The organism is Arcticibacter eurypsychrophilus, assembly GCF_001730525.1.
Lineage (GTDB): Bacteria > Bacteroidota > Bacteroidia > Sphingobacteriales > Sphingobacteriaceae > Arcticibacter > Arcticibacter eurypsychrophilus.
Map to the genome: position 1 here is coordinate 230,686 of NZ_MDFN01000001.1, position 115,343 is coordinate 346,028.

Consider the following 115,343-nt stretch of genomic DNA (forward strand, 5'->3'; position numbering starts at 1 on the left):
CCAGCTTCTTTAGCACCTTTAGCGAAAATCTGAAACTCCCACTGTCCCGCAGCAACTTCAGCATTGATACCTTCAACATTCAAACCAGCATCCAAACAAGCATCTAAATGTTCTTCTACGATCTCTCTTCCGAAGGCATTCTGAGCCCCTACTGAACAGTAGTAAGGACCCTGTGGACTAGGATAACCTGCTGCAGGAAAACCAAGTGGTTTACTTGTTTCAGGATCCCAAAGGAAATACTCTTGTTCAAAGCCGAACCAGAAGTCATTATCATCATCTTCAATCGTTGCACGACCATTAGAAGGATGAGGCTCATGAGTTGAAGTTAACACTTCACACATAACAAGATAAGCCTCTTTTCTTTGAGGATCAGGACAAATGAAAACTGGTTTTAAAACGCAATCAGATGAACCTCCTGGCGCCTGCTCGGTAGAAGAACCGTCAAAGCTCCAATAAGGGCAATCTTCTAATTTACCACTGAAATCCTTTTCAATTTTCGTTTTACTACGCAGGCTCTGTGTTGGTTTGTAACCATCAAGCCAGATGTACTCTAATTTTGTTGCCATTTTTGAATATATCGCTAAAATTTACCTTAAATAATATGTTATTGTCTTAATTATCTAAACTGAAATTCGAATCTACATTTTTATTTCTATTATTTGCAAAACTTTAGCACATTTATTAAAAATAAATCAAGTATTTTTAATAATACCCCTAGATGTTACATTTAACCCAATTTTACGAACCCAAAATAAATCCCCTCTCTAAAAATAAAGCCTTCGCGATAAAACATGAAGCTAAATTTTAAATAAAAAAAATAAAATTGCATAAAAAAACCCTCTTGTTTAAAGAAGGTTAAATAAATTTATACTGCTTATAAAAATCCAAGCTCCAGTTTAGCTTCTTCGCTCATCATCTCTCTGTCCCATGGCGGATCAAATGTAATTTCCACCCTCACCTCCTTAACTCCTTCTATCACAGAAAGTCCGCGCTCCACATCCTGAAGAATCTGGTCGGCAACCGGACAGCCCGGAGCAGTAAGAGTCATAATTATTTTAATGATCCCATTCGGATAAGTAATCAACTCATAGATCAAACCAAGCTCATAAATATCCACAGGAAGTTCCGGATCAAAGATCGTTTTAAGTCTTTCAATTACCTTATCCTGTATTCCCGCCGCATCATTTATTATCATCTCATCAGGCTTTTAAAGAGTTATAGGCATGTGCATACAACTTAATTTGTTTCAACATGGAAAGCAATCCATTTGAACGTGTTGGCGAAAGATGTTCTTTCAAACCAATCCGGTCGATAAAATAAACATCAGCTCCTACAATTTCAGCTGGAGTATACCCTGACAACACCTGTACAACCAGGTTAACCAGCCCTTTTGATATAATCGCATCACTATCAGCTGTGAAGAAGATCTTTCCATCCCTTGTCTCCGGATAGAGCCACACTCTGGATTGGCATCCCTTAATCAAATATTGATCTTGTTTATATTTTTCATCAATTATAGGCAGTTCCTTTGCAGAAGTAATGATGTATTCGTATTTATCAATCCAGTCTATCAGAAATTCAAACTCATCTACAAGTTCATCCTGCTTCTCATTTATAGTCATCAATCCTTAAATTAAAATAGTAAGCGCCCTTTTTAAACTAGTTATAAAGACATCTATTTCCTGTTTAGTATTATACACCGCAAAAGAGATCCTCAATGTACCCGGTATTTCAAAGAAATCCATAACCGGTTGGGTACAATGATGTCCGGTACGAACAGCTACACCCATTTTATCAAGCAAAACACCAATATCATAGGGATGAGCACCTTGAACAACCATCGAAATAGCACCGGAACGATGTGCAGCCGTACCGATTATACGAACACCCTCTACTTGCAATAATTGATTTAAAGCATATTGATACAATTCCGTTTCATATCGTTCAATATTTTCAAGCCCGATTTCATTAATGAAATCAATAGCCGAATTCAGCGTGATAGCCGCTTCAATATTGGGCGTACCCGCCTCAAACTTAAAAGGCAAATCGTTATATTCCGTACCTTCAAAAGTAACGGATTTAATCATATCTCCCCCACCCTGATAAGGTGGAAGTTTATTCAGCCACTCTTCCTTACCATAAAGGATACCAATCCCGGTAGGACCATACATTTTATGTCCCGAGAAAACCAAAAAGTCGCAATCCATTGCCTGAACATCAACCTTAGTATGTTGTACCGCTTGTGCAGCATCCACTAGAACAGGAATATTATTTTCATGCGCAATCTTAATAATTTCAGATACAGGGTTAACTGTTCCCAAACTGTTCGATACCATCGTTACTGCAACGATCTTCACACGATCATCAAGCAGGCGTTCAAATTCATCCAGTAACAGCTCACCAGACTCATCCATTGGTATAACCTTTAATGTCGCTCCCCTTTTTCCGCAGATGATCTGCCAGGGTACGATATTAGAATGATGCTCCATAGCAGAGATCAACACGCTATCACCGGGATTCAGATACGTATATCCAAACGTATCCGCAATCAGGTTAATACCATCTGTAGTACCCTTTGTAAAAATAACTTCATGAGAATGAGGCGCATTGATAAAGGAAGCCACACTATTCCGTGTTACTTCATAAGCATCAGTAGCTTGCTGACTTAAATAATGCACCCCCCTGTGGATATTACTGTTTATCGTAGAATAGTATGCAGTAATAGCCTCAATAACAGCATTCGGCTTCTGTGTAGTCGCCGCATTATCAAAGTATACCAACGGTTTGCCATACACAGATTGATGTAAAGCAGGAAATTGATTCCGTATGGGCTCTCCCTTATATATAAACGCGGTTTCTACCCGATCTGTAATTGCTTCCATAAATTCTTAAATAATCCGTACCAATTTTTAAACTACAGTAAGATTCTCTGTATTCAGTTTTTTGTTTAATAAATCGGATACATAATCCTGCAGCGATTCAATTTTTATACGCAAAATCACGTCAAATATAAACGATTGCATAATCAGTTTCTTTGCGGCCTCTTCTCCAATACCACGTGTCTGCAGATAAAACAAAGCATCCTCATTGATCTGACCTATTGTTGATCCATGTGAACATTTCACATCATCAGCAAATATTTCCAATTGAGGTTTACTGTTTACCGTAGCCTGATCACTCAGCAAAAGATTATTGTTCTGCTGAAAAGCATTGGTTTTTTGAGCATCGGGACGCACAAATACCTTACCATTAAATACAGCGTGAGAAGTATCAAGCAGAATTCCTTTATATACTTCGTTGGTATTACAATTAGGCGACTGATGATCTACCAAAGTATGATTATCAACGTGCTGGTCACCGGTCAATATGTATGCTCCTATTAAATTAGTTTCCGTACCTACATCCTTCAATTGAAAGTTCAGGTCGTTTCTTAATAAAGTAACATCGCTCAGCGCAATATTTGAATTATTCAGCACACTGTTCCGGTATTGAAAAACCTCTCTATGTTGCACGAAATAGGCATTTTCCGGAAGCGTGTTGATCATGTGGGTATGAAGAACCGCTGATTCATGAACCTCCTGTTCGCATACATAACTCACAAAAAGCGGATGTACCAGCGAATCAGAATGAAAGGTTTCAATTATAGTGGCTTCACTGTGTTTTTCAGCAATCACCAACATGCGGTAAGGCACAAATTCAGCGATATCATTCACTGTAAACACATGGGATACATGAACCGGTTTTTCTACAATTGCATGAGCAGCTATCTGCAAAACGCTTACTTCAGTAAAAAAAGCGGTGTTCAACGCCAGCATAGGCGCATCATCTTCCGTTGCCAGCGTAGAGATCTTATCTGCAAACCTGGATTCAGCCAAGGTAGCCTGAGTATCATAAAAAGTAATTCCTTCAGGCAAAGCATCCGAAAGTTCCGGAGCAAAACGCCCGTTCACCAATACCAAATGAACCGCGTCTAAAGAGTGAATCCGGTTGGTGTTGATCAAGGAATGATCATGTTCAATCATTAACTGCAACTCATCTTTCAGCGCAGCAGATAAACTGGTAAACTTCCATTCCTCATATTTACGGGTAGGAAACCCCATTTCCTTAAATATAGAAAAAGCTTCATTCCGCTTTGCTGTCAGATTTACCGATTCAATATAGGTTAAAGCAGCCTGCTTCTTATCAAAGCTGTCAATTAAGTATCTATAAAAATTATTATACAGTCCCTGTTTCATGTTGTGTTATCCAGTCATACCCTTTTTCCTCAAGTTCCAACGCTAATTCCTTAGTGCCCGATTTAATAATACGTCCATCATATAAAATATGAACAAAATCAGGAATAATGTAATCAAGCAGCCGCTGGTAATGAGTAATAATAACAAATGCATTATTTTCAGTACGCAATTTATTTACACCACTTGCCACGATCCGTAGCGCATCAATATCCAATCCGGAATCTGTTTCATCCAGAATAGCCAGTTTAGGATCCAGCATGGCTAACTGCAATATTTCATTCCTCTTCTTTTCACCACCGGAGAAACCTTCGTTCAATGAACGGTTCACCAACGATGATTTTAATTCTACAAGCTCTTGTTTGTCTTTTAAAAGCTTCAAAAACTCTTTAGAAGTCAACTCAGGCAAGCCTCTATGCGCACGGATTTCAGTAAGCGCTGTCTTCAAAAAGTTAATGTTAGAAACTCCAGGTATTTCTACAGGGTACTGAAAAGCTAGAAATAGTCCTTCGCGTGCCCGTTCTTCAGGAGCCATTTCCAACAGGTTCTTTCCATCTAGAAAAGCCTCTCCTTCAGTCACCTCATATTCAGCCTTTCCAGCTAAAACAGAAGCCAAAGTACTTTTACCTGATCCATTAGGACCCATTATAGCGTGAATTTCTCCCGCATTTACCTTAAGATCAATCCCTTTCAGGATTTTTTTTCCTTCAATCGAAGAATGAAGATTCGTTATATTAAGCATGTTTTTGTCCAAATTAACAATAAAACTATCCAACACTTCCGTCAAGTGAGATAGCAAGTAATTTCTGTGCCTCTACAGCAAATTCCATTGGAAGTTTATTCAGCACCTCCCTGGCATAACCACTCACGATCAAAGCTACCGCTTTCTCATTATCAATTCCACGTTGGTTCAGATAGAAAATCTGATCTTCCGCAATCTTGGATGTAGTTGCCTCATGTTCTACAATGGAGCTGCTGTTTTTTCCTTCAATATATGGGAATGTATGCGCACCACATTTATCACCGATCAGCAAAGAATCACACTGCGTAAAGTTACGCGAATTAACTGCACCCGAATGGATAGAAACTAAACCGCGATAGCTGTTGTGGCTATGTCCGGCAGAGATTCCTTTAGATATAATCCGGCTCTTGGTATTTTTACCCAAATGGATCATCTTCGTTCCTGTATCAGCAATCTGTCTGTTTCTGGTTAGCGCTACAGAATAGAATTCTCCTGAAGAGTTATCACCCTTTAAAATCACACTAGGATATTTCCATGTAATGGCAGAACCGGTTTCAACCTGAGTCCAGGATATTTTTGAATTTCTACCTTTAGCAATAGCTCTTTTGGTTACGAAGTTATATACCCCTCCCTTACCATCTTTATCGCCTGGATACCAGTTTTGCACCGTAGAATATTTGATCTCAGCATCATCCATTGCAATCAGTTCCACTACCGCAGCATGCAACTGATTCTCATCGCGCCTTGGTGCAGTACATCCTTCCAGGTAACTTACATAGCTGCCCTCATCCGCAATAAGCAAGGTACGCTCAAACTGACCGCTGTTCATGGCATTGATCCGAAAATAAGTAGAAAGTTCCATTGGGCAACGTACACCCTTAGGGATGTAAGCAAATGATCCGTCGGAAAATACCGCAGCATTCAGTGCAGCAAACAAATTATCAGTAGCAGGCACAACGGTTCCTAAATATTTCTTAACCAGTTCAGGATGATTTTGTACCGCTTCACCGAAGGAACAAAAGATAACCCCTATCTCGGCCAACTTACCTTTAAATGAGGTACCTACTGAAACACTGTCGAAAACAACATCTACAGCAACTCCTGAAAGCATCTTCTGCTCATCAAGAGAGATTCCCAGTTTAGCAAAGGTCTCCAGTAACTCCGGATCGACTTCATCCAGACTTGCCAAAGCCTTTTTCTTAGGTGCAGCATAGTAGGAGATATCCTGAAAATTCAAATCAGGAAAATTGAAGTTCTGCCAGTCTGGTGTCTCCATTGTTAAAAAGTGTTTTAACGCTTTCAGACGATATTCCAATAACCAAGCCGGTTCATTCTTCTTAGCTGAAATAAATCGTACCGTATCTTCATTCAAACCCGGAGGTAAAATCTCTGTATCTATATTAGTAGAAAACCCGTACTCGTATTCACTGTTGGCAAGTTCTTCTAATAACTCTTGGTCTTTACTCATCGTTCAAATTAATTAAACCTTTATTTTATTTATCAGGAAATCGCAACCCGCATTCCATTTTAAAAATTTTCTCTTTATTAATCACAAAGTTACTACTTTTGTATTAAACAAGTAAATCCTTGGAAAAATAATTATGCGACCAAACAGGTTCTTACAGCTTCTTAAAACGAGAGGGCCTCTTAGTGCCAAAACTATTGCCGTTGAATTAGGTATGACGGGCGAAGGCGCACGTCAGCAACTAATCAAACTGACAGAAGAGGGACTCTTAAAAGCGACCTCCATTTCTAACGGTGTAGGAAGACCCATGCAAATATATGAACTTACCGAACATGGCAATACGTATTTTCCAAACAACCATGCGGAGCTTAGTGTAGAACTGCTTAATGCCATTAAAGATGAGCTGGGTGAGGCCGCCTTGGAAGTGGTATTAGTTACCCGTGAAAAACAGGCCGTTAAGCGCTATATGGAGGTCTTAAAGGACTATCAGGGCCTTGAAAATATCCTCAAAGCATACACTGCAATGCGGTCTACTGAGGGGTATATGGCGGAATGTATTAAAGAGTCTGAACACGTATATACCCTACTGGAGAACCATTGTCCCATAGGTGCTGCATCCAGTGCCTGCTCCGGATTTTGCCATTCAGACACGCGCATTCTGCAACAGGTTTTGGGAGAAAGTGTGCAGATCAAACAAGAACATACTATTGCAAATGGGCAACGTGTTTGCTCTTACAGTATCATTGAAGTGCAATGTTAATATGACTTTTAGATTAACTAATTTGCACCTTTTACAGAATTGACTCGCAGATTGGGTTGCATCGAGCGGAGAAGGTGCGGAGAAGGTGGATGTCAAGTGCGCAATAATCAATACGTTGCTTGTAATCAAATCTTAGCCAGGTAATTTACTTAGATCAGATTACTGAACGGATCTAATTCTTTAAGAGAATTGATTGTTCGCATTGGATTATCTGAAGAAAAAACAAAATTTCCGGCTACAAGCACATTCGCACCAGCCTTTACAAGAGAAGTCGCGTTGGTTAAGTTTACCCCTCCATCCACTTCAATATACAAAGAATCATTCCTTCCAGCAGCCAAAGCTTTCAGGGTATGAAGTTTTTGATACGTGTGATTAATAAATTTTTGGCCTCCAAAACCTGGATTAACAGACATCACGAGTACCATGTCTACATCTTCAATAATATCTTCCAATAAAGAGATGGGCGTATGCGGATTTAAGGCTACACCGGCAGTACAACCCATTTTTTTTATAGCATCTATGGTGCGGTGCAAATGGGTACATGCTTCATAATGAACGGTTATATTCGTGGCACCAGCGTTCTTAAACGGCTCAAGGTAACGATCCGGATCTGTGATCATTAAATGCACATCAAGAGGTTTTCTAGCATACCTTGCGATAGCCTCTACAACAGGAAAGCCAAATGAAATATTAGGAACAAATACACCATCCATAATATCCACATGAAACCAATCTGCTTCAGAATTATTAATTAACTCAATATCACGCTGGAGATTAGCGAAATCTGCGGCTAAAACAGAGGGAGCAATAAGATGATTCATAGATCAAATATAGGCTTTAAGTAGGGTTGTCACCTCTTTAATGTGAAATGGTTTTTGGATATAATCATCTGCGCCACATTCAAAAGCAAGATTTGAAAGCTTTATAGAAGTCGAAATGAGGATAAAAGGAATATGTTTGGTTGCTTCGTCACTCTTTATAATCTTGCAAATTTCACTTCCCTTTACAGTAGGAACCCAAATGTCACATAGCACAAGATCAGGCATAATGGCTTTGATCTCTTCCACAATTTTCCCATCGCGTGACGACACCACTTCATACCCCTCCTCCGTTAGGAGAAGTGTCAGTATATCTTGAATATCTATATCATCCTCGATCACTAATATTTTCTTCTTCATGTAAAAATTGATCTTAAAAATTATTTGTAAAAATTAAAGTGTTATATACTATTACCTGTTTTTGTGATATATTGTTTAATTTAACCCATCTTTCTTTAGTAATACATTTGAAATATATGATAACCAGTCAGGAAGCAATCGATTTAGAAAACCAATACGGAGCCCATAATTACCATCCACTGCCGGTTGTACTGGCAAAAGGGAAAGGGGTATTCGTGTGGGATCCTGAAGGCAACAAATACTTTGATTTTCTGTCTGCCTACAGTGCGGTGAACCAAGGGCACTGCCACCCTACGATTATCAAGGCGCTTATTGAACAGGCTCAGGTACTTACGCTGACTTCGCGTGCCTTTTATAGTGTAAAATTAGGACAATGTGAAAAGTTTATATGTGATTTTTTCGGCTATGAGAAGGTGCTGATGATGAATTCAGGGGCTGAAGCAGTGGAGACAGCTTTAAAATTAAGCCGGAAATGGGGTTATGTAAAAAAGGGAATTTCCGATGATCAGGCGCAGATTATTGTATGTCAGGAGAATTTCCACGGACGTACTACAGGTATCATCTCATTTTCATCCGATCCGGATTCCACGACCAACTTCGGACCTTTTACACCGGGTTATATTCCTATTCCATACAATAACCTTGCAGCACTGGAAGAGGCATTAAGTAATCCAAATGTATGCGCCTTTCTTGTAGAGCCCATTCAGGGAGAGGCTGGGATAAAGATTCCGGATGAAGGTTACCTGACACAAGCCTGGGCATTATGTAAGAGCCACAATGTTCTTTTCGTTGCCGATGAAATACAGACCGGAATTGCGCGAACAGGTAAAATGCTGGCCTGTGATTTCGAACATGTTCGTCCGGACGTTCTTATTTTGGGCAAAGCACTCTCAGGAGGAGTGCTTCCTGTGTCAGCGGTGCTTGCCGATGATGCGATTATGCTGGTAATAAAACCGGGCGAGCATGGCTCTACTTTTGGAGGAAATGCACTGGCCTGTGCGGTATCTATGGCTGCTTTATCAGTAATCAAAGAGGAAAACTTAGCAGAAAATGCCGCCAAAATGGGACTTCTCTTTATAAACAGGATGAAGGAACTGAAGGACAAGTTTCCCGATATCATCTCTGAAGTACGCGGAAAGGGATTAATGAACGCAGTTGAAATTAAATCACAAAAAAATGGACATACTGCCTGGGATTTCTGTATTCTATTAAAAAACAAAGGATTATTAGCTAAACCTACACATGGCCATATCATACGATTTGGCCCTCCACTTGTTATTGATGCCAAACAGATGGAAGAGTGTCTGCTCATTATCGAAGCTACACTTGATGAATTTGGCTAATATTGGAAAAGATTATTTCAACATTCAAACTTATACACTTAACATCTGTTAAAATTTGGTCTATATAAGCTTGTGATCTATGAATAAAATCTATCTATTCTTTACAACCCTCATTTTGTTTTTTTTTACTACTGCCAGCCGGGCACAAAGTGTGGATTCATTATTACTTAAAAGTCAGGTCATCTTATCAAAAGAGCGCATTTTTAGTATAAAGGGTTTGGGGATGGCCTTCCCTGTTGGCGGTGTATCAGAGATCTTAAGACCTCGGTTTTCATCTTCAATCGGGTATCAGATTCTCAGTAAGAATAGAAAAAACTTTATTTTTCCGGCTCTCGATTACTTAAACTATAAGTATGATCAAAAATTCCCGACGGATGGCTACAATACCAAAAATGCAAATGCCAGGTTCTACATGGCCACGCTTTCTTATGGATATATTAAAAGCATCAAACAATTGAGTATTTTTGGATCAGCTGGAATAGGAGGAGGACTGGTAAATGAACCCAGAGCTTCAATAGATGAAGCAGCAGGAAACATCAACTTCAGAAACAAAAGTTCTTTCTCTGGGATAGTTAAATTAAATACAGGAATTGACTATGGGAAACGTCGATTTAAGTTTTTTGCTGAGTTAAGTTACATGCAAAACACGAAACGAATAGAGACGCATAATCTACAGACATTGGCCTTTAACATCGGTACAAAAAGCAATCTGTTTCGCCTGGCACAAAGTATAGAAGGCATCAGAAAGAAATAAACAGCAGGTCGATATCAATCAATTGATATCATTAATTATAGTGTTTGCCAATAAAAGTTGATCATTGTTGTAGTAATGATTCCCTTTTAAGGTCACTACACGGTTGCCTGCATTCCTAAATTCTTTTGTTATACCTGCATTTTCCAGTGTTCCAAAAAAGCATAACGCTTTCATGGATTTAATTTTTTTCAGTTCGGCCAATACATCGTATTTACCGGATGCCTTCATATTCAACATACCGGAGACACTCACTTCAAAATCGGCTCTTGGCTCAGCAGAGATCATACTTAAACCAGTAAGGGAAGCCTTTAGATTTTCAGGAAGTCTGCGGGCCACGAAAGGAACGATGCTGCCACCAAAAGAAAAGCCAGTGAGCAAAAAAGTGTCTTTTTTCCATAATCTCATATAGCGATTAATCACTTCAGAAATCTCAAGGGTAGTTTGATCCGGTGATTTTTCATCCCAAAAGTATTTCTTCGCATCTAAAGCGACTACAGGATAGCCTTTCGCAGCAAAGGTTTCAGCGAGTTTCTGGGAGAAACTATTCCATCCTCCATCGCCTGAAATGAAGAATACCATGGGCAATTTAGCATTCGTATGGGTTGCAGGAATAACCTTTAAGGGTAAATCGGCAGCCTTGAGCAATACAGAGGAAGATAATATGAGAATCAGGACTATTAAACGATTGAAAGTCATGGTTTGATTACTTTATTGAGAATAGAAGGAATTTGAAAGAGATCATAATCATTATCGTATATCAGATATTTGTTGGACCATGATGGTTCAAACTTATCTTTATACTCTCTTAAACCTTTATAATGGGAAAATGTTCTAATGCGTTCGTAAGCAAATTTCATTGACTTTTCAGGAAATGTTCTTGCCTCATCCAGTCCAGCCAAAGGCGCAAAGCCAAGATTTACAGCATGGTAATCATTCTCTTTCAGGTAATTAAAAAGTTCTATAAGGACAAAGTCCATGATTCCATTTGGCGCATCTGATGATTTACGCATCAGATCGTAGGTAGCCTCCCCTTTTACAAAGTCGGGAATAATATTTAGGAAAGCGACCACTTTCTCTTCTTCGTTCTCTACAGTGATGACGACCTGGTTTTTAATTTCTTCCCAAATAAACATCCCTTGGGAGAAGATAATTTCAGAGCGCTTGGTGTCCTGTAGCCATTCATCGGATACCGCCTTTAATTTTTGCAGCAATCCGTCTTTTAAAGGAGGCGTATGAACGGTGGCTTTAAATCCCTTGTCGCTTACTTTTTTCAATGCGTTGCGCATAGACTTTTTAGTGCCGCCGGCTAAAGAAAAAACGTCCAAATCTACTACTCCCTCCTGCCCAAGGAAAAGTGCTTTTTTGCCTAATTCCTTATAAATCGGCATACTTTGTTCCGATACGCGGTAATAGATGGGCTTAAGACCATTTTCATAGCCATACTGATCAAATGCTTTGATACATTGTTTTATGCTTTCATCATCGGGGGCAACAGGATCTTCGAGCACTACGGCGTAATTTCCAATCACACGGTAAGAAATAAAGCTTTCATCTCCCGAGTGAAAGATCAGCTTATCGAAGTAAGTTTTAAAATAATCGAGGGCAGAATGACCATATTTTTCAAGCAAGTTTTCCGCCTTATCCAATTCCTCTTTAGAAGGCTCTTCCTTCGAAACATAGGGTCGGATGAGCGTGTAGAGTAAAAATGCAATGGATAACACCCCACTGATATTAATGGAATAGAGAAAATTACGACCAAATTGGCTTTGTGCCACCAGACTCCCATCAACAATTAAGAAATAATTTTCGAGCGTATAACGGATAGACTGAATTAAACTAAAGTCGAGATCAAAATGTCGTTTATCCAGAAGATAAAACCCCAGTATGCCATAAATAATGACAGCCCCAATGCTGAATAAAGTCGTTTGAATGCCAATGTTTCGCAATCGGGGATTGATGCGTACGTAGTATTCCTTTCGGGAAACAAACAAGATGACGGTGACCACCAAAGCGATAGTCGACTCTTCATAATCAACAGCCTTTGCCAAGTTTCCTATAAAAGAAATCAGACTCAGCGTGAGTGCCAGATACCATGCAGAGCGCAGTCCCTTGAGCATAAAAGCAGCCGTGATGAGCAAAAATAAACCAGCAGCAAGTACAAAATAGTTGGATAAAGAAATGACTTCAGGTGCCATTATTCCTTTTAGAAATTCAACACGAACGGCAATTGAAGGTGTGAGAACGGAAATAATATTGATCAGACCGAGTACAAACAACAGAAACGCAGGCAGCACCCGCATCAGCAGTTTATTAATTTTCAGCAAAAAGCTAAAAGCACCGGCAATCATGGGCAGCCAGAACTCAAAAAAGCGATATAAAAAGGTAACGGCAATCGCTTCAACTTCGGAGAACCCAAAACGGGTAATCACGAAAGCCATGGACACCTCTATTGCTCCTAATCCCCTTAAAAAAGGAGATATGATCAAAAAGATGACCGAGATAATATAGGCCATGGAGGAGGTAAGCAAGGAAGGATTCAGGTTTAAGGCCAGCATGGCGATATAGATATGAGCAATACCGACCACTTCAATGATGGAGCTATAAAGAACCGTTAACATAAAGCCTTTACTTTCCAGCTTGTTATTGATTAGCCCATCCACGAAAAAAGTAGCGGCAGGAAAATATCGCTGAATGCTGTGGTAAATGAAACCCCGACTTTTGATCGAGTGGTACACGTAGACCAGCAAGCTGACCAACCCAATAATAGAGGCTAAGGCAAACCACTCGCCAGCACCTACTGTACTATTTAGGAAAGCAATGACAAAGACCGGTAGAGCAACCAGAATAACTGATAAGATACCTACAAAACCATATATGGAAGAAGCAAAATGAATTTGCGACTTATTAACTCCTCTTTCTTCGATATCACCGGTAAAAAAGGCTAATGAAGATATGCCTCCGGCAGGAAGGAAAACACTTATAAAATTACGTTTAAGAAATAAAATCAGGCCAATGCGGAGTGGTATTTCAGTTCCTACAGATTTAAATGAAGCCACGTACATCATTCCCTGTAAGAGCAGGTAGACGACGGTTAGTATAATCCCCGGAATAATCCACTCTATGGAGGCAGCCGACATGACGTCTTTAACCTGAGAAATTTCTGCCCGCTCATTTTTAATGAACCAGATTCCAATTCCAATAAAAAAAAGCGTCAGAATAAACTGTGAAATCAGTTTTAGATTTTCCCTTAAAAAGGGGATACTCCTGTCGTTGAGTAGTTTAAAAGGTTTTGTATATGGCATTAGAGTTTAGAATAGATTAATCTACACCACTGACACCGCCAGAAACGATAAACTTCATGGCATCACTAGCGCTCATTTGTAAAGGTTTTACATTTTCAGCTTTAACAATAGCCAACTGTCCGGCGAACGAATAAGAAAAAGGGAAATAAACGGCCACATTACCTTCCAGGTTAAGTTTTGAAAGATCTTTTTTAGTGACAAAGCCAATTTGTTTCAGACCGAAATCATTAATCTCAACAATAACAGGTTCATGAAATTTCTTTTCATCCCCTACAAAAGCTTCGGTTAGATCTTTAACTGAAGAATACAGGATATTGAACAAGGGAACCCGGTTGAACCATCTGTTAAACCAATGTTTGATCGGTTCCGTAATCAAGTTAGTAACCACAATTCCTGCAAATAAGATGATGACGAGTACCGTCAGGATCCCCAAACCGGGAATATACATTGGTTTGCCGGTTTTAGCATCTACCCAAATTACGCCACTCAGATTTAAAGATTGGTCGAGGGTTGATACAATCCAGTACACAAGAAAAATGGCCACTCCTATTGGAACGACCACAATTATGCCTTTAATAAAATAATTAATTAATGCGCTGAATATCTTGTTCATCTTGGGTATGACGTAAAGGAAGTGAAATAAATTACAAAATCGGAATCTATATTTGGTTACTCATAATAATATATACGTTTTACACGTTGAGAAATGCTTGTTAAAACCTCATAAGGGATGGTTTTTAATTGATCGGCAATATCATTAACAGTATGATGTTCGTCAAATACGAGCACATCATCCCCTTCTTCAGCAGGAACACCTGTAATGTCGAGCATACACATATCCATACAGATATTTCCGATAGTAGGAACTAAAAAGCCATTAACCAGCATTTTGCCTGTGCCATTGCCCAATTGTCTGTTATACCCATCTGCATATCCGATTTTCACGGTTGCTACCCGGCCGTCATGCGTCATCACTCCCTTTCGATTATATCCTACGGTATCTCCGTTCTTCAGTTCCCTGATTTGGGAAATGCAGGTTTTGAGCTTGGCCACTGTTTCCAGTGGTGATTTATGCGCCGGATAAGTACCATCAATACCATACAATCCAATGCCCAGGCGAACCATATCGAACTGTGCTTCAGGAAAACGGCTAATAGCTGAGGTATTCGCTATGTGTTTAATAATGGGATAGCCCAGGGTCTTTTCCATAACATTAGTGATGGAAGTGAACAAGTTAATCTGTTCATGAGTGAGGTCGTCAGACAATGGATCTTCACTGCTGGTAAGATGAGAAAATGCACTTTTAACTACAATCAAGGGATTTTTAGCAATGATTTTTAACATGGGACCAATCTCTACCGTAGAAAAGCCAAGACGGTGCATACCTGTATCTAACTTAATATGGATGGGATAACGCTTCTTCTCAGTCTTTTTAAGCGCTACAATAAAATCATTCAGGACACGCAAACTGTAGATTTCGGGTTCCAGGTTATCTTCAATCATCATTTCAAAACCAAGCAAGTCAGGATTCATCACCATGATAGGTAATGTTACACCCGCTTCTCTAAGCGAGATTCCTTCATCTGTATAGGCAACAGCTAAATAATCAACCCGGTTAAACTGGAGCACGTTTGCAATTTCAAAACTTCCGCTTCCATAAGAAAAAGCCTTTACCATGGCCATCAATTTTACGCCGGGTTTCAGATGCGATTTGTAGTGATTGAGATTATTTTCAAGTGCATTGAGGTTGATCTCTAAAACCGTTTCATGAACCTTTTGGGTAAGAATTTTGCTGATCAGTTCGAATTCAAACTTTCTTGCACCTTTAAGCAAAATAGTTTCATCGGTTATACGAATGGTATGAATCTGGCTGATTAACGTAGCTGTATCAGGGAAAAATGTTTTTTCTATAGAGAAGAGTTTGGCATAAGAAGATATTTCGGGACCTACACCAATTAAGCGATCTACAGATTTACTTTCCAGTAGTTCGGCTATTTGTTTATATAGTATTTTAGGCGACATCCCCGCTTCAGGAATATCAGAAAGAATCAGGGTTTTTTTAGGGTGTTGATTTTGCTGATTTAAAAAATCGAGCGCAATAGCAAGAGAAGAGAGGTCCAAACTATAGGAATCATCGATTATCGAGCAGTTGTTGATTCCTGTTTTAAGCTCCATGCGCATCCTTACGGCATGGAGCTCTTGAATCCAGATCGTCACATCATCCCCATCGTATTTAAGTGCAAGCAGTAACGCCCAACAGCAAACCGCATTTTCTACTGAGGCAGCATCTTTAAAAGGAAGCATAGTTTTCATACTCTTTCCCTTAAAAATGGCAGTTAGGACGGTGTAGTTCTCATATCCATCATATTGGCGGATGACATTCAGATCTGCAGGTTGATTGAATGCCCAGGTAAATTTCTTTTTACCGGGAATAGTTCCTTTATAATTATAGAGATATTTAGGCGAATACACGAAAAGATCCACACCCTTAAAAAGAATCAGCTTTTCGGCTATTTTTTCATCCCTGGAGATAAATCCTTCATTGTGGGCTTGACCTATATTGGTCAAAACACCTATATTGGGACGGATAATGCTTTTCAGAGCAGACATCTCCCCTTTTCGTGAGATCCCAGCTTCAAAGATTCCCATGTTATTTTTCTCATTCATATTCCATACGGAAAGGGGAACGCCGATTTGAGAGTTGTAACTTTTGGGACTGCGGATTATATTTTTTTCATGACCCAGTAACTGGTAGAGCCATTCCTTCACTATGGTTTTACCGTTGCTGCCGGTGATTGCGATAACGGGATAGCTGAAATTTTTGCGGTGTTTGGAAACCAAGTCCTGCAATGCCTTCAGGGTATCTTCCACTAATAAGAAATTGGCATCGGGAAACTCAGAAACTCCGGTATAGTTTTTTTGTACTACAAAATTCCGAATGCCTTCCTGGTACGCTTCCTTTATGTATAGATCTCCGTTTCTTCGCCCACTTAACGCGAAAAAAAGTGCGTATTTTTCATCTACCAACTTCCTGCTGTCGTAAGCCAGGGTGCGGATGCTGTATTCAGGATGGGGGGTAATTCCCTCTGCTTGAATAACTTGTTTTATTTCTTCAAGAGAATAAGCTATGTGATACATTTGCGGACGAATTTCCGTATTTTTTTGCGATTTGAGTGATAAAATTACTAAATAGCGTTCTGTTATGAATTTAGAAAAGCCTATAAATAAAGTTCTTGATAAAAAGGCGGCACAAGCTAAGGCAGAGCACTATTGTGCCTATCAGGAACGTTCGCAACAAGAAGTGCGTAATAAGTTATACGAATACGGTTTAAGGAGCAATGAAGTCGAGGAAGTTATTTCGGAGCTGATACAAACTAACTTTTTGAACGAAGAGCGTTTCGCGATTGCCTACACGCTAGGGAAATTCAGGATCAATCACTGGGGAAGGATCAAGATCAAGATGGGATTGAAGAGTAAAAAGGTATCAGACAAACTTATTGTGTATGCGCTCAGGAAGATTGATGCGGAAGATTATTTCAACTCGCTCTGCCATATTATGAGTAAAAAAGCGGAGCAAGTGAAGGAGTCTGACCCATATAAAAGGAAGCATAAGCTGATTCAATACGGTTTAATGCGGGGATATGAAAGCGATATCATTTTTGATGCTCTGGAATTCAGTGCATTACTATAAAGTTAAAAAATAATTACATTTTCTCTTGACAAAACTACTTTTCTATCTATATTTGCAACATCAAAACGGATCGACGTTTTGATAAATACCAAACAATAACAATGCGAAAGTAGCTCAGTTGGTAGAGCACGACCTTGCCAAGGTCGGGGTCGCGAGTTCGAATCTCGTCTTTCGCTCCAATCCCTTCCTCTACCGAGAAGGGATTTATTTTAAAAGGTTTTTAAACCTGCTGAAGTGGTGGAACTGGTAGACACGCAGGACTTAAAATCCTGTTCGCCTTAAAGCGAGTGCGGGTTCGATTCCCGCCTTCAGTACAAATGCTCTCTAAGCCAACTTAGAGGGCATTTTTTTTGTTTAAACCCTTAGTGAGCCACGGAACCCTCTGCCGGCATAATATGATTCTGCACCATTGTGATACACGAAGACAGTGCCATAACGATAATCGGCAAAGATGGCACCACCAAGGTTTCTAATCATAGTAGGTGTCATAATCCAGCTTGATGTTTTAGTGTCAAAATTTCCCAATTTCTGTAAATCCCGATATTGTTCTTCTGTTAAGAGCTCAATACCTATGGAAGCGGCCATGTCAATAGCGTTATTTGCCGGTTTAAATTCTTTCCTCGACTCCAGTGCTTTACGGTCGTAGCAAACGCTTCTACGACCCTTAGGACTTTCCGCTGAACAATCATAAAAAATATATTCGTCCGTCTTTTTATCATGTCCAATAACATCAGGTTCCCCATCAGTTATTTCCATTTCGTTAACTGCCCACAGTTTTTCAGTATTTGCTAACAGCTTTGCTTGTACTTTAGACCATTCAAGCTCTTTATGGCGGTTTATGTGTTTCTCAAAACGGACTTTCAATACGCTGAGTAGTACTTCACTCTGTTCTAATGTCAACTCTTTTTTATTGCTCTTCATATTATTGATTTTTTTATGTTATATTGAACAGTTAACCGCAGCTACACGTATACACACCTAATAATCATAAAATAGAATTCTATAGTTTTCTTTGTTGCCATATGTCTAAGATTAGAAATAAAATTAATGAATATTTTACGTATTAATCCAAAGAAATTACCAAGCGTACTGGTAGTCAAACACATCTTAAAAGCAAGCTATTTTATAAATATAAGCCGTACAAATACGTATTTCCTTCAAATGAGGCAATTAGATTGTATAATCCTTCCAAGAATTAAGTAGTATTGACTGAATTTCCATAATTTAAAAAACTACCATTTAATAAAAAATGAAACTACACATCAAGAACATGGTTTCGGTTCGCTGTAAAATGATTGTCAAACAAGAATTAAAAAAGCTTGGTCTTCATTTTATAATAGTAGAATTAGGAGAAGTGGAAATTATGGAAAACATCAGAGGCGAGCAGTTAGAGCAGGTAAAAATCGCTTTGCTTCAGTCTGGACTCGAACTATTGGATAACAAAAGATCGGTTTTAATTGAAAAAATTAAAAACACGATTGTTGACATGGTTCATACAGATGGGTTGATTAACATGACTTTTTCTGATTATTTAAGTGGCAAATTGAATCACGACTATACCTACCTGGCAAATTTATTTTCGGAGATACAAGGCACTACCATTGAGCAATTTATCATTTCGCATAAAATTGAACGGATAAAAGAGCTCATCATTTATGATGAATTGAATATCACTGAGATTGCCTGGAAAATGAATTATAAAAGTGTAGCGCATTTATCAAACCAATTTAAAAAAGTAACAGGATTATCACCCTCTCATTTTAAACAATTGAAGGATAGAAGAAGAAGTCCCATTGAAGAAATTGGATACCTGGGATCACAATCGTCAATTATTTCAGACGAGCTGCCTGCAACTGATTTAACAGATTGATAGATCTAGTTCAAAAACCTCAAAATTCCGTCAGAATTGACAGTACTTTTAAATCAATCAATTACCCTCATTAAGCTCTTACATTATATAGAATAGCAATTGTTCAAACAGAAAATGGTAAAAATTAAATCATCGGAAGAAGGCGCATTATTAATTGCCAGGAAGGAACTTGCCTTTCAAAAAGAAGAAAAGGAAAAGTTAGCTGCTGAGTTGGTTATTGCACGTAAAGAAGTTGCTTTTCAGAAAAAAGAGAAGAGTAAACGGGCGGCGGAGTTAGGAATTGCGAATAAAGAACTAGTTTTTCAGGATGAAGAAAAAGAGAAACGGGCAGCTGAATTAGGTATCGCCAACAAGGAGCTCGCTTTTCAGGATGAGGAAAAGGAAAAGCGTGCAGATGAATTGATCATTGCGAATATAGAACTTGCTTTTCAAGATGAAGAAAAGGGAAAACGAGCTGCTGAGCTGGATATAGCTATTATTGAACTCGCTTTTCAGGATGAGGAAAAGGAAAAGCGGGCAGCTGAGCTGATTATTGCTAATTTAGAGTTGGCCTATCAGGATGAAGAAAAAGAAAAGCGGGCAGCTGAGCTGAACATTGCCAATGAAGAACTCATATTTCAAAATGATGAAAAAGAAAAACGGGCGGCTGAATTAGGCATTGCCAACAAAGAACTTATATTTCAGAACGATGAAAAAGAAAAACGGGCGGCTGAACTAATCATAGCCAATAAAGAACTGGTATTCCAAAATGATGAAAAAGAAAAGCGGGCAGCTGAATTAATTATTGCCAACAAAGAACTGGTATTTCAAAATGATGAAAAAGAAAAGCGGGCGGCTGAACTGATCATTGCCAATAAAGAACTTTTGTTTCAAACCGGGGAAAGAGAAAAGCGGGCTGCAGAGCTCATCATTGCCAACAAAGAACTGGTATTCCAAAATGGCGAAAAAGAAAAAAGAGCTGCGGAACTAATCATTGCCAATAAAGAACTGGTATTTCAGAATAACGAAAAAGAAAAAAGAGCAGCTGAATTAAGTATTGCCAACAAAGAACTGGTATTCCAAAATGAAGAAAAGGAAAAACGAGCAGCTGAATTGATTATTGCCAACAAAGAACTGGTATTTCAAAATGATGAAAAGGAAAAGCGGGCAGCAGAGTTATTCATAGCCAATAAGGAGCTTTTGTTTCAAACAGGTGAAAAAGAAAAACGGGCAGCAGAATTAGTTATCGCTGATATAGAACTTGCTTTTCAAAATAAAGAAAAAGAAAAGAGAGAGATTGCAAATAAAGAGCTCGAAGCTTTTAGCTATTCTGCGAAGCTGGCGTCTCAATATTCTTTGAGTTTAATAGAAGCCAGTCTTGATCCTTTGGTTACCATCAGCACTGAAGGTAAGATTACAGATATGAACCAGGCAACTGTAAATATTACAGGTATAACACGCGAAAAATTAACAGGCACTGACTTCTTCGATTATTTCACAAAGCCTCAAAAAGCGCGTGAGGTTTATCAGGAAGTATTCGCAATAGGATCTGTAGCTGATTTCCCGCTTACGTTACGCCACAAAGATGGCAAATTAACAGACGTACTTTTCAACGGTTCTGTTTATAGAGATGATAAAGGACAGGTACTGGGGGTGGTTATTGTTGCCAGGGATGTTACGGAGCAAAAAAGAATTGCTACTGAATTAACCGAGGCTAAAGTGTTTGCAGAGCTGGCAACAGGGATTGCCGAGAAAGCAAAAAGAAAAGCAGAAAGTGCAACGGGAATAGCGGAAGAGGCCGTAAAATCGAAACAACAGTTTTTGTCTAATATGAGTCACGAAATCCGTACGCCAATGAATGCAATAATTGGATTTACAAAGGTGGTTCTTAAAACAGATTTATCTATCAAACAAAAAGAATATTTAACAGCCATAAAAATCAGTGGTGATGCATTAATTGTATTGATAAATGATATACTCGACCTTGCAAAAATAGAAGCCGGAAAAATGTCATTTGAGAAAACACCTTTTAAAATGGCGGCATCCATATCATCTATGCTTCATCTTTTTGAAACAAGAATCCAGGAGAAGAATATAGAATTAGTTAAAGAATACGATAGCAATATTCCAGATGTGTTAGTGGGTGATCCGATCAGGTTACACCAGATCATCTTAAATTTAGTAAGCAATGCAGTAAAATTTACAACAGACGGCTTGATAACAGTGAGTGTTTCCAGGATGGCAGATGAAGATTCTGATAGTGTTAATATTAAATTTGCAGTAACCGATACCGGCATCGGAATAGAGAACAATAAACTCGACCGCATATTTGAAAATTTTCAGCAGGCATCCAGTAACACCTCGAGGTTATTTGGCGGAACCGGCTTAGGACTTGCCATAGTTAAACAACTAGTTGAACAACAAGGTGGAACAATTAGTGTAGAAAGTAAAATTGATAAAGGTTCAACATTTAGTTTCATTTTAAGATTTCAAAAAACTAAAGTAGAAGCAGAATTAAAAATTGGAATAGTGGAACTGGATACTAAATTTAAAGATATTAAGATACTGGTTGTAGAAGATATTGCTCTTAATCAGTTACTGATGAAAACCTTCCTGGATGATTTTGGATTTGAAAGCGACATTGCACCTAATGGAAAAGTTGCTATTGAAAAATTAGCAGAACAGAACTTTAGTGGATCTGCCAAACCTTACGATATTGTTTTAATGGATCTGCAAATGCCGGTAATGAACGGATTTGAAGCTACTGAATACATCCGTAACAAAATAAATTTCACAATTCCTATCATCGCGTTGACCGCGGATGTAACAACAGTTGATTTAGCAAAATGTAAAGCTGTTGGCATGAATGATTATATTGCTAAGCCAGTTGACGAACAACTACTGTATAGTAAGATAATTGAGTTTGTGAAGAAACCAACGTTGAATTTAAGTGGCATGGAGGAGATTTCCGCTGTTGGAGAGCCATTCAGGTTCCCTACTATTGAGCATACTAAATCAGTAAAATGCATAGATCTTAGTTATTTAGTTAAACGAACCAGATCTAATTCGAAATTAATTGTTGAAATGATTTCTATATATCTGGAGCAAACCCCCATTTTAATTGCCACTATAAATGAAGGATTAAAGGATAAGGACTGGAACTTATTAAAATCTGCTGTACATAAATTGATCCCGTCATTCTCCATTATGGGGATGGATAAGAATTATGAAGAGCTTGCAAAGGAACTTCAGGAATGTGCACATTTGTCTGCCTGTACGAAAGCGGAAGGGAATGAGATATCTAACACTTTACAGATCAGCAACTTAGTTTTACAGCTTGAAAACGTATGTTTACAAGCTTGCAAGGAACTAAATATTGAGCATAATTACTACGTTAAAAACAATGATTAATGGAAACTAAGCATAAAATAAAAATTTTTTTAGTAGATGACGACACTTTCTTTTTAAAGTCCCTGGAGATAGACTTCCTTCAAGATGCTGAATTTGAAATAGTAACATACATTACCGGTGAGCTCTGTGTAGAAAATTTATCGCTCAACCCTGATCTTATCATTTTGGATTATCATCTTGATGGCATTCAAAAAAACGCAATGAATGGCATAGAAACACTTGATAAGATAAAAGCTTACAATGAAGGCATTACGGTTATCATGCTTTCTTCTCAAGACAAAATAGAAGTGGCCGTGAACTGTATGCATCATAAGGCGTTCGATTATATAGTTAAAAGTGAAACGGCATTTTTTCGCTTACAAAAGACAATTGATAAGGTTCAACAGTTTAAAAAAATGGAAAAAGAATTAAACTGGTACATGGAAAGAATGTAAAGCGCTTAAACCCTTATTGCTAAATGTGGGAATTACGCAACTTATTGTCATAATTATGCAACAGTTATTACTGTTTAAGCATGCATTTTTGTGGTGTGATAATGTTGTCACCTAGTTTAGTAATATGAAACGTAATTTATTTATACCAGTCATTGCAATGTTGTTGTTTATTAGCATAGGAGGTTGTCAAAAAGAGCAGGACAACGCTACTGATACTATATTGACTTCCGCTCAAAGCAATATCTCAGAAAGAATAACTTCCAATTTAGTTGCAATAAAGGGAGTGGATTTAGGGGTTGCAGGTAACTTCGCCATTTTGTCTAAAACTGGTATAACCAGCGTCTATAAGTCTACTATTACTGGCGACATTGGAACAAGCCCTATTACAGGTGCAGCAATGGTAGTTAGCTGTGGAGAAGTAACCGGAAACGTATTTTCTGTTGATGCTGCAGGTCCTGCATGCAAAACTACAAGTGCAACCATGTTAACTGCTGCCATTGGCGATATGCAAACTGCCTATACAAATGCTGCAGGTCGTATCAACCCAGACTTCTTAAATTTAGGTGCAGGAACTATTGGAGGCAAAACTCTAACACCTGGTCTTTATAAATGGACAAGTTCTGTAAAAATCCCAACTGATATAGCTATTGCAGGTGGTCCAAACGATATATGGATTTTTCAGGTTGCTGGCACTTTAAATGTAAGTTCTGGTGTTAGAGTAACTCTAAGCGGAGGTGCACAAGCAAAAAATATTATCTGGCAGGTATCTGATGCCGTTACTTTTGGAACAACAAGTCACTTTGAAGGTGTTATTTTGGGTAAAACAGGAATTCATTTAAAAACTGGCGCTTCTATAAATGGAAGATTGCTGGCACAAACTGCTGCTACTTTACAAATGAGCACCGTTACTGAACCACAATAGATATAATGATTTAATAATAATCAACCTTTTCTACAATAAAAGCTTGATTACTTTATTACAGAATTGTTAAAATCTTAAAGATTCGATAGTCTCAAATCACCAAGATTAGTATGCTGTTAATAAAATTTTGAGTACAAGCCGTGAACAGTTCGAACCTTCGTTCTGCCACGGCTTCTTATTGATATGTTGTTGCAGAACTTAACAGGTTCAGGTGCTACTTACACATTTGACCTTATAGCAATCATATGAAACAATTAGGCTTAAACCTTAATCATATCTTTGAATGGCAAAACACCTTGCTTTGCTATCAAAAGATAATTTTCACAATTGACTTGTAAAATTGTACTTCCCTGATCCTACTTTTACAATACGATATCCGTCCATTACTGATTCAGTTTTATCCGTTTTATCTATTAGCAGTTTTTTTCCATTTATAGTAACCTCACCATCTTTCATGGAAGGGATATAAACGGTTGCTGATGAATTGACTGGTATTTGAATATCCATCTGTACTACCCCGGCCTCAACTTTCCAATGTGATTTTATAGTGCCGTAATTTGTATTGTAATCCGCATTAGCAAAAGTTAGCCCTCCTCCTATTGTAGGTTTAATAATGATATTCTTGTATCCGACACCATCTTGTTTGGTATCAATTCCAGCAATAACCCGGTACATCCAATCACCAATTGCACCATAGGCATAGTGATTATAGGAATTCATGGAGGGTTCTTCAAAGCTTCCATCCGTTTTAATGCCGTCCCATCTTTCCCAGATAGTAGTGGCTCCTAACTTAACCGGATATAACCACGATGGATAAGTCTCCTGCAACAATAACTTATAAGCTAAATCAGCGTAGCCAAACCGGCTTAGAACCTTACATAAATAAGGAGTACCTAGAAAACCTGTAGTCAAATGATTTCTATAACGATCTATGTTTTTAGCAAGACGTTCAGCAGCTTGTGGACTTAACGTTTCAGGCAGCATGTCAAACTCCAAAGCTAATATATAAGCAGTTTGCGTGTCAGATGAAATCAATCCATTTGGAGTTACATACTCTTTAACAAAAGCGGTTTTAATTTTGGTTAGTAAGGTGGAATAGTACTGTTCATCCGCTTTATTGCCTAACACTTTTGTCGTATTAATAAGAAGTTGAGTGGAGTAAGCATAAAAACACTGCGCAATCAGGAATTTACTGGTAATAGCCGAGCTACCATCATTGTCATTATTTACGCTGTAAAATAGCCAATCGCCAAAATGATTACCGGAACTCCAAAGGTCATTCTTGGACTGTTTTTGTATATAGTCAACCCAAGCTTTCATACTTGAATACTGCTCTTCCAGGATTCGTTTATCTCCATAAACAAGGTACATATTCCATGGTATAACGGTTGCAACATCACCCCAACCTGCACTGCCTCCTACCTGATTATGTCCATCCGTAAATATATCCGGCACTATGTATGGAATGCTACCATCCGGATACTGATCTGCAGCTACGTCTTTGAGCCATTTACTGAAAAAATTATGAACATCCATATTAAACGATGCTGTACGGGAAAATACCTGAGCATCTCCTGTCCATCCCAAGCGTTCATCCCTTTGCGGACAATCTGTAGGTACGTCTAAGAAATTTCCTTTTTGTCCCCATACAATATTATGTTGCAACTGGTTAAGCAAGGGATTGGAACAAGAGAATGTTCCCATAACCTTCATGTCGGAATAGATGGCTATTGCTGTAAAATCAGCCGGATTAAGTTCTCCTGTAATACCCTCTACTTTCACATAGCGGAAACCCTGCCAGCTGAACTGGGGTTCAAAAGTCTGTTTGTTTTTCCCTTTTAAAATATAGGTGTTTTGAGCTTTCGCTGAACGTAAGTTCGCGGTATAGAAGTTGCCAGCTTTATCCAGCACTTCTGCGTGTGAAATTTTTATTGAATCGCCATCGTGTCCCTGAAGTTCAACCTTTACCCAGCCAACAAGATTTTGTCCAAAGTCTAAAACTTTTTCACCGCTTGGGGTTAAGATGACTTTAATGGGTTTAAAGACTTCGTGCTTGGTAACGGGTTCATTGTACGTTGCTATCAGGTTATTTTTAGGAAATGATTGTACATTTACACCGCTCCATTTTTGGTCGTTGAAAGATGCTGTAGACCACCCTTTCTGTTCCAGGCGGGCATCAACTACAGATCCGTTGTAGATTTCTCCTGATCTCAAAGCTCCTGTTGACGACTTCCAGTTTTCATCAGAAACAATAAGCTGCTCAGATCCATCGGTATAAAGTATTCGTATCTGCAATAGGAGCCCTAAATCATTGCCGTAAAAATGAGGCTTTGGATTATCGGGGCCTAAAGGACTCCTGTACCATCCGCTTCCTAGTGTAACTCCTATTGCATTTTTACCATCAGTTAAGAGTTCCCTTACATTGTAAGCCTGATATTGCAATCTTTTATTATAACTGGTCCATCCTGGTGTTAGGTATGCATCGCCTACTTTATGCCCATTTATTTCTGCTTCATAAAATCCATGCGCAGTGATATAAGCCGTAGCTTCCTTAATGGTTTTGTTTAAAACGAAACTTGTTCGGAGTAAAGGCGCTGGAGTATAAACAGCCTCCTTATGTTCAGGGCCAATCCATTTTGCTTTCCAGTCTGTTAATGAAAGTCCCATCTTCCAAAAAGATTGTGGACTCCAATCAGACACTTTACCATAATTATCCCAGACTCTAACCCGCCAATAATAACTATGCCCAGATGCTAAGGCCTTTCCTTTGTAAGGAACATATACGGACTGATCAGATTTTACCTTGCCACTTGACCAAAACACAGATTCGTTCTGATCAGTAAGAGCCGTTGTGTTGACCTGAATTTCGTATGCTTGCTGAAAGACGTTTTGCTTGTTAGTTTCGATCAGCTGCCAGCTAAAACGAGGCTCAGGCGAATCAATACTCATAGGATCTTTCAAATTTTCTATTAAAAGATTATTAACAGTGACTTGTGCAATACTGTTGTTTTGTATAAGCAGATAGCAAGCGAAAAAAAGAACTTTTTTCATAATTATAATTGGCTTTTTAATTATGTGGTTAAAGTACTATTAATTATTAAGTTTCCAAGTGCTAAAAGGTTTTATTATTGATTAAAGATATATAGATACTGACGTTTTGTTTTGACATTTGTACAATTTTAAAATTCTATTGGGCGCAAATTACAAGCGGGGCTAATAAAGAGATCATGGTTACAAATTACATAAATAAACTACTAACAAGGTTAAACCACTCATTATCCAACTCATTTAAAAAAGTGGCTTGAATCATTTTTTACATAGATTATTCATTTTACTTTCGTTTCATCATTATTAACCAGATTAAATACCATTTCACTTGAAAATTGCTGTTGTTAAAGAGTGCAAAGAACCCGAGAAACGGGTAGCACTTACTCCAGATAGTGTTAAATCACTTGTAAAAGCTGGATTTGAATGTCTTATTGAAGCGGGTGCAGGTTTAGCAACCGGTTTTTACGATTCTACTTATGAAGCTGTAGGTGCACGTGTTTATTCAGATAAACAAACCCTTTTAACTGAGGCGGATGTTCTTTTGAAGGTAAATGCCCCCTTGGTTGATGAGTTATTGCTCCTTAAAGAAAGCTCTATAACCATATCTTTTCTTTATGGTTATACTGTTCCCGAAACAATAGAGACTCTGTTAGTAAAGAAGATATCGGCATTTGCTATGGATGCTGTACCACGTATTTCGCGTGCACAAAAAATGGATGCTTTAAGCTCCCAGGCTAATCTTGCAGGGTATAAAGCTGTGTTATTAGGTGCAAATGCTCTTGGTAAAATATTTCCATTAATGATGACAGCTGCGGGTACAATAACACCTGCACGTGTATTAATTTTTGGTGCCGGAGTTTCAGGTTTACAAGCAGTGGCTACAGCTAAACGTTTAGGTGCGGTGGTTGAAGTTACTGATGTTCGTGCCGAAACAAAGGAGCAGGTAGAGTCATTGGGAGGAAGGTTTCTAGAAGTGCAGGCCCAAGGGGTTCAAACAGAAGGAGGTTATGCTAAAGAAGTTTCTGCAGAATACCTTCAAAAACAAAAAGAACTTATTGTTAAACATATTGCTGAGGCTGATATCGTGATTACTACGGCACTTGTGATCGGGAAGAAAGCTCCTGTTTTGGTGACTGAAGATATGGTTAAGAGTATGAAACCTGGTTCTGTAATAGTTGATATGGCTGTAGAAAGCGGGGGAAATTGCGCGATAAGCGAACTTAATTGCACCGTAATCAAGCATGGTGTTACCATTATTGGTGAATCTAACCTGCCGGGAATGGTTTCGGTCAATGCGAGTGAACTTTATGCAAAGAATATTAGTACATTATTATTGCATCTTGCAAATAAAGAATCCTTTAAATGGGAAATGGAAGAGGAAATTACAAAAGGCTCCCTCATTACCCATCAGGGCGAAGTTGTCCATCAGTTTACTAAAGAAATTTTAAATAAGAATAAAGCATGAATGCAGAAACCTTAATAATACTGTTATATGTGCTGGTACTTGCCAGCTTTGTGGGCTTTGAGCTGATCGCTAAAGTTCCACCTACATTGCACACCCCGTTAATGTCGGGATCTAATGCCATTTCGGGAATTACTATTGTTGGAGCAATAGTCGCTGCAGGCCCTGCAGGCCTTCCTGTTAGTAAAATATTAGGTATAGCAGCGTTATTCCTTGCTACCTTAAATGTGGTTGGAGGATATGCGGTGACTGACCGCATGTTAAGGATGTTTAAAAAGAAAAAATAGCACATGGATCTTAAATTAATTATACAGGTTTCTTACCTGCTTGCTTCTATATTGTTTATTGTGGGCATTAAGATGCTTGGAAAAACAGCAACAGCACGACGGGGAAATATACTGAGTGCTGTAGCCATGCTTATTGCCGTTTTGGCAACCTTACTCGATTCGCAGGTATTAAGTTTTACCGAAATTTTTATCACCATTTTAATCGGCTCTGCTGTTGGTACCTATGCGGCTCAAAAGATTAAGATGACGCAAATGCCGGAGATGGTAGGTATATTAAATGGTTTTGGAGGTGCTTCATCTGTTCTTGTTGCCATTTCTGAATATTGGAAACAAGCACATAACAGTGGCTTAACAATGGATGCAATCGTTGCAGTAACAGTTGTTTTAAGTGTGATCATTGGTTCGATAACCTTTACAGGATCTATGGTGGCATTTGGTAAACTGAGAGGATTGATTAACGGCCATGCCATTGTTTTTAAGGGACAACATTTAATTAATGCGATGATTCTACTTATCATACTTGTATTATCGGTGCTTGTTGTAATAAACCCCAACATAGAAGTCTGGATGATGGGTATTTTATTTTTAGGCTTGCTTCTGGGGGTACTTGTCGTGATACCAATTGGAGGTGCAGATATGCCGGTAGTGATCTCGCTGCTGAACTCTTATTCAGGGGTTGCTGCTTGTACAACAGGATTTGTGCTCAACAATCAGGTATTGATTATAGCCGGTGCTCTTGTAGGTACTTCTGGCATAATTCTGACACAAATAATGTGTAAAGCCATGAATCGTTCTTTAGCGAATGTATTAATGGGTGGATTCGGTCAGACAGTAGGTACATCGTCTACAAGTGGTGAGGATATTGTTGTTAAAGATATAGGGGTGGAAGAAACAGCCATGCTTTTTGACTCTGCCTCCTCTGTTATTATAGTTCCAGGATATGGTATGGCTGTGGCTCAAGCGCAGCATGTTGTAAGAGAACTGACTGATTTGCTGGAGAAAAAGAATATATCAGTAAAATTTGCCATTCACCCTGTAGCCGGACGTATGCCAGGACATATGAATGTACTTCTTGCCGAAGCTAATATTCCGTATGATAAATTAATTGAGATGGATGATATTAACGATGAATTCGCAAATACGGATATCGCTTTAATTATCGGCGCAAACGATGTGGTTAATCCAGCTGCTCATACCAATCCTCAAAGTCCTATTTTTGGCATGCCAGTATTAAATGTTGATAACGCTCGCACTGTAATCGTTTGTAAAAGAAGTATGAATGCAGGGTATGCTGGCATTGAGAATGAGCTATTCGGCTATCCTAACTGCCTGATGCTATTTGGCGATGCTAAATCAACAATGGCAAAAGTAGTAGGGGAACTGAAGGAGCTCTAGATTTAATGTTTGTATTGCAAACAGTTTGTATTATTTAACCGTTCTTTTCAGGAAAGTCTGTTTCCTCCTGATTTTTTTCTATTTCCGCGTCAGTGTCATTGTCCTTAATAACTTCCAATGCTAAAGGAGTTAATTCGGTATTTTCACCAATTGTATCATCTCCTGTACTAGCTGTATCATTCCTTTCCTCTTCTGTACCTACATTCTCTTCAGGCACCTGGTTATTGATTTCTTGATTTTTCATAAGTAAGTTTTGTAATCAGAGAAGAATTTTTAATAAATTTTGTTTCAAAATGGACTAATTTTACTTCATAAATAAAAAAGGTTATACCTAATGGAAACAGACAATCAAATGGCGCCTGCTGTTCTGGTTGGAGCAATTATTTGTCCAGAAGATAAACAGTTTGCTTTTATTCATGTATTTTGATCATAGGAGAAAGAAAAAGGATACTTCTTTTTTCAAAAACTGAAGTAATAAAGAAGTTTAAAACTTGGGTTAGGTAGAAACAAAACCAGTAGAAGAGTTACTGGCAAATATTCAGATTATCAAAAAAGATGCTTTCTTTGCAATCAATGTCTATGGATACCGAATTAAATTAAGTGTCACCAAAAGTGCATTTTTTATTTCTTAGAAGTATCATTATTTATACAGTATTTCACATAAAGAATACAATTAATCCTATAAAGTGAGCATTTTATTTTCTAGCGATATAATATTCCAGCTAGTATTATATGGGGTTGAAAAAAAATAAGATTGATGCTTTAATCCTAAAAGTGCCTTGTGCTCATGCCAAACCTTCATTTTCTTAAAAAAAAGATTTGAATTCACACCGCTTCAACTAATAAAGTAAGAAGTTCAAAATTAGGAGGCACGTGTTTTGTAAATGGTTAGTCAACATGATATGCTATATTATTAATATTTTAATTCTTGGTTGAACCTAATTTGAGAGGCTTACTTAAACGCACTCGGCCATCTCAATCAGGCAAAATAAACAACTACACTTATAGGAGAAACATAAAAATCTCATAGCTTTTCAAAAGCTTAGTTAGTACTCCTATCATTCTCGTTTATAGCATTCAATTCTTCACGAATAAATACACAATAAATAAATAACATTATGAACAAAAAAGATACTTTGACTATAAGTAGTTACAAAGTAAAACAAAACAAGCATTATTCAAAAACATATAATATTATATGTTCACTGATTGTACTGTTAGCAGTTTTTACAACAGGGTGTAAAAAAGACGATTTCGATGGAGAAATTACAGGAGTATGTCCGGTAGTAGTTTCCACAGACCCAATGGATAAAGCAGTTGATGTTGTCACTAATAAATTGATTTCAGCAACATTTAATACGGATATGGAATCTTCAACAATCAGTAAGACTACATTCACTATTAAAGAGGGCACAACATTTGTTTCAGGAACTGTTTCTCCTACAGAAGATGGTAAATTTTTTACATTTGACCCAGATGTAGACCTTTTACCTTTTACTACCTATACGGGTACTATAACTACTGGAGCGACCGATACATTACGTACAGCAATGGTAAGTGATTATGTATGGACATTTACAACTATTCCCCGAGTAACTTTATCAGAAAATCCAACTTTAAGTGGTACAACTGCTGGAGGAGGAGATTTTGCTCAAGGTTCCTTTGTAACAGTTACCGCAGTTCCAGAAAGTGGTTTCACATTTGCAAATTGGACTGACAATGGAACTGTTGTTTCAACAAGTTCAAGCTATCAGCTTACAATGGCAGGAAATAAAGCTTTAGTAGCTAATTTTACCGAAGTAACAGCTGGAAATTTTGCTATTAGTCTTGCATCAAGTCCTGCTGCAGGTGGAACGACAAACGGTGCAGGTTCATTTGCTGCTGGTACGCCAGTAACAGTAACTGCCACTCCAAATGTTGGTTACACCTTCGTTAACTGGACAGAGGCCGGAGCAATCGTATCCCCTAGTTCAAGCTATTCTTTTGCCGTTAGTAGAAACAGGTCATTAGTAGCTAACTATACTCTGATTCCTGTTGCACAACTTGCTGTTGTATTATCATCATCTCCCCCTGCAGGTGGTACAACTACTGGAAATGGTTCATACACTGCAGGCGCATCGGTAACAGTTATAGCTACTGCGAACAATGGTTATACATTTACAAATTGGACTGACAATGCCACTAAGGCAATTGTTTCAACAAGCTCAACTTTCATATTTCCGATAAGTGTAAACACATCATTGGTTGCAAATTTCGCGCTTAACAGCTACACATTAAACGTAACTGCGACTAATGGATCCGTTGTTAAGAATCCTAATCAGCCGACCTATAACCATGGGTCTACAGTTTCATTAACAGCCACACCAAATCAAGGCTATATATTTTCATCATGGAGTGGAGACGCTACTGGCTCAGCGAACCCATTAACTGTGATCATGAACTCAAATAAGAACATTACTGCTAATTTCATTCCAGCGCCTACTGTTGGTCCAGCACCAATAAATCTCGGATCATCAGCTGACTTTGGAATATTAACTAAGTCAGGTATTTCAACTACTGGAGTAACTGTAATTAATGGCAATATAGGAGTAAGTCCTGCTGCTGCTACTGCGATTACTGGTTTCGGTTTAATAATGGATTCTAATAATCAGTCGTCAACATCTCCTATTGTAACAGGGAAAGTATATGCATCTGACTATGCTGCTCCTACTCCTGCCAAAATGACGACAGCTGTAAGTGACATGGAAACTGCATTTACTACAGGAAATAATCTGGTAACACCTGCACCAATAGTGGCATTGTACGCAGGAGATATCAGTGGAAGAACATTACCTGCCGGCTTATATAAATGGAGCACAGGAGTTCTGATAACAAATGCAGGCGTAACGCTTGAGGGTGGTCCTAATGATGTATGGGTATTCCAGATAGCACAAGACCTAACCGTTAATAGTGGTATTATCACTTTGAAGGGCGGAGCACAAGCAAAGAATATCTTTTGGGTAGTATCAGGACAAGCCATTCTAGGTACAAACACAGATTTCAGCGGTAATATCTTAAGCAAGACGCTGATTTCCCTTAATACAGGAGCTAAAGTTACAGGAAGGTTACTGGCTCAGACAGCCGTTACGCTTAATACTTCTACTGTTATTAAACCTTAATCCCTTAAAGGACAGGATACTGATTTTTACCCCCCTAAAAAGGGGGGATATTATAGCTCAAATAACTAAAATAATTTAAACAAAATTTCTATGTTACCCATAAATAAACTAACACAAAGATTCACCATTTGCTCCTTGATGCTATTTCTTGGCCATATGACGATTCAAGCGCAAACAACTCAACCAACCTGGTGGTTTGGTGTATCCGGAGCAGCAAATTTCAATTTCTATGACGGCACAACCCAAAGGTTAAACAATACATTAATTGCACCTACTGCCTTTCATGACGGTTTTGGAATACGTCCCTACGGCTCATTCCTGATAGAATATCGCCCCGCTAGCGCTCTTGGAGTTATGCTGAATGTAGGCTATGATGGTCGTGGAGGTAAGTTTGATGATGTTATTGCTCCCTGCAACTGCCCAGCCACATTAGAAACCAACACAAGCTATATCACTGTAGAACCTAGTTTACGTTTAAGGGTTGCTTCTTCTAATTTTTATTTATTTGCAGGACCACGTGTGGCCTTCAACTTAAATAAAGATTTCTCCTACACCCAACTTAGACAACCGGATACTGATTCCGAACTAAGTGAGATGCGAAAAACAGTGGTATCAGGTCAGATTGGTGCAGGTTATGATTTTGATATATCTTCTCCAAACAGCCGTACCAAAATAAATCTATCACCATTCGTTTCTTTCCATCCTTATTTTGGTCAGGATGCCCGTGATATAGAAAGCTGGTCTATCACTTCGGTAAGAACAGGTATCGCTCTAAAATTTGGAAGAGGAGAAAAGGATGCTATTGCAGATGCTCCAGTCGCAGTTCCTGTAACGGATGTTATTTTCACTGTTCGTGAACCTAAGGAGATATCCTTAAACCATCAGATAAGTGAAACTTTACCATTGCGTAATTCTGTGTTTTTCAATCCAGGATCATCTGAAATTCCATCCAGGTATGTACTTCTTTCAGCAGATCAGGCTGGTAATTTTAAAGAAGAGCAATTACTTAACGAACAGTCAGCTAATACAAATGGACGATCTGCCAGACAATTAAATGTATATCACAATATCCTGAACATCTTGGGTGATCGTATGCGTGCCAATCCTACTACCTCTATAACTCTGGTTGGTGCTTCAGCCAAAGGAAAAAAAGAAGGCAGAGCATTTGCAGAATCGATCAAAGAATATATGGTTACCTCTTTTGGAATTGATGGTTCAAGAATCACTACCAACGGACGGACAGAACCAGTAATTCCTTCTAAACAACCTGATGGAACCAGGGAACTTGCACTTTTACGTGAAGAAGATCGCAGGGTTGATATTCAAAGCACCTCAGCTGAATTACTTATGGAAGTAGGCGGCGGAATGATGAAGCCAATCCAAATCAATGCATCTCAGGTAGATCCACTTGACAGCCATGTTATCTTAAATGTAAAAGGAGCTGAAAAGCAACTTAAATCATGGTCTGTAGCGCTTACTGATGCTAATGGAATAGTTCAAAATTACGGACCATTCACAAAAGATCAGGCAAGTATACCAGGTAAGACTATCTTAAATAATAGTCAGGAAGGAACCTACCAGATTGCTATGAATGGAGAAACAAAAGACGGACTTCCAGTTAAAAAAGAAAGTTCTCTTCATTTAATCAGTCAGAAGGAAACTATTGAAAAGAGCTTCCGTTATAGCATATTGTTTGATTTCAATAAATCAAATACAGTAGCTTCCTACGAAAAGTTCTTAACTGATGTCGTTTCGCCGTTAATTACTTCAGGCTCTACTGTGATTATACATGGTCATACTGACGTTATTGGAGATGTAACATATAACACTACTTTATCTCAAAGTAGGTCTGAGCAAACTCAAAACAGTATTGAGCGTGTATTATCAGGTTCAGGTGTTACAAATGTAAAGTTTGAAACATCAGGTTTTGGTGAAGATTTGGATCACGCACCGTTCGAAAACAATCTTCCTGAAGAACGTTTTTATAACAGAACAGTTGTTATTGACATTATACCTGCCATTTAGTATTTAAAACAAGCAAAAAACAGATAAGGCGGAAAATCTTTCTCCTTATCTGTTTATTGCTTGTTTTTATATTAACCAATTACTAATGGTCTTTGCCCTACCATCCGCGATGTCCAGGCATAGCGTATGGGTCAGATAGTAATAATCCCCTACCCATACCAAATCAGGGTCAAAAAACTCTTTGTAAAACAACGGATTTATAAATGTTCAAAATAATCATGGCGTATAAATCGTCAGTTAGGTATTATTTTAAGTCTAAAGCATGATCTGCCGGAGTATCCTGTCCGTTCCAAACCTTTACAGCTGTCCAAGGCAATGAAGGTGCCGACCAGAACTCATCTGTATCTGGTAATCCCAGAGGCAATAATATATCCATACACAGGTACAAACTCCCTGTAGTGATATAAAAATCGCCTAACTCTGGCTGATTTCCATAAAGACCAATAGTCAACCAACCATCTTTAGTTAAAGTAGCTGGCGACTCAAATGTTTTATGGATCACTGCAGATAAAGCGCCTCTTACCTGAGCTGCAGGAAGAGAAACAGGCAACTGCTTTCTATAAGCCATATCAGCCAAATGATGAAAAGCTCCCCCACGATAAGTAATGGAGCGGCCAATAACAGGAAAACTCCCATCTGCATTAATAAGCCTTTCCAAAATCTCAGCATAACGTTTACTGATCTGATCAAACTTTGGTGTATACCAATTATAGCGACCGTTCTTCTTATTTACAGTTTCTAATATGGCAGCCAAATAAGGTTGAATCACATAGCTATTGTAATAATCCAGACTAAATTGCATACCATCCGAGAACATTCCATCACCTGTATACCAATGCTGAGCAAACTCCCTTACGCCATATTCCACTCTCACTTGATCATACTCTATATTATACTTACAAAAGAACGCTTCTATCACCCCTGAAAATAAAATCCAATTGGAGTAAACAGGTACAGTACTTCGGGTTGTCAGTAATGCTGTTACTACCTGATCTTGTACATTTTTATCAAGATGTTGCCATAACCAGGGACAACGTATCATTCCAAGAGCAAAAAATGAAGCATCTACAAGAGGTTGTCCGCCATTCCAAACCATATAATCTTTAGCAGATGGATTTACTGCATTCGCTATGGCTTTTAATGTCCATTCCCGATATTGTTTACGCAACGCAACCTCTTCCTTAGAACCTCCTTCCAGATTTAAGAAAGGAGCAATTCCACTTAAAGTCCTTCCAAAAGCTTCCAGATAAGCCACTTTTGTCCGTTGTTCTTTATTATCAATATGTGTAGATAACGTAACAGGCATTTTTTCTTTCAATTTGTCATTTGCCAAATTAAAAATGACTGGTCGTGCTACCCTATCCAGATGATCTAACCAGAATTTTCTACTGTCAACAGGTTCAGTTCTTTTATTCTGTGCTTGTGTGGCAGATGTAAGACAATAAAACACTAAAAATAATCCAATGACTTTCACGCTTTTAAATTTGATTGATTGAAAAAACTGAATATTTTAAAATCGAATATCGTTAAGTAGCTAACTAAAGAACAACTTAGGAACACAATATTGTAAAATTCCTAAGAACACGCTATTTCTAAATTCACAGAAAGCATAACATCCTTTCAGTCTCTTTTTTTTGCCCTTCCAGACGATTAAGGCTTGCTCACATAGCGATACATTTCACAGGATGCCAATAAAAATGCCCCTACTCCAAAATTAGCAGTAGAATTTTTATCAACCACCTGTCCGGGTATTGCCCTTTCACCAATTGGCTGAACATAACCTATTTTACCATCCTTTTGTAAGGCAGTTTTAGTCAGATAACCCCAGCTTTTACTTACAGCGGGTATATATATTTTCTCTTTCAGATATCCATTGTTAATCCCCCATAACAAACCATACGTAAAAAAAGCTGTTCCACTCGTTTCAGGTCCGGGTGCATGTGCCGAATCAAGCATACTTCTCGTCCAGTATCCTTCGGCTTGCTGAGATTTTAAAATTGCTTCAGCCATGCCCTTAAATTTAGCAATATACTCCTTTCGATGTTTATCATGCTTCGGAAGATCTTTTAACACCTTAGCCAGACCGGCAAAGACCCATCCATCCCCACGTGCCCAAAAATCTTTTTTACCGTTTGCACTGGTATGTTTCGGATAAACATATTTTGCATCCCTGTAGTACAACTTTTCTTTAGAATCATACATGATGCTATTCGCGTAATCGAAATACTCATGTAGCTTTTCCAGATACAACTCATTCCCGGTTATTCTATACAGTTTCGTCATCACCGGCATAACCATATAGAGACCATCTGCCCACCACCAATAATCGTGATGAGATGTACTCATCTCATATTCCATAACTTCAATAGCTCTAGCGATCTTCTTTTCATCCTTATTGATTGCATATAGATCTGCATATGTTTGAAAACAGATCTGCCAGTCACCAAACAGTACATGTTCATCCGTTTCGCCATAGGTCGATTTCCATTGTGATTTATCGGGTGACTTTGCTCCCATCCATTCGTTTTTTTCTGCCCATTCTTCAGAGTAACGGAGATAACGCTCTTCTTTAGTTAAGAAATAAACCTCCATATTTCCAGTATGATAAGCAGCAGGATCCCAGAATGCCCGATCCTGAACAGGATTTGCAGATTGCCAGTAATCATTTACCCCCCTGATGATTTCAAGCACCTGAGCTCCTGGATCTGTTACTTTGGCTTTATGAGTTTGTGCATATAGGGTGTTCACCAGCAATGTACTTGTCAAAATAAGCATATACAGGCCAATTATGTTCCTTTTCATATAGTAAATTTAGTTTATATCGGTTTCAAGCACCTGAACTGCAGAAGGAGGAACATCAGCCTTGCCCTCTCCGTCAACCTGCTCGACCCGCTGAACAAAAATATGCAGCTTATGCTGTTTTTTCCATAGTTCGGTATCATAAGACGGTTCCCAGGAATCAACTGGCAATAACGATAAATCTTTAATCCTCCATTCCGGTTGTTGTAAATCCTTGCAAATCGCGATGGAAACCTTACTTCCCCGCTCTTCATCACGAAATAACAAGGCAAGAGTCGTTCTTTTCCCTTTATTTAAAGCAAATACCTGCGGACGTGAAATAGGAATCCTTTTTGTACCACCACCTTTTAAAGAAAATGGAATCTGCCTAAACCCTAAATTCAAATCTTTCCATAATGTTCCATCATGGTATATAATATGATATTGAGGAATCGCCGATCCAACAATTCGGTAATAAGTAGCAATAAAAGGATTTCCCTTTGAGTCCGCAGTCATAGAAGTCTGATTGATCAGCTCACTGTTTTGCGGAATTTTACTTGCATATTCAGCACTTACTGCTGTAATTGGTAATATATATTTTTCACTTGTAGACTTTTCCCATGTTTTCCCTCCATCTTTAGAACGGGCATAACACATGTCGTGATTGCTGGCAACATCAGGACTTTCTCTCCATACCCAGGAAATATGTATTGTTCCCTGCTGATCAATATTTGCCTGCCAGTATGCATTTCGTTTACCTTCTCCATCAATCAGGTCACTATGCAATTGCGACCATTTTTTCGATGCCGTATCATACCGGTTAATCACCAAATTTCCTTTACCGGATTGTCCATTGCGATAAAAGAACAACAAGTTACCATCTTTCATGGTATAAAACTCAGGATAAGCCACCTTTTCCTCCAACGAACCAGCCATAGGTAATTTTTCAGTAAGCTCTAATGAACCAGGACTTATACTTCGGCAATAGCGTAAGGCATTATCATGATGATCCCAGGCAATATGCAAATAGCCCTCTCCATCCACTATGATGCTGATTGTATTATGCGCATCAGAAGTATTTCCCTGATAGCGTGTCTGTTTTAACTTCCATTTTTTCGTACCCAGTTTTCTTTTACCTAGTACTACATACCGGTCCTTATCATAGAAAGCAATATATTGTGTCAGCTTATGAGTAACCAATGAGTTCTTTCTGAATATTACAGCATTCACAGAGTTGTTTGCCCAGCCATCAGCAACGGAAACCACCTTAACCTTACTGATACTTTGTGCATATAAGGTTGTGGACAAGAACAATGAAACTAAAAAGACTACTACTATTCGAATCATATCATTATTAGGATTAAATGCCTATAAGGGCTTTCGTTCCAATATTTAATTTCAATTTGAGCAAAATCAAGCTATTGGAACAAATATCCTAAATTGGGCAGGTTTACAAGTCGCAAAGTAGCAAAGCTTACTCATTAAACCAGGGGGTATATTCATAATGAATAAGGGGTAAATAAGTCAATCCAAATTTCAGATTATTTAATCATGAAAGGCGTTTTAGAAACATATAAATTATACCCTTTCACCCTTCCTGCACTATTTTTTATACGGGGAAGATAACGAAAGCCCGAAACACTTGAACTTTTACCAAGATCTATCACTACCTGATGAGGTTGCCCAGGTTTTTCTTTACTGTATTGCGTATGCCAAAAAGTAGTTGGTTGATTATCCATCAGCAAACTTGCTAAGCCATTCTCTTCCCCAAACTCTTCACTATCAGCATACACAATGGTGTAATCTTCACGAGGGATATCCGCTCCTTTCGCATCAGTAATTCTTAATTCAGCAATGCTTGTAAAAGGCGAATCTTCATAAGCTGCTGTACTCTCCAAACATATATACCTACCTGAAACCAGCGCAGATAGCTTCACTTCCTGCCATCCCTCTTTGTTCTCCAAAAGGCCACTTTTAACCTTTTGCTTATTGACTAACTGAATGCGCTGTCCAGCACGGCTATGCATCAGTGAAGAATCCACTTCCGTTGACCATATCTGGTGTTTGATCCCTGTCAAACTAAGTTTTTTAGGAGTTCCCATCTCCAAAACCTTAATCTCATTCTTCCCTTGATTTAACCAGCAACCGGGAACATATAACGTTTGTTGAGGGCCAATAAACCAGTAGCGTCCTATTAAACGACCATTTACCCATAAAAGCCCTTTATCCAGATTTCGCGTATCAATATATGTATCCCCTACTTCAGAAACATCAAACGCTGCGGTATACAAATGCGGGTATCCTTCTTTGATAGCAGAAGCTTTAAACTGATCAATATTAGTTAAAGGCAACGTGTAATGTTGCCAGCTCTTTAATTCCTTCCCATTGATATACACCCCTTCAGTAATCCCTTTCCTTTCCTGATCAATGGCATTTCCAAAGTTAACACGTGCCTGGTGTTCCACTAAGATCTCCAGCCGATGTTTACCCTTACCGGCAGTAAAAGGCAAGGCTGATTGATTAAGCCTTCTGTCCAATGTTCCAATCTTTTTACCATCCAGATATATAGTTGCCCTATCCATTACCCGCTTAATCAGCAGGGTTCCTTTTAATACCCCGCTAAATTCGTGCGCATATAAAATCAGTCCTGATGTCTGATCAAGAGCTTCCATATTTTGAGGAGTATCAAATAGCTTCGCTTCAGGAAGATTATCTTCCAATGATGCATAAGCCTTCAGCTGAATTTCAGGTATCTCAATTTTCTTTATAGGCACAGGCAACTCTGGTAAATCCAAATCCGGAAACTTATCCAGTATCACTTTTCTAAAAGCGAAGTACTTATCCGTAGGTTCCCCATTTTCATTGAGTAGCGCATCATAATCATAACTAGTCGTATAAGGAGTATAATAATTGTTGCCCCCATTTGCACCTGCAAAAAAGCCGTTACTGGTTCCTCCATGAAACATATACAAATTAACAGAGACCCCATTATCAATCATCCACTTAAAGTCATCCAGTTTTTCCTTTACCGTATGTACTTCATGCTTTCCACCCCAGTAATCAAACCAACCTGTCCAAAATTCCGAATTGAACCTTGGTGCATCAGGTGCATACTTTTCGAATATAGAAAAGTTCTTTTGTGCATCACCTCCAAAATTAATGGAAGGCATCACACCATCAATATGAGCCTTGTCAAAATAATTCTTTCCGGCCCAATCACAATGGAATAAAGGAACATCTACACCTGCGTCTAGAAGTGTATTTTTTATCCCATTCAGATATACTTTATCACCAGCGTACACGCCGTACTCATTCTCCACCTGAACCATGAGTACATTACCTCCGTTCGTAATTAGGGATCCTTTAATCTGCTCAACCGCTTTACGAAGATAAGTCAAAGTCTGTGGCATATAGTTTGGGTCAGATGACCGCATCACAACGTTCTTTTTCTTCAATAACCATGCGGGAAGTCCCCCAAGATCCCATTCTGCACATGTATATGGGCCAGGACGAATAATCACCCAAAGGCCTTCTTCTGCGGCCTCTTTACAAAATTCTGCTACATCCAGGGTTTCACTAAAGTTATATTGTCCTTCTACAGGTTCATGGGCATTCCAAAACATATAGGTACAAATGGCATTTAGCCCCATAGCTTTCGCTTTTTTAAAGCGGTCCCGCCAGTAAGGGCGCGGCACCCGGGCATAATGCATTTCGCCAGAGATAATTTGAAAAGGCTTACCATCGAGTAAAAACTCATTTTTACCAACCGCAAAGGTGTGTTTAGCTGTTTGTGCGAACGAATGATTTATCAGCAGGCTGGTCAGAACTAAAAACAGATATTTCTTTAACATAATTTTATTTCGCTGAAAAATGAACATTGAAATTACTATAATCTAATTGTTTCCATTTAACCTTGAAATTGACTTGCAAGAGCCAAGAAAAAACCAAACATATTTCTTAAATTTTCATTGTACTGAATTTATAAATAAGTGTTTATTACAGTATAGTTTTTTTAAACCAATCTAAGTTCCATTGATCCATCCATTCTATTTTTACTTGACCTTCGATAAATTGAACAGGTAACCAAATATAACGGCTATCCATTAAATCTTTAGGATTCCATTTGTCAGCAATAAAAATAAATGCATCTTTTTTACCAACCAAAGGTAATACATATGTAGACTGGCCACCAAATGTCGATTTCGCATTCGGTCCTTTCATTGGATCACCCATAAGCTTCCACGGACCAAACAAATTATCAGCCATATGCACACTTGCTTCATTCGGTGCCCATCCTGTACATCCACTGGAAACTAAGTAATACCTCTTTTGATATTTAAAAATGGCAGGTGCCTCCCGTTGTCTTCTAAAGAGAAGTTTATCTTCTTTCGTTGCTTTAAGGTAATCATTTGTAAGCTTTGAAATACGCATATTCATATTTTCATCAGAAGAGTAGATATGGTATGCAGAACCGTCATCATCTACAAATAAATTCATATCTCTGGACATGTTGCCATTCGGACGGAAGCTATCTACGAATTTATATGGACCAGTTACTTTATCACTTACTGCAACCCCTACCTTTGCTGCAGCATACCCTTTTCCTTTTAATTCCAAATGAAACCACATCACATACTTACTCGTTTTCTTATTATAAATCACTTTCGGACGTTCTATAAGACAACCTTCCGTAATCTCACTTTCAGAATTCTTGTCCGGAGATAATGCAACACCTTCATATTTCCAGGCATACAAATCTTTAGACGAATACACTGTTACTCCTTGAGAGACCTGCTTCCCTCTTTTTTCTCCAAACCAATAATACTTTTTATTGGCATAAAGTATCCCTCCGCCATGGGCATTGATCAATTGACCATCCGTATCATGCCAAAGTTCTGATGGCTTAAAACTTTTTTCCATTTTTTGCTGAGCATACGCAGAGGTCAAAGTAACCATTGCCCCCAGCATCATTAAAAAGCAAAGTGTGTGTTTTCTCATTTGTGTGTGTGTGTGTGTTTACTTTTTTAATTTAAATTGTTGTCTCACTGATCCTAAATTGCCGTTCATATCGCTCCCTTCAATAATAACAGTATAATTACCCGGTTTATGTTTGTGATAAAAGCTAAGTTTTGCCTCCCCATTTAGATTAGTTAAAATAGAAGGTTCCCAAAAGGCCAAAGGATTAAAATCAGGCATTGAATCATCTTTTTCAATAAGGTACTTAGGATTATAAAATTTATGTGGCAAAGAAAAAGGAAGGACACGTATAACCTGCATACCTGGCCGTTGCCTTATCGTTGGCCCACCACCACCATAAGTAGTAATCTCTACATATGCAGTATCACCCATTCTGAGCATACCACTTGTTCCACTACCTGACGAAAGATTGGCGGCTCCTCGTTCAGGACTAAACCAATTCTGGTAAGTTTGCACATTTTTTATAGATGTCATTATTTCAATGCCTTTTACATTTTTAGCTTTAAAATCATTCAAGAAATTAATCTCAGGTGATTGTTCAACATAAAACGGATCGGTTCCATCGAACACTAATTTCAAAATTTTATTCCCAATTGCATAGCTATATATCCCAGGACCCCTGATTAATCTAAAGCCTTTTACTTGTTTTTGCAGCAGTTCCAGCAAAGTCATCTCAGGCACTTGTTTTAAATCCTTTTCATTAAATGTGATATCTGCATTCCCATCACCATTCTTATTTTTGGAGTTCTTTATAATTCTTTTACCAACCACGGTTACCTCGTCTAATGCATTTACTCCATTTATGTTGTACCCAATAGTGTTCTTAAAAAAGTTATTTCTAATTGTATTAAATTTAAGTGCTCCTGTATCACTAGTGGCTAATGCATATTTTTCTAATTTAAAAATCTCTAGGCCGAGAGCTTTTTCTCCCTCTACCATGATCTTAACATTTGAATCCTTTCCCTTAGCATTTTTTGCCGTCAATAAATATGCTTCATTCTCCGATGGCGGGATATTTTTAAATGTAAAAGAGCCATCAGACTCAGTTAGTGTATCTAGAAACATCATCGGCTTTTTGGTATTTAACGCAATCAGCGCAGCTGACCTTGGCTTGCCTGTTAGTAGATTTATTGATTTTCCGCTAATAGTGAATTCCTTTTCTGGTTTAAATTTAGGTTCGGTAACTGGCTGCAGTATCTCTTCCCAACTATACCCTGTCCAGCCCTGAGTCAGCATGAGTAGATCTAAAGCCTTTTCCGAATCATCCGTATGACTCAAAAAATAAGCTGGATCTTCTATTTTTCCTTTGATATCAGCCTCCAAAAGAATACTACTAAGTAGATTAGATTGAAAAGAAGGTATACTTATTAAACTATCTACTGTTACTGCCATTGAAAAGACACTTTCAACAGGATTACCCTCAGCATCTTTCACAGAAAAATCTATTAAAACGCTATCGCTGAATTCTTCATCCTTGAATTCAATATTCAGTGCGTCCTTTTTCTCAATATATACAGCCCGCTCATTTAGTGGCTGATATAAAGAATTAAAAAGAGTGAAACGAGCGACTCCAGAAGGAAACTGCGCCTTAGATACTAAAGAAACCACCTCTTTAATATTTTTGAAATTTATAGCCGCAGCATAACAAACCACTCCTCTTGACCGACCAATCAGATAATACATCTGTGTACTGATTTCATTTTTATTAATGATTACTTTTAAAGAATCTGAAAGTATATTTTGTACTCTTAAAACGATGCCATCCTCCTGTACATTAGGCAAATTAAACTTTTCTATATTAGCACCATTTCCACTCAATTCCGCATAATAGATCTCCCCTAATCCAGGTACTAAATCGAACGCGCCCATTCCTTTATAGCTCGATTCAAAAGTCAGTATTGGTTGTTTTTTTGAATTCAAGATACGTCCTTTAACTTCTTTGGCCCTTCCATCCTGTCCAAGTGCTTTAAATGCGACATGTGTGCTTAAACCAGCTACAAGTTTTCCTCCTTCAGGTAAAAATTGCAAATCAACCTCTGTATTCGTTATTGATCTCTCATTAGCAATCTGCCACTTTAATTGGTTATCAGAAACATCTGTAATGAATAGCTTTTTCGTGAACACATAATCGCCCTTAAAATTCAGTATCCATTTTGTGTATGCACGCAAGGTGTAACTACCCACTGTCAAGTCTTTAGATTGGAGAGAAATGTTTCCCCATGCCATTCCGCCTATAACAGGAAACTTCATGCGCTGGACAACTGTATTAGTACCATCCACAAGTTCCGCATATAATATTCCACTTTGATCTGACCATGTCAAAAATGGCCCTTGAAAAATATAAGCTCTGAACCAGATCGTATCATTAATAGAATAATAGGGTCTGTCTAGCTGTAAATACAGTTTTTCAACAGGTAATTTCTTATTTAAAGTATCGATTGCTTTCAGTATTATGGATACCTGATCTCCCTCAGATGCCTGTGAGTAAGCAAAAGTTGGAAACACAAAACCTATTATCAGGAGAATCTGTAAAACAAAATAGGATTTATTTTTCATAATAAGATAGGGATAAGTAAAATGGCTTATACATGAAAAAGTAGAGACCTTATCAAGCTCCAATATCCATGGGAATTATCAATTTTCGGCGGATGTTACACTACTTCCTAAAGGCTTATATCCGAAGAATTATGGGCAGTAAATTAAAAAATTACAGGGAGCTATTTTAGGCTTCCTGTAATTTTTTATGTATTTAAAACGACTTAGTGATATACTATAGAGTAAAGCCTTACATTACCAATTTTAAGATATTGTCCCGTACTTGAATTTCCGCTAAGGTTTGCGCCAAAACCAATAGACACTTGTTGCGAAGATGCTAGAGTGAAGGTAAGTTTCTTAGTATCAAGTTTTGAAAAAGCAATAGATCTAGAAGTCATATTGGCTACATCCGGAAGAACAGCTCCAGCTGCTACTGAAATATACTTTGAACCACCAGAACTTTGTTCCATTGCATTTACTTCAAATGTATATGTTCCTGCTGGTAAAATAATAGTTTGATAAATTAATCCGTTTGGAACATTCACGAGACCCCAACCAGCTTCCATGGAAATTACACCAACACTGCTTTTAAATTCATATCCACCTACACCATTAAAATTTTTAACAGATGCGTTTGAGGTCCATCCGGCTAATATGCCCCAACGTGAACCATTCATTGCTGAAGCTGTTATTTTTGGACCGGCATTTACTAAATATGTACTTGTAATATCCGTTTTTATAAATCTAGGCACATAACGCTCTGTATAAGCAGTATAGAAAGTATCAATGCTTAAAGTATCTGGCAAAAATAAAGTACGATATCTAATTGATGTACTTAATTTAAAATTACTGAGTACTCGATTTGTAGACTCTATTGGGATCCTTATAGTCTGTTCGACATCATCATTATTTCTATAAATAACCTCGGTAGCAAAAACGCCACTCAAGCGATCCATACCACTAAAATTAATCGTTGTTACACCAACTTCACTTGTAGTTGACTCATTAATACCTCTGTTTAATAAGGAAGCCTGATATATATCTCCGTAAACCCTCCCTGTTTTATACACAGCAACTGATCTATTTCCCTCACCGTCAATAGTATAGATAACGAAATTCTGAACTCCTTCCTTCATATTTGGAATATAAAAGCTTAGCGTATCTACGTTATTTGTACGTGTTACCGGGATGACTATCGAATCAGCTTTATTTGTCCAATAAATCACGCACTTTTTTACTTTCGGATCAGCTATAAACAAACCTTTCACAAGTACCCTATACTTTCCAGACATCACTTTGACTGAATCTAATTTGCCTGTATATTGGATTTCCCCACCAACAGCAAACTTTTTATAGTCATCAATTTTAGTGCAGGATGCAACTATCATTACAATTAATACCGGGAAAACAAGACCTATCCTTTGTTTAATCCAGCGATTTATATTAATAAATTTCATAATAATTCAAATTTGATGTATAACTTATCTAGGATCTCCATAAACCTGTACCTCTCCAATAGACATGAATGTTGTACCCTGCCAGTTTTCAAGATTTTTAATACGCAAGTATCTTACTTTAGGTGCTCCTAAATCAAATGTATAATTAAGTCCTGCAGCTCCAATCGATACGTCCTCACTAGTATTAACACCATAAGCACTACCTGAAGGCTTCACTGATTCAAATGTTCCTAACTTCACCCAATTATTAAAGCTTCCATCAGCAGGCGGGCTATCGCTACCCCATACTTCGAATTTTTTAATATTACCACCATAGAAATAGGTACGTCCATTTAAATACTCAGGATAATCCCAAATTACGATCCGACTAAGTGTGGACAATTTACCAATATCGAATGTGATCCACTGTTGAGATAGAACTGTTGAGCTCGTCATCAACATCCTGGGCCAATCTCTTGTATCTCCATCCCACAATCCAGCTATCGAAGTACTAGTATTTATACCAACATCAGTTGGTAAACTAACTGCCCGGTAACCAGATTTTGGAATGGTAGTTTCGTATAAAGGTTTAATGGTAGTAAAGAGCGTATCACTATAATTTAACCATCTATCACGAATAGTGATAGCAAAATCATAATTAACCGTATCCATCCCCCTCAACGACTGATCAATTTGCTCAGCTGCAGTATAAATATTTCTGGATGTAGGTATATATTTCCCGTTTGTTAATACAAGAATTTCAATGGCCAAATCAGCTTTTGTAGGATTGTCGGCAAGAAGTTTAACTCCTCCAAAATCCGCAGTTGAAGTTAAGCTCCTGAACACACCCCATACCGGGTTCTCTAAAGGGTGAACCTTAACTGAAACTGGAGCAGATACAATTTCGCTCCTATTAACTGCATAAAGTGATACTTCATGCTCATTAGTATCTCCAAATCCTTCAACGGTTAATGTATTACCATAATAAGATGCCTTAACTTCCATGACCCTTCCTGTGGCCAAAGTATAAACAGCCTTTACATATAATAAGTCATTATCAACTGGAGGTGTATAATGTAAAATTGCATATGCCGGTCCATTAGTAACCGTTACGTTTGACACCACTCCTGGGGCTTTTGTATTGCTTTCCAGCGGGGTAAGCTTATCCTCTTTGCAGGCATACAGTAGCACTGCAAAAAACAACAACACAAAACACAGATTTAATTTATTTTTTTTCATATCTATACTAATTAAAATATATGTAACAAGCTTACCACCCTGGGTTTTGGATAAGGTTTGGGTTAACGGTTAAGTCGTAAGTTCTGATTGGCCACAAATAATCCCTTGGAGCAACAAAATTCTGAGAGTATATAGTCCTAACCCTGTAATAATCAGTTGTCGCCTGCTGAAATACACTCCAGCCTGTAATAGGTTGATTAAAGGAATCAGCAGCCTTTTTCCACCTTAGTATATCCCAAAAACGATTACCCTCAAAAGCAAGTTCAATACCTCTTTCCTGGTGAATAATTTCACGCATCCCCTCTTTTGTCGTAAATTTTGTAGGATTTGTTGAATGAGCAGTCCAGGCATCTTGAAGATTTTGCAAGTCTGCTCTTCTACGTATCTTGTTCACATACTCGTAAACTTCTTCACCTGGACCGTCACTTTCATTCAAAGCTTCCGCATACATCAAGTAAATATCCGATAAACGAACTTGAGGCCATGGATAAGTCTGATACGTAACACCACTTGAACTATTAGCCATATTCCAGTCTACAAGTTTCTTAATGTAGTATCCTGTCTCATTATAAAAACCTACATGAGTTGCACCTCCCAGTTGTGTATACTTACCTTCAATCGAATAAGTGCCTTCATCTGAATTGGTTGGACTATCATATTTATACCAAATTCCACCATCAAAGCTTAGATCAGCATAGAACCTAGGTTCGCGGTCAAAGTTTAAACGTGCTGTTTGGTATCCATCTTTTACATAAAAGCGTTCGCTTGTATTTGCTGTCCTTAAAGAATATTTATTCGAAAAATCGATATCCTTATCTTCATTTATAGGTACGCCATTACTGCTGTAAAACATTTCTGCAATTTTGAGAGGTGCAGCTAATTGCATTCTTGCATCACCGCTGCCACCAGTAGATACCAATTTAGGCATGGCAACCCGTTGCATAAAATCAGCTCTGCTATTTGGATTTGCCCAAACATGCTCACTATTCCAAGGATCTGTCATTGCGCCTCTCAACTTTAACTGCAATAATGTGGTATCAGAAAGCTTGAATGTTGTTCCAGGAAATACATATAAACTAAATCCAGCAGTTTCCGATGCATCTATAGCAACTTTTGCGGCGTCCGCTGCGCTTTTCCATTTACCAGCGTCATAAGTAGGATTAAACAAATCAACCCCATCTTTATCTTTAAAACCTGCATAATCTGAATTACCGTTAAACAGCGGACTGGCAGCCAACAATAAAAGCTTTGCTTTTATTGCCAAAGCAATTGGCTTTGTTATCCTTCCTAATTCACTGTTTCTGTCTACAATAATTGATGGCAAGTCAACTACAGCTTCATCCAACAAAGTTGAAATATAAATCACACAGTCATCAAATGGCATTCTCTTAACCCGAACTTCTTCTTCAGTTGCACTTACGTCAACGTTTTTGTCGACAAGAGGAATTGGCCCATACATGCGCAAAAGATAAAAATGATAATATGCCTTTAAAAATTTGACCTCTGCAATCCAACGCAAACGCTCGTCAGCTCTAAGGTCAAGCACCTTACTTTCATCTTGCACATTTTCCAAGAAAATATTACAATTACGGATTCCTTTATATAAACCATAAAGATCACCACTTCCTCCACCCTGGTAGTTTCCATTCCATGCATTTAAGTAAGGATTAGCCGCACTTTGACCTCCTCTGGCCATTCTCCAACCATAAGAAAGTAATTCCCATTCTTGTGTTGGTATCCAAAGTTCATCTCCAGCAAGTAGACCAACATTATACAAAGGATCACCGTCTTTAGGCAGAAATGAATAGCAGGTAAACAGGTATTTTTCTGCTTCGGTACGCATTGTAAATGCATTATCTATAGTAGCCACATTATCGGGCACAATATCCAGGTATTTTTTGCAGGAAGGTAAAGTTAAAATAAGCCCCACAATTAAAGAAGAATATAAAATCCGCCTAATATTATTTTTTACTTTTATAATCAAAGTATTCCTGATTTTCATATTATATCTTTTAAACTAATCTGTCGATGATTTTTAAAATGAAGCACTTAAACCAATGTTATATACGGTTTGAATCGGATAACCAAGACCATTACCACCCATTTCCGGATCCCAGATCTTAAAGCTACTTATTGCTCCCAGGTTAGTGCTGTTTAAGTAAATCCTAATATTGCGCATTGCCAGCCTTTTCACAAATCTATCAGATACGTTGTATCCAACTTCTACACTTTTTAACCTTAAGAAGCTGCCATTCCTCATCCACCAAGTAGACGTTTGATTGTTATTGTCTATAAAATTGGGACTTAAGCGCGGCCACATAGCATAACTATCACGGTTATCCTCTGACCAATAACTCTCAGATATTGCTTGGAGCAAGCCATTCTGGCTACCACCATTTAATACAAAAGGGGCTATATTCTTAGGATTTATAAAAAAGGAAGAACGAGCTGAACCCTGTATAAACGCAGAAATATCAAAGCCCTTAAACCCTATTGTTCCTCCAAATCCATAAACAATTTCGGGGGATGTTGGAAGACCAATAGGAACCATATCCGCATCACTAATAACACCATCGTTGTTGATATCACGGTACTTTATATCTCCACCTCCGTAAGTTGTTCCTGGTGTTCCAGCTAACTGAACAGGGGAATTTTTGGCTTCATTATCATCTATAAACAAACGCTCGGCAACATAGCCAAAAGCCTGCGTAGTTGGCATACCTACATGATATCTATAAGTTTCATTAGCATTGTATGTTGGTTCATCATAGATGAGAATTTTGTTAGCTGCATATGTAAAATTACCTCTTGTTTGTACATACCATGAATTTCCAAATGATTTATTATAATTCATAGAAAAATCAAATCCTTTACTCTCAGCCTTATTGGTGTTAGCTTGTACATTTGCCTGAAGTCCCATTGTTGTTGGAATGTATGTTCGTCCAGTCAATATATTGGACCTTGAGTTTTTATATACATCAATTGTTAAATCAATTGAATTTAAAAACCTTAAATCTGCCCCAATATTAATTTGTTTAGACCTCTCCCAAGTAATTAATGGGTTTGCGTATCTTGATACAGAAACACCATCTTTATAATAAGCGTTTAGTTCGCCAAACGATGCTCCATAACTACCATTGTTCATGTTAACTTCCGACATATAGAAAAACCGATCTCCAGAGGCACCAATCTGATCATTTCCTACAAGGCCATATGTTGCTCTAAGCTTGAAAGAATTAATGACTTTAGTTAATGGTTCAAAGAATTTCTCATTAGAGACAACATACCCTAAACCAAAAGATGGAAAGAAGCCAAAACGATCACTTTCAGAAAAGCGTTCCGAACCATTGTACCCAAAGTTAAATTCAGCAAGATAACGGTTGTCAAACCCGTAGGTAGCTCTTCCTGACACACCTTGATTTCTTGATGGTAAAGAAAGTTGTAAGCTACCTGCATTGCCGGCCAGGTAATTACGCATAGTTGTAATTAACATTCCACTTACTGCATGCTTTTCCTTAAAAGTATGGTTATAGTTCAAAGCTGCTTCTAAATAAAAAGTAGAATTAAGCAACTTGCTACCTTCCGAATAATTTAGATATTCAGTTCCGGTAGTACCAATGGATCCTGTTCCGCCTGGATTTAAAACTTGCAAATCAATGGATGCATCTGGCAGTTCCGAAGATGAATAATAAAACGGAGCGTATTCCCTGGATAAATCAAAATAAGAATAACGCTTTGCATAGGTCATCATTCGCGCATTCAATCCTGGCACAATAAATTTCAAATCTTGTTTAAGCTCAATTTGAGTCTGTAATGTTGAAGTATTATATTCCGAATATCCCTTCACCATTTCAGCATATGGATTTACATATAAGCCGTTGTTTGGTGTAATCGCGTTACCAAACAGTGAGTGCGTAGTAAAGGGCATTAAACTACTAGGATATACTGCAGGAAACATGACTGGATTTGACCAAATAGCTTGATTAAATATCTTTTGTCCACCATTGATTCTATTGCCATTTGAATCATACCCGCCAACAGGTCCTGAATAATCATCAAACTGTCCATAAACCCTTATTATAGCCTCAGTTGTATTGGTAAGGTCTAAGTTTACATTAGATCGTACTGAATAATTTTTAATTTTTATATTATTATTAAAATTATTGACCCCATCTACTTTAAGTGCGCCGTTGTCAATATTATATGTACCTGCTACATAATAACTAGCCTTTGATCCACCTCCAGATATATTTAGATTATAACGGCTGTTAACTGTATAGTCTTTGATCAATTGATCAATCCAATTATTACTAGGATATAACAATGGATTCTCTCCTTTAGCTGTTGCGTCAATTTTAGTCTGTAAGTAAGGTAACACAGCTAATGGGTTCCTTGTTAATGAAGCCTCATTCGCCATATTCATATAGGAAATATTATCGGCAAATTGAAAGTTCCTGGTATTTGATGACACAGAATTCTCAGCTCTAAAACTAAACTTGGTTTGACCGGCTTCTCCAGATTTAGTAAGCACAAGAACAACACCATTTGCTCCGCGTGCTCCATATACTGCTGACGCTGTAGCATCCTTTAAAACATTAAAAGAAGATATATCATCAGCTTGCAAACGTGCTAGATCACTTTGTGAAGATTCTATACCATCAATTAAAATTAAAGGATCTTGCTTTCCAGTGCCGAATGTTCCCAAACCGCGAATAAAAAACTGTGCATTATCTGCTCCAGGCTCCCCACTTCGTTGATAAGAAATCAAACCTGCAACCCTTCCTGCCAACATTGTTGTTAAATTGCTGGTTGGCCCTTTCAATGCTTTTGGGCTGATTGAAGTAATAGAACTGATTACACTAATTTTCTTTTGCGTACCAAAACCCACAACAGTTACCTCGCTTAGTGCGTTTTCATCATTTTCAAGGAAAACATTAACAATATAAATGCCCTCCGCATTTTTTTCATAATCGGCTACAGCCACTGTCTTGGGTTTATAACCTATCATAGTAAATAGCAATCTGCCAGACCTAGGTAGGTTGATAACGTACCGTCCGTTTTCATCTGTAGAAGCACCTCTGTTTGTTCCTGAAACTTTAACACTGGCACCCGGTAAAGCACCTATTGAATCGCTAACAGTTCCTCTAACAATTATTGGTGTCTGTGCAAATGCAGCGGTACTTCCAATAAATAAAACATAATAAATAAAGACTTTAAAAATTGATTTTAAGGGACTACAGGTTGAATAAAATCGAAACTTTTTAAGTAGTTTTCTGTTCATATACATATAGTTATTTAGTTAATAATTGTTCATTAATTTGTTGAATAGTGACTTTATCATCAGGATCAAATCGACTTTATTCAATGAAAGTTTACGTTTACTTTAAAAACGAAGGTTAGACATACTCAAAGCTTTTTTTGAATTGTTTATAATTGATTTTAATTTGGTTTATACAAATAAACGTTAAGTTTTGATGCCACTTAAGGGGCAGGACAATATGATAAGGGGGTCAAATCGTTATTTATTACTTTAATAAGGTATTAATAGTCATTTAAGCTTTAAACACATCATTTATTTAAGACTCTTGTAAGCTCAATTATTAATCTACAAATCCTAAACTCATCTGCAATACATCGCTATTTAACATTATTCGATATGCACCACGCTCAATTTGCAAACCTTTAAGCTAATACATCTTGTATTTTTCAGAAACGGAGTCAATACGCAAAAACGCATAAGGCGTAAATTCATTTCCAGGCTCCAATATTACACTCACACTTTTGTCACTTTCATTGAATGACACTAATCAAACTTACCCGCATCCAAAGTAAGCCAAAGTCCTAAGCAGCAATATACACTCTTAATTTGCTCCTATTGTAATCTTAACATGGATCCAATCTCCCTCTTTCTTAATATTACCTCCAAAGGATAGACATCCCAGTTCTTTACTCATTGTAATATACGTTTCAGTATTAACGGCATATCCAAAAAAATTAGAGCCGTAATCTCCCAACAATCCGTCTATCTGAAGCGGCGATGGAAAAGCATGAAAAGCCGCAGAACCAAATCCATCTTCTGTAATGTTAGATATAGATCCCAACACCCCCCCTTGCCCAACGCGTAAAAGATATAGGTCATCCGGATTTTTTATAATCGGTATAGAACAGGAATCACATTAAGTCCTGACCAATAATGATGTAACTGTCGCTCTATCCGAGACAATTTACCTCCATAAAGAAAATCCCAGTACCGTCTTGCACTTCCATTATAACCCCAATGTGAAATACTGGGCATATAAGCAAGAATAGCATTTATGGTGGCCTTGGCCTTGTCTATGCAACCAAAATAATCAGACCAAAGATAAACGTCTTCCTGACCGGTAGAATCCCATGGAATCTCACTTCCAAAAGGATATTGCAAGATATCCCAGTGATTAGCACGCTTTTTCATAGCTTCTTCAAGCTTTGCAGACATTTCTGTCAAGCCCTCTGCTTTCAAATCCTGTAAGATCAAAAAGAAAACCGTTCCTTCCATCTGGCCAAACTGTGCATATTAAGGTGCCTGTTCAATCATGGCCATCATCGTATGATAGGAATTTTCCAGATACCATTTCCCGTTTTGCTCAGTCACCATGCCCCGATAATTTCGCGCCAAGCGGTATAGTACCCAATGTGCAACAGCTAACATGAGGATAATATAAGAACGCCCCAGGTTATTAGCATCCTTTAAAGGCCATGCAGCTCATGTTTTATAATTAATGTTCGTACTATAGGTCCCCTTTGGCATTTTGTTAGGTTCATAACAAAATTAGCTTTTCTTTACGCCGTATTTATGCTTTCCTTCGCTATATTGAATCTACCCCCATAAGGTAAGAATAACAAATTGTTCCAGCTTTTTTACTCCTTCCCGATCTGGTTGAATTAACTCTTTCATTATAGGACTTCTTTTAAAAATATCGTTGGAATCTCGAAACCATTGCTGATAAGTATGAAACCTTCCAAAGTCGGCAACCATGTGCCCCTCCGGCTTAATCACCTTATAGTTAATCGTCTGTCTAAGTCAATTTTCATAAGTAATCGTCAACCTGGCTCGTCCCTATACTTTATCATTAATCGCATAAGTCTTCAATTCTCTACTACTGGATGGCAGTTGTTTTAATACTTATGCTCCCTTAGGCCCTATTTCCATAAAAGAAACCTTTTCAGGATAACTAAGAAACAAACGACCATCTACATCCTGAGGAAGGACATATCCGGGAACACATATCGCTACAGGACGTTTATTTTTAATCAAAGCCGCCTCTATTCCTTTAACAGAATCAGCTAGTATAAACTACAATCCATAAGAACGCAATTCACCTGGTTTCAAAACCACAGAAGTTGGATTATTCCATGGCTTAGCATTTTTCCAGTCCTGTCCCGCACGTGCTTTGCTAAAAACCGTCCACTCGTAAAAGCCTTCAAAAGCTATTCCTCGGGGAGTAGGATCATCCAACAAGGGACTATATGCCTCAAAAGGTGTTTTACCATACGGAACAACAAGCAGCACTTTACCCTGACCATTTAAACGGGTAACCTGTAAATATCCGGCATCCTGACCAATATAAGGGTCATAAAAAACATTGCTCCTGTGAGCTTCATCCACAGTTTTACCCTCCAGAATATTATTAAAGAAAGGAATTCCTAACGACCCTATTTCTACCGCCTGTTTACTTCTATTTCTTATCTCAAACCGCAGCATCAGGTGATTATTCTTTATCTACCAGTAACGTTTAATATGTAGTGGCAAATCTGTTGCATACGTAGGTGAAAGGTCAGCGGCGGCAAGAAACGATCCCTTTACACTTAAAACCCTTACAGGTGACCGTTTAGTTGCTGATTAATAATTTTTTCATAAGGATTCTCCTTCAACCCTTATACGCAAATTTAAATCGCCCTGATACAAGCCATCCTTATCGCGCTGGGGAATCCGATCAAATGGCATAAAACCCACTCCATCAGCTCCTTTAGGGAATACTACCGCAACGGTTTGCGATGCACGTACCAACTTTAAGTTGAAATCTACCCCTTGCAAATCCATATACCCCTTTTCCAAACCCAATGAGGAAGGCCGTTTTGATAATGCTTCCCAAGGGTTTTGTGCACATAGTTCTAATGATGCAGATCCCAGTAAAAAAATACGATTATAAAAGTGTTTATTCTCAACTTAATTTATTGATTTCTATCTGGTGGATCAACTTGCAATAGACTTTTAACAAAAAAATCTCTCAGCTTTCTTCTTCCATATGGACCACCATCACTGTGTCCCATTCCCGGAACAGTGAGCAGTTCGAAGTTCTTATTTGCCTTGATCAAAGCATCCGCCACTCTGTAAGTAGATTCTGGCGGAACATTGGTATCGGCTTCTCCAACAATCAATAAAAGCTTCCCTTTTAATTTCCGCGCATTAGTCACATTCGATTGTTGTTCATAATGCGGCCCAATAGGAAAACCCATCCATTGTTCATTCCACCATTGCTTATCTACACGGTTATCATGACAACCACATGCAGATACACCTGCTGTATAAAACTCAGGATGAAAAAGCAATGCTCCAAGTGAATTCTGCCCTCCCGCTGAAGTACCGTAAATACCAACCCTTTTCGTGTCGATGTAATCATATTTTGCTGCAAGCGCTTTAATCCATAAAATACGATCGGGAAAACCACCATCAGCCAGATTCTTCCAGCACGTATCATGGAAAGCTTTTGAGCGGTTAGCCGTTCCCATTCCATCCATCATCACGACCATAAATCCAAGTTCAGCTATACTCTGCATTTCACTGTATGATCTGAAATTTTTAGGCACAAACGAATCTTGCGGCCCTGCATATATATATTCGATTACCGGATAGCTTTTTAAGCTATCATACTGGGAAGGCCGGCATAGAATGCCCCATATATCAGTTTTACCATCTCTTGCCTTTGACACAAAAACTTCCGGAAGTTTCATCCCTGTTGCAGTTAATGCACTCATGTCTGCACGTTCAACTTCCATAACCAAACTTCCATCTGTTGTACGATGAAGTTCGGTAATAGGGGCAGTAGAAATTGTAGAATAGGTATCCAGATAATATTTACTATCCGGAGAATAGGTCACTTGATGGGTTGCACGGGCAGTGTTAAGCGTAATTAGATTTTTACCATTAAATCCAATCCGATAATGATGGATATAATAAGGGTCCTCTCCCTGATTTATTCCGCTGGCACTAAACCAGACCTCTCGTTTTGACCGGTCAACGCTATCTACAGTACGAACAATCCAGTTCCCCTTAGTGATCTGAGATTTAACTTTCCCTGCTTTTGTATCCACAAGGTACAAATGACGCCAGCCATCCTTCTCAGATGACCATAACATTTCATCTGTATCTGGTAGATAATGCGTATAAGTGCGTTGTTCATAAATGAATGTTGACGTCTTTTCGTCTATAATAGTACGGGTTTCTCCAGTGAATGCATCCACTTCTATGACCCTGTACCGTTGATGTCCCCGGTCTGTCTTTGCATATAATACATGACGACCATCCTTCTCCCAATGCAGTTGAGGCATACCCAAAAAATCTATTTTTCCCACCTTAACCCTCAAGCCCCTCTTTTTCAACACATCGAATGTGTGCATTTCATAAGAAGTAAACTCTTCACCCGGTTGAGCATAATCATGCGACTTTAATTCAGCTCTTGTGGTATTAGGTTGTGATGTAAGAAGATAGTATACCTTTTTGATTTCTTTAGGATCAGATAAATAGCTAATAATATGTTTGCTATCAGGAGACCACTTAAGCCCATCAAATGGCTTCTCTTTCGTGCCATGAATACTTAAGCGACTTTCAGCGCTTCCGTCAACAGGCTTTACAAATATGTTTCCCTCTTTAATAAACGCTATCCATTTCTTATCCGGAGATAAATTGTCTCTTCTTCCACCTCTTCGCCAATATTCAAATTCTCCCATGATAACAGGCTTCTTTTCCCGATCCATAGCTTTAGACAGCGAGTATCTTAGCGGATCAAATTCCAACCATTGATTGTCCACTTGAAACAACAGATTTTTTCCATCTTTTGCATATATGATTCCATTCAACCTTAACTTTGTTGCATCAAAAGGCTTACCTATAAAAGATGTTAGCGCCTCTGCCAGTCGCCCGGAATCAAATGCGTTGGTTTTACTCTTACTTTTGACATCAATATATATAAACTCTATGCACCCATCCTTAGACATCACATTTTTGAATATAAAACCACTACCATCAGGTTTCCATATAGCTTTTACATCCGTTTTGAATACGGTATTAATAACTGCCGAATCCATTGAAGCGGCCTGTGCATATGATTTTAAGACCTGCTCCCTTGCTGGTAAATATTGAGGTAAGGGACTTTTCTGTGCATTAACCAGTAAAGGAATACTCAGTCCAATAAATAAGACAAAGTAAGATTTGAACATATTATATTTTTTGAAGGAACCTTAGGGATTTCGCAAAGACATACTTGATGAATGTTAGTGCGTTTGATGTGCATAATAACCACGTTTCCCTTTATTCAAATACGATCACAAAACCACCAGCAGCCTTTACTTTGACTAGCGTATTTCTGGATGGTGTAACATCCGATTGAACAAAAGATAGATCCTGAGCTCCATCCGTAATCATCTTTCCAGTAGAATTTATAAACGAAAGATCCAGCGTAAGTTCTTTATCTTCTTTTTCACCATTAATCCCCGCGACAAACCATCTTGATCCCGAACGACGCGCAATGACTACCCTTTTACCCGGGAAACCATCTATAAAACGAACATCATCCCAGTTACCTGGAAGTGTTTTAAGCATCTCTTTGACATAAGAAGGCACATGACTCATCCCTTCAGGAGTTTCCGCCAGATGTTGAATCCCGGACAGAAAAAGAACAGGCAGAGCCAGTTCAAATCCGTTAGTCGTACTTCTTTTGATATTAGGAATTTTGTATAGAACCATTGGCGTATAATCCATCGGATCATAAACATTCCGCGTAAAAGGAATCGTAGTACAATGTACAGGCTGCATATCTTCAGTAGCCTGTAAAAATGTCCTGAACTCCATTCCTTTAATCGACTCCATAGTCATCAGGTTAGGATAGGTACGCTGCAAACCACGTGGCAACGTAGCACCATGAAAATTCACCAATATATGATGATCAGCCGCATCCTGTAAAATATCCTGGTAATACTGCACGAAAGACTGCCCATCACCTCCAAAGAAATCAATTTTAACTCCCTTAACTCCCATCTTCTCCAGCTTGCTAAACTCATTTACCCTGCTTTCTTTCGTCAGCAACATATTCCTTGGACTAAATGGAACAGTGTTCCATGGCCCTGCTGAGTTATACCAAAGGATTAAGCCAATATCTTTTTTCGTAGCATAAGCAGCAAGTTCCGCAATTTTTTCATACCCAATCTTTTTATCCCATTCCGCATCTACCAGACAGTAATCCCACTTCATATCCGCAGCATAGTCTATAAAACGTTTCTGCACATTAAATACCGTAGAATCATCCTTTAAAAGCACCCAGCTCCATGCAGACTTTCCCGGTTTAATAAAAGAGGCATCCATTTTCAATGCTGGTTTAGCCAGGTCTGTCCCTAAAGTAGACTCTACAATAGTTTTCAGACTCCCTACCCCAATGATCCTCCAGGGCGTGTACCAGGGAAGTTCAGACTCCGGATTTAAAGCCGCTCCCGCAGCAAACACTTCAGGACCCTGTGGGAATCCGATACTATATTCCCCATTAGGGGACAAAGCATTCAATCGTGTGTAGCAATAATTCCGTTCTGGCGCAGATTCAGTAATTAACACCCAACTATCTCCTGCCTGAAAGAGTGCCGGATAAACCCAGCCAGCCCTTATCGGAGAGGGTTTACCTACAGCAATACCCTGCTGATAATTTTCTTCATACGATGGATTAGAATGCTCAAATCCGGTTTGTGCATCCGACATCGGCTGAAGCCATCCTTTCGCATTTTCTGCAAAATTATAAGATGTGGCTTCCAAAGTGATCTTCTTTACTACCGCAGATTTCTCAGGAAAGTAATACCGGAAAGCAACACCATCATTAGAAACCTGGAAGATAACATCCAGTTTAGCACCAGCAGCATTACTTAGATGGAATTCCTGTTTGTTCGCTGTATATTTATTCAGCTTGCGTTTAGCCGTCAACAACTCATATTGATCTGAAGTAACGGTGATATTAGACGCTGAAATTAACTTTAGATTGCGCGTAAAATCAGCATCCTGACGAATTAGTCCTAATTTCGACTGTTCCAACACCACTACATTGTTTCGGTTTACAGAATAAAACAGTGTACCTGTACGACGGAGGCCAAATGTTACGGATAAAGACTGATCCGGACTTTTAATCTGATATGTTTTATCCTGAGCAGCAGCCGTTAGGCCACTAAATAACAAAATCATCAGGTTTAATTTCTTTAAGTATAGTTTCATTCTAAAATATGAATTATATTTTCAAATCACTTCAGGCCAACCTAAAGCATCCCATTTCAATTCTTTGATTTGTAATTTAGATTTACCATCATCATGAGCATCATATCCATGATAGATCAAATAATCCTTTCCTTTAAACGTACAGACAGCGTTATGCCCTACACCATACCAATTTTCATTACCTTCAAGCAACAAGGAACCACCACCTCTTCGCATTTCTAAACCTTCCTTATCTATAAAAGGTCCAGTTACACTTTTAGACCTTCCTAATATCATTTTATAGGTACTCTTTGGCCCTTTGCAGCAATAATCGATAGAAGCAAAAAGGTAAAAATAGTTACCTTTTTTAAATACAAAAGGCGCTTCAATAGTATTTCCCCCAGCATCAGGAGGATTATTATCCACCGAAGGCGGATTTGTTTTATCCGAAAGATCCTTCTTGCGACTGGCAATAGTTGGAAGCTCAATAGTATCTCCGATAATCTTCAAACGATCTTTACTGAGTCTTGCCATTTTTAACCCATCCCAAAAAGAACCAAAAGCAAGGTATGGATTCCCTTGATCATCTGTGATCAAATTCGGATCTATAGCATTCCAGTTGGTAATCCCAGGATAAGATTGGATAATCTTTCCATGGTCCACCCATTTAAAATCAGGACTTTGTGGATCTAACGATCTATTTGTAGCCAAACCAATACAGGATGTATTTTTCCCAAATGCTGAAACAGAATAATACAAATAGTAATTCCCCTTCCAGTAACTGATATCGGGTGCCCAGATATGATTCTTGAAACTAGGAATTGCGCTTACAGCCCAAGAAGGCGCCTCATCAAATACAGGCTTTTCCCGCTTCCAATTAACCCTGTCAGTAGAGGACCAGACTGCAATACCATGTCCGGTACAGAAAATATAATAAATCCCTTTCGCTTCGATCATGACAGGATCATGTACAGAGATCTCTTTTTGCAAACCAGGATTAACCGGTAAGCCCTGTCCTTTAAGGACAAGGCTACTGATACATAAAAGCAGAATAAGAATCTGTTTCATTGTTTGTCATCTAAAGTTTAACCCTTACCATATTAACAGAATAAGGATTTAAAGTAAGATTCATAGTTTTATTTTTAACAGCAATTTGAGAAACCACCGGACTAATTGCTCCAGGTGTTTCAAAAGAATTTACCTGATCCAGATCAGTACTGCTCAGTACTGTCATTGTTCCCTTCGATTGTACCTTTGGAGCACCATCAATTAAGAAAGCCCCACTTTGCTTTTTACCAGTTGAGTTCACCACTTTTAAGATCAGCTCATTGGTCTTTCTATCAATCGTAGCAGAAGCATAATACCCGTCCTGACCACTCACCGCCTCATTATTCAATAAAACAGGAACCACGTCTGTTCCTTTGTTTACAGAAAACAGTTTCTGCACCTGGTAATTAGCTGTTCCATACGAACGAAGATTATCCACCCAGATCAAATCAGGAGTCCACTGCCAACCTTCCGCATGAGCAAACAAAGGCGCATAAGAGGCCATCACCACAACATCAGCATTCCGCTCCAAACCAGTCATGAATGCTGCTTCAGACATAGCACAATTCCAGTTATTCTTATTATCCGGACTAGCAATTGCTACACTTTGGGCAGCATACTCACCCGCGAAGATCTTAGGACCTTTCCTGTCATAGTTATCATACCGTTTTGCATTATCTAAAAACCATTTCGGTGCCCTGTAATAATGCTCATCTATTACATCCACATTCATGGACCTTAAATTATTATTTAAAAAGTCAAACCGATCCCCATTTGGATCCGTACCCGAACTGTTCACAATTTTCATATCCGGATACTTCGCCTTGATCGCTTTCGTGAATGCTGTTAACCGTTCAATATATTGAGGTCCCCAGTTTTCGTTACCCACACCCAACATGGTCAGGTTAAATGCTGCAGGATGTCCCATTTCAGCCCTTTTTTTACCCCATTCCGATTGCGCTGAACCATTTGCAAATTCAATTAAATCCAATGCATCCTGAATGTAAGGCTCAAGAAGGTCTAAAGGGACCACTTCGCCTGTATTAAACTGACAAGCCATTCCTGCATTTAAAATAGGAAGAGGAAAGGCTCCAATATCTTCACATAACTGAAAATATTCAAAGAAACCCAAACCGAATGATTGAAAATAATCAGGCGCAAGGCGATGTTTGAATTCCATATTCCAACGATTGACAATCAGCTCCCGATCTTCAATTTTACCGATGGTTTTTTTCCATTGAAAACGCTCATCCAAGTTTCTGCCCTCTACAATACAACCTCCCGGAAACCGTAAAAAGCCCGGTTTCATATCAGCTAAAAGCTGCACCATATCTGCCCGAAGACCATTTTTCCTTTGTTTCCAGGTATCCTGAGGGAAAAGGGAAATCATATCCAGGTCCATACCGCCTTTTCCACTTAGCTCCACATTTAAGGTCGCTTTATTCACTGTAGCCGTTGTAGTAAAACTTCCCTGATAGGTTTTCCATTCCGGACTATCTGGTTTTACAGTAACCGTCCCAATAACAGCACCCTTTTCATCAACCAGTTCAACAAGTAAACCGGCTGTATTACCGGCATGCTGACGAGCCAAAACAGAAAAATTGTATTGTTTTCCCTGTCTGATACCAATGCCTTTAAATCCTTCGTTTGAAAGGCCATAGCGACCTTCAGCAGTAGATTCCAACTTCACATACCGCCTGTTTGCCGGATTAAGGCTTCCCTTATTTAAAATTAGAAAACTACCCTTTGCCTGGTCATCTTTTTTCTCTTTCCATCCCATCATGGGAACATCGAACTCAAAAGACCTGTTTTTTACCAGTTCGGCATATAATCCTCCATCAGCACCTTGGTTAATATCTTCAAAAAACAGCCCCCACATTGTAGGAGCCACTTTTGCCTTAACCTCATTGGTCTTAATCGTAAATACTTTAGTATCCTGAGCGAAGGAAAAATTAACACTCGCAGAGCTTAATAAAGCCGTTAATACGATGAATCCTATCTGTTTATTCATATCTTAATCATTAATTATAACCTATTTCAATTCCAGCTCTACTACTGACAAAGCAGGCAACTCAACCTTCAATTGATTCCCAGTCTTTTTAGCGCCTTTAAAACTAGCGGCAACAATCTTATTCGGATTTGCAAAGGAGTTAAAGTCATTAAACTTAGGAGAGGTAACAATCCGGCCTGTAACGCCTGACCATTTCAAACCATTTAAAGCTGTATTGATACTGATCTTCTTCTTAGGATCAAGATTGACCAACGTGATATGAACAACCCCATTTGAATCCACAGACGCAGAAGCATTCACTGCTGGAATTTTCTGGTCCCCTAAAACATAATCAGGACTGATAAAATCCAAAGGAATAAGTTTAGCCCCCATATGCACCTTATATAAATCAAACACATGATACGTTGGTGTAAGCAAAATCTTTTCCTTTTCGGTAAGGATCAAGGCCTGTAACACATTTACCGTTTGAGCTAAACTGGCCAATCTGACCCGGTCACTATGATTATTAAATATATTTAAAGTAGAGCCAGCAATCAGCGCATCACGCATTGAATTCTGTTGATAAAGAAATCCAGGATTAGTGCCAGGTTCAACATCAGTCCACACACCCCACTCATCTACCAGCAAGCCCACTTTTTTACCCGGATCATATTTATCCATAATCGCAGAATGCTTCTTCACCAAACTATCCATGGCAAGACCATTTTTCATCGTGTTGAAATATTCCTGTTCAGCAAACACAGTAGCAGAACCCTTCTTTCCCCAGTTTCCTGTTGGCAAAGTATAGTAATGCAAGGAAATGCCCCACATATCACGTGCAGGAATATTTTTCATTAACACTTCAGTCCAGTTCAGATCCCATGAATTTGCACCGCTGGCAATCTTCTTTAAAGGAGATCCAGGATAATTACGAGCATAGGTAGCATAACGTTTATATAAATCAGCGTAATACTCAGGTGTCATGTTACCACCACAGCCCCAGCTCTCATTACCAACGCCCCAAAAGCTAACCTTCCAGGGTTTTTCCCTGCCATTCTGTTTCCTTAAATTAGCCATAGGACTTACACCATCAAAATTCAGGTATTCTACCCATTTCGCCATTTCTTCCACTGTTCCACTTCCCACATTACCTGCGATATAAGGTTCCGCACCAAGCAAACTACACAGTTCTAAAAATTCATGCGTACCAAAGCTATTATCTTCCACTACACCACCCCAATTGGTGTTCACCATTTTAGGACGCTGTTCACGGGGACCAATGCCATCCCTCCAATGATATTCATCTGCAAAACAACCTCCCGGCCATCTCAAATTTGGAATATTAATCTTTTTTAAAGCATCTACAATATCAAGTCTGATCCGATCCTTTTTAGGAACATTCATTGCAGGATCAACCCAAAAGCCGTCATAGATACAACGACCTAAATGTTCAGAAAACTGACCGTAAATATCTTTACTGATCACCGTTTTAGCATTAGCTGCATTCAGGTTGATAGACACTGCGGTTTGTGCACTTAAATTAAAATTAGTGCATAAATACACAAATAGAAAAACTAGGGAGGTTTTTTTCATTATAGAGGTTTGTTTAAAGGTCATCTAAAAGCATATCAGTTTTGATCAGCGTATTAAGATTAGCCTATTTCAATAATTAGTTTAATTCTGGAATTTAAAGTTAATCATAATTGTCATATAAACAGTTATGGTAAAATAATTATTTATTACAAATTTAATTCATTAAAAACGTTTATTCAAAAAGCCCCTTTCGGGGCTCTTTGAATAAACTGCAAAATCAATAAAAGTATTTATTTCAACTGAATTTTCTCAGCAAGAGAATATGCAAGTTCTGCAACCCCAGCTGTTTTCACTCCTATCCTTACATATACCGCATCGGCATTCGCTAAAGATGCAGGAATGGTCACACTAATAGCAAGTGGCTGATTCACGTTAGTTATTTCAGATGCATTAATTACGGTGATACCATCCTGATTCAGATCATCAATAAGCGCATTTCTATACACATACAGCCGAACTGATTCTAAAGGATTGGCTGCACTTACAGTCTGCAAATTAGCTGTGGCTGTCATCGTGGTTCCGTTTCTTTGATAGGTAGCCGTTTTAACAAAAGTATATGGGGTGACAGGAACGTCAATCATCGTATTACCACTCACTTTTACATCAATGGAATCTGTATTGTTCACCCAGGGACCAACACCGTTTTGTCTGGTTAATTTATAATTACCATCAAATAAAAGAGCTGAAAAAGAACCATCCTGATTGACAAAAACCGGTATTTTTGTAAAGAATGCATAACCACGTTGCCATAGTTCCAGCTGTACTCCATTTGATCTGACACCTATAGCTTGCCCTTCGTAAATCACTTTACCTGTAAGTAGAGATTCAGGAGAAGCATAATTATCTTTTTCACACCCAACACCCCCTACTGCTATAATAAACAGTAGTATATATTTATATGGATTTATTTTCATGATCTGACTAGTTAAAAGGATTTTGTACAATTAAAGGATTATTATTAATAATGTCCTGACCGAAACCCGCATAATAATTAAATATTTGAAAGAAACGTGGTGCGCCAAACTTAGGAGCTACGATTTTTACAAAAACGTATTTCCCATCACGAGTTGAATCTCCCGGCCGGATAACCCGATAAGGATACAGGGCATACACCCGGGTATCCGGATTATTAACATTACCATTCCAAACCTTATCAGCTTGTCTCCAGCGTTTTAAATCCCAAAGACGATGATCTTCAAATGCCAGCTCGTTCCTTCTTTCATTCCTGATTTTGTCAATAGTGAGTGTACTAGCATTTAAGCTGTTTGCAGGAAAACCTGCACGTTCGCGAAGTGAGTTAACTAAAGGCAAAGCCGTATTTGTTTGTCCAAGTTCAAAAGCAGCTTCAGCAGCATTCAAATAGATTTCACCTAAACGAAACCAAATCCACCATACATCACTTTGAATACCTCTGGTTGAGGTTCCATCATTTGCATCAACGTATTTACGAAGGTAAAAACCAGTATTCGACACTTCTTGTATAGATCGGTTAGGACCAGATGCAGCAACCAATAATTTACCATCGGTATAATTTCCGCCTAAATCAGGACTTTCAACAGTCTGATACGAATTTGTAGTGGCGTTCCATACCATAACGCCTGCCTGCATATCTACGGTCAAACCTTTAAAAGGAGCACCCGGATAAATTACTGTTCCATATAAACGGGCATCTTTATTGGCAAATATATCCGTCGTCTTATCATAATAAATATAATCTGTATTGGCTACATTCCTGGTTTTAAGTGCTCCATTGGATCCATCCAAATAGTCATAGTTTTCAACTAGATTCAAAGAAGGAACAATGCTTGATGAACTTAAATTATCTTCACGAATACCACGCGCAATGTTTTCATAAGAGAAAAAATGCTTCTTTGATTTTGATGTCAAAAAGTCTCTGGCAAAGATTACTTCTGTGTTGTTGGTTTTTTTCACAACAGCCTCATAGAAATTCTCACCTAAAATCGGATTACTTTTATACAAGGAATAAGGTCCAGCCATTACTTCCCTGGCAGCATCTAACGACTTTTGAAAATACTCATTTGCTCTTAAAGCAGGTATTCCAACTTCTCCACCAGGTGTAACTACATTGGGAGTCAATAAAGCATTATATTTTGCAATAGAACCAGCATAAAGCATCGCCCTGCTTTTCAACGCCATACAGGTATACTTATTTGCTCTTGATTTACTGACATTATTTCCAATATCATTCTTTATTGCATCAAGTTCAGAAGCTATAAAATCGTAAACTTCCGCCTCTTTAGCACGTGGTTGTCTTAAATAGGTCGGATCTCCTTTGAAATCGTAAAGTAGTTGATTAACAACCAGAGGAACACCCCCCATCCGTTTTACCATTTCAAAATAAATATAGGCTCTTATAAATCTGAACTCCGCTTTTAATTGTGCTCTTTCAGCATCTGTAAGTGTTTTACTTCCGAAGGTGTCCACATTTTCTATGGATAAGTTTAAATCACGAATATAGAAATAGTCGTACATACCCCAGCTACCTCTTCCATAATTGACAATGTTATTCCGCCATTCTTCATTGGAACCACCTGACCACATTGCATCATCATAGTTAGCCATGTTTCGCCATTGTGACCCTCCCTGATCATTTAATCCCATATCTGTCGGGATACGATCATAAAAACTAGCTAAAAGTCCATTTATTAATTTCTGGTCTTGCCATAATTGCTCATTATCAACGATAAATGTCGGCTCTCTCTCGAGATAATCTTTTTTACATGAGCCCATACTTAGCATAAATGCTAAGATAAACATGAAATATTTTGATATAATTTTCATAATATTTTCGTCCTATAGTGTTAAATTGAACCCTAGTGTGTAAATCTTTTGTTGCGGATAAATCAAACCATTGGTTGCTGAAATTTCCGGATCAATCTCAAAATCTTTTACATTATCAAAAGAAAACAGGTTTGATCCGTTTACATACATCCTCAAAGCGGAAATATTAACCTTTCCCAACAATGCCTTAGGAAAGCTATAGCCTAATTCTAGATTTTTTAATCTTAGATAACGAATATTGGTAGTCCAAAAATCATTGTGATTATTTCCACTCAACGGACTGGTAAATACGGACAATCCACCATTATCTTTTCTTAGTGCAGGATATGTTCCAGGAATCCATTCACTCGTAGGATCAAATGGATCCGCTCTATGCCAACGATCAGTCAACATATAAGCAGGAGAGTTTCCATTATTTTGAAATGGATATTTAAGTTCCCAGTCTCTGAAATAGGTTTGCATCCCTGCCCCCATAAAATCAAAAGCAAGAGATAAACCCTTCCAAGTTACGCGTCCATTGATACCATAGTTGAAATATGGAAGGGTACCTTCTGCATATCCAATAGGTTTTATATCTAACCCATTGATAATACCATCACCATTCAAATCTTCATAAATTAGATCACCAGGCAACAAGGATCTATTTCCCTGTCCATCAACATTAACCGGATAATCATTAATCTCCTGTTCAGATTGAAAACGTCCAACAATATGATGTCCCCAATTCACATTTTGCCAACGTTCAGTCCGATCTCCTCTATACTCATCATATGAGTTGCCAAAACGAGGTTTGTATATATAATCATCCTTAGTTCTTCCAATTGTCGCATTCCCTCCAATTGAAAAATCAATTTGACCAATTTTGTTACTATATGTAATAAAACCGTCCATTCCTTGGGTTATATCAGAGTTGAGATTTTCAAGACCTAGAATATACCCGACTTCACTAGGCAACACAACGTCGTAACGAGCCGCAGGGATTCCAGAACGCTTACGTCTAAAAGCATCTATTTGACCAGTAAAGTTTTTAAATACTGTAAAATCAATACCAATATTCGACATAGAATTGGTTAACCACGACAAATTAGTTGTCGGTATTCCCCTGGGTCTTACACCATTATTAAATACACCATCAAAAATAGCACTGCCGTTGTTTATATTATATCCAGCTAAATAGGCGAATGGGGCTGGATCATAATAATTTCCATTTGTACCCTGCAATGATGTTCCTGTTTCACCATAAGAAGCTCTAAGCTTAAACTCGTTTATACTGGATGAGAAAATCTTTTTGAAAAACCCTTCTTCTGAAAGACGCCATCCAACAGACACACCAGGAAAAAATCCAAACCGGCTACCTGACCGATATAGAAAGGATCCATCATACCTGGCAACCGCTTCGACTAAGTACTTCTTTTTATAGTCGTAGTTTAACCGCATGGCGTATCCTTCAAAAGCTTCTTCATAATGTGAGTCACCAAGATAATCCACGTCAGCAAAAAATTGCGTAGGAATAAGATTATTTGGAGGCACAGAGTGTAAGGCGATGTAATCATTTGTTGCATCCTTCCGTTCAAAGGCCACCAACGCTGCTATAGAGTGATCTTTAATTTGTTTAGCATAGTTCAACTGAAACTGTGCAAACTTAGAAATCACATTTCTTTTATGACGCTCTCTCCATGGATTTTGATTACCGAATAATGCACCATTGTCTGCCCTGTCATTATATTTATCCGTGGCAGCATCATAGATATACGCTTTATATGTATATTCAAAACCATCAAAATCTTCATTACTATAATCGTATGAATACAATCCCTTTGCAGATAGACCAAATCCAAATTCATATTGTGCATTGAACTTGGCACTCCCCCCACGGGTAATGTTATCAATGTAACCAGTGATATCATTAGAGTAAGTTGCTGGATTTACATTGACATTATGGGTTTGGTTAATATATAAAGGGTTATTGTTGGCGTATGCTGTTTCTGTAGGCCACATACTTCCAACACTCAACAGTGGATTGAAGAAATCGTCTAGTCCCGGTACCCCAACATTATGGCGTTTTTCAACTCTTCCACTGATCTGTGCACCTACTGTTAAACCTTTTAATACAGTACTGGAAATATTAGCCTGTAAATTAGTCCTGTTAAAATTAAAGTCCTTTATGGTAGCTTCCTGGTTGACATGACCTAAGGATAAATAATAGGTGGAATTCTCCGTTCCACCTGATACATTTGCACTCACATTATACTGAGGAACATTAGGCCTAACTACAAAATCATAATAGTCATTACTTTGATAACCAGGCTCTGTTCCTGCTTCCCATTTGGCTAATTCTTCGGGAGAATATAACAATGCGGGATTACGTCCCAGGTTTTGTTCCGATTCCAGTCGGCCACGTACATATTGACCAGCATTACCTGGTTTAGGAAAACGGGTAAAGTTTTGCAAACCATAATAACCAGTAATACCTAAGGAAGGTTTTCCTGATCCTCTTTTACCTTTTTTAGTGGTCACCAATACCACACCATTTCCAGCTGCCAATCCATATATAGAAGCAGAAGCATCCTTTAATACCGTGATACTTTCGATATCATCCAAACCTAATTGATTAAAAGCATTAACACCGGAAATACCCGTATTGTAACCAAAAGCATCTGTTTCGTTACTGGTACTATAAGCTACTCCATCAATTACATATAGGGGGTTACCCAAATTCCTGATCTGTAAACTGGCACCATTACCCGGACGAGCATCTGTTGTACGAGCCGTCACACCCGGTATTTTCCCCACCAAGGCACTAGTTGCCGCCACAGAAGGAGAGCGCACAATATCAGCAGCCTGAATATTGCTGATCGCACCAGAAATAGTAGCTTTCTTTTGTGTACCATAAGCCACAACTACAACTTCTTCCAATGCCTCGCCTGCAGCGGTAATCATTCGCACATTAATTACGTTCTGCGTACCCGCTGTAATTGACTGATTGGTATATCCGATGTACCTGAACTCCACTACAGATGCTGCAGTAGGAGCCTCAATTGCATACTTTCCGTTGACATCGGTCTGAGCGCCACCTTTTACTCCCCTTACTGTCACAGTAACTCCTATTAAAGGTTGGCTTTTTTCATCCGTTACCGTCCCAGTAACCCGTGTTTGTGAAAAGACACTGGACGAGATCAACAGGGTCAGTATAAATAAGTTAAATTTAAATTGTAGTTTAGGGTACCAGTCTCCACCCTGAACACGGATGCCAATTTTTTGACATACCTCTAGTAATTTTCTTTGCATAGGTCCTTTTGATTAGTTTAAAAATTGATATTCTGATAATTAAAATCGTTAGTTAGATCTTAGTGTCTATTGAATATTTTTTGGGATTTAAGTTTTCATTTTCATTATTTTTTTTAGTTAGTTATTGAATATATTGGTTTATAAAATCACACTATATACATTTTAATAAAATCTAAATGGTATTTCTGGTTAGAGTTATCTAATAGTTAAGCAAAGCATCCTTTGTCCGTTTCAAAGATTTTATTTATACTATTTTATTATTGGTTTGTGAATACTAATATAGTATTTTTTTTCTTAAAGTGTACATATTACATTTTATTTATTAAAAATGCATTTATTCACATAAATAACTCAATATCAATATTTTAAATTAAAACACCCCTAATTGTGAGCTAGTTAATGTATACAATTTGGTTAGTTTAGCACATAAATGCAACCGCATAAGCGTCATTTTTACATTTATAAATCCTAAATTGTTCTTGCCTTCCCCCCCTGTACCAAGCCGGAAATTAGACCTGCGTATTAGTCAGAATAGTATTTCTATTTTAATCCTTCTAATAAGATTGCAATAAGAATCAGATATGAGTCCAATCACGGTTAGTTTAAGTCGGACTTACAGCGGAATTTTGTTAGTTAAATTTTGCTTTGAATTACAAGCATTTTATCTGTTAACCTGCCATATTCCAATTTCGAACCTTAGTCAAAGCATATTAGAAAGATATTCAAAGAAGAGTAAATGATCATAAATGTTTTGTTTTGGAAAGTTTAAAATTTAAGCACGATGCACTGTATAGAAAATTCATACCGTTTCCGAGAAGATTTAAGAAATTTTAGCAATTTTTTCGTTCTTGAAAATCTTTAGTGATTACTTTATGCAAATAAGATAACAGTATGGCGACAATAGATAATAAGGGAATGGTACACGGAACCGCAGGTTCGGTGATCTACCGTGCTTACAGAGGAAAGAATATCATCCAAGGCAAAGCAAAGACATTTAAGCAAACCGAAAAAACGATCAGGAGTGCTACTGAGTTCGGACTTTCGAGTTCAGCCGCGGCAGTGATCCGGACGGCATTTGAACCGGCTTATTTCTTTAAGGATGGGACGGCAGCTTATAGAAGCACGCAACTGGTGTATCGGTCGATATTGAATAATATAAGCGTAGAGAAAGGGAAAAGAGATTTGCATGACGGAAACCTTTCTCAACTTGAAGGAATGGACTTTAATGCCAACAGTAAATTGCATGATGTGCTGCAGATAAGCCACTCTGTATCTAAAAGTGTAGCTGGTTTGGTAAATGTTACCCTTGGATCCTTGAACACCAAAACACAGATCAAAAGGCCCAAAAACGCAAGCGGAGCCTACATAAAACACCGCATAAGGCTGATGTTAGTTGCTTTTAACTTCAGGGAAGAGTATTATGAAAACCTGGGTTTTCAGGATCTGGATCTGGAGGGGTATCAAAGCTTTCAGGGACAAGTGGTCACTTTTACAGAAAAGGTTCCTGAAGATTGTCTGGCATTGGTAAGCATGTCCCTAATGTTGTACTCAACTGTCAGCCAAACGAATGAAAGTATCTTATTGAACAGTAAAGAATTTAGTCCATGTGCGATCATCGGTTCATTTCAATCTGTAAAGCCTTCTGAACACCCTTTAAAAAAGGTTGACACACAACCATTCAACTATCCTGGCAGGGAAGAAAAGATCAGGTTAATGGAATATAAAGGTAATCTCCTGAAGTTAGGGCTGGAAAGCAAAACCAGCAAACTGATTAGTGAAAGGAGCAAAAAGGCTACAGTAAAGGAAGTGGTAATAGACATCATCCCGAAAGGAAGAATTCCATTTCAAAAGAAATAGGATTCGTTTCAAAAAAGAAAAGAGATTTCATTTAATGAAAAGACTTTGTCTCCTCATAGAAAGCGGATAACACATTGATGATCAAAAGTAGATTAACAAGGTCAAATTATGCGATAGTCCTTGGATCAGAGGGGGCCAATAAAACCAGCACTAAACAAAAAGAGGTCGGCCTTTAAAAGACAACCTCTTTATAATATATTTTATAATCTGGAATTAAATTCGTTTTCTAGGACGCTTTCCACCTACACGTTCACCTGGTCTGCTTACCTTTTGATATATTTTTGGTTTAAACTTCACTTCCACCTTTCTTCCAAAAGTGCGGGGGGCAGGTTCAGGTTTTTCTTTTTTGCGGTCATCCGCATACGTAACGCTAATTACATCCTGATCAATGCTCGCTTCATGAAGATTCTGCAATGCCAGTACCGCCTCCTCTTCGTTAGGCATATCCACAAAGCCAAATCTTCTGCTTATACCAGTATGCTTATCTCGTACAATATTTACAGATTCAACTGTACCATATTGTTCGAAAATATCTTTTAGCTCTAATTCTTCTAAATCGCGGGGAAATCCGCCTGCAAATAACTTAATCATTACTTATGTATGTATTCTATGATTGGGTCTAGCCTATTAATTATTTTATCTAACAATGATGATTGCATCAATAAATATGCCGTAACAAAAATTATATTTTTCCAAAAGGTAATAAGCAATCTTTTATTGCCTAAAAGAATTTTTTCTTTAAAACAAGAATTAATTGATAATCAGTTAACATTAAACTTTATAAGGTTGTAAACGCCACAAATATATTATTTTCTTATCATAGTAGTGTGTGAGAATAACCTATTTACTGTAAATTTAATAATTAAAATATTAAAATTCGAGTCAAGCGGGATAAATATTTGTGTGATAATCAAAATAACGCGTAAAAAAGCCGTTGAAGGAAATTTCCTCAACGGCTTTTGTGTGTGTCATCAATTAATTATTTGCTTAGATTGAATCCGTATGCAATACGTAAAGCTACCTGACTTGCGTCATACTTGGTAAATTCTTCATAACGTATTCCAAGATCTAATCCGTTACCAAAGCCCCAACCAATAGCTGGTGCCCATACAAATGAGGTTTCAGCTCCATCATTGGTTCCGAAACCAGCACCTAGTTCCCCACCTACATAAAAGTTAGGAGTAACAAATACTTTAACTCCAGCCTTCAACGGAATAATTCCCAGATCATCTGCTATAGGTTTGAAGTCATCCTTTACAAAGAAATTGGTGTAACCAGTACTTAATGTTAAAGACACAGGTCCTACAAAATCTTTCTGCAATTTAAGATCACCTCCTAATACAAATCCGTAAGGATTATCGATTGACACACCGGGATTTATACCTACTCCAAGGCGCCATGCTTGTGAATCCTGAGCTTTTGTTTCTGTTGAAAATACTAATGCAGCTATTGCGAATGCTGCTGTGAATAGTTTAAATGACGTTTTCATATTAATGTGTTAATAAATATTATTTATAGACACTTAATCTCAATTTGTATGCCAAAGGAAGTAAACAGAACCTTCCAATCCTTGTTCTAATGTAAATTTCAATTTGAATATTCGCACTAAGCGCTTCATTTTAAAGCTATTCAATTAGGATAAAATCAGGCTTATAATGACTTATATAAATCAGGTTTGAATTAATTTATTTTATATAAAGTTTAACTTATTGACCGATTCTCACGATAAGTGTACTTATTTAGGTTCATTTTTTGTAAACAAGGCGATTAAATACTTCAATTAAACTTCTGCTTCATCTGCTCTTAATATTCATAAATTTGAGAAATTATTAATATATGGCCAAAAAAATTGGGATTAGTATTCTGGGTTGCGGATGGTTTGGATTGCCCCTGGCCAAACAATTGATTGATTTGGGATGTCGGGTAAAAGGATCTACTACCACTCCTGACAAACTAACAGCACTTACCGGCGAAGGGATAGAGGCTTACTTAATTGATCTAGCCAACGAGGAGGGTGCCACTGTATCTGGATTCTTTGATTCTGAAGTCTTAGTTATCGCCATTCCACCCCGAATGCGTTCAGGAAAGGAAAGTAAATACCTTCCTAAAATTGAACTTGCACTGCGTATGATTAAAAATTCGGCAGTTAAGCAGATTATATTTATCAGTTCAACCTCCGTATTTGGCGACACCAATACCAGAGTAGATGAAACCTCAATTCCACAACCTGAAACGGAATCAGGAAAAGCAATTCTTACTGCAGAGAAGCTTTTGCAATCCACTCCCGGCTTGACTACAACGGTGCTCCGCTTTGGGGGATTAGTAGGTCCGGGACGTGATCCTGGACGTTTTTTTGGAGGAAAGACAGACATTCCTAATGGACAGGCTCCAGTAAACCTGATTCATCTGGACGATTGCATTGGAATAACTTGCCAGATAATTGAAAAAGAGGAATACGGTCTGGTTTATCATGGTGTCACTCCTGATCACCCTTCCCGACAGGATTTTTATGCCCAGGCATCTTTAAAAGCAGGCTACACGGCCCCAGTTTTTATTGATGAATTAAATGAATGGAAGATGGTAGATAGCAAACATGTTCCGCTTTATTTAAATTATATGTTTGTAAATGGGACCTTGCTTAACGTAACGTAGCATTATTGATACTAAGAGGGCTATATTAATAAAGCTTAATTATTTTTAAGCCCTATTTACACCGTCTTATTCCCGGATAAGTCACCATTTTATTTCCGATGATTGACAAAAAGATACTTATTACTACTGCATTTGCTTTAAGTTTAACGTATATGCCAAATGCTAAAAGTCAAACTACTTCAATGAATCCATTTCTTACACCATACACTACCCCTTATCATGTTCCTCCTTTCGATAAGATTAAAAACGAACATTTCAAACCCGCTATTCTGGAGGGGATTAAACAAGAGGAGGCGGAAATTAATTCCATAGCAAACAGTAAAGCTAAACCCAATTTTGCGAATACCATTTTAGCAATGGAAAATTCGGGACAGCTGTTAACCCGTGTATCATCGGTATTTTATAATCTTAATTCGGCTAATACCAATGAAGAGATTCAGGCAATTGCCAGGGAAGTAGCACCTGAGTTAGCGGCTCATCACGATAATATTATTCTGAACCATCCGCTTTTCCTACGGGTAAAACAGTTATGGGACACGCATGAAAGCTTAAAGCTGAATGCAGAGCAGACCAAACTATTGGAAAAGACGCATAAGTCTTTCGTTAGAAGTGGTGCGAATTTAAAGGAGGCAGACAAGGCTATACTTAGGAAGATCAACGCGGAACTTTCTTTATTAAGTTTAAACTTCGGACAGAATCTGTTAGCTGAAACAAATGCCTATCAATTACTGATTGATAATAAAGAAGATCTTTCAGGTTTATCGGAAGAATTGATTCTTGCCGCTGGCGAAAGGGCTAAACAGTCGGGTAAGGAAGGTTCCTGGATTTTTAGTTTACAGAATCCAAGTGTGATGCCTTTTCTTCAATATGCGAACAACAGGGAATTGCGAAAGCAAATTTGGGAGGCATATACGCTACGTGGGGACAATAATAATGCGCATGATAATAAAGAAATAGTCAGGAATATTGTTAATCTCCGTCGGGAAAAGGCACAGTTACTGGGTTACAAAGACCATGCGAGTTATGTGTTGGAGGAAACGATGGCTAAGACTCCGGAAAATGCATATAAATTATTGAATCAGCTGTGGCAACCTGCATTGAATGTGGCAGGGAAAGAAGCTTTTGATCTTCAGAAAATGATTGATGCCTCAGGAGCTAAATTCAAATTAGCACCTTATGATTGGAAATATTATACCGAAGAATTGCGCAAGGAGCGCTTTGATTTGGATGAACAAACGCTAAAGCCTTATTTCAGTCTGGATAAAGTTCGGGATGGTGTATTTGGTGTGGCCACAAAGTTATATGGCTTACAATTCAAAGAACTAACAGACATCCCTAAATATCATGAAGAAGTAGCTGCTTATGCTGTATCGGAAGCGGATGGAACCTTTATCGGGATTTTATATACGGATTTCTTTCCTCGTGCATCCAAGCGCGGAGGGGCATGGATGACGTCTTACAACGCACAGAAAATGGAGAACGGAAAGCGGATAAGTCCGGTGATCTCTATAGTATGCAATTTTTCAAAGCCTGCCGGGGACGCACCTGCCTTACTTACTTTTGATGAGGTGACTACTTTTTTTCACGAATTTGGGCATTCTTTACATGGCTTACTTTCCAATGTAACCTATCGAAGTCTTGCGGGTACGGCTGTATCGCGCGACTTTGTAGAGCTTCCTTCTCAGATTATGGAAAATTGGGCAGCTGAGCCTGAGGTATTAAAAATGTTTGCCCGGCATTATAAAACAAATGAGGTGATTCCTGATGAACTGATCAAGAAACTGCATAATGCAGGTACGTTCGATCAGGGCTTTGCAACGACTGAATACTTGGCGGCTTCCCTTCTGGATTTGGATTATCATACGCAGACAAAAGAGCTGACCAACAATGTAGATTCTTTTGAACTTCAGTCTATGAAGAAGGTGGGTTTGATAGATGAGATCATTCCTCGTTACCGCAGCACTTATTTCAATCATATATTTGCTGGTGGATATTCTGCCGGATATTACAGTTACGTCTGGTCGGGCGTATTGGATACCGATGCTTTTGAGGCATTCAAGGAAACCGGTGATCTTTTCAATCAGGAGAGAGCTCAAAGTTTCAGAAAAAATGTACTGGAGAGAGGAGGAACTGAGGATCCAATGGTGCTGTACAAGAACTTTCGTGGTGCTGAACCGGGGATTAAGGCATTGTTGAAAAAGAGGGGCTTAAATGTACAGCCGGAAAAGAAACCGATATAGGGGGATTATTGTAGCCAATATTAACATTCAAAATCTTTAACCTGAATGTTAATATTGGCTTTTTACCAATTACAACTTTGAAACTCCAGCTTTCCATAAGCTGCACAGATGGAAGAGTGGACTATGAACTGATATATTCTGCCGGACTGGTAATCTCAATAGTATCCCCTGCTTTTAAATAAGGGGGTATTTTATATTTCCTTCTCATTTCTATCGCTGAGGGGGTAGCCCAGACATCATAGGTTGATATGAGCCCTCAGGGCCGTTGCTAAAGAGGCGATAAAGTTTTTCCTGCCCATTTATGTGAATTAAAGAAAACTCTAATATTAAAAAAATATTTTTAAAAATTCATCTTAATTTCATGTTTGAGCTGGTACTTTGATGAAAAGAAAGCAACATGAAAAAGTTCATTATAGTACTCGCCATCTTAGTTACAGTTATATCTGTAGGCACAACCAATGCGCAGGTAAGAGTTAACGTTAACATAGGCACACCTGCTTATTATTATATGCCGGATCAGAATGCCTATTACAATGTTTCCGAAAGATCCTATTATTATGAGGATGGAGGAAGGTGGATTCACCGCTCTTATTTACCTGGTAGATACCGGAATTATACTGTGTATAACGTCAGACATATAGAAGTTAATGAACACCGTCCTTATTTAAGACATAATTATTACAGGGAGAAATATTCAAGATCAAAAAATTACCGGGGAGAAAGCCGTCGTCACGGACGTTATGATTATGATAGAGATAGAAACGATGACAGAGGACATAATGACAACAGAGGTGGTGGACATGATAAAGGTGGAGATCGTGGACATGGACATGGAAAACACAAATAATCAGGATGCCTTATAAATTGGGAAATATAAGGTAAAGGTAGTACCCTTGTTTACTTCTGATTGAACTTCAATATTAATATTGTGGTAGTTGGCAATACTTTTACTGATTGCTAACCCCAAACCGTAACCCCCTGAGGACCGCTGAACATGCACTTTTTTAAATCGGTTAAATATCAGGGGGAGGTCAGTTGATGAGATACCTATACCAGTATCTCTGATAATCAACTGATACTGATGCTCCGGGGTGTATCTATCCGATATATGGATAGATCCCTGCGGAACATTGTATTTAATAGAATTATTTAACAGGTTATAAATCAACTGAAACAGAAGATCTTTATTGCAGTTGGTAAATTCTACATCTTCATCAAATTGTATAGCTAACTGAATCCCTTTCTCCTCAAACCGATCTTCTATTTCTTCTATTACCTGTTTCACCAACACGCTTAAGGTTACCGTTTCATCCCTTGAATACTGATCATTATCGATTCTGGATATTAGCAACAGGGAGTTCACTATTCTTTTTAACCGGTTTACTGTGATCATCAGTTCGGCCAGTTTTTCATAGGTCTGCTCACCAATCTCCTCCTGCATCATCAGGTTTTCAATCTTACTATTCAGAATACTAATAGGAGTCATGAGTTCATGCGAGGCATTTGCCGTGAATTCACGCTCTTTCTCAAATGCATCTCTTACCTGATCCATCAGACTGATCAGCGAGCTGTCCAGATATTTAAAATCCGTTGTATTGGTTTTTACCGGAATGGCCCCTTGTGTGAAGGGAAATGTCTGCCTGATGAGTTTTGTTTTGATGATTCGCTGCAAGGGCTTAAGCAGATAACGGGTATACAGCAGGTCAATGAGTACGGATAAGACAATTAAGCTAATCAATACGTATAAAGCAATGCGCTGTAAGGGTTTGTTGTATTCGCTGATAGAGGTTACTTTTTTTCCTACTTCCAATAAATAAGCCTTGTCCTTTTCCTTAAAGGTATAACTGAGTACCCTGTAAACAAGTGTATCTCTTTCCACAAGACGCCTGCTGGTTTCTATGGTGTCTACTTTTAGCTGTCGCACTGGTTCCAATGAGATATATTCTTGCTTAAGCATGGTATAGCTACCATAACTGCGTTCACCGTCAAGATAATATTCAACACCGTTTGTTTCAATATTCTTGATGACTGCTGCTTTCTGTTGTTTTAAGTTATAATCGGTAAAATCTGAGGCGATATTTTCTACGATGAAAGGAAGGATAATAATAAATAACAGTACGATACCCAATTTGGATAAGGTGATAAATAACGTTAATTTGTTGAGTAATTTCACGCCTGTTTTTTTATTTTATAACCTACTCCGCGAATAGTTTCCAGCCATTCCGTACTGGCAAAGGCCCCAAGTTTCTTGCGCAGGTTTTTGACATGGGCATCGATGTAATTCGAGTCATTTTCATCTTCTATAAAATTACCCCATATATGTTCACACAATTGCATCCTGGTAAGGGGACGATTTTTATGCAACAGCAGGTAACTTAAAAGATCAAACTCTTTCTTAGAAAGCTCTATGGCCATTGTTGCATGGGTAATCGTTCTTTTTTGGAGGTCTACCATAAACTCTCCTATGCTTACTTCAGAATTGATTAATCCATATTTTCTTCGTGAAATTGCCTGCATTCGGGAATGAAGCTCTGGAAGGGAAAAGGGTTTTGGAAGGTAGTCATCGGCACCAAGATCAAGCCCTTTAATGCGATCTTCGGTATTGCCTCGGGCTGTTAAAATAATATAGGCCGCATCGGGGTTATACTTTTTTGCTTCCAAAAGAAGCTTCAGTCCGTCCATATCCGGAAGCCCAAGATCAAGCAGTACAAAATCATAGGCATTAGAATCAAGAAATTCAAGGGCTTTTTTAGCCGTATGGGCGAGATCGATTATATAAAAGGACTTTTTAAGAAATAGCTCTACTTCAAATGCAAGGATCTTTTCATCCTCAACTAATAACACTTTCAATGTATTGTGTTTTAAAGTACTACTTTTTGTGTTTTCTTACAGGCTCGGGTCTATCCTGCTTCCTGGATTTAGGGACTTCCTTTACTTGCTTTTTGGAATCATCTTTCCTCTGAGTTTGTTCCGTTCTATTGCCGTTTTTTCCACCCTTTCTATCCTGTTGGATAGCGGCTTGCGAAGCAAAGGCATAAGTAGTCAATGCTCCTATAAGAAGAAAAGTAAATGTCCGTTTAAAGGTCTTATTCATCTTGTAAAACAAAGTTCATCATTTTCGATGAGTTTATCAGATATTTCTGCATTTTAACAAGAGAGGTAATAAATATTCATAAAATTTAAACACAATGAGCTTAAAGGTGTTAGATACTTAAACACAGAAAATTAAATTATCATGAACTATAAAAAGTATTTACACAGTGGTCTTAGCGATAACACAGACACTGCAAAAGTATTAGCTGCTCTTTTAGCAGGTGTAGCATTAGGTGCCGCCATTGGAATTTTGTTTGCTCCAGAAAGTGGGTCTGAAACACGTAGTTTGATTTCAGATAAAGCGAAAGATTTAGCAAGTAATGTGAAAGATAAGGTGCAGACAGCAAAAGACTCTTTGTCTGTTAAGGCTGATGAACTTAAAGATGCCAAAGATGAAGTAGTAAGTAAAGCAAAGGAAAAATACAATAGAGGCTCGGGTGAAATAGATGATGCAATAAACGGATAATACTGATTATTTGACATAAAAATCCTCGGTTTATGATTTAAACCGGGGATTTTTGTATGTAAAAGTTAATATTTTTGGATTTAAGAATTGATTAAGGCCCTATCCAGATGTACGTATCCTCCATCTACATAGGTAATTTGTCCGGTCGTGTGACTGGAAACACAAGAAAGTAAAACCACGGCAGCGTTACCTATCTCTTCCTGTGTCGTCATTCGTTTTCCAAGAGGAATGTTGGCCACTATAGTTTTTAACATCTTTTCTGGATTTTCAACGGTTTGAATCCAACGCTCATATAAAGGAGTCCAGCATTCCGCAATGACAATTGCATTGACACGAATATTATGTTTAAGCAACTCTACGGCCCATTCCCTTGTTAAAGCATTCCTTCCTCCGTTAGCTGCTGCATAACCTGAAGTACCTCCCTGACCTGTATCTGCAGTTTTTGAACTAATATTGAGGATAGATCCCTGCGTCTTTTTAAGGTGAGGAAGGGTATAATGGGCCATCATATAATAATGGATCAAATTTTTATGCAATGAGGAGATGAACCGATCAAAATCTCCATTTTCTAGTCCTACACTATCGTTTTCTCCTGCATTATTCACAAGGCCATCTATTTTTCCATATGCAGCAATTATAGAATCCACCGCTCTTTTACAAGCTTCCGGATCTTTCAGATCGGTTTCTACCTGGAAGGCTTTGCCTCCAAATGCTTCGATTTCACTGATTGTTTTTAAACTTTCAGATGCTGTGCGACTTACGATTGCAGGAATCGCACCTTCACGTGCAAGAGCTATTGAGATTCCTTTACCTATACCCCTTGCACCTCCGGTGACAATAACAACCTTATCCTTCAGTTTAAGATCCATAAAGTAAATTTATATTGGTTAGATTTTTTTTACCTGTTGACGCGAAACGCCTAAACCATCTATTCCTAATTCAACTACGTCACCCGGCTTCAGATATACAGGAGGATCAAAACCAAGGCCTACGCCAGCAGGAGTTCCGGTTGATATAATATCTCCTGGAAGCAGCGTCATAAACTGGCTGATGTAAGATATAAGATAAGGGATTTTAAAGATGAGATTAGCCGTTGTGCCGTCCTGCATTATTTCTCCGTTTACTTTAAGCCATAAACGCAAGTTGTTGACATCTTCTATTTCATCAGGAGTGGCCATAAAAGGACCTGTAGGCGCAAAAGTATCGCAACCCTTTCCTTTATCCCAGGTACCATTACGTTCAAGTTGGAAGGCGCGTTCGGATACATCATTATGGAGGGCATAGCCGGCTATATAATCTACCGCATCGGCTTCGTCTACATAAGACGCCTTCTTTCCTATAATAACAGAAAGTTCGACTTCCCAATCTGTCTTTGTAGAGTTTTTAGGGATCAGGATATCATCATTTGGGCCTGAAAATGAAGAACTTGCTTTAAGAAACAGAATAGGCTCAACCGGCAGTGTAGCATCGGTTTCTTTGGCATGATCGGCGTAATTTAAACCCACACAAACAATCTTGGAAGGACGTGCTACTGGTGCTCCCAATCGTTCTGTACCGGCAAACACAGGAAGGTTTTGTTCATTCTGCTTTATAAATGCCTGCAGGCGGTTCAATCCATCGTTGGCAAAAAATGCTTCATTATAATCTTCTCCAAAAGCAGAAGTATCATAGTAAGTACTATTTATAATTACACCGGTTTTCTCTTGTCCGGCTATTCCGTAACGTATTAATTTCATGCTATTAGTTGTTTAATTTTATAAATCCACCGTCAATTGGGTAATCATTACCGGTCACAAATCCAGCTTCGTCTGAACATAGATATAAAGCCAGACTAGCTACCTCCTCCGGTTTTCCCATTCTACCGATGGGTTGACTCTTAGAAAGTTTGTCGAACATTTCCTCCTCTTTCCCGGCGTAGTTTTTGGAGATAAAGCCATCTACAAATGGAGTATGAATCCGTGCTGGAGAAACCGTATTACTTCTGATATGGTCATTTAAATAATCGCGCGCAACAGACATGCTCATCGCATGAATGGCACCTTTACTCATTGAATAAGCAAACCGATCCGCTATACCAACAGCGGATGCAATAGATGCCATGTGCAACATGCAGCCTCCGTTGTTATTTTTCATTAGAGGGATAGCAGCAAAAATACAGTTATAGGCCCCTTGTACATTAACCTCAAAGACGCGGTTAAAGTCTGACGCTGTACATTTTTCTACATTCCCCACATGTGCGATCCCTGCGTTATTTACCAGGATATCGATTTGACCGATAGCAGAGAAGGTCTCAATTACATCCTGTTGATTTGATACATTAAGGGAATATGATTTAGCCTGACCGCCAGCTAGCTCTATTTCTTCTACAGCCAACTTACCTGCTTGCTCGTTGAGTTCTATAATATGAACAAATGAGCCTTGCTTCGCAAATAATAATGCGATTGCTTTACCTATGCCACTGCCGCCTCCAGTAATCACGGCGTGCTTATTTTGTAGACTAAACATTTTTTGTTTTGATTTATAATGAAACCCCTCTTTTCCAGGGAATGAAATCGTCCTGACCTAAAACAACTGCTTTAGGCTGAATAGCTCCGCTTGCTACTTGAATAACATAGTCAAGAATTCTTTCCGCAGCTTGTTTTGTATTTTCTTCGCCATCTATAATCGTTCCGCAGTTGATATCAATAATATCGGGCATCCGGTTATACAGGTTCGTATTAGTCGCTATTTTAATTACCGGTGCAATGGGATTGCCAGTTGGGGTACCTAGTCCCGTTGTAAATAATACGATATTGGCACCCGATGCAACTTCCGCAGTAGTACTTTCCACATCACTACCAGGGGTGCATAAGAGGTTGAGACCCTTTCTTGTAACTTTATCCGGATAATCTAGTACGTCCGTAACAGGAGAAGTACCACCCTTTTTAGCTGCCCCCGCAGACTTAATCGCATCCGTAATTAAGCCATCCTTAATATTTCCAGGAGAAGGATTTGCAAAAAAGCCAGAGCCGTCAGCCTCTGCCCTTGCATTATAGGTGCGCATGAGTTGCATGAATTTATTTGCCAGGGTTTCATCTGTACAGCGGTCACTCATTTCTTGCTCGACACCACATAATTCGGGGAACTCTGCCAGAACTACGCTCCCTCCCAGACTGACTAATATATCGGATAACGTGCCAAGGGCAGGGTTTGCTGAAATTCCTGAAAAGCCATCAGAACCGCCACATTCAAGACCTACTACTAATTTAGATAGTGGAGCGGGACTTCGTTCTGCTTTATTGGCCTGCATTAAGCCGGTAAAGGTTTGTTTCAAAGCCAACTGGAGCATCTTTTCTTCAGTACCAATCTGCTGCTGTTCCAGTATATAAAGCGGTTTATTAAATGAGCGATCACGCTTATCGATTTCGGCTTTTAAGATACTCGCCTGGGCATGCTGACAACCCAAACTTAAAATTGTAGCCCCAGCTACATTAGGATGCGTAATGTAACCGGCAAGGAGTCCGCATAACGCATCTGAGTCAGTTCGTGTTCCTCCACAACCCAGATCATGGCTGAGGTATTTTATCCCATCGATATTAGGAAAGATCTTTCCTGAACTCAATTCATGAGGCGACTTTTGCAAATCAGCCTGTAATATTTCCTCTACCGTTTTACCGGTTTGATACATTGCGAGGAGGCTATCCACTTCAGTTTCATATCCCCTGGGCTTTTTAAAGCCCAGCTTTTCTGTAAGGGCCTCCTTAATCATGTTTACATTTCTATTTTCGCAAAACACCAAAGGGATAATCAGCCAATAGTTAGCCGTTCCTACAGATCCATCTTCACGATGATATCCCATAAAAGTTGCGTTTTCAAAGCGTGAGGTATCTGGTATCGTCCATTTCGTTTTACGCTTACCTAATGCAAAGCTTTCGGAGGCATGTTTAATATTATGAACGGTTAAGGAAATGCCTTGAGGTAAAGCCATACATGTTTTGCCAACAAGTACTCCATACATAAAAATGGGAGCACCTTCTTCCAGCTTTCTTAAGGTAAATTTATGTTTAGCCGATACATCACTCACTAAATTGAATTGTACACCGTTGAATTCTATATTGGTTCCAGCCTTAAGATCTGTAAGGGCAACCAGTACATTATCAATTGGGTGAATCTGGATATAGGTGTGTTTGTGATTTTCGGACATAACAGGTTATTTTACCCAATAATAAGAGATAATATTGATATAACAACCGACACCCATAAAAAGAATGACAGGACATAAACTAATCCTGTCTATTCAAATTTCATATAACAAAGGGTATATATCAATCTTATCCTAACTCTGGAATTAATACTTTAGCCGTATAATTTGCACTTTCTTTTATACTAACGAACGGATCTATAGAAAAATTCTCCTGCTCTACAATACTATGCTCAAGGCCGGCTAGTTTAGCCGAAGCGAATATTTTTTTATAATCTATGGAACCATTGCCAACTTCGGTGTTCTTTGTCGAATCAACTTTATCCATATCTTTCACATGCCATAGTGAAAATTTACCTGGATATTTTTTAAAGAGTTCAACAGGATCTTTGCCTGCTTTTACAATCCAATACAGGTCTATTTCAAATTTTACTAAATCCGGATCAGTCTCCCTCAAAAGAATCTCATAACCGGTAACACCATTAAAATCCTGAAATTCGAAAGCATGATTGTGATAACCAAAGCGGAGGCCTGCTTTTTTACATATTTCTGCTGCTTGATTAAATTTAGCTGCCAATTTTTTATAATCATCAGCAGTTTGACGTAAATTGTCAGCTAGATAGGGAACCACCAGGTACTGATGTTTCAGTGTTGTCGCTGCCTCTATGTAACTATTTAGCTTGTCCGTTTTCCCTTCCGGACCAAGGAAATCTGTAAAATCATAGTGACCACTTATGGCATGTAATCCATTTGATTTGAGTATCTGTTCCAATTCCTGAGGAGATAAACCCCAGAACTTATTATTCGCATACCCAAATAGTTCTACCTCTTCGTATCCGGCTGCCGCAACTTGAGCAATCACTTTTCGTGGGTCTTTAGGGAGTTCGTCCCTTAATGTATATAATTGAAGTCCTACCTTTTTGGTTTGAGCTGAAGCCACACAAGATAAATGTGGCAAAACCAAAGCGCCTGCTGCTGCCATAGCTGTTTGTTGAATAAAAGATCTTCTGCTAGTCATATTATGTTAATTTTATACATCACAAATTTCGAGGGCTTTACGTAATGAGGCCACTTTATCTTTCTGTAGAGGAATAAATTCCTGAGCCAGATAGCCTTTAAAACCAGTTTCTTTAATTGCTTTTATTATTGCAGGGTAATACAATTCCTGTGTGTCGTCAATTTCATTCCTTCCCGGAACCCCAGCTGTATGGTAATGTGCAATATAAGCGTGATTTTCCCTAATAGTATGGATCACATCTCCCTCATTGACCTGCATATGATAGATATCATACAGCAATTTAAAATTATTGGAATCTATTCTTTTTGCCAGCTCTACGCCCCATGAGGTACGGTCACATTGATAGTCTTTGTGGTTAACTTTACTGTTTAACAGTTCCATAACCAGTACGACTCCATGCTTTTCTGCCAGAGCCATTACCTTTTTTAATCCATCAGTCGAGTTTTTAAGTCCGGTTTCATCATCCATCCCCCTCCTGCTTCCACTGAAACAGATGAGATTTTTATACCCTGCTTTCGCAACAAGCGGAATCATCTCCATATAGTTTTTAATCAGAACAGGGTGATATGCCAGAGTATTCCATCCGTCTGTAAGATTAATTTCCGCACCATTACACATGGAGGAATACAGATTATACTTTTTAAGAGTCGGCCAGTCTTTAGGACCTACGAGATCAATCGCTTTCATCCCTAAAGTGTTGGCTACCTGACATAGCTCTTCAACCGACATATCATTAAAACACCAGCGACATACAGAATGGTTAATATTTCCTTTAAGCTTATAAGGTGCGTTTTGTTCTGATGCTGCATACGAGGATGTCATAGAGGAAGTGGTAATTGCGGCCGTGCCTGCAAGAAGTGTTTTAATTACTGATCTTCTGGTGCTATTCATCTTTGTTCATTTAAACTTTCATGGATCTCTTGGGGCTGCTTGTTATTATCTTTAAAATAAATAATAAAAAGTAGCATCACAACTGCCGCTATAGCTGCAGGGATCAGCCAAATGATATGCCAGTCATGACCTTCGGAGGTGATGTATGCATCCACAACCGGCCCGGATACTAATGAACCAATCATCATACCCACACCATAGGTTGCAAGAGTGATAATACCCTGTGCTGCACTTTTAAAACGTTCTCCGGCAAGGGCATCCGTATAGATCTGTCCGGTAACGAAAAAGAAATCATAACATACGCCATGCAGCACAATACCCATAATCAGCATCCAATAATTAGCATCTACGTTTCCAAAAGAGAAAAACAGGTAGCGCAATACCCATGCGAGCATACCAATAGCCAGCATTTTTTTCACTCCCAGCCTTAAAAAGAATACCGGGATTAGAAGCATAAATACCGTTTCGGAAACTTGTCCTAATGCCTGTATGGCTGCCGCTGATTTCATACCGGCTTCATTCAAATACAGGTTAGTGAAGTTGTAGTAAAAAGCAAGTGGAATACATATCGCTATAGAGGACAGAAAGAACAGCAGATAGGACTTATTCTTTAACAGCCGCAAAGCATCCAGTCCTAAAACCTCAGCTACAGTAACCTTATCTGATCTTTTCACAGGAGGCGTGGCAGGCAAAAAGAAACTAAGTAAGCCAAGTATTCCTGAAGCTACAGATGCCATTTTGAAGGTAAGGGAGAGCTGATTGGCTTGTTCCCAATTCAAATAGCCTATTATAAGTCCTGCAACGATCCAACCAATTGTACCTAACACCCGAATAGGGGGAAATTCCTTCGCTGGATTGTTCATCTGTCGGAAAGAAACTGAATTGACCAACGCCAGGGTCGGCATATATACAATCATATAAACCACAATGATGGGGAAAAACCCGTCAAAGCCCACAGCGGTTGAGGCTGCCCACAACAAAATACTTCCTAAAATATGCAACACACCCAGGATCTTTTGAGCCGAAAAATAACGATCGGCAATCAATCCTATGATGAAAGGCGCAATGATGGCGCCTATAGACTGTGTAAGATAGGCCAAACTGGTCTGTGTGCCCGATGCACTCAAATCCTTGACCAGGAATGTCCCTAATGTAACAAACCATGCTCCCCAGATAAAGAACTCCAGGAACATCATAGTGGAAAGTTTAATGCGGTTGGACGAAGTCATTCTGCTTAGTTAAAGTTTTCTAATCTTAATATTACGATACCAAACCTCGTTTCCATGGTCTTGTAAAGCGATCTTACCCGATTTGTATATTGAAAAATCAGGCATGGAAGCAAACTTACTTCCTGCAACCAATTTTTTCCAGTCCTCATTCCACAAAGTTGTTGATACCACCTTTATACCATTCAGATATAAATCAAGTTTGCCTTTTTTGCTAACAATTTCTGCTTTATTCCATTCTCCTACAGGCTTTACAGGTTCGGTACTGCTTGCTACCAGGTCGTAAAGGTCACCTGCTCTATGTTTAGGAATTTTTCCATCATCATGTCCATCGTTATCCAGCACCTGCATTTCCAGACCAGTATTATAGGTATCCGGATATTTTGCCTGATCATCATGAACATAAAAGATAATTCCGCTATTTCCTTTTGCTGATATTTTCCATTCCAGCATCAGATCAAAGTCTTTAAACTCTTGATCAGTAACCAAATCTCCACCTGCGACACCGGCTGCCTTTGCAGCAGCATCCAAATGGAGTGCGCCATCCTGAACTTTCCAGGCAGCACCTGCTGTAGTTTTACCATAAGAGTGCCAACCTTCTGTAGATTGCCCGTCAAATAATACTTTCCAGGGACCCGCATGAGTAGAAGACACTTTAGAGGCTTTCTCTACCTCATCTGGTTTATTAAAAGCGGTAATTCCCAAAATAATAAATAGCGTTGAAACTGTTAACCATACTTTTTTCATAGAGTCATTTAATTTAAAGAGAGTATATATTTTACCATTTCATGAGCATCCTGATCACTGATTGCAGGATGAGATGTCATAGGCACATCACCCCAGACCCCGCTTCCTCCTTTGATAATTTTATCAGCCAGCAGGTTGATATTGTCATCAGTTGGCTGATACTTTTTAGCCACATCAACATAAGAGGGACCCACCAATTTAACTTTCTCCTGATGGCAGCTTAAACAATCGGACGATTTAATTAACTGGGCACCTTTTTCATAAGCGCCTTGAGGAGGCAACCCGGCATTGCGGTTTGTTCCCAGGTCATTCACATTCGTATCCACTTCTGACTGCCGGGTAACAGCAGCCATGTCTGAAGCACCTATAGAATCACCGCTTGTACTCTTTTCCGATTGAGATGTACAGGAAATTAGCAGTACATTGAGGCACAACAGAGGTATTATGTTTTTCATCATTGATCTTGCTGATTTTAAATTTTGATTTCTCTAAGTCAATTTAAATAGTTTGCCTGATTCTTGCAGTTGTTGAATTTTGATTATTCTAATCTTATTAATATGGGCTCTTTAATTCTTGCAGATTTTAGACCCAGAAAAATTAATTTTATTTTCAATTAGTCCAAGCCTATAATTCTCCTGTTTAGCTCCTCATTTGTACCACTGCTGGCAAAGTCATCAAAAGCCTTATCCGTAACTCGAATAATATGATCTTTTATAAATTTCGCGCCCTCTCTTGCTCCATCATCTGCGTTCTTCAATGCGCATTCCCATTCCATAACAGCCCAACCTTCAAAATCATAAGCCGTTAACTTACTAAAAATAGCTTTGAAATCTACCTGGCCATCACCTAAAGAACGGAACCTTCCAGCCCGGTCTACCCAGGATTGATATCCACCATACACCCCTTGTTTACCTGTAGGATTGAACTCTGCATCTTTTACATGAAACATCTTGATCCGTTCATGATAATGATCGATATATGCCAAATAATCCAAACACTGCAGAACAAAATGCGAAGGATCATATAAAATACTTGCCCGTGGATGATTATTCACTTTTTCAAGGAACATTTCATACGTTATACCATCGTGAAGATCCTCCCCGGGATGTATTTCATAACATAAATCAACGCCATAGCTATCAAATACGTCCAGAATAGGGCTCCAGCGTTTGGCAAGCTCAGTAAACCCCTCTTCCACTATTCCAGCCGGACGCTGTGGCCAGGGATAGACTAACGGCCACAATAAGGCACCACTAAAAGTAGCATGGGCCTTTAACCCAAGGTTATACGAAGCCTGTGCAGCAAATTTTAACTGCTGGATAGCCCATTCCTTTCTTGCGGAAGGGTTATTCCGATACTTTTCGGGTGCAAAGCCATCGAATAAAAGATCGTAAACCGGGTTAACAGCTACCAATTGCCCTTGTAGATGAGTCGATAATTCAGTAATTTGAAGTCCCGCCTCTTCGACCGTTCCTTTTATTTCATCTGCATAGGTCTTACTTTCAGCAGCCTTTTGCAGGTCTATAAAACGGCTGTCTGTCGTAGGAATCTGTACACCCTCAAATCCCATTTCTTTTGCCCAGGCACATATAGATTTCAAACTATTAAAAGGAGCTTCAGCTCCAATAAACTGAGCTAAAAAAACAGCCGGACCATTTATTGTTCTCATTATTTATACGTTAAAGTCTAACCATTTAGTTTCCGACTGACCAGAGGCAATAACATGCTCAATAAAGGCCATTCCTCGTATTCCATCCTCTATTCCCGGATAGTCAAGCCATTCCTTCTGAGGTTTATCATTCATCAATTGCGCACGGACAGTCAGTGCAAAGTTCCTGTATAAATTGGCAAATGCCTCCAGATACCCTTCAGGATGACCTGCAGGAGTTCGTGAATTATGTGTTGCATACGAGCTTAAATAGGAAGCACCTGTACGCAGTATTTCTGTAGGTTTATCAAGCCATTTCAGCAGAAGCGTATTGGCATCATTTTGCTGCCAGTCCAAACCTCCCTCATCTCCATAAACCCTTATTCTAATATTATTTTCTTCTCCAGCAGCAACTTGTGTAGCAATAAGTACTCCGCTAGCACCATTTGAAAACTTCATCAAAACAGCTCCATCATCATCCAGCTGCCTACCCCTCACCACAGTGTTAATATCTGCACAAATGCTAACTACCTGTAGTTGGCTCACATACTCAGCCAGATTAAAAGCGTGCGTCCCAATATCACCCATGGCACCGGCAACTCCACTCTTCGCCGGATCCGTTCTCCAGAGTGCCTGCTTATTATCCGTCCCCTCCTCAAACCGGCTTAACCAGCCTTGTGGGTATTCGACATACACTTTTCTAATCTCACCAAGTCTGCCTGAAGCGACTACCTGCCTTGCTTCTTTAAGCATTGGATAACCGGTATACGTATGTGTAAGGCAGAATAATTTACCAGTGCGCTCAATGATTTCTTTTAACAAACGAGCCTCTTCGAAAGTAAAAGTGGCCGGTTTATCCAAAATAACATGAAAGCCTAACTCTAAGGCAAGCTTAGCAGGTTCAAAATGAAGGTGGTTAGGCGTAACAATACTGATTACCTGAACACGTTCATTTTCAGGAAGTCGCACTTCACTTTCAATCATCTGCTGATAGGTATCATAGATGCGGTTAGTAGCCAGACCTAATAAGTTACCTGTAGATTTAGACTTCTCCGGATCACTGCTAAATGCACCACACACTAAAGTATACTCATCATCCATCCGGGCAGCAATCCGGTGAATCGCACCAATAAAGGCACCCTGCCCACCACCTATCATCCCTAACCGGATCTTTAAATTGCCCATGCCCGATCTCCCTTTTTATAATCCATACAGCCATCATACCTTCCAGGAATGGGCAGATATCTCAATGCTTTAGTTGCACCTACTTCCGAGGTAAAATAACCCAAAAGTGTGAGCTGTTTCATCATGCTAAAATAATGATTTGGATCTTCAGGCTTCTTCTCTTTAGCGTATTTTTTCTGTTCCTCATCCAGCGTCTTTAAAAACTCTGTACGGCTTCTGGAATCCCCTTCCAGGAATGATGACCCATATTTTTTATCGAACGACTTATCCAGATCGGATAATCCCTTCATAAATACTTCCTGATCTTCAGGAATATAACAATCCTGTACCATTGCCGTCATAAATGCCCCTACCTTAGCAGCCTTAGCTCCCGGTGTGGATGTTTGGGGAAGTATCGTTTCGGCAATCTCATCCAGTAATAATAGCTGATCCTGATCAAACAGATTATTCACCTTTTCGGGCGAGGGGTTGCAACCCATTTGCATAAAAAGCTCGGCACCCAGTACGGTTCCGCCCATAATTAAGGCGACTTTTTTTATTGCTTCTCTTCTATCCATAAGATTTAGAATTCAATTAAATATCCATTGACCAGCCTTCACGATACTGCCGTTTCACAAATTGGTTTACATCGTCAAAATTGGTCACTTTCATCTGCTCATTATCCCATAATAACTTGATATAGCGGCCCGGATAATCCATCCCCTGACCATCTGCTTTAGGTTTTTGCACATCAAAACCACGTATAGCAAGGTTCGCCATCAGTAGTGCTTCTGTAACCGGTCCAGCAATAGAAAAGGGAGAACTAACCTCCTTTTTCCCCCACCCGGCAATGCTAGCTTCAACCCATTGGGCATAATGACCTTCAGCACCACCCGGCACTCTGGTTATGGTTGGAGCAATTTGAACAGTAGCACTCCGCGACAAAGGCAACAACCTTGGGTCTGCCCCATAGGTACTGCACATCATTTTTCCTTTTGTTCCAATGAATAAAGTACCATTACCTCCGTCTCCAAAAAGCTCCGTAGGGGCAAGTTCAGCAGGACGCTCAGGCTGAATTCCTCCATCCATCCAGTGTAAAGTTACCTCACCTGTTGTCTTAGGAGTGGCAGGAAAAGTCATCGTAACATGACTGGAAGGCGGACAACTTTCAGGAAAATAGCCCCGTTTAAACTCATCTACATAAACACTGCCAACGCTGCATTGCACATCCTTAACGTAGGACAAGCCAAGAACACGAAACGCAGGTTCAATCAGGTGGCAACCCATATCCCCCAAAGCACCTGTACCGTAATCCCACCAGCCGCGCCAATTAAAGGGCACCAGCTTATCGATATAATTTTTAGAAGGCGCAGTGCCCAACCATAGATCCCAATCCAGTTCCTTCGGAACCGACACATTGGTTTGAGGCCATGGAATCCCTTGAGGCCACACAGGGCGGTCTGTCCAGCTGTAAACCGTATGCACATTCCCTATTACGCCAGCATTGTACCATTCCATTAACTGACGCACACCATCTCCCGAAGCACCCTGGTTACCCATCTGAGTAACTACTTTATATTTTTTTGCTGCGTTAGTTAAAGCACGTGCTTCGTAAATATCATGCGTAAGCGGTTTTTGAACATACACATGTTTGCCCAACTGCATAGCAGCTAAAGCAATCACAGCATGATTATGATCAGGCGTAGAAACCGTTACTCCATCAATATGCTTGGCCTCTTTCTCCAGCATTTCACGCCAGTCCTTATAATATTTAGCTTTAGGGAAATTCTTTACGGTGGTAGCCGCACGACGATCGTCCACGTCACATAAGTACCCGATTTCAGCCTTACCACTTTGAAATATACTCGTGATATCACTCGCCCCTTTACCTCCAACCCCTACAGATGCCACGATCAAACGATCGCTGGGTGCCAAAAACCCTTTACCCCCCAGTACATGCCGGGGAACAATCATGAATGCCGCAGCAGTTACCGCCGCATTTTTAATAAAAGTCCTTCTCGATTCACTACTTACAGGTTTAGAAGGTATAGTATGATCTGACATATGATTTTTATTTAATAAGCTTAAGCAATATTATTCCCCTTTTTCAACTCTTTATCAGCATAATCAACAGCCCTTGCTGTTAACGCCATGTAGGTTAATGAGGGATTCACGCAACTGGCAGAAGTCATGCAAGAGCCATCTGTTACGAATACATTTTTAGCATCCCAAACCTGGTTCCATTCATTCAAGACAGAAGTTTTGGGATCCCTACCCATGCGGGCAGTACCCATTTCATGAATCCCCTGTCCCATTGCATAACCAGAGTCATATGTTTTCGCATCTTTAACACCTGCCGCTTGCAGCATCTCCTGTGCATCGATCATCATATCTTTGCGCATGGCATGTTCATTTTCCCTGATCTCACAGTCAAAGGCCAATACCGGTAGTCCCCATTTATCCTTTACCTTCTTATCCAGTGAAATCTTATTATCATGATAAGGCAGCGTTTCCCCAAAGGCACCTATTCCTATCCGCCAATTTCCAGGCTCAGATAAAGCATCTTTAAACTCAGCTCCTATATTAAATTCAGCAATTTCTCTACCCCAATTATCCCTGGAAGCGCTTCCCTGGTAACCAAATCCACGCAGATAATCCCGCTTATCGCCAAACAGGTTTCTAAACCTTGGCACATAGATCCCATTTGGCCTTCTGCCATAATAATATTTATCCTCATAGCCTTCCACGGTACCCGAGGCTCCACATCTGAAATGATGATCCATTACATTATGACCAAGTTCACCGCTACTACTTCCCAGTCCTCCATCCCAGACATCAGTAGCTGAATTCATTAAAATCCATGCTGAGTTCATCGTTGAGGCACACAGAAAGACTACTTTTGCATGGTATTCAATTGTTTCGTTCGTTTCTGCATCAAGCACTTCAACCCCTTTTGCTTTTTTAGTATCCTTATCATACAGGACACGGGTTACAATGGACCAGGGTCTTAGCCTTAAATTACCTGTAGCCATGGCTGCAGGAAGTGTGGAAGACTGCGAACTGAAATAGGCACCAAACTGACAGCCCAACCAGCATTTATTTCTATACTGACAGTTTGTACGATCGTGATGAGGGGCAGTAAGATTTGCACTTCTGCCAATAATCATAGTTCTGGAATTATTATAATGCTTTTTTATGCGTGCGGCAACATCTTTCTCGACACAGTTCATCTCCATTGGAGGCAAATAATCGCCATCAGGCAACTGTGCCAATCCATCCTTTGAACCATTTATGCCTGCAAACTTTTCAGCATAACTATACCAGGGTGCAATGTCCTTATAGCGAATTGGCCAATCTACAGCAATACCTTCTTTTTTATTGGCTTCAAAATCGAAATCACTAAACCGATAGCTCTGTCGTCCCCAGGTAAGCGATCTTCCGCCTACATGATAGCCCCTGTACCAATCAAATCGCTTTGTTTCAACATAAGGACTTTCTTTTTCATTGACCCAATAGCTCAGATTAGCCTCGTTTAGGGTATAATCCCGATTGAGTACGGGATAGTCATGTATCATTTCTTGTGTTTTGCCACCACGGTGTTCGTAATCCCAGGGGTTTTTATTGGCGTTGACATAGTCTTTAACATGTTCTACATTCCGGCCACGCTCGAGTAACAACGTTTTGAATCCTTTTTGACTTAGCTCCTTTGCCGCCCATCCTCCAGAGATACCAGAGCCCACAACTATTGCATCATACGAATTATCTGACATACTTATATTTGGTTAATAATATGCTATAAAATCAATAAATGGCAACATTTTCGTACGCCTTTTTAGTACAGGCATACTGTTTAAAATTGGTCAAAAACTATATTTTATGCTAGTACAAAATATCTTCTATGTGCACCAGATAAAGTTGATGCTATAACCTATAATTTAGTTAATCTTTTCAAATATCTCACATATAAAAAATACGCACTTAGTCCCCACCTAACTCGCACCTTGTCCGCACCTTCTCCGCTCGGGATGCGGATCAATTGCCTATTAGGTAGATATTAAATCCTTTTCATTTATGCATTAGGTAATATGCATAATCACGTCCTGGTTATTCTTTTATTTCATCTTCCAATTGAACCACACAACTTAATTAGCGTGCAAAATAGCCCTTTTCAGAAATCCTGTTACAAGTATAAGTAATAAATTAAATAATCCAAATTTCGCAATTCCAACACTGGTTTTAATTCTATAACTGAAAAAATGGCAATTTACCACCCGTAACTACTTTAATACCATGTTAAATTATGATTTATAATGACCAAAGTCATTTTTATTTAAACGACTGATCGCTAATTTTAGAAAAAGAATTTAGCACAACCAACTGTTTAATCTTTCCTTATCACTGTTCGTATCCATTATGCACAATAACGCAATTCTCAAAGCACTTGACCATTTTGTACTATTAACTGATATACAGAAAAAAGAAATCCTTAGTTGTTTCAAGGAACACTATTATATAAAAGATAAAATAATTTTACGGGAAGGATTTACGAACAGACTTTTATACTTTATCGCTAAAGGAGTAGTAAGAGAATATCAGTATTCGCTATCAGGCACACAGAAAACACTCTCTTTTAAGAGTTCCGGTGATTTTTTTACTGACTTGGAAAGTTTTGAAAAAAGAAAGTCATCCTTCGTTAGCTTCAGTGCAGAAAGCGAAAGTGTGGTATATACGATCGACTATTTCCTTTTAAAAGATTTGATTGAAACACATAAGGAAATTAAAATGGCCTTTGCTAAATGCAGAGCGCATTATTTAGCAATAAAGAAAACCCGAAATACATTCCTCTTTACAGAGACGGTTGAGAGCCGGGTGATCAAAACATACGAAGATTATCCTGAAATAATTAAACACTGCAAAAAAAGAGACATCATTTCGTATCTACGCACGAATAGCCAGATATACAACAATATATTAAGGAGCATTCCTGAAGTACCTGTTCTAGAAAGAGGAATAACCCCCTCCTGATATAAAAATTGATCTCTAACGATTTTACAATTGCTATAGGTTTCGGCTGTATATTACTTATTTTAGCTGCTTAACGGTAATAAACGTAAACAGCATGAGTATAGAACAATGGACCTACCCTATCGGCCGATATCAAGAACCCGAAGAGCTCAGTGAGGCGCTAATAAGTAACTCGATATCAGCTATACAGGCACTTCCAAGCTGGCTTGATGTCGTTATTGAAAATTTAGACGAACACCAACTGAATACCGCCTACCGACCAAACGGCTGGACCATTATCCAGGTTATTCATCATTTAGCGGATAGCCACATGAACGCTTACATCCGTCTTAAACTTGCATTAACCGAAGATAATCCAGTGGTAAAGCCATATGACGAAAAGCTTTGGGCAGAATTACCAGACGTGCATCTTGTGCCGGTAAACGTTTCAATAACCCTTGTTCATGCACTTCACATACGCTGGGTTCAATCCTTACTTTCTTTAAAAGGCGACGATTGGAATCGAAGTTATTACCATCCGGAATCGAAGGAAAGTGTATCTATGTGGAAAATGACCGCCCACTATGCATGGCACAGCAGGCACCATATGGAACAAATGAAGGGATTACGTGATAGAATGGGCTGGTAAGCAATCATAAACTATGAACAAAGCTCGTTTGCCTATTTCCCTTTCCATTGTTTTATTAGTCGTAGCTTTACTGAACTGGTACGTTATATCTGGTTTTTACCTGGTATTGTCTAATCCTGTTATCATTCGATCCTTCTGCATTTTACTAGGCGTCCTGATTGTAGCTTTGGTTTATGCTATCATGCGTATGCGCATTACTGGAATGACTGCATTTTCAAAGACCGTGAGCCATTCCTTCCTCATTTTAGTGATCACTGAACTGGTTTTTGCCTCTGTATTATTGCTGGGCGACATATACAGGGCTTTAAAAGGAATACTTATGTTCGTTTTAAAGTATGATCAATTTGTTTATCCCGCACGAAGCATCTATGTAATCGAGTTGGCTATTTTGTTATCGGCGCTGTGTTGCGTTTTTATAGTTTATGGAATAATATACGGCAAATATGCTTACCGGGTCATCAAACACACATTGTATTTTGATGACTTACCAGCAGCCTTTGATGGTTTTACGATTACACAGGTTTCGGATATACACGCCGGAAGTTTTGGCAATAAAAAAGCAGTCCAGAAGGGAATAGACCTGATCAAGCAACAAAAGTCAGATCTTTTTGTCTTTACCGGCGACCTTGTAAATAATAAAGCAGAAGAAATTGCTCCATGGATCGAGCAGTTTTCAAGTATTAAAGCGTCTTATGGCCAATTTTCAATCCTTGGAAATCACGATTATGGCGATTATATCCGATGGCCGGATCCACTATCCAAATCAAAAAACTTACAAAAGCTAAAAGAATATCATGTGCAACTGGGTTTCAAACTTCTATTGGATGAGCATGTAGAGATCCATAAAGACGGCGACACATTGATCCTGGCAGGAGTAGAAAACTGGGGAGTAGGATTTGGAGAGCGAGGAGACATCAAAAAAGCATTTCAAAATGTGAAAGAGGAACAATTTAAGATTTTATTATCACATGATCCTACACATTGGGAAACTATAGTTAAGAATTATCCCATGAAAGTACATTTGACATTAGCCGGACATACGCATGGTATGCAGTTCGGTTTGGAAGCCTTAGGAATCAAATGGAGCCCGGTAAAGTACCGTTATCCGCATTGGGCCGGAATAACCAGCTTTAATAACCGATATTTGAACATAAACAGGGGCTTTGGGTTTCTTGGATTTTCGGGTAGAGTAGGCATTTGGCCCGAGATAACTGTTATAGAGCTAAAGAAACATTAATTGCACTCATATCCCACAAAATATCACACTCACTTTACACCAATTAGGGAATATATTTGCTATCTTTGCAATAATGTTTACAACCGCATCTGCATTCCATCTAATTTAGAAAACTAATTACTTCAAAAAACTGCAACCTTGTTGCTGTTTTTGCGTTGTAATATTATAACAATAATTGTTATAAGCAAAATAGTTTATAATAAAGTACGTTAGGATTAATGATCATCTTGTATTAACACATTTGATTTAAAAATGAGACAACTTAAAATATCCCAATCTATTACTAATCGTGAGTCCCAATCCCTGGACAAATACCTGCACGAAATAGGTAAAGTAGATTTAATCACTGCTCAAGAAGAAGTTATACTGGCTCAAAAGATACGTGAGGGTGACCAGGCCGCTTTAGAGCGTTTAACTAAAACAAATTTACGTTTCGTTGTTTCTGTTGCGAAACAATACCAAAACCAAGGATTAACGCTTGGTGACTTGATTAATGAAGGAAACCTTGGACTGATTAAAGCTGCTAAACGCTTTGATGAAACAAAAGGATTTAAATTCATTTCTTATGCCGTATGGTGGATCAGACAGTCTATCTTGTCAGCTGTAGCTGAACAATCAAGAATAGTACGTCTCCCATTAAACCAGATTGGCTCATTAAGTAAAATAAATAAAGCTTATTCTAAGCTTGAACAAGAATTTGAACGCCAGCCTTCTCCTGAAGAACTTGCAGATATTCTGGAAACTACAGTTGAAAAAATCTCTGACTCTTTAAGCAATGCAGGTCGTCAGGTTTCTATGGATGCTCCATTTGTTCAAGGGGAAGAAAACACATTGCTTGACGTGATGCAGAGTGATGATCCGGGAACAGACAGTCACCTGATAAACGACTCTCTTGCCATGGAAATAAGTCGTTCTCTAGCTACTCTTTCAGAACGCGATCGTGAAGTATTGATCTTATTCTTTGGGATAGGAAGTAACAATCCATTATCACTGGAAGAAATTGGAGAGAAATTCAATCTAACCAGAGAGCGTGTACGTCAGTTAAAAGACAAATCGCTTCAACGATTGAAACATGCCTCAAGAAGCAAAATTTTACAATCATATTTATAGTATTTTAATAGTTTAATAAGCATAAAGAGCTGAAAGTTTTACTTTCGGCTCTTTTGTATTTACAGCAATTTGTCTATACGAATCCAATCCATACCGGCAGCTTCAGCAGAAACGACACCTGGATTGCCATCCTCAAAAACCAGACACTCATGTGGTTCTACACCTAGCAGTTCTGCTGCTTTTAGAAATGGATCAGGATAAGGTTTACCATGCTCAGTTTCTCCGGCACATACTAAAACTTCTACCTTAGCACTTATACCCAACACATTGAGCGTCTTTATAACCGCTTCTCTGGAACCTCCGGAGACAACGGCAATTTTAACCAACCCTTCGTGAGCCAAAAGATGGTCTACTACATACTGTACTGGTTTAGTATGCTCAATATAGTCGTTATAAAAAATAGCGTATTTTTCTTGTTCAAAAGTTAAAGGGTCAAAAGAGCTTTCATAACGTTGATTGATGCGCTCTACCACTGCCTGTACCGGAAGTCCGGCAAATTCATCAATAATAAGCGGATCAATCTCTACGCCACTGCCCAGTGCTACTTGTACGTAGGATTCCTTATGAGCCATCATATTATCCGCAAGCGTACCATCGCAATCGTACAAAAAAGCTTTATAATTACCCTGGCTCAGTTCTGTTAATTGCTTTAATTTCCGGTTGTTCGCTATGTTTTCTACCATCTTTTATAAAATCTCAGTAAGTTCAAGTAAACTATTCGCATTGGCAATCTGCCCTTCGGGTACTTTCCCAAAACCATAGGCCGCAAATATAAAAGGTACACCAGCTTTCCTACTTGACTCAAAATCACCTTGCGTATCTCCTACGTAAACAGGAAATTTGAGGTGATAATCGGTTACAATATCTTTAATATTATCTGCCTTAGGCTTTCCTTTTGATCCATAACTCTGATGACCAGTAAAATATTGCTGAAGATTATAATAATTCAGAAAGACCTCAATGTAACCTGATTGACAATTACTTACAATAAACAGCTTATACTTATCTGCTAATACTTGAATCGTTTTGAGTAAATCCGGGTAAAGAATCCCTCCCCTGCTTGCTAAGGTATCCAATTCCTTTTTAGCACAGATCAGTTTAAAGGCCTCACGCTGTTCGGTGTCCAGTTCAGGAAATAACTGATCATAAATGGCATCGTAAGCCATCCCGGCAATTCCGGCAACCTGTTCTGCAGTAATATCATTTTTAACATAATCCACTTCTTGCTTAGCTGATTGCCATGCAAAAGCAACACCCGCTGTTGAATCCCATAAAGTGCCGTCCAGATCAAATATGATACTATCGAATCGTTGTTTTAATGTAATATCCATGTTGCGGGCAAAAATATAGCTTTGCTTCTGAAAACAATTGTTCATTTTTGTCCAAATATCTTAAATCAACCCTGGTATCAATAAAATGACAAAACCCCGCATAAATGCACTCCAACAACTTCGCGTAATCGGAATAACGGAGGGTATCTCTTACCTCTTTCTTTTACTCATTGCTATGCCATTAAAATATTACTATGATCTACCTTTGGTAGTCAAGTACAATGGCTGGGTGCACGGCATCCTGTTCATTATCTATATTGCAGCAGTATTAAAAGCCACATGGCTTTGCAACTGGTCTTTACTACGAATTCTAAAATACTTCATTGCCTCTTTAATTCCGCTTGCTACTTTTATTCTGGATAAGGAATTAAGAAAGGACATCTCTGTTTTATAAGAATAAGGTTGATCCACTTATTTCAATTAGGCATGCTCAATAATCTATTGGGCACGCTTTTAAAGAGATTCGCTATTTAATTTAAGAAGGGAAAATTTATTTATTATTAATTTTGTATTAACTCAAACTATTCTACTAATCTTCACGTTTAATTTTCAATGTATATTTTATTATTTTTTGTCGCCCATTGGTTTTCTTCTCTATTCTTCCAAACGGTTTTCCTTCATCGGTATGCCTCGCATAAAGTCTTCACAACCAGTAAGTTCTTTGAACGCGTGCTATTTTTAATGACATATATCTGTCAGGGTTCTTCTTATTTAAACCCAAGGGCTTATGCAACCATGCATCGTGATCACCATGCATTCAGCGATACTGAAAAAGACCCTCATTCTCCTCATTTTTTTAGGGATGTATTTCAAATGATGTGGGCTACAGTATTAACCTTCCGCGATCACGTAAAGTTATCTAAAGAGAAATCTATTAAAGGAAATCCATCCTATCCTGAATGGCCAATCCTGGATCGTATAGGATCTTCTATTGCCTCTCGTTTGGTTTTTGGTGGTTTATATACCTGGTTCTACATTGAATTTGCCACCCATTGGTGGATGTTCCTTTTATTACCAATTCACTTCCTTATGGGTCCTCTGCATGGTGCAATTGTCAATTGGTGCGGACATAAATATGGTTATTCGAATTTCAATAATAACGACCATTCGAAGAACACCACACCCTTTGATTTCCTGATGTTAGGGGAATTATTTCAGAACAACCATCACCGTTTTCCTAATAGTGCTAACTTTGGTCACCGTTGGTTTGAAGTAGATCCCATTTATCCGGTAATTAAATTCATGCATTGGATTCATCTGATTAGGTTAAGGAAAGCCTAATCATTTAAAGATTATTGTAAAGCCCTAGAATCGAAACTTCATAAGCTCCTTTTATGCCATACTTTACTATAAATTGAGTTTCCTGATGCCCTAAACTCAATGAATTTTATTGAGTGCTTTAATTTAAATTTCTTAAAGGAATAGAATACTCTGATCCTTTATTGAATACTCAAGTGCATTTGAATTTTTTTTAAGTTATACAAAAAGTTTTTAAACAATTGGATGCCATTGAATTATTGAAGGCAATTTTAATCTCTTAAGGCTATGCAATGATTTAATTAAACTAATTTTATGGCTTTATGAAATCAGCATACCATTTTCCTGATGATTTAATGATCCTTTCTTGTGTATCAAAATCGACATGTACCAATCCAAATCGTGGATGATATCCTTCTGCCCATTCGAAATTATCTGTCAGCGTCCATACGAAATAGCCTTCTACCTTACACCCTTCATTTTTAGCCTTTAAAACTTGCTCTATACTGGTTTCCAGATAAGCTAAACGTTCCTGGTCATCCACATGTCCCTGGACCACCGCATCCGGAAATGCAGAACCATTCTCCGTAATATAGATCTTCTTGATTTGCGGATAGGCATCGTACTTCTTAATGATCGGATAAATACCTTCGGGGTATACTTCCCATTTCATCGAAGTGAGTGGAACATCTCTATTCTCAGCCTTTACCAGTTTGGCATGCAGATAAGGCGTTAGGAGAGAAAACCGTATCACTTCTCTCGTATAAGTTTGAATACCAATAAAATCGAAGTCGAAAGACATTTTATCTTCATCTCCAGGTAACATATACTTTCGTATTCCTTTCAACAAGGAAAGCTCTTTATCCGGATAACCCAATCCAAGAATGGGCTCAATAAACAAGCGGTTAAACAATATATCTGCACGGTTAGCGGCTGATTTATCCCAAGCCCGTTGCGAATAAGGCTCAACATGCGAACATGAAAAAGTTGTTCCTATTTCAGCCTGCGGACATAGTTTACGCAAAACCCTTCCACCTTCTGCCATACTCAAAACCGCGTGATGAATTGCAGGAAAAAAATTCTTTAAACCTGTCCTTCCCGGAGCATGTAAACCAAGGAAATAACCTGCCCCGGTAAATACCATGGGTTCGTTCATGACCATCCAATGTTTGATACGGTCGCCATACTGCTTTGCACACACTTCAGTGAAATCGGAAAACCAGTTCACTACATCTCTATTTGTCCAGCCTCCCTTGAGCTCAAGCGCATGTGGCAAATCCCAGTGGTAAAGTGTTGGCCATGGCTCAATTCCTCTTTCCAGACAGCCGTCAATTACCCGATCATAATAGTCTAATCCTTTTTGATTCACAGGCTTAAGTCCGGTAGGCATAATACGGGACCATGCAATAGAAAACCGAAAATTAGGAATATGAAGGCTCTGCACCAAGTCCAGATCACGTTCATAAATATTATAAAAATCACAAGCTGTATTGGCATGGTGCCCATCTTTTATCTTCCCCTTAATATTGGAAAAAATATCCCATATAGACGGGCCTTTGCCCTCTGCATCACAACCACCCTCTATTTGAAATGCAGCCGTAGATACACCCCACTTAAAATCAGCACCAAATAATTCTTTATTCAAGTCCCATTTCCCCTTCTTTACTCATCTTATAAACGACCCGTTTCTATTTGGTCTGATCAAACTGATTATCAATAGTCCATTGAGTTGGAGATGTTCCGGTTTGATTGTTTACAATGAAATTAACCACTTTCTGCGTAATATCAGGATAATTTACAGGAATAATTTGACCGTTATCGAGCCAATCGCGAATCACAGGCTCATACTTATCTTTCAGACTTTTCATTACAGGCACTCCCATTTCCTGAAGAGCTGCAGCATTTAAATGTTGTTCATATTGGTTTTTCATGGGAATGACCAATAGTTTTTTACCCATAAACAGTGCTTCAGCAGGTGTTTCAAAGCCTGCACCGGTTAAAATACCCGATGACTGCGCCATGCTAAGCGTAAACTTTTCATTATCGATTGGTTGAATCTTAATATTTTTAACTGTCAGCGTCTTCTTGTTGTGCTTGGAAAATACATCCCACTTGACATCCTTAAAAGCAGAAAGCTGTTTGATTAAGCGTACATCATCATAAGCAGGAAGATACACGGTGTAATGTCCTCGATCAGAAACGACCTGATTACGTACCTGACTCCTTATCACCGGCGTAAACGTATTATCATCATAAGCTTTGAAATGAAAACCATAACGAGAGCTTGCAGGTGCATAATTATGAAGAATGAGATTACCAAGCATGTCCCGGTGCTCTGCTTTTGGTGCATTGGGTGAAAGTACCGCAGACTGATGACTCAGTGAAACACAGGGTTTGTTCTTCATATAACAGGCCCATGCTGATACCGGCTCAAAATCATTGATCACCAAATCATACTCTTCCACAGGTAAGTTATTGATACCCTTTACCAGTCTTCGAAGATTCGCTTTAAACAAGGTGTTCCATAGGTTCACACCACCGGACTTGCCAAAGATAAAGCTCAGCCCCTTCATTTTATACTTGACATCAAAGGGCAAAACGAGGTCACACTGAATACCGCTAATGAGGATATCCACTTCACCTAGTTGTTGTAGACAGGGAATGACATCCATGGCCCTACTGAGGTGTCCATTACCAGTACCCTGAATTGCGTACAGTATTTTCATATAAAAAAGGACCTAATCCTTGCACGAAAATACCGTTCTTTAAGATAGTAATACAAAACAATTGGATTTAAATTTATATAACTCATAAAAACAAGATTTGATTCGTTCCAACCATAGTATAAATTGGACGTAAACACGTATGCGGATTTATCGTCTAATACAAATAAAAGCAAAAGGCATTAATCAAACATGCAGTATATGTGATGATTATGTTAAGAATCTGTGTTAAGTGCAACTTTCTCCAGTTTAAAAACCTGATCTACAACATCAGGAATCTCGTCAGTGTAGTGACTTACATAAATCAAAGAAACGTTGCTGTTATGGCAAATAGCGTTAACCAGTTGTTTAAAATGATCTTTTTGCTTCGTATCAAGTCCCTGACAAGGTTCGTCAAAGATCAGCAAGACAGGATTCTTAACCAGTGCCCGTGCCAGCAGGCATAAACGCTGATTACTAGCAGAGATGTTACGGAATAGTTTACCTGCAATTTCTTCAATCCCCATTACCTTCATCCAACGCATGGCAATTTCCGCAAGCTTTGGATTTGAAGCACGATAAAGCCCCAAAGTATCATAGAACCCTGATTCTACTACGTGCAGACAAGAACTGGAGGATGGGAAATATTGAAATAATTCAGGAGAGACAAATCCGATCCTCTTTTTGATATCCCAAATACTTTCACCAGAGCCTCGTTTACGGTCGAATATAATAATGTCGTTGGCATAGGCTTGCGGATTGTCTCCATTGATCAAACTAAGCAAAGTAGACTTGCCGGAACCATTCGCACCCAGCAAAGCCCAGTGTTCACCCTGACGAATGGTCCAATTAATATGGTTTAAAATCAAAGCATTCCCATACTTAACCACTATATTTCCCATCTTTACGATATAGTCAAACGGTGGTATTGTCGTGCGGTTTATAAGTTCCCTTAATTCGTTTAGATCCAGAGGAGCAGTGGAAAGATCTTCGTACTGATCCTCCAGAAAAGCTTGATGCGAAAGCGTTTTAATGATCCGGCATTGTTCCAACACCGCAACATGAGTTACCGCATCAGGAATTTCTGATGGCGATGTAGCCATAATAATGTGTATTCCAGAGGCATTAACTTCTGCTATTAGGTCGTTGAAATCAGCCCTGCTTTTAACATCCAAACCTGTTAACGGATTGTCAAGCAATAGAAGAATTGGATTTTTAATGAGTGCAGCAGCTAATAATAACCGTTTTGTTTCCCCATTAGACAACTTAATGATCTGCTCTTCCATCAAATCGTTGAGGTTTAGACTCTGTACTACCTTTGTAATATTCCAGTATAACGAAGGCAAATGAGATTTTAATCCCGAAAGATAAGAGCCCACAGTAGGCGCATTATCCGAATCCATGGAATTATAGCGTTGCTGATAATAGAATTCTGTTGTATTTGAAAGATTTCGAAAGTTATGCCTGGAAGACACAAAAGAGATCCGCTTATGCCAGTTGATCAATTCCCCTGCGAGCGCACTTTCTTTATTGGCTGTGTCAAAGTAGCTTGTGTCTATAAACCCTTTACTCAGTCCTAACCTTCCTGCAATGGTTTCCAGTAAGGCACTTTTCCCCGATCCACTTTCTCCAATCAAGGCCCAGTTTTCAAATTCGCTTATGCTAAAGCTGAGATCTTCAAAGATGATTTGATTCAGATTGCGAACAGTAATGTGTTCGAATGCCAGTATCGTTTGAGCCATGGGGTTAAATTAAGCAGATTTCTTCTGATTGAAGAACTAAAATAAGGTCGCAGTAATTCAATTCCACAAATGCAAGGGTTTAATACTATGGATTAAAAAATACACATTCGAATGTTGAACCAGGAGAATAACAACTCAAGCACCCATAAATACCCTCTACAATTCTTGAACAACCGGACTCAATACATTTTCTAAACTTAAAATCGTCTCCTCCGATGGCTTTTGAACATATACCCCATTTGAGGAATCTTTTCGAATTCCCCTTAAAAACATATAGATAACCCCACCAAAGTCTCTTTCATAGTCAAAGCCAGGTAACCTGCTCTGTAAATACTTTTTGACTGCCAGTGTATATAAAAGATACTGCAGATGGTAGTTATTTTCATTCATGGCCAGTGCCATATTCTCCTGCGTATAATCCTCCAGCTTATCCCCCAGAAAATTAGATTTCCAGTCCAGCACATAATACCTTCCCTCCCATTCAAAGAACAAGTCAATTTTCCCATTCATCACACCTTCCATTGATGACGGACCATTTACATCAATTCTGATCTCCTCAGTAGATAAATACTTCAGCGAAAAAGGATTAAACAAGGGCACTGTAAAATCAAATTCAAGTTCATGGATCCTTTTGTTGTATGCAACACCTAATAAAGTAAAAGAAGTCGCATCAATAACAATCCGGGTTTGCATCACATGTTCCACCATATTCAGCAGCCTGTCCGCGAACATGCTTTCCTGTCTTGGCGCAAAACGCTTTAAAGACGATTCAATCTTTCCCATCCATTTATCCGGATCCATAAAATTGATCGTTTCAAACAAATGATGCAACATGTTCCCGGTGTTGGCTCCCTTGGGCAAGTCTTTAAATACAAAAAGATCATATTTATCTTTATGCGTCTGATAACTAAAGCGCATCGTACGGTCATGTTGCACATTAAGCCTGCTGTAACTCATCCTCATCCAATTCTGTTGTGCCAATTCAAAGTGCACAGGCATCGAATCTGGCAATTTAATTAGCGGCTGATCTGCTCTGTATTTATATTTTTCAGGTATCTCAAGCGCGGTATCAAATTGAATTAGAGACGCATCCAAACCCTCTACAGCAGACACAAAAGTTCTCAGTGTCGAATTTCCTGAACCCGTGCTTCTGTATATGAAACACTTATATACCGCACGGGTAATAGTGACATATAACAAACGTCGATTTTCCTGTTCTTCCTGATAACGAATCAACTCTTTTTGCTCATCACTAAGTTCTTCAAGTCCGGCAGATACATATTTACCAGTTTCTTGATTTTTAAAACTGTAAAAATCTCTTTTCGCATTAAAGACAAAGTCAAGCTGTGGGGCGAGCACAATGTTATATTCAAGTCCCTTACTTTTATGAATAGTCACTATTTTTACAGCCTCTTCATCACTTTCAACCCGCTGTTCAAATTCATCCCCCTGTGTTTCCATGCCATCAATTCCCCGTTTCAGCCAACTAAGCAACTCCAGCGCATTCAACATCTTTGTAGATTGCACCTTATGAAACAATTCAATCAACTGAAAAAGGTTAGTAATAATTCGTTCTCCATTTTTAGTATCACCACCTAAAAGTACCTTCCTCACATTGAAATCGGCAACGAAATCAATTAACGCAACATAAATACCGTCTTTCTCCCATCTGGACTTATAACCGGAAAATAACTCCATCACCCTTTCTTCATTTAAATGCAGCAGGTCATCGATCGTATAGCCGGTTAGTGCTGAAAGTAAAGCTCTGTTAATGGACGACATGGAGTTCGTATACATAGCATCCAAAATATACAATAACCAAACAGCTTGTTCAGATTGTAATACTTTGGATTCGCCAATCGTAACCGCTGGGATATTATATTTCGACAAGAGATTTTTCACATCTTGCCCCATACTATTATTACGTATCAAAATCCCAATATCCGAAGGACTAACCGCTCTCCTTTTGTTGTTCTTATCGATCAGGAAGGTTTTTCCATCCAATAAGTTCATTACCTGTGCAACAACAGCCACTAATATTTCACCCTTATTCGGTTCTATGATCACGCTAATCGGAACATCCTGCTCATCATCCCGGAGAAGAGTACCTTTAGAATTAACTGAAGGAGATTCCACCTTAATGTACTTTATACTATCCACCTCATCTCTATAATGAAACGTATCAAAATTCTCCACAGGTTTAAAAAAGAGATTCATTGCATCGATATAGGTAGTCGAAGAACGGTAATTCTGATTCATTCCATAAAGGTGATCCACTTCACTACAAGCTTTAAAATAAGTGGTAATGTCCGCTTTCCTCCAGGCATAAATGGATTGTTTCGGATCGCCAATGTAAAACAAGATAGTATCTTGTTGAAAGGCGGTTTGAAAGATTTCATATTGCTGCTGATCCGTATCCTGAAATTCATCAATAAACACAGCCTTATATTTCTCTTTCAATCCTTCAATTAACTTCGATTCTTCCCGGACTACCAATGCCTCATGCAAATTGACAATCATATCATCAAACGTCAGCTGGTTATTCCGCAGTTTATACCCTTTTATCCCTTGATCGATTTGCCGAATAGCCATACAATGAATTCGGCTAATTACTTTATTAATCTCCTTTATCCGGTTTTCAACAAACTTATCACATTCAATAAGTGTTTCTACAAGATGAGGAAAAAGCTTTTGTGCATAGCCTTTATCTTTTTTATCAGACAACTTATCTAAAAACACCTTGGGCTCGAAAAGAGTAGCATATAAACTTTTCTTTGCATATCCGTTACTCTGAATACGCGCTTGGATATCATCTACAGAATCCAATACCTGTTGCACTAAATAAGTTCTTATTTCGTCTTCTTTAAACTTGATATCTCTTAGTAACTGGATTATGCTATTGTAGTCATCTGTGCAATAAGAATACACTTCATCATGATTGTAAAACAAATACTGCTTTCCCCCAATGTGCTCTTTCACCATGGAAGCAATACTATTCCTGCTAAATTTAGCTTCAATCAATATCTCAAGCAATTCTGCGGGTAAGGTAGTCACCTCTTTACGCCAAAACTTATTGACTTCATCCTGCAAAACAGTACCTATATCCTGAAGCGTCTCCGCACCAAAAAGCTGTTTGGTTTCAAAGGCAAATTGTGTCAACGTCTGCTGACAGAAACTATGAATGGTCAATACCGAAGTCTCATCCAAAAATAGCACCGCATCATAAAGTAAACGTTCCACCTTCTCTTCTCCCAATTTCCCAACGGCATCATCAACTACCGTTATGATAGTAGCATCCTCTATCTCTTGCCCCTGCGCATATTTATATGCTAACCGCAGGAATAGCCGGATCCTTTCTTCCAATTCTGCTACTGCCGCTTTGGTAAAAGTGACCATCAAGACCTCCTTCACTAACAGCTCTTTTTCTAAAATCAGGCGAAGCATTAAAATGGCAATAGAATAGGTCTTACCGGTACCGGCACTCGCTTCAATCAGGTTACTTCCAAATAAAGGTACCTGAACAGCATTAAAATCTTCAACAGCGTTATTTGATGGCATGCTATTATAAATAATAAGTAGGAAATAATGTAGTTAAAGGCACAAGCAACTGTTCGGCGTTTTGAATAAATTCTTCATATACTCCTTCTTGAGTAAAATATTCTTTATCATACTCTTTAGCTGCATATACATCATACGATCTTGAAGGATCGTTAAATTTATTTTTAACCATTAGAGTATATTCTCCTTCATTAAGGGCATCTAATTCCAAAGGATTTATTTCAAAGTCAGGATAAAAGGTAAGAATTTTGTGTTGCCCCTGCTGATATAAATCAACCAGCTCTTCCAACCTGCTCAAGGCATCAGCCTGACTAATTTCCATCCCTTCATAGATCTTATCATGGATGGCCGAGATAAAATAAAGCCTTAAATTTAATCCACATGCCTGCGCCACGAGATAACGAATGCTTGCCTCTACCAAATATTTCGTTTCATGTTTAGACCAGCATAAACTAACTAATTTTTGTCCGTAAACTTGCCGTAAAGTACCTTTTAAAAGCATGCCCTTAACCGTTAGTTCTATAGGCACACTCACTGCAACATCAACGGCTACTACCTCATTAAAAAGATCCCGCATAGGCACTACTTGTTGCTCTACCTTACTCAACGTAATGTCAGCCATGCTTTTTAATGGAAGACCACCAGTTTTAACCAATCTTTTCTTCAACTCTGAAGCTTCTTCAGGACTAGTCCTTAACAAATCCTGTTTCAAACTCCAAAACTGAAGTGCATCCAGATCAAATAATTCCGTTTCAGGCAATAACACTGCATCCGTGTTATAATAAATTCCCAAAACCTGATTATAATATCCCTTTATCGGGTTCTTGAAAAAGCTTACCAATTTATCTAAAGAAAGTTGTTCAACTAACTGATTGTCCTGTACTTTAGCCCGGTCAATTAATCCACGATTAGCCGGAATCTTCTGATTTAAATACGTGTAGAACCCACTATCACCCTGCTGATATTTCTGACTGAAACTGTGCAACGGATGACGGGTAACCAGCTTTTCCTTTATACCTGCTTTATTTTCAGTACCCGACTCGATATAATCGATCAGTTCATCCACAAGAGCTGATGGAGGAACAACCGTATTATCCTTTGCACTTTGCCCAATGTAGCTGATATAAAAGTACTGATCAGCCGATAAAATAGTTTCCAAAAATAAATGCTTGTCATTCTCCTTTACATTCCTATCCCCTCTTCGTTTATCCTTTTCCAGCAGGTTAAAGCTTACCGGAGTTTCCTTTCTTGGGAACTGATCAAAATTCAAACCCATTAATGCGACCACCTTAAAGGGAATACTCCGCATCGGAATCAACGAACAAAACGTAATCCCGCCCTGTACAAACGAACCGGCACGCGTTGCACCTGAAATAGACTGAAGAAACTGATGACTGAATACTTCATAACTGATGACTTCCGTCAGCAATGGCGTCAGCATATTATATTTCTCTAACTGACCTAGCAAAAGCTCATAATCTTCTAAAGTACCCTCCTCAGGATCCCATACCAGATTTTGCAGCACATACTCCATATACACCACCCAATCTGCAATCGTTCTATTCCTTTTTCGCTCCCTAACCGAGTTCATCAGGATTTCAACAAAATGACAAAAGCGAATAATTTCATAAGAAGCAGAACCTTCGATACTATCCAATGGATAAAAACTTTCCGCACCAGTCCCATACTCCTCCTCGCCCAGCATACAGATGCCAAACATCATACGCTGAATTCCGTACTCCCAACTTACGTAGATGGTATCATCGGCCAATTCACCATCCATCCCAAAGCGGATATTCGCTTTATTAACGGTATTACGAATCAATTGCAGATCTGTAATACCAAACCGCTTACGGATATATCCTGAATCCAGGATCTGCAATACCTCCTCAGCCTTAAAGTTTTGCTCATTTAGGGATAGCAAGGCATGTAAAGCATTGCTTATTGTATCCGTGCTTGTGAAATTCTCATCCGCAATCGTATACTGAAATTTATAAGGCGCATTACTGAACACCGCCTTAATATAAGGCGCATACGCATCGATGTCGCTCACCATAACCACAATATCACGAGGCGACAACGTCTCTTTTCTTTGATCAATAAGATGTATCAGGTAATTATATAATACTTCCACCTCCCGCACAGGCGTGAAACATGAATTTATAGTGACCGAACCATCTGACAGATCTTCCGGCAATAACAAACTACGATCCTCCTGACTAAAGTTAAAAAAGATATCATGCTGAATTTTATGCAGCAGGCTATCCTCTTCAGGCTCCTCAATTTCTACCTCGTCATACACATTCAGCATCTCCTCATTCTGGAAAAACAAATGAAACGTGTTTTGAATTACCCTTCCCCAGCTTGTTAAAAGCGGGTTTCCTAGACTTTCGTCACTGCTATCAACGAAACCCTTTTTCTTCATCCAGGTGAGTTGCTTCTCACTCTTGTCTTCAAACCAATATACAGAAGGTGCGGGATTTAAAATATGAAATGAAAAATCAAGGTATCGGGCGATCTCGTAAAACAAGGTAAGATGGTATCCGGTAGTAATAGAGAGACCAAAAACATGGATCGCCGGCATCTGAGCCCTAAGCAACTCAATAGCTGATTCACGCTTCAAATTTTCAATGATATAGTCACAAATCAGCGTTTTATCAGGAAGCTGCACCTCTGCTATCACACGCGCTTTAGCCCATAGATATTGCTGCCAGTCCTGAATGGTACGATCATGCGGATCCGTCTCATTCCAATGAACAATCATTTCCGGACGATAGATCTGGTACTGATCAAAGAGATCGGCAATCTTATCCGCTAAGCCCATCCGCTTCACCTCTTTATCCGGACCATCATAGTTATAATAATCCGATACCGCAGGAAACCGTTTGATAAATACCGGATCCGCTAATAACGTATACAGTAACCAGGATATATTATCCGCAGACAAGGTAGCACCAGATCCCTTACCTCCCAATAGATAATAAATCTGGTTGATAATGTCGCTGGGCTTAAAAAAGCGGTAATTGGCAGCAATCCCCATATGCTCTGCAAACTGGAGCTTCAGCCAGTTATTCATTCCATCGGTCTGCGTAACCAGGATATGAGGCTGAAAAACCCCTTGTTCCTGGTGTTTTAATTGAACACAAAGACGCTTGGCTAATTGCGCCAAAGAATTTGATACCTGTAAATGTAATGCCATCTTTAATTTTCTTCCAGTTTAAGACGTTCCACAATCCCGGAGGCTCTTTCCACCACACGGCTGCAAGCCTCATCAATAACCTCTTCAGATCCCTGAAGCAATACATAGGTCCGGGCGCGCGTAACTGCCGTATACAGCAGCTCTCGTGTTAAAATACTATTATTCGAATCGTCCGGCAAAACAACTAGTACCTGGTTGAATTCAGATCCCTGACTCTTATGAATGGTCATAGCATATACCGTTTCGCAATTCTTTATAAAACCCGGACTAAAGGATTTGACTTCGCCCTCTTTATTTTCAAACCAGGCATGAAACACACCGGCATCGTCAGGTCTAATAAGGCCAATATCGCCATTAAAAAGACCTAAGTTATAATTGTTACTCGTGACAATGATGGGACGGTTTTCATAAAATTCCCTGTCCACTTTAATCAACCGTTTATCTTCGAGGTACTTTTCAATCTTACTGTTTACCGCAGCTAAACCATGAACACCTTCTCTAACCGCGCATAAGACCCTTAGATTATTAAATTTACGTAACGCCACAACCTGATCTTTTTCCTTTATATATTCCTCATAACCCTGAACAAACGACTGAAATAGCTTATCCGAATAAGCAGTATCCACCTGCACCTGTTCTCCTGAGGCATTAGTAATAAACTCATGAATCACCGGCCTGTCATTACCCAAAATTGCTTTACTAAAGCGCCCTATTCCACTATTTCCTGTAAACCGGTGACTGAACA

General features: G+C 38.8%; 86 protein-coding genes, 2 tRNA genes and 2 pseudogenes (2 of these 90 only partly in view). 26 read left to right on the top strand and 64 right to left on the bottom strand.

The window, feature by feature from the left end:
* The 7 genes from BFL47_RS01005 to sufB form a co-directional block, all read right to left on the bottom strand.
* Positions 1-566 carry the 5' portion of a glutamine synthetase beta-grasp domain-containing protein gene (locus BFL47_RS01005; RefSeq protein ID WP_069657924.1) on the bottom strand. It extends 445 nt beyond the left edge of the window, so only the first 566 of its 1,011 coding nucleotides appear in the window; its start codon is at positions 564-566; the stop codon falls past the left edge of the window.
* A 308-nt stretch (positions 567-874) separates the two neighbouring features.
* A complete protein-coding gene (locus BFL47_RS01010) occupies positions 875-1,195 on the bottom strand; it encodes a metal-sulfur cluster assembly factor (protein WP_069657925.1) in 321 nt (106 codons plus the stop codon).
* A gap of 4 nt (positions 1,196-1,199) precedes the next feature.
* Positions 1,200-1,622, bottom strand: a complete 423-nt coding sequence (locus BFL47_RS01015) for a SufE family protein (protein ID WP_069657926.1) — start codon at positions 1,620-1,622, stop codon at positions 1,200-1,202.
* A 6-nt stretch (positions 1,623-1,628) separates the two neighbouring features.
* Complete coding sequence (locus tag BFL47_RS01020; protein ID WP_069657927.1) at positions 1,629-2,882, bottom strand: aminotransferase class V-fold PLP-dependent enzyme; 1,254 nt, start codon at positions 2,880-2,882, stop codon at positions 1,629-1,631.
* Between the two features lie 27 nt (positions 2,883-2,909).
* Positions 2,910-4,235 carry a Fe-S cluster assembly protein SufD gene (gene sufD, locus BFL47_RS01025; RefSeq protein ID WP_069657928.1) on the bottom strand — a complete coding sequence of 442 codons (1,326 nt, stop codon included), beginning with the start codon at positions 4,233-4,235 and terminating at the stop codon, positions 2,910-2,912.
* Complete coding sequence (gene sufC / locus BFL47_RS01030; RefSeq protein WP_069658035.1) at positions 4,216-4,974, bottom strand: Fe-S cluster assembly ATPase SufC; 759 nt, start codon at positions 4,972-4,974, stop codon at positions 4,216-4,218. Before sufC ends, sufD begins: the two co-directional genes overlap by 20 nt.
* Positions 4,975-4,999: 25 nt before the next feature.
* Complete coding sequence (gene sufB / locus BFL47_RS01035) at positions 5,000-6,442, bottom strand: Fe-S cluster assembly protein SufB (protein ID WP_069657929.1); 1,443 nt, start codon at positions 6,440-6,442, stop codon at positions 5,000-5,002.
* 133 nt (positions 6,443-6,575) lie between these two features.
* On the opposite strand from sufB, the gene BFL47_RS01040 reads away from it, so the two are divergent.
* Positions 6,576-7,199, top strand: coding sequence for a helix-turn-helix transcriptional regulator (locus BFL47_RS01040; protein ID WP_069657930.1), 624 nt, complete (start codon positions 6,576-6,578; stop codon positions 7,197-7,199).
* A gap of 149 nt (positions 7,200-7,348) precedes the next feature.
* Here BFL47_RS01040 and rpe read toward each other — a convergent pair whose 3' ends face one another.
* Entirely contained in the window at positions 7,349-8,020 is a 672-nt protein-coding gene (rpe, locus tag BFL47_RS01045) for a ribulose-phosphate 3-epimerase (protein WP_069657931.1), read from the bottom strand.
* A 3-nt stretch (positions 8,021-8,023) separates the two neighbouring features.
* Complete coding sequence (locus tag BFL47_RS01050; protein ID WP_069657932.1) at positions 8,024-8,377, bottom strand: response regulator; 354 nt, start codon at positions 8,375-8,377, stop codon at positions 8,024-8,026.
* A gap of 116 nt (positions 8,378-8,493) precedes the next feature.
* On the opposite strand from BFL47_RS01050, the gene rocD reads away from it, so the two are divergent.
* Positions 8,494-9,720: an ornithine--oxo-acid transaminase gene (gene rocD, locus BFL47_RS01055; RefSeq protein ID WP_069657933.1), complete on the top strand. Its 1,227-nt coding sequence runs from the start codon at positions 8,494-8,496 to the stop codon at positions 9,718-9,720.
* A 79-nt stretch (positions 9,721-9,799) separates the two neighbouring features.
* Positions 9,800-10,474 (top strand): hypothetical protein, encoded by a 675-nt coding sequence (locus BFL47_RS01060; RefSeq protein ID WP_069657934.1) that lies wholly within the window; start codon positions 9,800-9,802, stop codon positions 10,472-10,474.
* Positions 10,475-10,492: 18 nt separating this feature from the next.
* On the opposite strand, the gene BFL47_RS01065 is transcribed toward BFL47_RS01060, so the two are convergent.
* From BFL47_RS01065 to BFL47_RS01080, 4 genes are read right to left on the bottom strand one after another with little or no spacing between them, the layout of a single operon-like run.
* Complete coding sequence (locus BFL47_RS01065; RefSeq protein WP_069657935.1) at positions 10,493-11,170, bottom strand: alpha/beta fold hydrolase; 678 nt, start codon at positions 11,168-11,170, stop codon at positions 10,493-10,495.
* Positions 11,167-13,776: a bifunctional lysylphosphatidylglycerol flippase/synthetase MprF gene (gene mprF / locus BFL47_RS01070; protein WP_069657936.1), complete on the bottom strand. Its 2,610-nt coding sequence runs from the start codon at positions 13,774-13,776 to the stop codon at positions 11,167-11,169. The genes BFL47_RS01065 and mprF overlap by 4 nt, the downstream gene beginning before the upstream one ends.
* 16 nt (positions 13,777-13,792) lie before the next feature.
* Entirely contained in the window at positions 13,793-14,389 is a 597-nt protein-coding gene (locus BFL47_RS01075; RefSeq protein WP_069657937.1) for a DUF502 domain-containing protein, read from the bottom strand.
* Between the two features lie 56 nt (positions 14,390-14,445).
* Positions 14,446-16,914, bottom strand: coding sequence for a bifunctional UDP-N-acetylmuramoyl-tripeptide:D-alanyl-D-alanine ligase/alanine racemase (locus BFL47_RS01080; RefSeq protein ID WP_069657938.1), 2,469 nt, complete (start codon positions 16,912-16,914; stop codon positions 14,446-14,448).
* Positions 16,915-16,978: 64 nt separating this feature from the next.
* On the opposite strand from BFL47_RS01080, the gene BFL47_RS01085 reads away from it, so the two are divergent.
* The 3 genes from BFL47_RS01085 (at position 16,979) to BFL47_RS01095 (ending at position 17,781) form a co-directional block, all read left to right on the top strand.
* A complete protein-coding gene (locus BFL47_RS01085) occupies positions 16,979-17,467 on the top strand; it encodes a regulatory protein RecX (RefSeq protein ID WP_069657939.1) in 489 nt (162 codons plus the stop codon).
* Positions 17,468-17,570: 103 nt separating this feature from the next.
* Positions 17,571-17,646, top strand: a tRNA-Gly gene (locus BFL47_RS01090).
* 49 nt (positions 17,647-17,695) lie between these two features.
* Positions 17,696-17,781, top strand: a tRNA-Leu gene (locus BFL47_RS01095).
* 40 nt (positions 17,782-17,821) lie between these two features.
* Here BFL47_RS01095 and BFL47_RS01100 read toward each other — a convergent pair.
* Positions 17,822-18,388: a DUF4256 domain-containing protein gene (locus tag BFL47_RS01100; protein WP_069657940.1), complete on the bottom strand. Its 567-nt coding sequence runs from the start codon at positions 18,386-18,388 to the stop codon at positions 17,822-17,824.
* Between the two features lie 328 nt (positions 18,389-18,716).
* On the opposite strand from BFL47_RS01100, the gene BFL47_RS01105 reads away from it, so the two are divergent.
* The 4 genes from BFL47_RS01105 (at position 18,717) to BFL47_RS01120 (ending at position 24,083) form a co-directional block, all read left to right on the top strand.
* A complete protein-coding gene (locus BFL47_RS01105; RefSeq protein ID WP_083256921.1) occupies positions 18,717-19,337 on the top strand; it encodes a helix-turn-helix domain-containing protein in 621 nt (206 codons plus the stop codon).
* Between the two features lie 114 nt (positions 19,338-19,451).
* Positions 19,452-22,727: an ATP-binding protein gene (locus tag BFL47_RS01110; protein WP_069657942.1), complete on the top strand. Its 3,276-nt coding sequence runs from the start codon at positions 19,452-19,454 to the stop codon at positions 22,725-22,727.
* Positions 22,727-23,161: a response regulator gene (locus tag BFL47_RS01115; protein ID WP_069657943.1), complete on the top strand. Its 435-nt coding sequence runs from the start codon at positions 22,727-22,729 to the stop codon at positions 23,159-23,161. Before BFL47_RS01110 ends, BFL47_RS01115 begins: the two co-directional genes overlap by 1 nt.
* A 124-nt stretch (positions 23,162-23,285) precedes the next feature.
* Positions 23,286-24,083 (top strand): ice-binding protein, encoded by a 798-nt coding sequence (locus BFL47_RS01120; RefSeq protein ID WP_069657944.1) that lies wholly within the window; start codon positions 23,286-23,288, stop codon positions 24,081-24,083.
* 321 nt (positions 24,084-24,404) lie between these two features.
* Here the strand turns inward: BFL47_RS01120 and BFL47_RS01125 are convergent, their stop codons facing one another.
* Positions 24,405-27,134, bottom strand: a complete 2,730-nt coding sequence (locus tag BFL47_RS01125) for an alpha-L-rhamnosidase (RefSeq protein WP_069657945.1) — start codon at positions 27,132-27,134, stop codon at positions 24,405-24,407.
* Positions 27,135-27,459: 325 nt separating this feature from the next.
* On the opposite strand from BFL47_RS01125, the gene BFL47_RS01130 reads away from it, so the two are divergent.
* Genes BFL47_RS01130 through BFL47_RS01140 form a run of 3 tightly spaced genes read left to right on the top strand, consistent with a single transcriptional unit; the run spans position 27,460 to position 30,275 of the window.
* Entirely contained in the window at positions 27,460-28,596 is a 1,137-nt protein-coding gene (locus tag BFL47_RS01130) for a Re/Si-specific NAD(P)(+) transhydrogenase subunit alpha (RefSeq protein WP_069657946.1), read from the top strand.
* Positions 28,593-28,880 (top strand): NAD(P) transhydrogenase subunit alpha, encoded by a 288-nt coding sequence (locus BFL47_RS01135; RefSeq protein WP_069657947.1) that lies wholly within the window; start codon positions 28,593-28,595, stop codon positions 28,878-28,880. The genes BFL47_RS01130 and BFL47_RS01135 overlap by 4 nt, the downstream gene beginning before the upstream one ends.
* Positions 28,881-28,883: 3 nt before the next feature.
* Positions 28,884-30,275, top strand: a complete 1,392-nt coding sequence (locus BFL47_RS01140; RefSeq protein ID WP_069657948.1) for an NAD(P)(+) transhydrogenase (Re/Si-specific) subunit beta — start codon at positions 28,884-28,886, stop codon at positions 30,273-30,275.
* 34 nt (positions 30,276-30,309) lie between these two features.
* On the opposite strand, the gene BFL47_RS01145 is transcribed toward BFL47_RS01140, so the two are convergent.
* Positions 30,310-30,519 carry a hypothetical protein gene (locus BFL47_RS01145; protein ID WP_069657949.1) on the bottom strand — a complete coding sequence of 70 codons (210 nt, stop codon included), beginning with the start codon at positions 30,517-30,519 and terminating at the stop codon, positions 30,310-30,312.
* Between the two features lie 874 nt (positions 30,520-31,393).
* Here BFL47_RS01145 and BFL47_RS01150 point away from each other — a divergent pair.
* Positions 31,394-33,433, top strand: a complete 2,040-nt coding sequence (locus BFL47_RS01150) for an ice-binding family protein (RefSeq protein ID WP_069657950.1) — start codon at positions 31,394-31,396, stop codon at positions 33,431-33,433.
* Positions 33,434-33,523: 90 nt separating this feature from the next.
* Positions 33,524-35,458 carry an outer membrane beta-barrel protein gene (locus BFL47_RS01155; RefSeq protein WP_069657951.1) on the top strand — a complete coding sequence of 645 codons (1,935 nt, stop codon included), beginning with the start codon at positions 33,524-33,526 and terminating at the stop codon, positions 35,456-35,458.
* Positions 35,459-35,702: 244 nt separating this feature from the next.
* On the opposite strand, the gene BFL47_RS01160 is transcribed toward BFL47_RS01155, so the two are convergent.
* From BFL47_RS01160 to BFL47_RS01250, 21 genes and pseudogenes are all read right to left on the bottom strand, one after another.
* Positions 35,703-36,932, bottom strand: a complete 1,230-nt coding sequence (locus BFL47_RS01160) for a DUF2264 domain-containing protein (protein WP_069657952.1) — start codon at positions 36,930-36,932, stop codon at positions 35,703-35,705.
* 176 nt (positions 36,933-37,108) lie between these two features.
* Positions 37,109-38,260 (bottom strand): glycoside hydrolase family 88/105 protein, encoded by a 1,152-nt coding sequence (locus tag BFL47_RS01165; RefSeq protein ID WP_083256923.1) that lies wholly within the window; start codon positions 38,258-38,260, stop codon positions 37,109-37,111.
* Between the two features lie 9 nt (positions 38,261-38,269).
* Positions 38,270-39,583, bottom strand: coding sequence for a BNR repeat-containing protein (locus BFL47_RS01170; RefSeq protein WP_069657953.1), 1,314 nt, complete (start codon positions 39,581-39,583; stop codon positions 38,270-38,272).
* A 194-nt stretch (positions 39,584-39,777) separates the two neighbouring features.
* Positions 39,778-42,087 (bottom strand): beta-galactosidase, encoded by a 2,310-nt coding sequence (locus BFL47_RS01175; RefSeq protein WP_069658037.1) that lies wholly within the window; start codon positions 42,085-42,087, stop codon positions 39,778-39,780.
* 145 nt (positions 42,088-42,232) lie between these two features.
* Positions 42,233-43,234, bottom strand: coding sequence for a glycoside hydrolase family 43 protein (locus tag BFL47_RS01180; RefSeq protein ID WP_083256925.1), 1,002 nt, complete (start codon positions 43,232-43,234; stop codon positions 42,233-42,235).
* Between the two features lie 18 nt (positions 43,235-43,252).
* Positions 43,253-45,769: a hypothetical protein gene (locus tag BFL47_RS01185; RefSeq protein ID WP_069657955.1), complete on the bottom strand. Its 2,517-nt coding sequence runs from the start codon at positions 45,767-45,769 to the stop codon at positions 43,253-43,255.
* 203 nt (positions 45,770-45,972) lie between these two features.
* Entirely contained in the window at positions 45,973-47,205 is a 1,233-nt protein-coding gene (locus BFL47_RS01190; RefSeq protein WP_069657956.1) for a DUF4998 domain-containing protein, read from the bottom strand.
* A gap of 24 nt (positions 47,206-47,229) precedes the next feature.
* Positions 47,230-48,423 (bottom strand): DUF5000 domain-containing lipoprotein, encoded by a 1,194-nt coding sequence (locus tag BFL47_RS01195; protein WP_069657957.1) that lies wholly within the window; start codon positions 48,421-48,423, stop codon positions 47,230-47,232.
* 31 nt (positions 48,424-48,454) lie between these two features.
* Positions 48,455-50,425, bottom strand: a complete 1,971-nt coding sequence (locus BFL47_RS01200) for a RagB/SusD family nutrient uptake outer membrane protein (RefSeq protein ID WP_069657958.1) — start codon at positions 50,423-50,425, stop codon at positions 48,455-48,457.
* 33 nt (positions 50,426-50,458) lie between these two features.
* On the bottom strand, positions 50,459-53,704 hold the full coding sequence (locus BFL47_RS01205; protein ID WP_083256938.1) for a SusC/RagA family TonB-linked outer membrane protein: 3,246 nt from the start codon (positions 53,702-53,704) through the stop codon (positions 50,459-50,461).
* A 580-nt stretch (positions 53,705-54,284) separates the two neighbouring features.
* Positions 54,285-54,584, bottom strand: coding sequence for a DUF5695 domain-containing protein (locus tag BFL47_RS20320; protein WP_317042921.1), 300 nt, complete (start codon positions 54,582-54,584; stop codon positions 54,285-54,287).
* A pseudogene (locus BFL47_RS20325) lies at positions 54,572-55,153 on the bottom strand (DUF5695 domain-containing protein); the annotation flags it as partial. The pseudogene BFL47_RS20325 and the gene BFL47_RS20320, both read right to left, overlap by 13 nt.
* Before the next feature lie 126 nt (positions 55,154-55,279).
* A pseudogene (locus tag BFL47_RS20135) lies at positions 55,280-56,503 on the bottom strand (DUF5695 domain-containing protein).
* Between the two features lie 131 nt (positions 56,504-56,634).
* Positions 56,635-58,899, bottom strand: coding sequence for a S9 family peptidase (locus tag BFL47_RS01215; protein ID WP_069657959.1), 2,265 nt, complete (start codon positions 58,897-58,899; stop codon positions 56,635-56,637).
* Between the two features lie 91 nt (positions 58,900-58,990).
* Positions 58,991-60,928, bottom strand: a complete 1,938-nt coding sequence (locus BFL47_RS01220) for a glycoside hydrolase family 97 protein (RefSeq protein WP_245681264.1) — start codon at positions 60,926-60,928, stop codon at positions 58,991-58,993.
* A gap of 21 nt (positions 60,929-60,949) precedes the next feature.
* The gene (locus BFL47_RS01225) at positions 60,950-61,975 is read right to left on the bottom strand and encodes a family 43 glycosylhydrolase (protein ID WP_069657960.1); all 1,026 of its coding nucleotides are present in this window, start codon (positions 61,973-61,975) and stop codon (positions 60,950-60,952) included.
* Between the two features lie 10 nt (positions 61,976-61,985).
* Positions 61,986-63,965 carry an alpha-L-arabinofuranosidase C-terminal domain-containing protein gene (locus BFL47_RS01230; RefSeq protein WP_069657961.1) on the bottom strand — a complete coding sequence of 660 codons (1,980 nt, stop codon included), beginning with the start codon at positions 63,963-63,965 and terminating at the stop codon, positions 61,986-61,988.
* Between the two features lie 21 nt (positions 63,966-63,986).
* A complete protein-coding gene (locus BFL47_RS01235) occupies positions 63,987-65,537 on the bottom strand; it encodes an alpha-N-arabinofuranosidase (protein WP_069657962.1) in 1,551 nt (516 codons plus the stop codon).
* Between the two features lie 230 nt (positions 65,538-65,767).
* Entirely contained in the window at positions 65,768-66,451 is a 684-nt protein-coding gene (locus tag BFL47_RS01240; RefSeq protein ID WP_069657963.1) for a DUF3823 domain-containing protein, read from the bottom strand.
* Between the two features lie 7 nt (positions 66,452-66,458).
* Positions 66,459-68,339: a RagB/SusD family nutrient uptake outer membrane protein gene (locus BFL47_RS01245; protein WP_069657964.1), complete on the bottom strand. Its 1,881-nt coding sequence runs from the start codon at positions 68,337-68,339 to the stop codon at positions 66,459-66,461.
* A 12-nt stretch (positions 68,340-68,351) separates the two neighbouring features.
* Positions 68,352-71,627 carry a SusC/RagA family TonB-linked outer membrane protein gene (locus BFL47_RS01250; protein ID WP_083256926.1) on the bottom strand — a complete coding sequence of 1,092 codons (3,276 nt, stop codon included), beginning with the start codon at positions 71,625-71,627 and terminating at the stop codon, positions 68,352-68,354.
* An 891-nt stretch (positions 71,628-72,518) separates the two neighbouring features.
* On the opposite strand from BFL47_RS01250, the gene BFL47_RS01255 reads away from it, so the two are divergent.
* On the top strand, positions 72,519-73,484 hold the full coding sequence (locus BFL47_RS01255; RefSeq protein ID WP_069657965.1) for a hypothetical protein: 966 nt from the start codon (positions 72,519-72,521) through the stop codon (positions 73,482-73,484).
* 213 nt (positions 73,485-73,697) lie between these two features.
* Here the strand turns inward: BFL47_RS01255 and BFL47_RS01260 are convergent, their stop codons facing one another.
* Positions 73,698-74,075 carry an RNA recognition motif domain-containing protein gene (locus BFL47_RS01260; protein WP_069657966.1) on the bottom strand — a complete coding sequence of 126 codons (378 nt, stop codon included), beginning with the start codon at positions 74,073-74,075 and terminating at the stop codon, positions 73,698-73,700.
* A gap of 388 nt (positions 74,076-74,463) precedes the next feature.
* The gene (locus BFL47_RS01270) at positions 74,464-74,973 is read right to left on the bottom strand and encodes a hypothetical protein (RefSeq protein ID WP_069657968.1); all 510 of its coding nucleotides are present in this window, start codon (positions 74,971-74,973) and stop codon (positions 74,464-74,466) included.
* 347 nt (positions 74,974-75,320) lie between these two features.
* Here BFL47_RS01270 and BFL47_RS01275 point away from each other — a divergent pair, with 347 nt between their 5' ends.
* The 3 genes from BFL47_RS01275 to BFL47_RS01285 all read left to right on the top strand — a co-directional run bounded on the left by BFL47_RS01275 (position 75,321) and on the right by BFL47_RS01285 (position 79,223).
* Entirely contained in the window at positions 75,321-76,136 is an 816-nt protein-coding gene (locus BFL47_RS01275) for an SDR family oxidoreductase (protein ID WP_069657969.1), read from the top strand.
* Positions 76,137-76,234: 98 nt separating this feature from the next.
* A complete protein-coding gene (locus BFL47_RS01280) occupies positions 76,235-78,376 on the top strand; it encodes a M3 family metallopeptidase (protein ID WP_245681265.1) in 2,142 nt (713 codons plus the stop codon).
* Between the two features lie 397 nt (positions 78,377-78,773).
* Complete coding sequence (locus BFL47_RS01285) at positions 78,774-79,223, top strand: hypothetical protein (RefSeq protein WP_069657970.1); 450 nt, start codon at positions 78,774-78,776, stop codon at positions 79,221-79,223.
* Here BFL47_RS01285 and BFL47_RS01290 read toward each other — a convergent pair whose 3' ends face one another.
* The 3 genes from BFL47_RS01290 to BFL47_RS01300 are packed head-to-tail and all read right to left on the bottom strand — an operon-like array spanning position 79,224 to position 81,470.
* Positions 79,224-80,549 carry a sensor histidine kinase gene (locus tag BFL47_RS01290; RefSeq protein ID WP_069657971.1) on the bottom strand — a complete coding sequence of 442 codons (1,326 nt, stop codon included), beginning with the start codon at positions 80,547-80,549 and terminating at the stop codon, positions 79,224-79,226.
* Positions 80,546-81,226, bottom strand: coding sequence for a response regulator transcription factor (locus BFL47_RS01295; RefSeq protein ID WP_069657972.1), 681 nt, complete (start codon positions 81,224-81,226; stop codon positions 80,546-80,548). The genes BFL47_RS01290 and BFL47_RS01295 overlap by 4 nt, the downstream gene beginning before the upstream one ends.
* Before the next feature lie 19 nt (positions 81,227-81,245).
* A complete protein-coding gene (locus BFL47_RS01300) occupies positions 81,246-81,470 on the bottom strand; it encodes a hypothetical protein (protein WP_069657973.1) in 225 nt (74 codons plus the stop codon).
* Between the two features lie 141 nt (positions 81,471-81,611).
* Here BFL47_RS01300 and BFL47_RS01305 point away from each other — a divergent pair, with 141 nt between their 5' ends.
* Positions 81,612-81,935 carry a YtxH domain-containing protein gene (locus BFL47_RS01305; RefSeq protein ID WP_069657974.1) on the top strand — a complete coding sequence of 108 codons (324 nt, stop codon included), beginning with the start codon at positions 81,612-81,614 and terminating at the stop codon, positions 81,933-81,935.
* An 80-nt stretch (positions 81,936-82,015) separates the two neighbouring features.
* Here BFL47_RS01305 and BFL47_RS01310 read toward each other — a convergent pair whose 3' ends face one another.
* From BFL47_RS01310 to BFL47_RS01375, 14 genes are all read right to left on the bottom strand, one after another.
* On the bottom strand, positions 82,016-82,804 hold the full coding sequence (locus tag BFL47_RS01310; RefSeq protein ID WP_069657975.1) for an SDR family oxidoreductase: 789 nt from the start codon (positions 82,802-82,804) through the stop codon (positions 82,016-82,018).
* An 18-nt stretch (positions 82,805-82,822) separates the two neighbouring features.
* On the bottom strand, positions 82,823-83,671 hold the full coding sequence (locus BFL47_RS01315; RefSeq protein WP_069657976.1) for a fumarylacetoacetate hydrolase family protein: 849 nt from the start codon (positions 83,669-83,671) through the stop codon (positions 82,823-82,825).
* A gap of 4 nt (positions 83,672-83,675) precedes the next feature.
* Complete coding sequence (locus tag BFL47_RS01320) at positions 83,676-84,440, bottom strand: SDR family NAD(P)-dependent oxidoreductase (protein ID WP_069657977.1); 765 nt, start codon at positions 84,438-84,440, stop codon at positions 83,676-83,678.
* A 13-nt stretch (positions 84,441-84,453) separates the two neighbouring features.
* Positions 84,454-86,118, bottom strand: coding sequence for a UxaA family hydrolase (locus BFL47_RS01325; RefSeq protein ID WP_069657978.1), 1,665 nt, complete (start codon positions 86,116-86,118; stop codon positions 84,454-84,456).
* 127 nt (positions 86,119-86,245) lie between these two features.
* Positions 86,246-87,133, bottom strand: coding sequence for a TIM barrel protein (locus tag BFL47_RS01330; protein ID WP_069657979.1), 888 nt, complete (start codon positions 87,131-87,133; stop codon positions 86,246-86,248).
* Positions 87,134-87,145: 12 nt separating this feature from the next.
* A complete protein-coding gene (locus BFL47_RS01335) occupies positions 87,146-88,024 on the bottom strand; it encodes a hydroxypyruvate isomerase family protein (protein ID WP_069657980.1) in 879 nt (292 codons plus the stop codon).
* Positions 88,021-89,253 (bottom strand): nucleoside permease, encoded by a 1,233-nt coding sequence (locus tag BFL47_RS01340; protein WP_069657981.1) that lies wholly within the window; start codon positions 89,251-89,253, stop codon positions 88,021-88,023. The genes BFL47_RS01335 and BFL47_RS01340 overlap by 4 nt, the downstream gene beginning before the upstream one ends.
* Before the next feature lie 9 nt (positions 89,254-89,262).
* Positions 89,263-89,997 (bottom strand): 3-keto-disaccharide hydrolase, encoded by a 735-nt coding sequence (locus BFL47_RS01345; RefSeq protein ID WP_069657982.1) that lies wholly within the window; start codon positions 89,995-89,997, stop codon positions 89,263-89,265.
* Between the two features lie 8 nt (positions 89,998-90,005).
* A complete protein-coding gene (locus tag BFL47_RS01350) occupies positions 90,006-90,455 on the bottom strand; it encodes a c-type cytochrome (RefSeq protein ID WP_245681266.1) in 450 nt (149 codons plus the stop codon).
* Between the two features lie 155 nt (positions 90,456-90,610).
* Positions 90,611-91,666: a sugar phosphate isomerase/epimerase family protein gene (locus BFL47_RS01355; RefSeq protein WP_069657983.1), complete on the bottom strand. Its 1,056-nt coding sequence runs from the start codon at positions 91,664-91,666 to the stop codon at positions 90,611-90,613.
* 3 nt (positions 91,667-91,669) lie between these two features.
* Complete coding sequence (locus BFL47_RS01360) at positions 91,670-92,830, bottom strand: Gfo/Idh/MocA family protein (RefSeq protein WP_069657984.1); 1,161 nt, start codon at positions 92,828-92,830, stop codon at positions 91,670-91,672.
* Positions 92,818-93,387, bottom strand: a complete 570-nt coding sequence (locus BFL47_RS01365) for a gluconate 2-dehydrogenase subunit 3 family protein (protein WP_069657985.1) — start codon at positions 93,385-93,387, stop codon at positions 92,818-92,820. Before BFL47_RS01365 ends, BFL47_RS01360 begins: the two co-directional genes overlap by 13 nt.
* A 16-nt stretch (positions 93,388-93,403) precedes the next feature.
* Positions 93,404-94,873, bottom strand: a complete 1,470-nt coding sequence (locus tag BFL47_RS01370) for a Gfo/Idh/MocA family protein (RefSeq protein WP_069657986.1) — start codon at positions 94,871-94,873, stop codon at positions 93,404-93,406.
* Positions 94,874-94,893: 20 nt separating this feature from the next.
* Positions 94,894-96,579, bottom strand: coding sequence for a GMC oxidoreductase (locus tag BFL47_RS01375; protein WP_069657987.1), 1,686 nt, complete (start codon positions 96,577-96,579; stop codon positions 94,894-94,896).
* A gap of 643 nt (positions 96,580-97,222) precedes the next feature.
* Here BFL47_RS01375 and BFL47_RS01380 point away from each other — a divergent pair.
* The 4 genes from BFL47_RS01380 (at position 97,223) to BFL47_RS01395 (ending at position 100,809) form a co-directional block, all read left to right on the top strand.
* Positions 97,223-97,834 carry a Crp/Fnr family transcriptional regulator gene (locus BFL47_RS01380; protein ID WP_069657988.1) on the top strand — a complete coding sequence of 204 codons (612 nt, stop codon included), beginning with the start codon at positions 97,223-97,225 and terminating at the stop codon, positions 97,832-97,834.
* A 94-nt stretch (positions 97,835-97,928) separates the two neighbouring features.
* Positions 97,929-98,462: a YfiT family bacillithiol transferase gene (locus tag BFL47_RS01385; RefSeq protein ID WP_069657989.1), complete on the top strand. Its 534-nt coding sequence runs from the start codon at positions 97,929-97,931 to the stop codon at positions 98,460-98,462.
* 13 nt (positions 98,463-98,475) lie between these two features.
* Positions 98,476-99,699, top strand: coding sequence for a metallophosphoesterase (locus BFL47_RS01390; protein ID WP_069657990.1), 1,224 nt, complete (start codon positions 98,476-98,478; stop codon positions 99,697-99,699).
* A gap of 252 nt (positions 99,700-99,951) precedes the next feature.
* Positions 99,952-100,809: a sigma-70 family RNA polymerase sigma factor gene (locus BFL47_RS01395; protein ID WP_016194362.1), complete on the top strand. Its 858-nt coding sequence runs from the start codon at positions 99,952-99,954 to the stop codon at positions 100,807-100,809.
* 59 nt (positions 100,810-100,868) lie between these two features.
* Here BFL47_RS01395 and BFL47_RS01400 read toward each other — a convergent pair whose 3' ends face one another.
* The gene (locus tag BFL47_RS01400) at positions 100,869-101,492 is read right to left on the bottom strand and encodes an HAD family hydrolase (RefSeq protein ID WP_069657991.1); all 624 of its coding nucleotides are present in this window, start codon (positions 101,490-101,492) and stop codon (positions 100,869-100,871) included.
* Between the two features lie 3 nt (positions 101,493-101,495).
* Positions 101,496-102,185 (bottom strand): HAD family hydrolase, encoded by a 690-nt coding sequence (locus BFL47_RS01405; protein WP_245681267.1) that lies wholly within the window; start codon positions 102,183-102,185, stop codon positions 101,496-101,498.
* 40 nt (positions 102,186-102,225) lie between these two features.
* Between BFL47_RS01405 and BFL47_RS01410 the strand changes: the two genes are divergently transcribed.
* Complete coding sequence (locus BFL47_RS01410) at positions 102,226-102,534, top strand: DUF3817 domain-containing protein (RefSeq protein WP_069657992.1); 309 nt, start codon at positions 102,226-102,228, stop codon at positions 102,532-102,534.
* A gap of 158 nt (positions 102,535-102,692) precedes the next feature.
* Positions 102,693-103,421, top strand: a complete 729-nt coding sequence (locus BFL47_RS01415) for an acyl-CoA desaturase (protein ID WP_069657993.1) — start codon at positions 102,693-102,695, stop codon at positions 103,419-103,421.
* Between the two features lie 289 nt (positions 103,422-103,710).
* Here the strand turns inward: BFL47_RS01415 and BFL47_RS01420 are convergent, their stop codons facing one another.
* From BFL47_RS01420 to recD, 6 genes are all read right to left on the bottom strand, one after another.
* Entirely contained in the window at positions 103,711-105,042 is a 1,332-nt protein-coding gene (locus tag BFL47_RS01420) for a GH1 family beta-glucosidase (RefSeq protein WP_069657994.1), read from the bottom strand.
* A gap of 43 nt (positions 105,043-105,085) precedes the next feature.
* Positions 105,086-106,123 carry a glycosyltransferase family protein gene (locus BFL47_RS01425; protein WP_083256928.1) on the bottom strand — a complete coding sequence of 346 codons (1,038 nt, stop codon included), beginning with the start codon at positions 106,121-106,123 and terminating at the stop codon, positions 105,086-105,088.
* Positions 106,124-106,335: 212 nt separating this feature from the next.
* Entirely contained in the window at positions 106,336-107,841 is a 1,506-nt protein-coding gene (locus BFL47_RS01430; RefSeq protein WP_069657995.1) for an ATP-binding cassette domain-containing protein, read from the bottom strand.
* A gap of 156 nt (positions 107,842-107,997) precedes the next feature.
* Positions 107,998-111,399: an exodeoxyribonuclease V subunit beta gene (gene recB / locus BFL47_RS01435; protein WP_069657996.1), complete on the bottom strand. Its 3,402-nt coding sequence runs from the start codon at positions 111,397-111,399 to the stop codon at positions 107,998-108,000.
* A gap of 4 nt (positions 111,400-111,403) precedes the next feature.
* Positions 111,404-114,598 (bottom strand): exodeoxyribonuclease V subunit gamma, encoded by a 3,195-nt coding sequence (recC, locus tag BFL47_RS01440; protein WP_069657997.1) that lies wholly within the window; start codon positions 114,596-114,598, stop codon positions 111,404-111,406.
* 2 nt (positions 114,599-114,600) lie between these two features.
* On the bottom strand, positions 114,601-115,343 hold the 3' portion of the coding sequence (gene recD, locus BFL47_RS01445; protein WP_069657998.1) for an exodeoxyribonuclease V subunit alpha. It continues 1,063 nt past the right edge of the window; the window shows 743 of its 1,806 coding nt (coding positions 1,064-1,806); its start codon lies off the right edge, out of view — the gene reads right to left on this strand; it ends in the stop codon at positions 114,601-114,603.

Bases quoted from the DNA above. Each gene is read 5' to 3' on its own strand.
- BFL47_RS01300 (WP_069657973.1), bottom strand. From the start codon at position 81,470: ATGAATAAGACCTTTAAACGGACATTTACTTTTCTTCTTATAGGAGCA.
- BFL47_RS01190 (WP_069657956.1), bottom strand. From the start codon at position 47,205: ATGAAATTTATTAATATAAATCGCTGGATTAAACAAAGGATAGGTCTT.
- BFL47_RS01050 (WP_069657932.1), bottom strand. From the start codon at position 8,377: ATGAAGAAGAAAATATTAGTGATCGAGGATGATATAGATATTCAAGAT.
- BFL47_RS01280 (WP_245681265.1), top strand. From the start codon at position 76,235: ATGATTGACAAAAAGATACTTATTACTACTGCATTTGCTTTAAGTTTA.
- sufD (WP_069657928.1), bottom strand. From the start codon at position 4,235: ATGAAACAGGGACTGTATAATAATTTTTATAGATACTTAATTGACAGC.
- BFL47_RS01170 (WP_069657953.1), bottom strand. From the start codon at position 39,583: ATGATTCGAATAGTAGTAGTCTTTTTAGTTTCATTGTTCTTGTCCACA.
- BFL47_RS01425 (WP_083256928.1), bottom strand. From the start codon at position 106,123: ATGAAAATACTGTACGCAATTCAGGGTACTGGTAATGGACACCTCAGT.
- BFL47_RS01285 (WP_069657970.1), top strand. From the start codon at position 78,774: ATGAAAAAGTTCATTATAGTACTCGCCATCTTAGTTACAGTTATATCT.
- BFL47_RS01310 (WP_069657975.1), bottom strand. From the start codon at position 82,804: ATGGATCTTAAACTGAAGGATAAGGTTGTTATTGTCACCGGAGGTGCA.
- BFL47_RS01325 (WP_069657978.1), bottom strand. From the start codon at position 86,118: ATGTCCGAAAATCACAAACACACCTATATCCAGATTCACCCAATTGAT.
- BFL47_RS01405 (WP_245681267.1), bottom strand. From the start codon at position 102,185: ATGAACAATTGTTTTCAGAAGCAAAGCTATATTTTTGCCCGCAACATG.
- BFL47_RS01305 (WP_069657974.1), top strand. From the start codon at position 81,612: ATGAACTATAAAAAGTATTTACACAGTGGTCTTAGCGATAACACAGAC.
- BFL47_RS01165 (WP_083256923.1), bottom strand. From the start codon at position 38,260: ATGAAAAGGAACATAATTGGCCTGTATATGCTTATTTTGACAAGTACA.
- BFL47_RS01015 (WP_069657926.1), bottom strand. From the start codon at position 1,622: ATGACTATAAATGAGAAGCAGGATGAACTTGTAGATGAGTTTGAATTT.
- BFL47_RS01270 (WP_069657968.1), bottom strand. From the start codon at position 74,973: ATGAAAACGTCATTTAAACTATTCACAGCAGCATTCGCAATAGCTGCA.
- BFL47_RS01225 (WP_069657960.1), bottom strand. From the start codon at position 61,975: ATGAAACAGATTCTTATTCTGCTTTTATGTATCAGTAGCCTTGTCCTT.
- BFL47_RS01395 (WP_016194362.1), top strand. From the start codon at position 99,952: ATGAGACAACTTAAAATATCCCAATCTATTACTAATCGTGAGTCCCAA.
- BFL47_RS01370 (WP_069657986.1), bottom strand. From the start codon at position 94,873: ATGTCAGATCATACTATACCTTCTAAACCTGTAAGTAGTGAATCGAGA.
- BFL47_RS01430 (WP_069657995.1), bottom strand. From the start codon at position 107,841: ATGGCTCAAACGATACTGGCATTCGAACACATTACTGTTCGCAATCTG.
- BFL47_RS01245 (WP_069657964.1), bottom strand. From the start codon at position 68,339: ATGAAAATTATATCAAAATATTTCATGTTTATCTTAGCATTTATGCTA.
- mprF (WP_069657936.1), bottom strand. From the start codon at position 13,776: ATGCCATATACAAAACCTTTTAAACTACTCAACGACAGGAGTATCCCC.
- BFL47_RS01220 (WP_245681264.1), bottom strand. From the start codon at position 60,928: ATGAAACTATACTTAAAGAAATTAAACCTGATGATTTTGTTATTTAGT.
- BFL47_RS01385 (WP_069657989.1), top strand. From the start codon at position 97,929: ATGAGTATAGAACAATGGACCTACCCTATCGGCCGATATCAAGAACCC.
- BFL47_RS01415 (WP_069657993.1), top strand. From the start codon at position 102,693: ATGTATATTTTATTATTTTTTGTCGCCCATTGGTTTTCTTCTCTATTC.
- BFL47_RS01350 (WP_245681266.1), bottom strand. From the start codon at position 90,455: ATGATGAAAAACATAATACCTCTGTTGTGCCTCAATGTACTGCTAATT.
- BFL47_RS01120 (WP_069657944.1), top strand. From the start codon at position 23,286: ATGAAACGTAATTTATTTATACCAGTCATTGCAATGTTGTTGTTTATT.
- recB (WP_069657996.1), bottom strand. From the start codon at position 111,399: ATGCCATCAAATAACGCTGTTGAAGATTTTAATGCTGTTCAGGTACCT.
- BFL47_RS01020 (WP_069657927.1), bottom strand. From the start codon at position 2,882: ATGGAAGCAATTACAGATCGGGTAGAAACCGCGTTTATATATAAGGGA.
- BFL47_RS01065 (WP_069657935.1), bottom strand. From the start codon at position 11,170: ATGACTTTCAATCGTTTAATAGTCCTGATTCTCATATTATCTTCCTCT.
- BFL47_RS01115 (WP_069657943.1), top strand. From the start codon at position 22,727: ATGGAAACTAAGCATAAAATAAAAATTTTTTTAGTAGATGACGACACT.
- BFL47_RS01080 (WP_069657938.1), bottom strand. From the start codon at position 16,914: ATGTATCACATAGCTTATTCTCTTGAAGAAATAAAACAAGTTATTCAA.
- BFL47_RS01390 (WP_069657990.1), top strand. From the start codon at position 98,476: ATGAACAAAGCTCGTTTGCCTATTTCCCTTTCCATTGTTTTATTAGTC.
- BFL47_RS01250 (WP_083256926.1), bottom strand. From the start codon at position 71,627: ATGCAAAGAAAATTACTAGAGGTATGTCAAAAAATTGGCATCCGTGTT.
- BFL47_RS01360 (WP_069657984.1), bottom strand. From the start codon at position 92,830: ATGGGCAATTTAAAGATCCGGTTAGGGATGATAGGTGGTGGGCAGGGT.
- BFL47_RS01010 (WP_069657925.1), bottom strand. From the start codon at position 1,195: ATGATAATAAATGATGCGGCGGGAATACAGGATAAGGTAATTGAAAGA.
- BFL47_RS01110 (WP_069657942.1), top strand. From the start codon at position 19,452: ATGGTAAAAATTAAATCATCGGAAGAAGGCGCATTATTAATTGCCAGG.
- BFL47_RS01175 (WP_069658037.1), bottom strand. From the start codon at position 42,087: ATGTTAAAGAAATATCTGTTTTTAGTTCTGACCAGCCTGCTGATAAAT.
- BFL47_RS01155 (WP_069657951.1), top strand. From the start codon at position 33,524: ATGTTACCCATAAATAAACTAACACAAAGATTCACCATTTGCTCCTTG.
- BFL47_RS01240 (WP_069657963.1), bottom strand. From the start codon at position 66,451: ATGAAAATAAATCCATATAAATATATACTACTGTTTATTATAGCAGTA.
- BFL47_RS01135 (WP_069657947.1), top strand. From the start codon at position 28,593: ATGAATGCAGAAACCTTAATAATACTGTTATATGTGCTGGTACTTGCC.
- BFL47_RS01205 (WP_083256938.1), bottom strand. From the start codon at position 53,704: ATGAACAGAAAACTACTTAAAAAGTTTCGATTTTATTCAACCTGTAGT.
- BFL47_RS01255 (WP_069657965.1), top strand. From the start codon at position 72,519: ATGGCGACAATAGATAATAAGGGAATGGTACACGGAACCGCAGGTTCG.
- sufC (WP_069658035.1), bottom strand. From the start codon at position 4,974: ATGCTTAATATAACGAATCTTCATTCTTCGATTGAAGGAAAAAAAATC.
- BFL47_RS01260 (WP_069657966.1), bottom strand. From the start codon at position 74,075: ATGATTAAGTTATTTGCAGGCGGATTTCCCCGCGATTTAGAAGAATTA.
- rocD (WP_069657933.1), top strand. From the start codon at position 8,494: ATGATAACCAGTCAGGAAGCAATCGATTTAGAAAACCAATACGGAGCC.
- BFL47_RS01040 (WP_069657930.1), top strand. From the start codon at position 6,576: ATGCGACCAAACAGGTTCTTACAGCTTCTTAAAACGAGAGGGCCTCTT.
- BFL47_RS01105 (WP_083256921.1), top strand. From the start codon at position 18,717: ATGAAACTACACATCAAGAACATGGTTTCGGTTCGCTGTAAAATGATT.
- BFL47_RS01230 (WP_069657961.1), bottom strand. From the start codon at position 63,965: ATGAATAAACAGATAGGATTCATCGTATTAACGGCTTTATTAAGCTCT.
- rpe (WP_069657931.1), bottom strand. From the start codon at position 8,020: ATGAATCATCTTATTGCTCCCTCTGTTTTAGCCGCAGATTTCGCTAAT.
- BFL47_RS01410 (WP_069657992.1), top strand. From the start codon at position 102,226: ATGACAAAACCCCGCATAAATGCACTCCAACAACTTCGCGTAATCGGA.
- BFL47_RS01335 (WP_069657980.1), bottom strand. From the start codon at position 88,024: ATGAATAGCACCAGAAGATCAGTAATTAAAACACTTCTTGCAGGCACG.
- BFL47_RS01235 (WP_069657962.1), bottom strand. From the start codon at position 65,537: ATGAAAAAAACCTCCCTAGTTTTTCTATTTGTGTATTTATGCACTAAT.
- BFL47_RS01345 (WP_069657982.1), bottom strand. From the start codon at position 89,997: ATGAAAAAAGTATGGTTAACAGTTTCAACGCTATTTATTATTTTGGGA.
- BFL47_RS01180 (WP_083256925.1), bottom strand. From the start codon at position 43,234: ATGAGAAAACACACACTTTGCTTTTTAATGATGCTGGGGGCAATGGTT.
- recC (WP_069657997.1), bottom strand. From the start codon at position 114,598: ATGGCATTACATTTACAGGTATCAAATTCTTTGGCGCAATTAGCCAAG.
- BFL47_RS01140 (WP_069657948.1), top strand. From the start codon at position 28,884: ATGGATCTTAAATTAATTATACAGGTTTCTTACCTGCTTGCTTCTATA.
- BFL47_RS01315 (WP_069657976.1), bottom strand. From the start codon at position 83,671: ATGAAATTAATACGTTACGGAATAGCCGGACAAGAGAAAACCGGTGTA.
- BFL47_RS01330 (WP_069657979.1), bottom strand. From the start codon at position 87,133: ATGACTAGCAGAAGATCTTTTATTCAACAAACAGCTATGGCAGCAGCA.
- BFL47_RS01365 (WP_069657985.1), bottom strand. From the start codon at position 93,387: ATGGATAGAAGAGAAGCAATAAAAAAAGTCGCCTTAATTATGGGCGGA.
- BFL47_RS01355 (WP_069657983.1), bottom strand. From the start codon at position 91,666: ATGAGAACAATAAATGGTCCGGCTGTTTTTTTAGCTCAGTTTATTGGA.
- BFL47_RS01340 (WP_069657981.1), bottom strand. From the start codon at position 89,253: ATGACTTCGTCCAACCGCATTAAACTTTCCACTATGATGTTCCTGGAG.
- BFL47_RS01085 (WP_069657939.1), top strand. From the start codon at position 16,979: ATGAATTTAGAAAAGCCTATAAATAAAGTTCTTGATAAAAAGGCGGCA.
- BFL47_RS01400 (WP_069657991.1), bottom strand. From the start codon at position 101,492: ATGGTAGAAAACATAGCGAACAACCGGAAATTAAAGCAATTAACAGAA.
- BFL47_RS01195 (WP_069657957.1), bottom strand. From the start codon at position 48,423: ATGAAAAAAAATAAATTAAATCTGTGTTTTGTGTTGTTGTTTTTTGCA.
- BFL47_RS01320 (WP_069657977.1), bottom strand. From the start codon at position 84,440: ATGTTTAGTCTACAAAATAAGCACGCCGTGATTACTGGAGGCGGCAGT.
- BFL47_RS01125 (WP_069657945.1), bottom strand. From the start codon at position 27,134: ATGAAAAAAGTTCTTTTTTTCGCTTGCTATCTGCTTATACAAAACAAC.
- BFL47_RS01375 (WP_069657987.1), bottom strand. From the start codon at position 96,579: ATGTCAGATAATTCGTATGATGCAATAGTTGTGGGCTCTGGTATCTCT.
- BFL47_RS01100 (WP_069657940.1), bottom strand. From the start codon at position 18,388: ATGAAGAGCAATAAAAAAGAGTTGACATTAGAACAGAGTGAAGTACTA.
- BFL47_RS01380 (WP_069657988.1), top strand. From the start codon at position 97,223: ATGCACAATAACGCAATTCTCAAAGCACTTGACCATTTTGTACTATTA.
- BFL47_RS01185 (WP_069657955.1), bottom strand. From the start codon at position 45,769: ATGAAAAATAAATCCTATTTTGTTTTACAGATTCTCCTGATAATAGGT.
- BFL47_RS01145 (WP_069657949.1), bottom strand. From the start codon at position 30,519: ATGAAAAATCAAGAAATCAATAACCAGGTGCCTGAAGAGAATGTAGGT.
- BFL47_RS01200 (WP_069657958.1), bottom strand. From the start codon at position 50,425: ATGAAAATCAGGAATACTTTGATTATAAAAGTAAAAAATAATATTAGG.
- BFL47_RS01075 (WP_069657937.1), bottom strand. From the start codon at position 14,389: ATGAACAAGATATTCAGCGCATTAATTAATTATTTTATTAAAGGCATA.
- BFL47_RS01215 (WP_069657959.1), bottom strand. From the start codon at position 58,899: ATGTTCAAATCTTACTTTGTCTTATTTATTGGACTGAGTATTCCTTTA.
- BFL47_RS01275 (WP_069657969.1), top strand. From the start codon at position 75,321: ATGGCCAAAAAAATTGGGATTAGTATTCTGGGTTGCGGATGGTTTGGA.
- BFL47_RS01060 (WP_069657934.1), top strand. From the start codon at position 9,800: ATGAATAAAATCTATCTATTCTTTACAACCCTCATTTTGTTTTTTTTT.
- BFL47_RS01150 (WP_069657950.1), top strand. From the start codon at position 31,394: ATGAACAAAAAAGATACTTTGACTATAAGTAGTTACAAAGTAAAACAA.
- sufB (WP_069657929.1), bottom strand. From the start codon at position 6,442: ATGAGTAAAGACCAAGAGTTATTAGAAGAACTTGCCAACAGTGAATAC.